Genomic DNA, 113185 nt, shown 5'->3' with positions numbered 1-113185 from the left:
AAATAGATGCCCTGGCGGCGGATCGCGATCCAGCCGAACAGGAGGCCGAAAGCCCCGCCGACGAGGCCGCCGAACAGGATCGCCAGTTCGGGCGTGAAGCCCCATTCCTTGGCCGCGAAGCCGGTCGCATAGGCCGCGGCGCCGAAGAAGGCGGCATGGCCGAACGAGAGCAGGCCGACGAAGCCGAGCATCAGGTTGAAGGCGCAGGCGAAGAGCGCGAAGCACAGCGCCTTCATCAGGAACGCCGGATAGAAGACATAGGGTGCGACGAGCAGGCCGGCGATCAGGATCGTGCCGATGATCAGGCTGGCCTTGCCGGCCAGGCGTCCGGTGACGGTGCCGCTGGGCGTGGTCGAATATTTCACGGACATGATCAGCGCTCCCGCCCGAACAGACCGGCAGGGCGCGCGAGCAGCACCACCACCATGATGACGAAGACGACGATGTTCGACGCTTCGGGGAAGAAGACCTTGGTCAGCCCCTCGAGGATGCCGAGCATGTAGCCCGAGACCACCGCGCCGAAGATCGAGCCCATGCCGCCGATCACCACCACCGCGAAGACGACGATGATGAGGTTGGAGCCCATCAGGGGATTGACCGAATAGATCGGCGCCGCCATCACCCCGGCCAGCCCGGCAAGGGCCACGCCGACGCCGTAGGTCATGGTGATCATGACCGGCACGTTGATGCCGAAGGATTGCACCAGGCGGGGATTTTCCGTCGCCGCGCGGAGATAGGAGCCGAGCCGCGTCTTCTCGATCGCATACCAGGTGGCGAGGCAGACGACGATCGACAGCAGCACGACCCAGCCGCGGTAATAGGGCAGGAACATGAAGCCGAGGTTGGTGCCGCCGGCAAAGGTCGACGGCACCGGATAGGACTGGCCCGAGACCCCGAACTCATGCTTGAAGCCACCTTCGAGGATCAGGGCGATGCCGAAGGTCAGCAGCAGGCCATAGAGGTGGTCCAGCTTGTAGAGCCGGGACAGCATCGTCTTTTCGATGACGATGCCGACGCCCCCGACGATGACGGGACTGAGGATCAGCGCCCAGAAGTAGCCGAGCCCCAGGTATTGGAGCAGGAACCACGCCACGAACGCGCCCAGCATGTAGAGCGCGCCATGGGCGAAGTTGATCACGTTCAACATGCCGAAGATCACGGCAAGCCCGAGACTCAGCAGGGCATAGAACGAGCCGTTGATGAGCCCCAGCAACAATTGCCCGAACAGGGCCTGTGGGGGAATGCCGATGAGTTCAAACATGCGAAGGTCCCGTCGTCGTCAGGTCACCCGGTCGTGCGGTTTACTGGGCCAGGGCGCAGCCGGACTGCTTCGGATCCTGGAACGCCTGGGCGCCCGGGACCGTCTTCACCGGCTTGTAGACGTCCCATTCGCCCGTCGATTCGGCCGGCGTCTTCACCTGGAACAGATACATGTCGTGAAGGACGCGGCCGTTGGCGCCGATGGTGGCGTTGCGCAGCACCGGATCCTTGATCGGCAGCTCTTTCATCTTGGCGGCGACGACCTTGCCCTCGTCGGTGCCCGCGGCCTCGACGGCCTTCAGGTAGTGCAGGGTCGAGGAATAGACGCCGGCCTGGACCATGGTCGGCGGCTTGCCGAACTTCTCCTGGAAGCGCTTGGAGAAGGCGCGGGTCTCTTCGTCAAGATCCCAGTAGAAGCCTTCGGTGACCAGCAGGCCCTGGCCGAGTTCGAGCCCGATCGAATGGATGTCGGACAGGAAGGCGAGCAGCGCGACCAGCTTCTGGCCGCCGGCGACGATGCCGAATTCCGAGCCCTGCTTCACCGAGTTGATGGTGTCCTGGCCGGCATTGGCCAGCGCCACGACCTTCGCGCCCGAAGCCTGGGCCTGGAGCAGGAAGGACGACAGGTCGGCCGAGGGGAACGGGTGGCGGACGGTGCCGACCAGCTTGGCCCCCAGGTCCTTGAGCACGGCGGAGGCATCCGCCTCGAGGCTGTGGCCGAAGGCATAGTCGGCGGTCAGGATGAACCAGCTGTCGCCGCCTTCGGCGACCACGGTCGGGGTGGTCACATGGGCGAGCGAATAGGTGTCGTACATCCAGTGGAACGAGGTCGCGGTGCATTCCTTCTGGCTGAGACGGACGGTGGCGGCACCGGAATTGATGGTGACCACGCCCTTCTCGCCGCCGATGCCCTGCACGGCCAGGCCGACGCTGGAGGTGACGAGGTCGACGAGGACGTCCGCGCCCTTCGAATCGATCCATTCGCGGGCGATGTTGGCGCCGATGTCCGCCTTGTTCTGGTGGTCGGCGGTCAGGATCTCGATCGGCTTGCCGAGGACCTTGCCGCCGTAGTCGGCGACGGCCATTTCAGCGGCGGCGATCGAACCCTTGCCCGCGACGTCGGCATAGATGCTCGACAGGTCGGTGAGCACGCCGACGACGACCTTGTCGCCCGACAGGCCGGCCGCCATGGCCGAGGTCGCGAGGGCCGAAAGGGCCACGCCCGCAAGAAGCGCCTTCTTGAACATCAGTCATTCCTCCCCAGAATGATCAGTCACTGACCAGTGTTAGCGGTATTGGTATTGGTATTGGTATTGGAGCCCTTGTCACACGCCGAGATAGGTGACGAGACGGTCCTTGTCGGCGGCGAGTTCCGCCGCCGTCAGGCTGTCCACCACATGGCCGTCTTCCATGACGTAGAAGCGGTCGGCGATCGTCGACACGAAGTGGATGGACTGTTCGACCAGGATCATGGTCAGCCCCCCCGCCTTCAGCCGGCGCACGGCTTCGCCGATCTGCTGCACGATGACGGGGGCCAGGCCTTCCGTCGGCTCGTCCAGCAGAATGAAGTCCGAACCGGTGCGCAGGATGCGGGCGATCGCCAGCATCTGCTGCTCGCCGCCCGACAGCTTGGTGCCGGGGCTGTAGAGCCGCTCCTTCAGGTTCGGGAACAGGGTGAAAATATCCTGCACCGACATGCCGCCCGGCTTGATCACCGGCGGCAGCAGCAGGTTTTCCTGCACGTTCAGGCTGGCGAAGATGCCCCGTTCCTCGGGCACATAGCCGACGCCGAGGCGGGCGATCCGGTGCGGCGCCTGGTTGACGATCTCCGCCCCGTCGAAAACGATCGAGCCGGTGCGGCGCCCGACCAGCCCCATGATCGAGCGGAGCGTGGAGGTCTTGCCGGCACCGTTGCGGCCGAGCAGGGCGACGACCTCGCCCCGCTTCACCTCGATGTCGACGCCGTGCAGGACGTGGCTTTCGCCGTAATAGGCGTTGAGGCCCGAGATCTTCAGGCGCGGCGCCCCGGCGGCGGCGGGTTGAATGGTGCGGGCGGCATCAGCCATGACCGGTCCCCATGTAGGCTTCGATGACGGCGGGATTCTTCGAGACGGTCTCATAGGGACCTTCGGCCAGGATCTGGCCGCGCTGAAGCACGGTGATCGTGTCCGAGAGGCCGGAGACGACCGACATGTTGTGCTCCACCATCAGGATGGTGCGGCCGGTGCGGATGCGGCGAATCAATTCGATGATACGCCCCACGTCCTCATGGCCCATGCCCTGGGTCGGTTCGTCCAGCAGCATCAGTTCGGGATCGAGGGCGAGCGTGGTCGCGATCTCCAGGGCGCGCTTGCGGCCGTAGGAAAGCTCCACCGCCGGCGTGTGCAGGAAGGGGCCGAGGCCCACGTCCTCCACCAGTTCCTTCGCCCTGCCGTCCAGATGGTCGAGTTCGCGGACCGAGCGCCAGAAGTGGAAGACCTTCGGGCTCCGCGCCTGCAACGCCACGCGGACGTTTTCGAGCACCGTCAGATGCGGGAAGACGGCGGAAATCTGGAACGAGCGGACGACGCCCATGCGGGCGATATCGGCCGGCTTGGCGCGCGTGATGTCGCGCTCGTTGAACTTCACCGTGCCGCCGCTCGGCTGCAGGAATTTGGTCAGCAGGTTGAAGACGGTGGTCTTGCCCGCGCCGTTCGGACCGATCAGCGCATGAATGCTGCCGCGCCGAACCTTCAGGTTGACGTCCTTGACGGCGATGAAGCCGCGGAATTCCTTGGTCAAGCCTGCGGTCTCGAGAACAAGATCGCTCAATGCGCCCCCCCGTCCTTGGGACACGGAGGCGGCGCCAGTGCCCGGCGCACTCCCCCCCATGTCGGTTTTCCTCGTGAAACATGGCATCTTCCGTGCCGTTCAAATCGTTTAGCCGCATGGCCCTTGAAGGCCAGCCCCTACTTAAGTCTAATTCATGTGTTTTGGGCTTCGAATCCGCACCCCGCCTCGGCGACAGATAGACGATCCAGCGACCGCCCCCGCCGGTCTCACTGGGAGGAAACGAAAGATTAGCACCATGGAAGGCCCCGACAGCGGCTGGACGGTCGTCATCGCCGACGATCATCCCCTGGTCCGCGACGCCATGCGCCACGCGCTGAACCAGAGCCTGAGCGACGTTCAGGTGGTCGATGCGTCAAGTCTCGACGAGGCACGCCAGGCGGTCGACCGCCTCGGCACCGTCGACCTTGTCATTCTCGATCTCAACATGCCGGGCATGGACGGTTTCACCGGCCTTGCCTCGATGCGCGCGGCCTATCCCCTCGTACCGGTCGCGATGGTATCAGCGACCAATGACGAAACCGTGATGCGCCGGGCGATCGAATTCGGCGCCGCCGGCTTCATCCCCAAATCCGCCCCCCTCGACACGATCGCGGAAGCGATCGGGCAGATCCTCGAAGGCCAGGTCTGGCTGCCCGCCGGCACCGGGGACAGTGCCGGCGGCGCCAGCCGGCAGGATATCGCCCGCCGCCTGGGCGAACTGACGCCGCAGCAGCTCAAGGTCCTGTCCATGATGTCCCAGGGCCTTCTCAACAAGCAGATCGCCTATGAGCTCGGCGTCGGCGAGGCGACGGTGAAGGCCCATGTCACCGCCATCCTGAAGAAGCTCGGCGTGCACAGCCGCACCCAGGCGGTGATCGCCGCCCGCCTGCTGGATTTCAAGACGGCGGGGTGACCCCCGCCCCCTCACCCGGCCGCGGCGAGCCCCAGGCTCTTGCGCAGGTGATCGAGATAGGCGCGTAATGCTGCCGGTTTCACCGGCTTCGGCAGCATCTCCACCTGGTGGCGCTTCGCCTCCTGGCGCAGGCGCGGCTCGCGGTCCGCAGTGATCAGGGCGGCGGCCAGCAGGCGCCCGGCCTGCTGGCGCAGCGCCGTGATCACGGACAGGCCGTTCATCCCGCCGCCCAGGTGATAATCGACCAGGATCACGTCGGGCAGGCGCCCGGCGCCGCGCATCACCTCTCGCGCCGCCTCCAGCGAGCCGGCGGTCAGCACGTCGCAGGCCCAGCCCTTGAGCAGGGCGGAGATCGCTTCGCGGATCGCCGCCTCGTCGTCGATGGCGAGAACCAGCAGCCGCGTCTCGCCCGCCTCGACCGGCGGCAGGCTGGTGCGTTCGATGCGGCGCGGCGCCGGCGCCTCGGTCAGGGGCGCCGCGACCGTGAAGACCGAGCCGCGCCCGGGCTGGGAGCGCAGCCCGATCGGGTGATCCAGGATGCGGCAGATCCGCTCGACGATGGCAAGGCCGAGACCGAGGCCCTTGGCCCCCTGCTCCTCCACCTTGGGCCCCAGGCGGACGAATTCGCCGAAGATCGTCGCCTGATCCTCCGGCTCGATGCCCGGGCCGCTGTCCCAGACTTCGATGACGGCGTGAGCGCCCTGCCGGCGGGCCCCGATCAGCACCCGGCAGCGCGGGCGCGCGGGATCGCTGTAACGGATGGCGTTCGAGAGATAGTTCTGGATCACCCGGCGCAGCAGCTGGGGATCGGAACGGACGGCCAGGCTCGACGGCATGACCATGATCTCGACCCCGCGCTTGGCCGCCAGGGGCGCCAGGGTGGAGGCGATGGCCTCCATCAGCGGGCCGAGGGCGACCGGCTTCCAGTCCGGCGTCATCACCCCCTGGTCCAGGCGCGAAATGTCGAGCAATGCATCGAGCAGCCCTTCGACCGCGCCCAGCCCCTGGTCGACCTTGGCGACCAGGGGTTCGTCCGGGTGGCGGTCGGCGAGCGCGGTCGCAAAGAGACGCGCGGCGTGCAGCGGCTGCAGCAGGTCGTGGCTGGCCGCGGCCAGGAAGCGGGTCTTGCCCAGGTTCGCCTCCTCCGCCGCGGTGCGGGCCTGGTGCAGTTCCGAGATCACGCGGGTGAGATCGGCGGTCCGTTCCGTCACCCGCCGTTCCAGGCTTTCGTTCGCCGTCTTCAGGGCGGCTTCGGCGATGTAACGCTCGGTGACATCGGTGACCATGATCGAGAAGCCGCCCCCGGGCATGGGGTCGAAGCGCAGTTCCATGCGCGCCCCGTCGGGCCGTTCGACCTGGCGCACCGTCGCCATGCCCCCGACCGGCATGGAGAGGGCGGAGCCGAGCGAGCGCAGGCGCCCGACCACGCCGAGTTCGCCGTTCGAGGTGCCGACCCGGGCCTGATCGCGCGGCAGCCACAGCATGTCGAAGAAACGGTCGTTCCAGGTGACCAGCCGGCGCTCGCGGTCGAACACGGCGATGCCCTGGCTGACATGGTCGAGGGTGGTGCGCAGCAGGGTGAAATTCTGGCGGATCGCCTCGGACGCCTCGCCCAGCACGGCGCGCATCGCCCGCCCCGACAGGCGCGAGCCCTGGCGCGCCGAGGCCAGCACCACGCGGGCCGAGGCGGCACCGATGACGCCCGACAGCAGGCGTTCGGTGAAGGCGGCGACATTGACCCCCGTGCGCTCGATCCCGGCATAGGCCTGTTCCGCCTGCTCGGTCCCGATGAAGCGGGCGGACAGGCCCTTCAGCTCGTCGATCGACATGGCGGCGCCGGCGCGCTGCACGGTTTCCGCATCGAGATCGACCTGGGGCGCGACATAGGCATCGGCCTGGTCGCGGTCGCGCTTCTGCGGCATCGAGGCGAGCGAGATGCCGACCAGCAGCAGCGTGTTGACCCCGAGGCTGACGAAGACGCCCTGGGTCAGGGGATCGAGCGCGGCCAGCCAGTCCGGCAGCAGAAAGGCGAAGGGCGTGGCGGTGGCCGCGCCGCCCCCCAGCATCGAGGGCAGGAACAGACCGTAGAGCCAGACCGCGCCGCCCCCGGCCAGGCCGGCGACCGCCCCGTTCCGATGGGCGCCGCGCCAGTAGAGGCCGAACAGCAGCGCCGGCGCGAACTGGGCGACGGCGGCAAAGGAGATCAGCCCGATCGAGACCAGGGGCAGCTGGCTGACCAGGGCCCGCTCGTAGAGATAGCCGAGCGTCAGGATGACGACCACCGCCACCCGCCGCGTTACCACCACCACCCGGCCGCTGTCGAGCCGGTCGAGCCGGCGCCAGCGCAGCAGGAAGGGCATGGCGATCTCGTTCGAGGCCATGATGGAGAGGGCGAGGCAGGCGACGATGACCATGCTGGTCGCCGCCGACAGGCCGCCGATGAAGACGAAGGTGGAAAGCAGGCTCTGGTCGTTCATCATCGGCACGACCAGGACCAGCATGTCCGGGCTGTTGCCCTGCAGGGCCGCATCCATGCCGGCGATGGCGATGGGCACGACGAAGAGATTGATCAGCACGAGATAGAGCGGAAACAGCCAGCGCGCCATGGGCAGGTGGTTGCCCGGGCCGTGCTCGATCACGGCGACGTGGAACTGGCGCGGCAGGCACAGGAAACCGAGGCTGGACAGCACGACCATGGTCAGCCAGTTGAACGTCACTTCCGGCGCCCGGAACCTCTCCAGCCCGGGATCGGCCGCGATGCGCTGGACGAGGCCGCCGACGCCGCCGAAGACCTCATAGGTGACATAGAGGCCGACGGCGATGAAGGCCGCCAGCTTGACCAGCGATTCGAAGGCGATCGCCAGCATCATGCCGCGGTGCTGTTCCGTCGCCTGGGCGCGGCGGATGCCGAACAGCATGGTGAAGGCCGCCATCATCACGGCGACGATCAGCGCGGTGTCGCGCCAGGCATCGAAGCCGCCGCCGGTCGCCGAGGGGCCGAGGCCGGTGACCGCGTCGAAACTGTCCGAGACCGCCTTCAGCTGCAAGGCGATATAGGGCAGCACGCCGACGATGGCGAGGCCGGCGACGATGGCGGAGACGGCCCGGCTCTTGCCGTAGCGCGAGCCGATGAAATCCGCGATCGAAGTGATGTTCTGGTTGCGCGCGATCAGGATCATGCGCGACAGCAGGCGTTGCCCGAAGATCATGACCAGGATGGGGCCGACGAAGATCAGGAAAAAGTCCCAGCCCGCCGCCACCGCCCGCCCGACGCTGCCGTAAAAGGTCCAGGAGGTGCAATAGATCGCCAGCGACAGGGCATAGATCAGGTTCTGCGACGACGCCGCGCGGCGCGGCCGCCAGTCGCCGAGATAGGCGATGGCGAACAGGCTGCCGATATAGATGAGGGACATCAGCAGGATGGCCCAGTCCTGCACCATGGTCGCATTTCCTCCCGAAGACTTTGTCATCTAGGCGCCAAACAGCGGAATTGTCCATCGCCTTGGCGTGGGACCGGCCAGATCTCGTCGCATTGCAGCGAATTCTTGCGCAACGCACCTAATACCAAAGTCAAAGGCCGAAGCCCCGGCCTTTCGACCAACGTCGGGCTTAAAAAAGCGAAGTCCAGAGCCTCCACTGTAGGCACCGAAAGGGCCACGGCAACGACCGGGCCGCAACGGGGGAATTCGGCGGACAACCGCCCAGGGAGGTCAACAATGGTCAGCGTTACCGGGGGCGGCGCTTCTGCGCGCGTCGAGGGGGCCGAACGGCGCAAGGTGGTTTTCGCCTCGTCGCTCGGCACCGTTTTCGAATGGTATGACTTTTATCTTTACGGCTCGCTCGCGGCCGTGATTTCCAAGCAGTTCTTCTCGGGCGTCAACCCGACGGCTGCCTTCATCTTCGCCCTGATGGCCTTCGCCGCCGGCTTCGCGGTGCGCCCCTTCGGCGCCCTCGTGTTCGGCCGCCTGGGCGACCTGGTCGGCCGGAAGTATACCTTCCTCATCACCATCCTGATGATGGGCGCCTCGACCTTCATCGTGGGCATCCTGCCGTCCTATGCCTCGATCGGCATCGCGGCCCCGATCATCCTGATCGTGCTGCGCCTGCTCCAGGGCCTTGCCCTCGGCGGCGAATACGGCGGCGCCGCGACCTATGTCGCCGAGCACGCGCCGAACGACAAGCGCGGCCTCTATACGTCGTGGATCCAGACCACGGCGACCATCGGCCTGTTCCTGTCGCTGCTCATCATCCTGGGCGTGCGCCTGTCGATGTCGGTCGAGGATTTCGAATCCTGGGGCTGGCGCATTCCCTTCCTGGTCTCGATCATCCTGCTCGGGATTTCCGTCTGGATCCGCATGCAGCTGAACGAGTCGCCGCTGTTCCAGAAGATGAAGGAAGAGGGCACCCGCTCGAAGGCCCCGCTGACCGAGAGCTTCGGCCAGTGGAAGAACCTGAAGATCGTGCTCATCGCCCTGTTCGGCCTCACCGCCGGCCAGGCCGTGGTCTGGTACACCGGCCAGTTCTACGCCCTGTTCTTCCTGACCCAGACCCTGAAGGTGGACGCCCAGACCGCCAACCTGCTGATCGCCGGTTCGCTGCTCATCGGCACGCCCTTCTTCGTCTTCTTCGGCTGGCTCTCCGACAAGATCGGCCGCAAGCCGATCATCCTGGCGGGCTGCCTGATCGCGGCGGTGACCTACTTCCCGATCTTCAAGGCCATCACCCACTACGCCAACCCGGCCCTCGAATCCGCCGTCGCCACGGCGCCGGTGGTCGTGGTCGCCGATCCGACCCAGTGCACCTTCCAGTTCAACCCGGTCGGCACCTCGAAGTTCACCTCGTCCTGCGACGTGGCCAAGACCGCCCTGGTGAAGCGCGGCACGCCCTACAGCAACGAGGCGGCCCCGGCCGGCACCATCGCCCAGATCAAGGTCGGCGAAGTCGTCATCGCCTCCTACGACGGCCTCGCGGCCGACGCCAAGGAACAGGGCGTGGCCTTCGACGCCGCCCTGACCAAGGCCCTGAACGACGCCGCCTACCCGGCGAAGGCGGACCCGGCGCGGATCAACCACGTCATGGTGCTGGTCATGCTGTTCGTCCTGGTGATCTTCGTCACCATGGTCTACGGCCCGATCGCGGCCATGCTGGTCGAACTCTTCCCGACCCGCATCCGCTATACCTCGATGTCGCTGCCCTATCACATCGGCAACGGCTGGTTCGGCGGCTTCCTGCCGACCACCGCCTTCGCCATCGTGGCGGCCACCGGCAACATCTACGACGGCCTGTGGTACCCGATCATCATCGCCACCGGCACCTTCGTCATCGGCCTGCTCTTCGTCCGCGAAACGAAGAACAACTCGATCATCGACTGATCATCGACGGCCCGGGGGGCGGCACCTGCCGCCCCCTTTCGCTTTCCGATATCCCTTTCGTTACAGCGCTCCGCAGCCCTCGCGAACCGACGTCCCGTGGCCCGGTGCAGGAGATCAGCATGAGCCAGGACATCTACCCGGTGCCGGCGGGTTTCGCGGCGGGGGCCAGGATTGACGCCTCGGGTTACGAAGCGGCCTATCGCCGCTCGCTCGAAGACCCCGCGGGCTTCTGGGCCGAGGCCGGCAGGCGCCTCGACTGGATCACGCCCTATTCGCCGGACGCCGTGAAGGACGTCTCCTTCGGCGGCCCCGGCGCGGCTTCGGGCGACGTGCACATCCGCTGGTTCCACGACGGCACCCTCAACGTCGCCGCCAACTGCCTCGACCGCCATCTCGGTCCCCGCGGCGACAAGGTCGCCATCCTCTGGGAAGGCGACAATCCCGCTGACAGCCGCGCCATCACCTATCGCCAGCTTCATGCCGAAGTCTCGCGCTTCGCCAATGCCCTGCTCGCCCTCGGCGTCCAGAAGGGCGACCGCGTCACCATCTACCTGCCCATGATCCCGGAAGCCGCCGTCGCCATGCTGGCCTGCGCCCGGATCGGCGCCATCCATTCCATCGTCTTCGGCGGCTTCTCCCCCGACAGCCTCGCCGGCCGCATCGTCGACTGCGGCTCGAAGATCGTCATCACCGCCGACGAGGGCCTGCGCGCCGGCAAGACCGTCCCCCTCAAGGCCAATACCGACAAGGCCCTGGACCAGGCCCCGGGGGTCGAGACCGTCGTCGTCGTCCGCCGCACCGGCGGCAAGATCGGCTTCCAAGAGGGCCGCGACCATTGGTATCACGATCTGATCGCCAAGGCCGATCCGGTCAACGAGCCCGCGCCCCAGAATGCCGAGGATCCCCTCTTCATCCTCTATACCTCGGGTTCCACCGGCAAGCCCAAGGGCGTGCTGCATACCACCGGCGGCTATCTCGTCTATGCCGCCATGACCCATGAATATGTCTTCGACGTCCGCGACGACGACATCTACTGGTGCACCGCCGACGTCGGCTGGGTCACCGGCCATTCCTATATCGTCTATGGCCCGCTCGCCAACGGCGCCACCACCCTCATGTTCGAGGGCGTGCCCACCTACCCGGACGCCTCGCGCTTCTGGCAGGTGATCGACAAATACGGCGTCACCATCTTCTACACCGCCCCCACCGCCATCCGCAGCCTGATGCGCGAGGGCGAGGCCCTGGTCAAGACCACCTCCCGCGCCTCGCTCCGCCTGCTCGGCTCCGTCGGCGAGCCGATCAACCCGGAAGCCTGGGCCTGGTATCACAAGGTCGTCGGCGACGAGCGCTGCCCGATCGTCGATACCTGGTGGCAGACCGAGACCGGCGGCATCCTGATCACGCCGCTGCCCGGCGCCATCGCCCTCAAGCCCGGTTCCGCCACCCTGCCCTTCTTCGGCATCGCGCCCCAGGTGGTCGATGCCGAGGGCAAGGTGCTGGAGGGGGCGACCGAGGGCAATCTCGTCATCGCCGACAGCTGGCCCGGCCAGATGCGCAGCGTCTACGGCGACCACGAGCGCTTCGTGCAGACTTATTTCTCCACCTACCCGGGCAAGTATTTCACCGGCGACGGCTGCCGCCGCGACGAGGACGGCTATTACTGGATCACCGGCCGGGTCGACGACGTGATCAATGTCTCCGGCCACCGCATGGGCACGGCCGAGGTCGAAAGCGCCCTCGTCGCCCACCCCAAGGTGGCCGAGGCCGCCGTCGTCGGCTATCCCCACGACCTCAAGGGCCAGGGCATCTATGCCTATGTCACCCTCAATGCCGGCGAAGACCCGACCGATGCCCTGAAGAAGGACCTCGTCGCCTGGGTCCGGCGCGAGATCGGCCCCATCGCCAGCCCCGACCTGATCCAGTTCGCCCCCGGCCTGCCCAAGACCCGCTCCGGCAAGATCATGCGCCGCATCCTGCGCAAGATCGCCGAGAACGAGTTCGGCGCCCTCGGCGATACCTCCACCCTCGCCGACCCCGGCGTCGTCACCGATCTCATCGAGAACAGGCAGAACAGGTAGGGGCCTTTCTCTCCCTGGCCCGGGCAGGTGTGGGCTTACCCGGTCCGGCAGTCCCCATCCGGCTTTTGTGCCCTGGCCGGATGGGGACTGCATGTGAGCATTACTCATATCGCATTGCGAAATATATCTTCGCGATGCAGTATGGGCGGGCAGTGCTTACGAGGTTGCCATGTTGCGTTCCCTGACCGCGGCGGCCGTTGCCGCCCTTTCCCTCTGCGCGGCCGGCCCGGCTTTCGCCGGCGAAAGCGCCGCCGACCTGTTCCGCGCCCAGAGCGCCCTGTTCGGGCTCGATAGCGTCAACGACAAGATCGTGCTGGGCGGGGCCCATCTGCTGTGCCGCGAGGCGGCCCTGGCCGCCACCACCCCCGAGATGCCCTGGAGCCCGAGCCGGCGGACCGCCCGCTTCGCCTATGGCGACCTCGGCGCGCGGCTGACCGACAGCGCGGCCCGCGCCGATTCCCTGCTGCTCGAGGGCTTGCGCGACGCCGGCGTCATCGACGCCACGCCGGCCACCATCGCCATGCTGGCCGACCGGGTGCACAAGACCCTGGTGTCGCGCCTGTTCCAGGTCAACCCGGCCACTGCCAACGACCTGGCGATCAGCTGCAAGACCCTGGCCGCCGGCGATTTCAACGCCCTGCCCAGCCTGGTCGCCGCCCGCTGACGGCCCTCAGCGGTCGAGGCTGCGTTCGATGGTCTCGACCAGGGTGCGCAGCACCTTGATGCGGGCGTGGTGCTTGTCCTCGGCCTCGACCAGGGTCCAGGGGGCCAGTTCGGTCGAGGTGCGCTGGATCATCTCGATCACCGCCGCGTCGTAGTCGCCGCGCTTTTCCCGGTTGTGCCAATCGTCGGGGGTGATCTTGTAGCGCTTGAAGGCGACCTTCTCGCGCGCCCGGAAGCGTTCCAGCTGTTCCGCCGCCGACACCACCATGAAGAATTTGGCGATGATCATCTCGTGTTCGACCAATTCCTGCTCGAACTCGTTGATCTCGGCATAGGCGCGGCGCCAGACCGGTTCCGGCGCGAAACCGTCCACCCGTTCGACCAGGACACGGCCGTACCACGAGCGGTCGAACATGACCATGCGCCCCTGGGCCGGCAGGTGGCGCCAGAACCGCCACAGATAGGGGTGGGCCCGCTCCTCGTCGCTCGGGGCGGCGATCGGGACGATGCCATAGAAGCGCGGATCCAGCGCCTCGGCGACACGGCGGATCGCCCCGCCCTTGCCCGCGGCGTCATAGCCTTCGAACAGGGCGACGATGCCGTGCCGGCTCAGCTTCTTTTCCCGCGACAGCCGGGCCAGGCGGCCCTGCCAATGGGGCAATTGTTCCCGGTAGTCGTCCTTCGGCAGATGCGCCGTCAGATCGAGCGCGCTCAGCACATCGGTTTCGCCCAGGGTGGCCAGGGGCGGCGGCGCCGCGCGCTTCGCCGCCGCGCGCCGGGGGGTGCGGCGGGGCCGTGCCTTCGCGGCGGCCGCATCCTCGTCCTGGGCGGCCAGCACGCGGGAAATCTCGTCCACCAGGGTGCGGGCGACGGCGATTTCCCGGTAGCAGCGGTCGAGCCCCTCGATCACGAACCAGGGCGCCGCCCCGGTCGAGGTTTCGCGCACCGCCCGTTCGGCGACATTGCGGATCCGGCGATAGGATTTCGCCTGCCGCCAATCCTCCTTGGTCACGCGCCAGGCGGTATCCTCGTCGGCGGCCAGGGCTTCCAGGCGCTTGCGCTGGTCCTTGCGGCCGAGATGGAACCAGAATTTGATGACCAGGGCGCCTTCGTCGACCGCCATCTGCTCGAAGCGCTTGATGCCTTCCAGCCGGGCATCGAAATGCGCCTGGTCGTTGCGCCGGTTGATGCGGTCGATCACCGGCAGGCCGTACCAGCCCGAGAAAAAGACCCCGATCCGGCCCTTGGGCGGCAGGCTGCGCCAGAAGCGCCACATCGGCGGCCGGCAGCGCTCCTCGTCGTTGGGCGGCAGGTCGGGCACCACCTGGACATGGCGGGGATCGAATAATTCGCCGATCAGATGGGCCGATTCACTGCGCCCCGCCCCGGCCAGGCCGGCCAGGACGATCAGGACCTCGGTGCTGCGGCGTTCGATCAGCTGCGATTGCAATTCGATCAGGCGGGCCCGCAAGCGCGGCATTTCCCGCTCGTAAGCCTCGCGCGACAGGGTATTGCCGATTTCCGCACTTTCGAACATGCCGCCTCCGGCCCTGGAGCATTTTCAGGCGCAGCGGAAGCCTGTTCGGCACGATGGCCGCTCCGAACAGGCTTCGGCCTTTCCGCAGCCGGCAGACTCGGCCAGCTTTCATGCCGATGCAACCGCCAATGCGGGATCAGCGCGTTTCCTTGTGCCAGCCCTGGCGGAACATGCAGGCCTCGAACACCGAACGGCGGGGGGCATCGTTCAGGTCCCGCGTCTCCCATTGCTCCGGCACCCAATAGCCGCCGCTGGTCGAGCAGACGTCGCGCTGGCGCTTGCGGTCGTAATGGCAGGTGGTCACCGGCGGCTCCCAATAGGCGGGCACGGCGAGATAGGACTCGAGAACCTGGGGATAGCGGTCATAGCCCTCGACCTCGCAAAAGGCGACGACACGGTCGCGATCAACGTCGGTCGCCCCCGGCTTCTCCCAGGTGGTGCACCCCGCCAGCGCGAAAAGAAGGAGAATGGGCGGCAAAAGGCGCCGGAACATGATGCTGGTCGTCCCTGCATGGACCGGCTCGATCACCGGCCCGCCATTGTCTACCGCTTGCCGGCGGCAGCCTGTAAGCCCCGTCACAGCCGCGCGAAACAATAACGGCGCGAAACAAAAAGGCGATGCAAACGAAAGGGGCCGCGGCATCGCCGCAGCCCCTTCCGATCCGCCCCGGTGCAGGCACCGGGGCCGGGGTTCAGCCCGTTCAGGCCGGCAGCAGGCCGGTGAGCGCGCCGAGCGGATTGTTGGCCGGATCGAGACCCGCGGTAAGCGTGCTGATCAGGCTGCCGAGGACCGGGATGCCCGACAGGGCCGAAGCATCCGGCAGGCCACCGCCCAGAAGGCCGGCGAGCGAGCCGAGGTTGCCGAGACCGGCCAGCGGGTTGCCGCCACCGGCGAGACCGGTGAGCGCGCTCACCAGATCGCCGACCACCGGAATACCGGCCAGCGGGTTGTCACCGGCACCGGGCAGGCCCGGCAGGCTGGGCAGGCCACCGCCGGCGAGACCGGTCAGCGCCGACACCAGATCGCCGACCACCGGAATGCCGGCCAGCGGGTTGTCGCCGGCACCGGGCAGGCCCGGCAGGCTGGGCAGGCCGCCGCTACCGAGGCTGGTCAGCGCCGACACCAAGTCGCCGATCACCGGAATGCCGGCCAGCGGGTTGTCACCAGCACCGGGCAGGCCCGGGAAGCTGGGGATCTGGCCGCTGAGCAGGTCGTTGACCGCATCCAGCACCGGATCCAGCGCGCCGTTGGTCGGGCCGACCAGGGCATCGACCAGCTGGGTCAGGGGAGCGCCGGGCGCCGCCGGGGCGGTCGCCGACTCGAGGGCGCCGGTCAGCGGGGCAAGCGCACCGGTCAGGGGATCGACCAGCGTGTTCACCAGGCCTTCCACCGGCTCCAGCGGGGTGCCGCCGAGCAGGTTGTGGACCACGCCCTGCACTTCGCCGATCAGGCCGGTGGTGATGGGCGCGCCGCCCCCGGGAAGACCCGGCAGGCCGCCGGCGAGCAGATCGCCGAGGACCGGGATACCGGCCAGCGGGTTGCTGCCGCCACCGGGCAGGCCGGGCAGGCCGCCCAGCAGGTCGCCGAGCACCGGGATGCCGGCCAGCGGATTGTCGCCGCCACCCGGCAGGCCGCCGGCGAGCAGGTCGCCAAGGACCGGAATGCCGGCCAGCGGGTTGTCACCGCCCGGGAGGCCCGGGAAGCTGGGGATCTGGCCGCTGAGCAGGTCGTTGACCGCATCCAGCACCGGATCCAGCGCGCCATTGGCCGGGCCGGCCAGGGCATCGACCAGCTGGGTCAGGGGAGCGCCGGGGCCCGTCGGGGCGGTGGCCGACTCGAGGGCGCCGGTCAGCGGGGCGAGCGCACCGGTCGAGGGATCGACCAGCGTGTTCACCAAGCCTTCCACCGGCTCCAGCGGGGTGCCGCCGAGCAGGTTGTGGACCACGCCCTGCACTTCGCCGATCAGGCCGGTGGTGACGGGCGCGCCGCCCCCGGGAAGGCCGGGCAGGCCGCCGCCGAGCAGATCGCCAAGCACCGGGATACCGGCCAGCGGGTTGTCGCCGCCACCCGGCAGGCCGGGCAGGCCGCCGCCGAGCAGGTCGCCGAGGACCGGAATGCCGGCCAGCGGGTTGTCACCGCCCGGGAGGCCCGGGAGGCCCGGGACCTGGCCGCTGAGCAGGTCGTTGACCGCATCCAGCACCGGATCCAGCGCGCCATTGGCCGGACCGGCCAGGGCATCGACCAGCTGGGTCAGGGGAGCGCCGGGGCCCGTCGGGGCGGTGGCATCCTCAAGGGCGCCGGTCAGCGGGGCAAGCGCACCGGTCGAGGGATCGACCAGCGTGTTCACCAGGCCTTCCACCGGCTCCAGCGGGGTGCCGCCGAGCAGGTTGTGGACCACGCCCTGCACTTCGCCGATCAGGCCGGTGGTAACGGGCGCGCCGCCGCCGGGAAGGCCGGGCAGGCCGCCGCCGAGGAGATCGCCAAGCACCGGGATACCGGCCAGCGGGTTGTCGCCACCACCCGGCAGGCCGGGCAGGCCGCCGCCGAGCAGGTCGCCGAGGACCGGAATGCCGGCCAGCGGGTTGTCACCGCCGCCCGGGAGGCCCGGGACCTGGCCGCTGAGCAGGTCGTTGACCGCATCCAGCACCGGATCCAGCGCGCCATTGGCCGGACCGGCCAGGGCATCGACCAGCTGGGTCAGGGGAGCGCCGGGACCGGTCGGGGCGGTGGCATCCTCAAGGGCGCCGGTCAGCGGGGCGAGCGCACCGGTCGAGGGATCGACCAGCGTGTTCACCAGGCCTTCCACCGGCTCCAGCGGGGTGCCGCCGAGCAGGTTGTGAACCACGCCCTGCACTTCGCCGATCAGGCCGGTGGTGACGGGCGCGCCGCCGCCGGGAAGGCCGGGCAGGCCGCCGCCGAGCAGATCGCCAAGCACCGGGATACCGGCCAGCGGGTTGTCGCCGCCACCCGGCAGGCCGGGCAGGCCGCCGCCGAGCAGGTCGCCGAGGATCGGGATACCGGCCAGCGGGTTGTCACCGCCGCCCGGCAGGCCGGGCAGGCCCGGCAGGCCGTCGACCGTCAGCAGATCGGCCACGGCATCGAGCACCGGATCAAGCTCGCCGTTCTGGGCGCCGGCGAGGCCGTCGACGATTTCGGTCAGCGCGGCCGCCGGGGCATTGCCGCCGACCAAGGTCGCGTCGTTCAGGGCACCCGTCAGCGGCGCCAGGGCACCGGTGGTGGGATCGACCAGCATGTTGACCACATCGGTCAGCGGATCGAGGACGGTGCCCGACAGGAGATTGTCGGTCACGCCCTGAACCGTATCGATCAGGCCGCCGTTGGTGTTGCCGCTGTCGGCGTTCTGCGACAGCAGGTCCTGCACGCCGTTGGTGGTCGAGCCGAGCGTGCTGCCGCCCGGATTGGCCAGGGCATCGACGATTTCCGTGACGCCGGCGAGCGGCGCATTGGCCGCCACATTGGTGGCATCGTTGAGAGCGCCGGTCAGCGGGGCGAGCACACCGGTCGAGGGATCGACCAGCATGTCGATGCCGTCGGCCAGCTGCGCGGCCGGGGTGCCGTCGAGCAGACCGCCGGCGACATCCTGCACGAGGTCGATCAGGCCGCCAGAATAGTCGCTGCTGTTGGCATTCTGGCTGACTACGTCCTGCAGACCGTCGACCACGCCGCCGAGGGTGGAGTTGGAGCCGCCGGCCAGGGCATCGACGATGTCATTGACCGGGGAGAGCGGCCCGCCGGCCACGCTGTCGGTCACATCGTTCAGCGGACCGGTCAGCGGCGCCAGGGCGCCGGTCTCCGGATCGACCAGCGTGTTCACGCCGTCGACCAGCGGCTGCAGCGGCGTGCCGCCGAGGACGTTGTTCACGACGTCCTGCACGGTGTCGATCAGGCCGTTGCTGGTCGGCGTCGGGGTGGGGGTCGGCGTCGGGGTGGGAGTCGGCGTGGGCGTCGGAGTCGGGGTCGGCGTAGGCGTCGGGGTGGGAGTCGGCGTCGGCGTGGGGGTCGGCGTCGGGGTCGGGGTGGGCGTCGCCGACGGCAGGTTGCCGCCCGCGGCCTGGCTGATCTGGCGCAGGCCGAAACCGGCCCCGGCGAGGTTGAAGAAGCTGGTGCGGAGCGCGCCCGAGCGCTGGGTCTCCATCAGCGACGGCCCACCGGCCTGCTTGGTCCGGTCGCTCGCCAGCAGCGAGGTCGCGGGGGTCAGGTAGAAGCGCAGGCCGCCGATGCCGGTCGCCCCATCCTCGTCGATGAGGGCGGTGGCGAACAGCGACAGGCCGGGCACATCGGTCACGGCCAGTTCGGCACCGACGTCGCCGCCCCAGCCGGTGGCATCGGACCAGGCGACGCCGGCGCCCAGGCGGAAGTTCGGGTCGACATAGATCGCAGCACCGACGCGGCCGAGGAACGAACCATCGGTCAGATCACCCCACTGGTAACCCGCCAGGGCCTCGAGGGTGATGTTGTCGATATAGTATTCGCCGATGGCGGAGGCAGCGTATTGCTTCTGGCCTTCCAGATAATAGCCGCCGCCGGCGATGCCGATCATGAACTGGTTGGGATTGCGGTAGAAGAACTGGGCGCCGCCGCCGGCGAAGCCGACCTCGTCCGCCGCGACGCCGGCGATGGCGTCGAACTGCAGGCCGAAGTCCTGACCGATGGGCAGGGCAACCGAGGCGGAACCACCATAGAGCGTGCCGTTGTCGTCACCGCCGCCGAACAGGTCGAACTTGCCGCTGACCCCGGCAACCGCCTGCGAATCATAGCCGAAGCCCGACACCGGCACGGCATCCTGCGCACCGCTGAGGGTCGCAACAGCCAGGGTGGAAACCAACGCGGTCGAGGAAAGGACGAGCCTCAGTCGCTTGCTGGATGTGGTCGTGGTGGGTACGCGCTGCCCGTGTTTCATTTCTTCCGCCTCGCCAGCACAAAAAACGTGCCTCTTGCTTGCAGTGCCCGAAGCCGTCCGGATCGTCAAAATCAGCTACCCCCATATTGGCAAAGCAACACACCAAATCAGGGGCAACATCATTCATTTCTGCTGCATCACGCAGATTTCACGCCGAGATGCAGAGTCGAGCCAAACGGCCTTACGGATTCGATCATGTGAGGCCAACGAACTCAGATCGACCACGAACGTCGCCGGAATAGAGAGAACCAGCCGTTGCTTCCACCAAACTGGTTGGATAAACCCGGTCTCTGCCGATGGTCCTGGCCCCGTCAATCTATTCTTTACCATGACCAGGATTTACGCCCCGGCCTTAACCATAATTGTTAACCATATCTGAAATGGCGACGGCCGGCGGCGCGTGCGCAACCGGTTACGCCCGCCGGCGCCGGTGCAAAAGATGAACCGGCGTTGCGTCTCGGCAACGCCCCCCACCCTCGCCCCCCCTCGCTCCCATGCCGGGGCCGCCTGTGACGGCCGTCACGCGGATTTGGGGCATTGTGTGAGCTTGCTCACTTACCGGGGCGGCGGCGGCCGCTAAAGTCCACATCAGGTCAGGGCGACGAAGCGAAGCCCTAAACCGGTAGCACCTTCAACAGACCCTTGATCGGGAGAGGCACCATGAGCAACGAACTGAGCATCAAGCGCGGTACCAAGGTCGACGCCGCCGACGCCGCCAGCATCGACAAGACCAAGCTCGGCATCCTGCTGGCCAAGCCGCCGCAGAACGAGACCGAAGGCCAGGCCGCCTACAGCGGCTACACCCAGTGCCCCTGGTGCGGCCACGTCGGCTGGACCGTCGGCCTCGACACCAACTACTATGTGAACATCGTCTGCGGCGCCTGCGGCGGTTACTTCCGCGCCTGATCGCCCTCCCCGGGGGCGACAGGCCCCCGCGGACACCGATAATCGACGGCCCGGCTGCCCCGCAGCCGGGCCGTTCGTCTTTTCCGCTCGACTTCGTCTTTTCCGCTCGACTTCGTCTTTTCCGCTCGACTTCGTCTTTTCCGCTCGACTTCGTTTTTTCCGATCAACTTCGTTTTTTCCGATCACAGGGGCCGGCCCGCAAGCACGGGCGATTGACAGGCCCCCGCGCGCATGCGATTGCGAATGCGTTGCATCTGCGGGCGAATTTCCGCGCCCTGGCGGTCCTGACGATCGCCGCCCCGCGACGCCCAGCCCGGAAGCCGAGTGACCATGCCTGACGATTTTCCCCCTACCCCCGTCCTTGCAGACGATCTGGCGCGCCGACTCGCCGATCTGAAGACCAGCGAGCCCAACCTGCGGGCCCGCGACCTGGCGGCCCGCCTCGGCATCAGCGAGGCGGAACTGGTCGCGCTGTCGTGCGGCGACGGCACGGTGCGGCTGACCGGCCCCTTCGGCGACATCCTGCAGCGCCTGCCCGACCTCGGCCCGATCATGGCGCTGACCCGGAACGAGCAATGCGTGCATGAAAAGGTCGGGCGCTTCGACAAGGTCTCGGTCGAGGGGCGGATGGGCCTGGTGCTCGATCCCGAGATCGACCTCCGCGTCTTCCTGTGGCATTGGCACAGCGGCTTCGCCCTGACCGAGGCGACCAAGGACGGCCCGCGCCGCAGCCTCCAGTTCTTCGATGCCGACGGCACCGCCATTCATAAGGTATACCTGCGTCCCGAAAGCGACCTCGCCGCCTTCGAGCGGCTGAGCGCCGATTTCCGGGCCGACGACCAGTCGCGGGCACAGGCGGTCACCCCGCGCCCGGCCGCCGCGGTGCCGAAGGCGGACGAGGCCATCGACCTGGACGGCTTCCGCGCCGGCTGGCGCGGCCTGACCGATACCCATGATTTCTTCAACCTGCTGCGCAGCTTCGAGGTTCAGCGCGAACAGGGCCTGCGCCTGATCGGCCGGGAATTCTCCCGCCCGCTCGACCCGGCGGCGCCCAAGCACATTCTGGAACAGGCGGCCGCCAGCGGCCTGCCGATCATGATCTTCGTCGGCAGCGCGGGCGTGATCCAGATCCACACCGGCACGGTCGCCCGCATCGTCGAGATGGGCCCCTGGCTGAACGTCATGGACCCCGGCTTCAACCTGCACCTGCGCGCCGATCTCGTCGCCAGCGCCTATGCGGTCGAAAAGCCGACCAGCGACGGCACCGTCACCTCGGTCGAGATCTTCGACGCCGAGGGCGGCCTGATCGCCATGTTCTTCGGCAAGCGCAAGCCCGGGGAACCGGAACTCCAGCCGTGGCGGGACCTGGTCGCCGGCCTGCCGGAACGCGCCTGACCATGGCCATACTGACCAGGCGCGGAACCGCCGGCCTGATGGCCGCGGCCCTGCTGGCGCCCCTGCTGGCCCGGCCCCGGCCGGCCGCGGCCGCGGCCGCGGCGCCGGCGCGAATCATTTCCCTCGACGGTTCGGCGACGGAAATCTTCTACCTGCTGGGCGAGGAAGGCCGGCTGGTCGCGACCGACCTGACCAGCACCTACCCGCCGGCCGCCGCCGCCCTGCCCAAGATCGGCTATGTCCGCGCGCTCACCGCCGAGGGCATCGTGGCCCAGCGCCCCGACCTGATCCTGGCCCCGATCGACGCCGGCCCGCCGTCCACCATCCAGCAACTGGAGGCAGCGGGGATTCCGATCCGCCACCTGCCGGACAATCCGCGCCCGGATGGTGTCGCGGAAAAGATCCGCGCCGTCGCCGACCTCGTCGGCAAGCCCGAAGCGGGCGAGGCGCTGGCCCGCGACGTCATCGACCGTTTCGCCGCCGCCGAAAAGGCGGTGGCCGCCACCACCAGCCGGCCGAAAGTGCTGTTCCTGCTCGACCTCGGCAAGGGCGCGCCGCTTGCCGGGGGCAATTCGACCTCGGCCGATGCCATGATCGGCCTCGCCGGCGGCATCAATGCAGTGGCGGAGGTGAAGGGGTTCCGTCCGGTCTCGACCGAGGCGATCGTCGCCGCCGCCCCCGATGTCGTGCTCGTCATGGGCCATGTGGCGGAACGGCTCGGCGGGCCCGAGGGAATCGCCAAACTGTCGCCCATCGACCAGACCCCGGCCGGCCGGAACGGCCGCATCGTCGCCATGGATGCGCTTTACCTGCTCGGTTTCGGGCCGCGTTCGCCGGATGCGGTGCTGGACCTTGCCCGTTCCCTGCACCCCGAGATGACAACCCCATGATGGGCGATGTCGCCGTCGGCCCCGCGCCCCTGGCCGCCGCCACCCGCCTGCGCCGCCACCGGCTGATCCTGGGCGGTCTCGCCCTGGTGGTCGCCGTGGTCGCGCTGGCCGGCCTCGGCCTCGGCCAGGTCCCCATACCGCCGGCCGAGATCATCGCCATGCTGCTGGGCGGAACCCCGGCCGATCCGACCCATGGCGCTGTCCTTTTCGCCATCCGCCTGCCCCGCGTGGTTCTCGGCCTGCTGGTCGGCGCCGGGCTGGCGGTCGCCGGGGCCGCCTTCCAGGGCCTGTTCCGCAACCCCCTGGCCGATCCCGGGATCCTGGGGGTTTCCTCCGGCGGGACCTTGGGCGCGGTCGGCTTCATCGTGCTCGGCCCGGCGCTCGGCGTCGATTTCGCCGGCATCCATGCCCTGCCGCTGGCCGCCTTCGTCGGCGCGCTCGGGGCGACCGTGCTGGTCGCACGGGTGGCGGCGCTTGCTGGGGGCTCCACCGCGGCGCTGCTGCTGGCCGGGGTCGCCATCGCCGCGCTGGCCAGCGCCGGCACCGGTTTCCTCGTCTTCCTCGGCGACGACCAGCAATTGCGCGCCCTGGTGTTCTGGACCATGGGCAGCCTTTCGGCCGCCCCGCTGGAGGCGATCGCCTTCGCCCTGCCCGCGCTGCTGGCGCCGGTCATCCTGCTGCCCTGGCTGGCACGGGCGCTGGACGCCATGCTGCTGGGCGAGCGGGAGGCGCAGCACCTGGGGCTCAATGTCACCGTTTTGAAACGAATCGTCGTGGTCGTGACCAGTGTCGGGGTCGGGGCCGCGGTGGCGCTTGCGGGCGTCATCGGTTTCATCGGCCTGATGGCGCCCCATCTCGCCCGCATGGCGCTCGGCCCCGGCCATCGCCTGCTGCTGCCCGCCGCCGGGCTGATCGGCGCCGCCCTCGTCCTGGCCGCCGATATCTTCGCCCGCCTCGCGGTGGCGCCGGCCGAACTGCCGGTCGGGATCGTCACCGGTTGCATGGGCGGGCCGTTCTTCCTCTGGCTTCTGGTGCGTCGCCATGCTCGTCGCGCGTGATGTCTCCGCCGTTCTCGGCGACCGCCGCCGCATCGTCGACCGGGTCGATATTGCCGTCGTCCCGGGGCGCGTGACCGCGGTCATCGGGCCGAACGGCGCCGGCAAGTCGACATTGCTGCGCCTGATCGCGGGCGAACTGGCACCCGCCGCGGGTACCGTCACCCTGAACGGCACGCCGCTTTCCGCCTGGCGCAGCCGCGAGCGGGCCCGGCAGCTCGCGGTGCTGCCGCAGAGCACGACCCTCGACTTCGCCTTCCGGGTCGAGGAAGTGGTCGGCCTCGGCCGCCTGCCCCATGGCGACGACGAAACCAGGGGCCGTGGCCACCGGGTGGTGACCGCCGCGCTGGACGCGGTCGGTCTCGGCGCCTTCGCCGAGCGTCTCTACCCCACCCTGTCGGGCGGGGAACAGCAGCGGGTACAATTGGCCCGCTGCCTCGCCCAGGTCGACCTGCTGCCCGACGAGACGCCGGCCGCCCCGCGTTACCTGCTGCTGGACGAGCCGACCACCAGCCTCGACCCCGCGCATCAACTGTCGGTGCTGGCTTTGGCGCGCCGCCTGGCCGCCCGCGGCCTGGGCGTGCTGGCCGTGCTGCACGACCTCGGCCTTGCCGCCAGCATCGCCGACGAACTTGTGGTCATGGCGGCGGGGCGGGTGGTCGCGGCCGGACCGCCGCGCGAGACATTGACCACGCAGCTGATCGCCGACGTCTATGGCATCGAGGCCATGGTGCTGCCCAATCCGGCGGGGCCGGGCGTGCTGGTGGCGCCGCGCTTTGCCGCTTGAACCCGGGCCCGGCCTCGGCCAGCCTGGGGCCACCATGGATCTCGCCCCGATCAACGACCGCCGCCGCTTCATCGTCGAGAATACCGACGTGCTGACGCCGCCCCACACGCCCGAAATCCGCCTGCATCTGGCCAGCGAGGCGCTGGACCTCTGGCAGCGCACCGAGGATGAACTGGGCCGATTGGGCCTGCCGCCGCCGTTCTGGGCCTTCGCCTGGGCCGGCGGCCAGGCGCTGGCCCGTTATATCCTGGACCATCCGGACCTCGTGCGCGGGCGCCGCGTGTTCGATTTCGCCGCCGGTTCGGGCATCGTCGCCATCGCCGCCCTGATGGCGGGGGCCGCCGGCGCCGAAGCCAATGAGATCGACGATTTCGCCCTGGCCGCCCTGCCCCTCAACGCGGCCTTGAACGATGTAACGCTGGCGGCCTGCCCGGGCGACGTCATCGGGCGCCTGGACCTCGAGGCCGATATCGTCTTCGCCGGCGACGTCTGCTACGAGCGGCCGATGGCGGAGCGGGTGACCGACTGGCTGGCGGCGCTGGCCGCCGCCGGCAAGGAGGTGCTGATCGGAGACCCGGGGCGTTCCTACCTGGCGCGCGAACGGCTGCGGAAAGTCGCCGAATACGAAGTCCCGGTTTCCCGCGCGCTGGAGGACGCCGAGGTCAAGCGGACCGCCGTCTGGCGCTTCGCCGGGGCCTGAAACCATGATTTCCGATCACCTGCCGGCGGGGATGCGCCCGGCTCTTGGCTTGCGCCGTCGCGGGCTTCGCTTCATGCTCGCGCCGGTTCGCTTCGACTTAGAGCCTGTCCGCTTCATACTGAAGCGGACAGGCTCCAGGCTTATGCGTGGCCGTTTGTCTTTTTCGATTTTGGCTGATTCCGCCAAAATCGGACAAACTCTAGCGAGGATCGCATGACTGTTCTCCCGATGGCTGCCGCTCTCCGCCTCCGCTTCCTGGTGCCTGCCGCGCTCTGCCTTGCCGCCGCCGGTGCCCAAGCCCAGGCGCCGGAAACCCCGGCCGCGCCGGTCCCCGCCCCCGCCCCTGCCGAGGCGGCGCCGGCTGCCCCTGCGCCCGCCCCGGCCGCCGATGCCATCCTGATCGAATTGAACAAGCTGGAGCCCCAGGCCGAGGCCTGCCGCGCCTATCTGGTGCTGAACAATCCCGCCGGGCCCGATATCACCGACCTCAAGCTGGACCTGATCCTGTTCAACCAGGACCAGGTGATCGAGCGGCGCATCGCCGTCGGCCTGTCGCCGCTGCCGGCCGGCAAGACCACCGTGAAGCTGTTCGACATCCAGGGCCAGGACTGCGCCCGCGTCGGCAGCGTGCTGATCAACGAAGTGATGGCGTGCAACAGCACCGAAGGCGCCGTGCCGGATTGCACCAAGCGCATTGCCCCCTCCTCCCGCGTCGGGGCCAAATTGTTCAAATAGGCGGAAAGCCCTGGTTTCCGGCCGGCTCCGGTGTCGGCCGGATTAGAACACGAAATTTTCGTGGAATACCAAATTATCCCACCGTCCCTTGACCTTCGCAGGTGCAAGGCGTATCACCCACGGTCTGAATGCAGGTCGTGGTCGTGGTGCGATGAAGGTTCTGACAGCGAACAGGCTGAGTGACGGTGTCGTCGTCTATATCGGCGCGGGCGAGGCCTGGGTCGAGGATCTGGCCCTGGCCGCCGTCGTGACCGACGAGGCGGGCGAGACCCGGTTGCAGGCCGCCGCCGCGGCGGCGATCAAGGCGCGCCAGGTGGTCGGCGCCTATCTGATGCCCGCGACCGTCGAGGACGGCAAGGTCCTGCCGGTGTCCGTGCGCGAGCGGATTCGCGCCGCCGGCCCCTCGAACCGCACCGACCTTGGCAAGCAGGCCGACCGGCCCGCTGCCGCCGCCCGCTGAGGGAGAGGCCCCGATGTACCGTTACGATGAATTCGACCAGACGGCGGTCGACGAGCGCGTCGCCCAGTTCCGGGGTCAGGTCGCACGCCGCCTGAAGGGCGAGATCACCGAGGACCAGTTCAAGCCGCTGCGCCTGATGAACGGCCTCTATCTCCAGCTGCACGCCTATATGCTGCGGGTCGCCATTCCCTATGGCACGCTGTCGTCGCGCCAGCTGCGCATGCTGGCCCATATCGCCCGCAAGTACGACAAGGGTTACGGCCATTTCACCACGCGCCAGAACATCCAGTACAACTGGCCGCGCCTGGTCGATACGCCGGACATCCTGGCCGATCTCGCCACCGTCGAGATGCACGGCATCCAGACCTCGGGCAATTGCATCCGCAACGTGACCTCGGACCCCTTCGCCGGCGCCGCGGCGGACGAGGTCGAGGACCCCCGCCCCTGGTGCGAGATCATCCGCCAGTGGTCGACCTTCCATCCGGAATTCTCCTACCTGCCGCGGAAGTTCAAGATCGCGGTGACCGGTGCCGAGCGCGACCGCGCCGCGATCAAGCTGCACGACATCGGCATCCGCGTGGTGCGCAACGCGGCGGGCGAGACCGGCTTCGAATTCTGGATCGGCGGCGGCATGGGCCGGACCCCGATCATCGCCAAGAAGATCCGGGATTTCGTCTCGAAGGCGGACCTGCTCGACTATGCGACCGCCTGCCTGCGCGTCTACAACGAATTGGGCCGGCGCGACAATATCTACAAGGCGCGAATCAAGATCCTGGTCCATGAGATGGGCCTCGACAAATATGCCGCCGCGGTCGACGAGGAATTCGCCCGCATCCGCGGCACGGTGAAACTGCCCGAGACCGAGATCGAGCGGATCAAGGCCTATTTCGCCCCGCCCGCCTATGAGACCCTGCCCGCGACCTCCGCCGGCCATGAGGCGAAGCGCTTCGAGGACCGGGGCTTCCGCGATTTCACCAGGACCAATGTCCACGCCCACAAGCAGCCGGGCTATGCCATCGTCTCGGTCTCGCTGAAGGCGAACGGCATCGCCCCGGGCGACGCCACGGCGGAGCAGATGGAGGCGGTCGCCGATATCGCCGAGCGCTATTCGCTGGACGAACTCCGCGTCACCCATGAGCAGAACCTGGTGCTGCCCCATGTGAAGCTGGACGATGTCCATACCGTCTGGCAGGCGCTGAAGGCGGCGGGCCTCGGCACCGCCAATATCGGCCTGATTTCCGATATCATCTGCTGCCCCGGCCTCGACTATTGCGATCTGGCCAATGCCCGTTCCATCCCGGTCGCCGAGGAGATCCAGCAGCGTTTCGCCGACCTGGAGCGCCAGCACGCCATCGGCAACCTGAAGATCAAGATGTCGGGCTGCATCAATGCCTGCGGCCACCACCATGTCGGCCATATCGGCATTCTCGGCGTCGACAAGCACGGCCAGGAACTCTACCAGCTTCAGCTCGGCGGCTCGGGGGCGGAGGATGCCTCGCTCGGCCAGATCACCGGCGCCGGCTTCCCGCCGGAAAAGATCGTCGGCGCGATCGAGACCGTGGTCGCAACCTACCTGCGCCTGCGCGCCGGCGACGAGGAGGAATTCCTCGCCTGCTATCGCCGCGTCGGCATGGCTCCTTTCAAGGCGGCACTCAATGAAGCTCGTTAAGGACGGCGCCCCCGTCGCCGACGAATGGACCACGGTCGCCGATGACGCCGACCTGCCGGAGGGCGGCGCCGTCATCGTCTCGCTTGCCCGTTTCAAGGCGGAACGGGACAAGCTGGTCGGGCGGAACGCCCCCATCGGCCTGCGCCTGAAATCGAACGAGCCGCCTTCGGCCGTGGCCGAGGACCTGGAGCGCTTCTCGGTCGTCGCCCTGGAATTCCCGATCTTCCGCGACGGCCGGGCCTATAGCCACGCCAGCCAGCTGCGCGGCCGCTTCGCCTTCCAGGGCGAGATCCGCGCCGTCGGCGACGTGCTGTGGGACCAGATCCCCAACATGCTCCGCTGCGGCTTCGACGCCTTCGAGGTGCCGGACGACTTCCCGCTCGAAGCCTTCGCCGAGGCGAAGACCGTCTTCACCAACATCTACCAGCCCGATACGTCGGGCCGGCCGACGGTGTTCGAACGGCGCCATGGCTGAACCCCCGGAAAAGGGCGGCCTGCCCGCGCCTCTGTGGGCGAGCGGGCTCGTCCTTCTCGGGCTCGGCGTATTGTGGCTGCTGCTTAGCTGACAAAAGGCGGGTATCTTTCCCGCCACCATGTCGAATCTTCTCGTCATTCTCGATGTCGACGGCACCCTGATCCGCTCGACCGCCGTCGACGACCGGCTGATCGCCGCCGCCTGGGCCGATCTGCACGGTCATGCCATCGACACCGATTGGGCCGCCTACCGGACCTCGACCGACCGCGGCATCGCCCGGGAAATCCTGGCCGACCGGCTGAACCGCCCGGCCGACGACGGCGCCATCGCCGCGATCGAACAGGCGATCGCCGACCGTTATCCCCCTGACCTCCGCTTCGAGCAGGTGCCGGGCGCCGCCCGCCTGCTGGCCACCCTGCGCGGCCTGCCCAGCGTCGGCGTCGCCATCGCCAGCGGCAGTTTCCCGAAGACCGCGCGCCTGAAGCTGGGGGCGGCCCGCCTCTTCATCGACAATATCCCCGCCGCCTTTTCCGATGCCGACGACGAGCGCGCCGGCATCATCGAGGCGGCCTCGGCCAAGGCGGCGGCGGAACATGCGGTGCCGGCCTTCGCCAAAAGGGTCTATGTCGGCGACGGCGTGTGGGACCTGACTGCTGCGCGGAAACTGGGCATCGGCTTCGTCGGCCTTGCCGAGGGCGACAAGGCGGCGCGCCTGCGCGATGCCGGCGCCGACCTGATCCTGCCGGATTTCGCCGATCTCGAACGTGCCCTCGAGGCGATCTTCACCGCCGGCCTGCGGGACGGGGCTTGATGGAGCCCTTCTCGCCCGCGCGGCTGCGCGCCGAATACCCGATCCTGGCGGAAGAGATCGCCCCGGGCGTGCCGTTGCACTATCTCGACAACGGCGCGACCGGGCAGATGCCGCGCGCCGTGCTCGATGCCGTCGTCCGCCACGAGATGCACGGCCGCGCCAATGTGAAGCGCAGCGTCCACACCTTGGCCGCCCGCGCCACCGACGCCTATGACGCGGCCCGGGACGAGGTCGCCCGCTATCTCCATGTCGCCGCCCGCGACGTGGTCTTCACCGCCGGCTGCACCATGGCCCTCAACCTGGTCGCCCAGAGTTACGGCAGCCTGCTGCAACCGGGCGATGCGATCGCGGTCAGCGAACTCGAACACCATGCCAATATGGTGCCCTGGCAGATGCTGGCGGCGCGCCGGGGCTTGCGCCTCGTCCGCCTGCCCATGACCGCCGGGGGGCGTCTCGACCTTGCCGCCCTGCCCCGGGCGCTGGACGGCGTGAAGCTCGCCGCCGTCACCCATGCCTCGAATGTGACGGGTGCCATCACGCCCATTGCCGAGGTCGCGGCCCTGGCCCGGGCGGCAGGCGCCGTGCTCGTGGTCGACGGGGCGCAGATGGCGCCCCACGGGCCGGTGGACGTGCCGGCGCTCGGCTGCGATTTCTATGTCCTGTCCGGCCACAAGCTGGGGGCGCCCAACGGGGTCGGCGTGCTGTGGGGCCGGCGCCCGCTGCTCGACGCCATGCCGCCCTTCCTGGGCGGGGGCGAGATGATCCGCACGGTCGGTTTCGAGACCTCGACCTATGCCCGGCCGCCCCAGCGCTTCGAGGCCGGGACCCCGCCCATCGCGCCCGCGGTCGGCCTTGCCGCCGCCTGCCGCTTCCATGCCGCGATCGACCATCAGGCGGCGCTGGCCCACCAGCTGGCCCTGACCGGGCGCCTGATCGAGGGCTTGCAGGCCCGCTGCGGCAACCGCCTGCGCCTGCTCGGCCCCGCCGGCCTCGACGACCGCCTGCCCCTCGTCTCCTTCACCATCGAGGGCACCCACCCGCACGACCTCTGCCAGATCCTGGACCGGCGCGGCGTGGCGCTGCGCGGCGGCCATCATTGCGCCCAGGTTCTGCACCATGCCTTCGGGGTCGCCGGTTCCACCCGCGCGTCCCTGGCCGCCTTCAACGATGCGGGCGATATCGATGCCTGTCTCGCCGGGATCGAGGATGCCCTGAAAGTGCTGCTGCCATGAGCGACGATCTCTACCCGAAGGACATGCTGCGCGCCGCCAGCATCGTCACCCACGCCGGCCGCCTGGAGACGCCGGACGGCAGCGCCGCCCTGGACAATCCCTTTTGCGGCGACCGGGTGGAATTCGACGTCGCCCTCGATGGCGAACGCCGGATCACCGCCCTGCGCCACCGGGTGAAGGCCTGCGTGCTGTGCCAGGCGGCGACCAACCTGCTGGCGGCGGAAGCGGCCGGGCTCGACGCCGGATCCGTCGCCGCCCTGGGCGATACGCTGCTTGCCGGCCTGAAGCGGGGCGAGGCGCCCCTGCTGCCCGGCCACCCGGCCTTCGACCTTTTTACCGGGATCACCCGCCACCGGACGCGCTTCTCCTGCGTGCTGCTGCCCTTCGAAACCCTGGAAGCCGCCGCCCGCGCGGCAGCGGAGACGACGCCGTGAGCCAGCCCCGCCTCGCCCCCGGCGTCCGCCTGAGTTTCGACCAGCGCCGCCAATCCTGGATCCTGCAAGCGCCGGAACGGGTCGTCCTGCTCGATGCGATCGGGGCCGACGTTCTGAAACACGTCGACGGCAAGACCGCGACGGCGGCGATCGTCGCCAGCCTCGCGGAAGAATATGACGCAAGCGCGGACGAGATCGCCGGCGACATCGCCGACCTGATCGCCGACCTGGCCGAGCGCGGCCTGCTGGTGGTGCGCTGATGGACCCGATGGCCCTGATCGGCGATCTCGCCATCGCGCTCGGCTGCGGCGCGGTCATCGGCTTCGAGCGCGGCTGGACGCTGCGGGCCCAGGCCGACGGCACCCGCCCGGCGGGCATCCGCACCTTCAGCCTGATCGGCCTCGTCGGCGGCATCGCCGGCCTGGCCGGGCCCGGCTGGCCCCTGGCCGCCGCCGTGCTGGCCGTCGCCGGCCTGCTCGGGCTCGGCTATTGGCGCGCCTCGGCGACCGATGCGGACGTCAGCCTGACCTCGGTCGTCGCCGGGGTCCTGGCCGTGCTGCTGGGCGGCGCGGCGACCCTCGGCCACGGCCTGCCGGCGGCGATGGCCGCCGTCGTCGCCACCGTCATCCTGTCGGCGAAGCCGCTCACCCACCGCCTGCTGGAAAAGGTGGAGCCGCGGGAAATGTCGGCGGTGCTGCGGCTGCTGCTGATTTCCGTCGTGGTGCTGCCGGTGCTGCCCGACCAGGGCTATGGCCCCTATCAGGCGCTGAACCCGTTCAAGCTGTGGCTGATGGTGGTGGCGATTTCGGGCCTGTCCTTCCTCGGCTATGTCGCCATTCGCCTGGGCGATGCGCGTCGCGGGGTCCTGTTCGCCGGGGTGTTCGGCGGGCTCGTCTCCTCGACCGCGACGACCTTGGCGCTCGCCCGCATGGCCCGGCAGCAGCCGGCGGTGGGCCCGGCGGCGGCGGCCGGCACCCTGGCCGCCTGGATCGTCATGTGCTGCCGGGTGATCCTGATCGTCTATGTCCTCGATCCCGTGCTCGGGCTGGCGCTGGCGCTGCCGATGGCGGCCATGGCGGGGGCGGGCCTTCTGCTGACCCTGTGGTTCCTGCGCCTCGGCGGCAGCGGCAGCGCGGATGCGCCCCAGGCCCCGGCCAATCCGTTCGAGCTGGCCAGCGCGCTGCGCTTCGCCCTGCTGCTGGCCGGGATCATGCTGGTCTCGCGCTGGGTCGAAAGCCGCTTCGGCACTTCCGGCCTCGACGTCCTGGCCGTGATCTCGGGCATCGCCGACGTCGACGCCATAACCCTGTCGATCGCCGGCGGCACCACCGGCCAGGGCATCGGCCCGGCGGCGGCGACCGAAGTCATCGTCCTTGCCGCGGTCACCAATACGATCGTGAAGGCCGGCCTCGGCGCCTATGCCGGCGGCCGGATCCTGGCGACCCGGCTGGTGCCCGCCGCGGTGCTGATGACCGCGGCGGCAGGGGGCGCCCTGTTCCTCTAAGCGCCCTCAGTGGGCGAAGAGGACGGGGACCGGCGCCCCGTCGATGATTTCCTGGGTCAGGCCGCCCAGGAGATATTCGCGCACCCGGCTGTGGGTATAGGCGCCCATGACGATGAGGTCGGCGTCGCGCTCGATCACCTTGTCGAACAGGACTTTCGACAGGAGATAGCCCTCGGTGGCGACATCGGCGGTCTTCGCCTCGACGCCGTGGCTGGCGAGATAGGCCCTGACGCGGGCAAGGCCCCCGGCATCGACCGCATGGTCGAAGGTGACGACATCGACCGCGGTCGCCTGCACCAGGAAAGGCAGGGCCGCGGCCAGCGCCCGCGCCGCCTCGGCGCTGCCGTTCCAGGCGACCACGATCCGCTCGGGCCGGCGGGCGGCGGCGACATAGCCGTCCTCGATCCCGGGGACGAGCAGCACCGGCCGCGTGCTGGACCACAGGGCGCCGGTCAGGCTGTCCGCCTCCCCGCGCGAAACCGCGAGCGGGGTGCGGGCGATCACGGTCAGATCGGCCAGCCGGCCGCGCCGGCCGACCAGGCGCTCGGTGGCGCCGATCGCGGATTCGAAGCTGAGGGAAAAGCCGGGCTGGCGGGCGCGCGGCAGGTCGGCGGCCCCGGCCTCGACCAGTACCGCCTCGATCATCGCCTTGATTTCGGCGCGGGTCTCGGCCGCGGCGGCCTGGGCTTGGGCGATCAGGTCGGGCGCGAAGGCGATCCCCGACAGGCCATCGAAGACCGGGGGAATGACCAGGGCGGGATCGACCTCCGGCTGGAACACCTCGATATGGGCATCGAGATCGCGGGCGAGCCCGATGGCGTGGCGCAGGGCGGGTCGGGCGGTCTTCGGCCGTTCGACCGGCACCAGGATGGTCTTGAAGGACATGTTCCTACCTCGGCTGTCGGGCGGGGGGCGATGCCCCGCCGGTTCAAAGGTTACGGTGTTTCGCCCCGACCGTCACCGGCCCGGCGCCACCGCCAGGCGGCCGGCGTCGTGCCAGTCCCCGCCGGAAAACAATGCCGCCGCCCAGGGTACCGAGCGCTCGGGCAGGGCCAGCACGACATCGGCGCAGTCGAGATCGCGGGCGATGGTCCGCGCCGCCTCGACCAGGGCCAGCCCCGCGTGTTCGGGGAACAGCAGTTCGAGCACGCCGAGGGCATGCACCACCATCTCCCGCCCGCCCGCCGGCGTGGGCAGCACGGCATAGGCGAGAAGGCCGGTGATATAGCCCTCGCGCTCGGCCGCGATCAGGCCCCGGTCGGCCCGGCCCGAAAAGCGCGACGCGGTGCCCCGCCAGCTGGCGAGATCGGTCGCGCCCAGGCAGGCATTGGCCAGGGGAAAGGCGGCATCGACCCGGGCCGCCTGAAGGGTTGAGACGTGATAGGGTGCAGACATCGCCGCCTTCTCGCTGATCCCGGCCTGACGCTAGCGGCTGGCGCGGCCGGGCGCCTTGAGGTGGATCAAGTGATGTGGTCGAAGCCGGACGGCCCGTCGCCGTCCTCGATTCCGGCGATGGCGGCCAGCGCCCCGGTATCGAGGATCGTCGCCGCGTGGTTGCCCTTCAGGCTGATCAGCCCCTCGCCCTTCAGCTGGGTCAGGCTGCGGCTGACGGTTTCCGTGGTCAGGCCCAGGTAATCGGCGATATCGCCCCTCGTCATCGGCAGGCCGACCGGATTGGCCGGCTGGCCGCGCCGCACCGCCCGCGCCGACAGGGCGAGCAGGAAGGAGGCGATCCGCTCCCGCGCCGTCTTCCGGCCGAGCAGCACCATCTGGTCCTGGGCCGCCATCAGTTCGTTCATGGCGAGGCCCAGCATCTGGCGCTCGATCTTGGGCAATTCGTCGACCAGGCCGCGCAGCTGCGTGCGCTGGAACCGGCAGAAGGTGACGGGCGTGATCGCGGTCGCGCTATAGGCATAGGTGCCGCCCCGGGACAGGCCGAGGAAATCGCCCGCCATCATGAAGCCGGTCACCTGGCAGCGGCCGTCGGCCAGGAGCTTGAACACCTTGACCGTGCCGCCGGTCAGGTTGAACAATTCGTCGGCCGGCGCGCCTTCCTCGATGAAGGTGGTGCCGGCCTCGATCCGCTGGCGCGCCATGATCGCCGCCAGCCGGGCCAGTTCCTCGGCGCTCAGGGCGTGGCACATGTTGAAGGCGCGGGCCTCGCATAATTCGCATGTCGCCGCATCCGGATGCAGGCGCCGCCCATTGGGCACCGCCGCCACCCGGCATTCCGCCGCCAGATCCCGCTGCTGCTGCATCTTGCGCCCGCGCCTCAAAGTTGGTCCGCTGCTAGAAGTGAAGAAGCGCGGGCCTTCCCTCCTTGACCTGGATCAATGCAGTGCCGCTTTCCGGGGACTAATGCCTTGGACTTGAACCAGATCGAGACCATCGCCTTTCTCGGGGCCGAGGCGACCCACGGCGCCCCGGTGACGCGGATCGATACGTCCTGCGCCTCGGTCTTCCTGGCCGGCGAGCTGGCGTATAAGATCAAGCGGGCGGTCGACCTCGGCTATCTGGATTTCACCACCCTGGCCGCGCGCGAGGCCGCCTGCGCCGCCGAACTGGCGCTGAACCGCGCCACCGCGCCGAACCTTTACCTGCGCCTCGCCCATGTCACCCGCGCTGCCGGCGGCGCGCTGGCCCTGGACGGGGCGGGCGCGCCGATCGAGCCGGTCGTCGTCATGCGCCGCTTCGCCGACGGGGCGCTGGCCAGCCGGGCCCTGGACGCGGGCGCGATCGAGGGGGCGATGATCGCCGACCTCGGCCGCCGCCTCGCCGCCTATCACGATGCCTGCCCCCGGCCCGCGGTCCCGCCCCGGCCGGTGAGCCTGCGCCTGCAGCAATGCCTGCCGCCCATCCTGGCGCTGCGCGAGATCATGCCCGCGCCCCGGATCGAGGCCCTGGTCGAGCGCATGGCCACTGCTGCCGCCCGCGCCGACCCCGTGGTCGAGGCGCGGGCGCGCGACGGCTGGTGGCGGCGCGGCCACGGCGACCTGCATCTCGGCAACCTGTGCCTGATGGCGGGGCAATTGCTGCCCTTCGACGCCCTGGAATTCGACGACGAACTGGCGACCGGGGACCGGCTCTACGACCTCGGCTTCCTGATCATGGACCTGGGCCGGCGGGGGCGGGCGGATTTCGCCCTGGCCCTGCTCGACGCCTATGGCCCGATCGGGCCGGGCGGCGGTTCCCTGCTGCCGGTCTTCATCGCCCTGCGCGCCCTGATCCGGGCCTTCGTCGCCCATAATACCTGGCGCACCGGGGGCTGCGCCGGGCCGCCCCCGGTGGAAGCCGTCGGGGCCTATCTTGCGGTGGCGGAACAAAGCCTCGCCGCCGCCGGGCCGCGCGTGATCGCGGTCGGCGGCCTGTCGGGCACGGGGAAATCGACCCTGGCCCTCGCCCTCGCCCCCTTCATCGCGCCGGCGCCGGGCGCCCTGGTGCTGCGCAGCGATGCGGTCCGGAAGGCGCTGGCCGGCGTCGCCGAAACCGAGCGCCTGCCGCCCGACGCCTATGGCCCCGGTTCGAGCGAAAAAGTCTATGCCCGGATGTTCGAGCTTGCCCGCGCCGCCCTGGCGGAAGGGCGAAGCGTGATCCTCGATGCCGTCTTCGCCCGGCCGGGGGAACGGGCCGCCGCCGCCGCCCTGGCCGCCGATTTCGCCGGCCTCTGGCTGGAAGCGCCGCTCGACCTGCGGCAGCACCGAGTGGACAGCCGGCGCAACGATGCCTCGGACGCCACCGCCACGGTCGCCGCGGCCCAGGAAGCCCTGGACCTCGGCACCATCGACTGGCACCGCCTGACCGCCGGCGGCGACCGCGGGCAGGTGCTGGCCGCGGCCCGCGCCCGCCTCGCTCAGGGCACCAGCACCGCAGCGCCCTGAAGCCGGCCGGAGCGCAGGTCGCCCAGCGCCTCGTTCGCCCGGTCGAGCGGATAGGCGAAGGTCGAGGACCGCAGCGGGATTTCCGCCGCCAGCGCCATGAAGGCCTCGCCGTCCGCCCGCGTCAGATTGGCGACGGAACGCAGCACGCGCTCGTGCCACAGCACCTCGTAGGGGAAGGCCGGGATATCACTCATATGGATGCCGCCGCAGACCACCGTGCCGCCCTTGTCGACCCGCGACAGGGCCAGCGGCACGAGATCGCCGACCGGGGCGAAGATCAGCGCGGCATCGAGGATCGCCGGCGGCGCCTGATCCGAGCCGCCGGCCCAGATCGCGCCCAGGCTGCGGGCGAAATCCTGGGCCGCCCGGTCGCCGGGCCGGGTGAAGGCATAGACCTTCTGCCCCTTGGCGACCGCGACCTGGGCGATCAGATGGGCGGCGGCGCCGAAGCCGAAGATCCCCAGATGGTCCGCCGGCCCCGCCATCGCCCAGGTCCGATAGCCGATCAGCCCGGCGCAGAGCAGCGGCGCCGCCGCCTGATCGTCGTAACGGTCGGGAATGCGCAGCAGCGCGTCGGCCCGGGCCACCGCTTCCTCGGCATAGCCGCCGTCGACCGTGTAGCCGGTGAAGGCGGCGCGGGCACACAGGTTTTCGCGGCCGCGCCGGCAATAGCGGCAAGTCCCGCAGGTCGAGGCCAGCCAGGGCACCCCCACCCGCTCGCCCAGGGCCCAGCCGGTGACGCCCGGGCCGAGTTCCGCAATCCGCCCGACGATCTCGTGCCCCGGCACCACGGGCCCGCGCCGCCCGGGCAATTCGCCGTCGACCAGATGAAGATCGGTCCGGCAGACACCGCAGGCACCGACCCGGAGCCGCACCTCGCCGGCCCCGAGCGGCGGCGGCGCCCGCTCGCAACGGACGAGAGGCCGCCCCGCCCGCTCCGACACCAATGCCTTGTAAGCCACGGCCGATCCCCCGTTTCCGCCCCCGGGACGTACCCCCTTAAAATGGCAATTCGCGCCGCCGATTACTACCCGGCCGGACGTGAAATTGAGGTATCCCGATACTCGCCTTTTCGCGGCGCATCACATCATTTTCTTGTCACAGAGCGGTCACCGTAACAGCCTAAAGTCCGGCATCGCGTCTGTAACACACGATGGCCCAACAGGTTGGGAGGAGTCCCCGAATGACCGACAAGACCTTGATCGCGGCTAAAAAATTCAACCGCCGGACGCTGTTGGCCTCGGCCGCGGCCCTGGGCACCGTCGCCGCCGCCGGCCCCTTCGCCAGCCGCCGCGCGCTCGCGTCCTCGGGCGAGGTGCGGGTGTTCGCGTGGTCGTCGCATTTCACGCCGGACCTGCTGAAGCGCTTCGAGGCCGACACCGGCATCAAGGTGGCGCTGACCGAATACGGCACCAACGACGAGTTGCTGAACCAGCTGAAGGCGACCAACGGCGAAGGCTTCGACGTGATCATGCCGACCGTCGACCGCGTCGCCAATTACGTCGAGCTGGAACTGGTCCAGCCCCTGGACGAAGCCAAGCTGAAGATGGACAACATGCTGTCGGGCCCGGCCGCGGGCACCGCCGGCAAGGCGGGCATCGGCACCGGCGCCCGCTACATGTCCCCGGCCGACTGGGGCACCGAGGCCATCCTCTTCGACAGGAAGAAGGCGCCGATCGACTACGGCTTCTCGCTGGGCGACCTCTGGAAGGAAGAATACGCCGGCAAGGTCACGATCCGCGGCCATTCCGGCCTTGCGGGCGTCGGCCGCTACCTGGAGGCCCAGGGCAAGCTGCCGCATCCCTTCCTCGACGGCTTCGCCGACGAGGCCAAGATGGCCGCCATCTGGGACGAGATCCTGAAGTTCGCCGTCGCCCACAAGAAGAACGTCGGCCAGTTCTGGTCCAACGCCAACGAGGCGACCGCCGCCTATGTGGTGAACGGCTGCACCATCGGCCAGAACTGGGACGAGACCGCCGCCGCCCTGATCAAGGACGGCAAGGATGTCGGCTATCTCGCCCCGGCGGAAGGCGCCTTCGCCTGGCTGGAAGGCTATTGCGTGACCTCCAAGGCGAAGAATGTCGAGCAGGCCTATGCCTGGATGAACTGGTTCCTGGAGGCCAAGAATTCGGCCGATTATGTCGCCCCGCTCGCCTTCAACCCGGTCGCCAAGGGCGCCGAGAAGCATCTGCCGGATTCCGCCAGCACGTTCTTCTCCGCCGCCTATCCGAAGGATGCGCTGGACAAGCTGTGGTGGTGGCCGGCCCAGGCCGCCTGGTATGTCGCCAAGCGGAACGAATATCAGGACCGTTTCCTGGCCGCCTGATCCTTCCGACACCTGCGAAGACCCCGGCCCCGGCCGGGGTCTTCCGGCTTTCAATCCCGGTACCGGAGAGCCCCATGACCGCCGCCGTCGAGATCGATCACGTCACCCAGCGTTTCGGCGATTTCACGGCGGTCCACGATGCGACGCTGACCATCGAGGCGGGCGAATTCTTTTCCTTTCTCGGCCCGTCCGGCTGCGGCAAGACCACCCTGCTCCGCCTGGTTTCCGGCTTCACCGAGCCGACCGCGGGGCGGATCTCGATCGGCGGCAAGGACATGCGCGGCATCGGCCCGAACAAGCGGCCGACGGCGATGATCTTCCAGAACCTCGCCCTGTTTCCCCTGATGTCGGTGGCCGAGAACATTGCCTTCGGCCTCGAGGTGCGCGGCCTCGGCAAGGCGGCGCGGCGCCGCCGGGCCGACGAACTCCTGGACCTGATCGCCCTGCCGGGCCAGGGCGACAAGAAGGTTTCCGAACTCTCCGGCGGCCAGCGCCAGCGCGTGGCGATCGCCCGCGCCCTGGCGGTCGAACCCGCCGTCCTCCTGCTCGACGAGCCGCTGTCCGCCCTCGACCTCAAGCTGCGCCAGCACATGCGCGCGGAACTCCGCGCGATCCAGAAGCGGACCGGCGTCACCTTCATCTACATCACCCACGACCAGGGCGAGGCGCTGGCCATGTCCGACCGGGTGGCGGTGATGCGGGCCGGCCATATCGAGCAGGTGGCGAGCCCGACCGAGCTTTACGACCGGCCGGCCACCGGCTTCGTCGCCGGCTTCGTCGGCGAGACCAACCGCATTCCGGGGCGCCTGCTCCAGGCCGGCAACGGCTATGGCGTGATCGAGACCGCCTTCGGCCCCCTGTCCGCCCGCTTCGACGGCGCGGACAGCGACAGCCATGCCCTGTTCGTCCGGCCGGAGCGGCTCGGCCTCGGCGATGCCGGCCGGGGCAACCGCCTGCAGGCGACAATCGAGAACAGCGCCTTCGAGGGCGCCCATCTCCTCGTCTTCGCCCGGCTTGCCGACGGCAGCCCCCTGACCGTGCAGGTGCCGAACGGCGGCCAGCCGCTGGCCGTCGCACCGGGCGAGGGGTTCACCGTTTCCTTCGCCGCCGACGACGCCACCATCCTGCCGGCGGAGGCTTGAGCCATGGCCCTGCTGTTCCGCCGCCACGGCTGGCCGCTGAGCCTTGCCATGCTGCTGATCGTCGCCTTCTGGATCGTCATCCAGGTGGTGCTGCCGCAGCTCCTGATGATCGATTTCTCGTTCCGGCCCAACCTGCTGCCGAGCGAGTTGGGCGGCCCGAAGGACGGCTATACCCTGGGCAACTACCGGACGCTTTGGGCCAACGACGTCCATTTCGCCATTTTCGTGAAGACCATCGTCGCCTCCGCCGTCGTCACCCTGCTGACCTTTGCCGTCTGCTACCCGATCGCCTTCCACCTCGCCTATGAGCTGAAGGGGCCGAAGGCGGCCCGGCTGATGCTGGTGCTGGTCATCCCCTTCTGGATCAACGAGATCCTGCGCACATTCGCCTGGTATATCGTCCTGGCCTATGCCGGGCCGCTGAACGCGCTGCTGGTCTGGCTCGGCATCCTGGACGAGCCGATGCGCTTTCTCGACGGCAACGGCGGGGTCATGATCGGCATGGTCTATGCCTATCTGCTGTTCATGGTCTTCCCGCTCTACAACGCGATCGAAAGCCTGGACCCGGCGCAGGTGGAGGCGGCCCGCGACCTCGGCGCCTCCTGGGGCCGCATCCACCGCCGCGTCGTCATCCCCCATGCCAAGCCCGGCATCGCCACCGGCTGCATCATGGTCTTCATGCTGGCCGCCGGTTCCTATGCGGTGCCGGCCCTGCTCGGCTCGCCCAACAGCCGCTGGTTCACCGAGATCATCTACAACTGGTTCTTCGAGGGCGGGAACTGGAACCAGGGCGCGGCCTATGCCTTCATCCTGCTGCTGCTCTGCGTCGGCTTCATTTTCGCCATGATGCGGGTCTTCCGCGTCAGCCTCGGGGAGTTGACGCGATGACCGGCCGCACCTCGCCCCTGATGCGGGCCTATCTGGTCCTCTTCCTGCTCTATCTGTTCCTGCCGCTGGCGATCATGGGGCTGGCGACCTTCAACGACAGCCGCTTTCCGACCATCACGCCCTGGAATGCCTTCACCACCAAATGGTTCGATGCCCTCTTCGCCGACGGCAAGATGTGGGAAGCGCTGGGGTCCAGCGTCGTGATCGGCCTCGGCGTCGTCGTGCTTGCCGTGCCGACCGGGGTTTCGGCCGCCCTCCTGCTGCAATCGGTGCACCGCAAGGCGCGCACCGTGCTCTATGGCGTCATGGTTTCGCCCCTGCTGACCCCGGGGGTGATCATCGGCATCTCGACCCTGATCTTCTGGCGCGAGCGTTTCGGCATCGGCGGCGGCCCGCTGCTGACCGTGATCGCCCAGGCGAGCTTCATCTCCGGCTATGTCATGCTGATGGTCGCCGCCCGGCTGGAGCGTTTCGACCGCACGCTGGAGGAAGCGGCCCTCGATCTCGGCGCGACGCAAGGGACGGTGTTCCGCCGCATCACCCTGCCCTATCTGGCGCCCAGCCTGATCGCCGCCGCCTTCCTCGCCTTCCTGCAAAGTTTCGAGAATTACAACACCACCATGTTCGTGCGCGGGGTCGATACCACGCTGACGGTCTATATCGCCTCGAAGGTGCGGACGGGGGTGACGCCGGCGGTGAATGCCCTGGGGCTCATCCTGATCGCCCTGACCATCCTGGGCGCCCTGGTCCACGAGTTGCGCCGCCGGAAGGCCAGCCCCGCCTGACGCCCCCTTGCGAAAGCCGGGGCATCCGCCGCATCATCCGGCCTTCGCGCGTGAAACTCGGGTCAGGGCATGGACAAGACAGTCGCCGGCATCGCGGCCGCCAGCATCGAGGCCATGCTGGCCCGGGAAAAAGCCCGTTTCATCGCCGGCAACCCGATCTCGCAGCGCCTGGGCGACGAGGCGAAGCACCATTTCCCCGATGGCGTGCCCCTGCATTGGATGACCGACTGGGGCACCCCCTTCCCCCTGTTCGTGCGCGAGGCGCAGGGCGCAAGCCTGACCGACGCGGACGGCCACCGCTACCGCGACTTCTGCCTGGGCGATACCGGCGCCATGTTCGGCCATTCCCCCGGCCCGATCCTGACGGTGCTGGCGGAACAGGGCGGCCACGGCCTGACCTATATGCTGCCGACCGAGGATGCGCCGGCGGTCGGCCGCCTGCTGGCGGAACGCTTCGGCCTGCCCTTCTGGCAGGTGGCGGCGACCGCGACCGATGCCAACCGCTTCGCGCTGCGCTGGGCCCGGGCGATCACCGGGCGGCCGAAGATCCTGGTCTTCAACGGCTGCTATCACGGCACGGTGGACGAGACTTTCGTCCGCCTCCGCGACGGCGAGCCCATTCACCGCCCCGGCCTGCTCGGCCAGTTCGCGGACCTGACGCAAGGGGCGAGCGTGGTCGAATTCAACGACCTGCCGGCCCTTGAGGCCGCGCTCGCCGCCCGCGACGTCGCCTGCGTGATCACCGAACCGGCGCTGACCAATATCGGCATGGTGCTGCCCGATCCCGGCTTCATCGAAGGGGTGCAGGCGGCCTGCCGGGCGACCGGCACCCTGCTGCTGATCGACGAGACCCACACGATCTCGACCGGGCCGGGCGGCTGGACGCGGGCGCACGGCCTGTCGCCCGATTTCTTCGTCGTCGGCAAGGCGATCGCGGGGGGCGTCCCCTGCGCCGTCTGGGGTTTCACCGCCGCGATCGAGGCGGCGATGAAGGCCGCCCGGGCCCGCACCGGCCCCGGCCATTCCGGCATGGGCACCACCCTGTCCGCCAATGCCCTGGCGCTGAGGGCGCTGCGCGCCAACCTGGAACAGGTGATGACGCCGGCCGCCTATGATCACATGCTGGCCATGTCGGGCCGGCTGGCGGCGGGCATCCGCCGGGTGATCGCCGAGCGCGGGCTGCCCTGGCATGTCTCCGCCGTGGGTGCGCGGGCGGAATTCGTCTGCGGCCCGGTGCCGCCGCGGAACGGAACGGAGGCCGCCGCCGCCATGCACGGCGACCTGGAAGCGGCGATCCACCTGTTCCTGATGAACCGGGGCGTGCTGATCGCGCCTTTCCACAACATGACCCTGACCTGCCCCGCGACCACCACTGAAGATGTGGACCATCTGGTCGCCTGCGTCGCCGCCGCCTGCGACGCCCTGATTGCCGGAGCCTGACCTTGCCTTTCCGCCACCCCGCCGCCACCGACGGCGCCGAAGCCGCCGCCTTTCTCGCCGCCAACCCGGATATCGAGGCGGTGCAACTGGTCCTGACCGATACCAGCGGCGTTGCCCGGGGCAAGACCGTGCGCGCCCACGAATTGGCCGCCGTCTATACCCAGGGCCGGCCCCTGCCCTGTTCGATCCTCGGCCTCGACGTCACCGGCGCCGATGTCGACGAGACCGGCCTCGTCTGGGAGGAAGGCGACGCCGACCGCCTGGCCTTCCCGGTGCCGGGCACGCTGCGCCGCGCCCCTTGGCTGCCGGCGCCGACCGCCCAGGTGATCCTGTCGGTCTGGCACCTGGACGGCCGGCCGGAAGAGGCCGACCCCCGCCATGCGCTCGCCCGCGTCGTCGGGCGTTACAATGACCTGGGCCTGACCCCGGTGGTGGCGCCCGAGCTTGAGTTCTACCTGGTCGATCCGGCCATCGGGGCGGACGGCATGGTGCAACTGCCGAAGTCGCCCCTGACCGGCCAGCGCCTCGTCACCACCCAGGTCTATGAATTGAACGCGCTGGAGGAATTCGGCGCCTTCCTGACCGATCTCCAGGCCGCCTTCACCGTCCAGAAGCTGCCGGCGGAAACCGCGATCAGCGAATTCGCCCCCGGCCAGTTCGAGATCACCCTGCGCCACCAGCCCGATGCCCTGAACGCCATCGACGAAGCGATCTTCTTCAAGCGCACGGTGCGCGGCATCGCCCAGAAGCACGATCTGATCGCCACCTTCATGGCCAAGCCCTTCACCGGGCGGACCGGCTCGGGCCTGCATCTGCACCTGTCCATGAACGATGCCGCGGGCCGCAACGCCTTCGCCAGCGAGGACCCGACCGGGCCCGAGATCATGCGTCACGCCATCGCCGGCCTGATCGCCACCATGCCCGAGGCGACCGCGATCTTCGCGCCCGGCGCCAATTCCTATCGCCGTTTCCGGCTGGGCTCCTATGCCCCGATCGCGCCCTGCTGGGGGGTGAACAATCGTTCCGTCTCGGTGCGGGTGCCGATCGGGCCGGCGAGCAGCCGCCATGTCGAGCACCGGGTCTGCGGCGCCGATGCCAATCCCTATCTGGCGCTGGCCGCCGTGCTGGCCGGGGTCCATCACGGCATGACCGAGCAGTTGACCCCGCCCGCCATCGTCGAGAAGGACGGCTATGCCGAAACCGCCGAGCGCCTGCCCACCCAATGGGCCGATGCGATCGCGATCTTCGAGCGTTCCACCCTGATGCGCGATTACCTGGGCGCCCGCTATGCCGAGGTTTTCACCGCGATCAAGAAGGCGGAACTCGACCGCTTCTACGCCCAGGTCTCCGCCCTCGACTATGTCTGGTACCTGCGGAATGCCTGAATACCCGAAGCGTGCACCCGATCACAATTTAAGGCCGGCCCCAAGGTTGGCTTGACCGTAAGGCTGGGGCATTATCCGGCCATGGTGAATGCCCCCGCCCCCCGATCGCCGGCCAGCCTGTCGGACGCCCTTGCCGCCCTTTGCCTGGAGGCGGAAACCGCCGACCGCGATCTGGCGCAGGCGATGGCGCCCCTGCTGACAGCGCCAGCCGCCCGCCGGGGCTGGCTGCGCCGGCTGTGGGGACGCCTGCCCGGCGACGGGGAGGACAGCAGCCCGGCACCGGATGCGGCGACGCGGCTGCGCACGGCCATCGCCGGCGCCGATGCCCGCCGCCTCGCCCTCGCCTTCATCGAGGCGGAGGCGGACAGGCTGGCGGATGCACCGGCCCGCCTGTCCCTGATCGCCGCCGCGCGGGAAGCGAGTGCCGCCGAGGAACGCCGGGCCGGCAGCGGCCGCCGCCTGCTACATGAATTGCTGCCGCTCCGCGCCGCGACCGGATCGTGAGGCGCCACCATGCTGGAAACCCTGCTCGCCCCCGCCAACCAGCCCTTCGCCGTGGCGATCGGCCTGCTGCTCGGGCTGTTGCTGATCGAGGTCCTGGGCACGGTGACCGGCCATCGCCTGGGCGATCACGGCCACGACCATGAGATCGACGCCGACGGCGAGATCGACGGCGGCGGCGCGCTGGATTGGATCGGCCTCGGCAAGGTGCCGCTGGTCGTCCTCCTGGCCGAATTCTGCGCCGCCTTCGCCAGTTTCGGCCTGATCCTGCAAGCGGCGGCGGGCGCCGTCGCCGGGCCCCTGCCGGCCTGGGCGGCCGCCCTGGCGGTGCTGGTGCCGACCGTCTTCGCCACCCGCTGGCTGTCGATCGGGATCGCCCGCATCCTGCCCCGGGAAGAGACGGCGGCCGTCAGCATCGACAGCCTGGTGGGCCGGATCGCGACCATCGGCAGCGGCACCGCCCGCAGCGGCAATCCGGCCGAGGCCAAGGTCAAGGACCAGCACGGCCATATCCATTACGTGCGCGTCCACCCGGCGACGGAGGGGGACGTCCTGCCGGCGAATACGCGCATCGTCCTTCTGGCGCGGGCGGGGGGATTGTTCACCGCCGCGCGCCTGCCCGACGTCGATGACCTGGGGGGAAAACCATGATCGACCAATTGCTCGTCATCCTGACGCCGGTGTTGCTGGGCCTTGCCCTGCTGTTCGTCATCGGCCTGGTCTTCGCCCGGCTGTACCGGCGGGCGTCCAAGGAAATGGCCTTCGTGCGCACCGGCCTCGGCGGCTCCAAGGTCATTCTCGACGGCGGCGCCCTGGTATTGCCGGTGTTCCATGAAATCACCGGCGTCAACCTGAAGACCCTGAAGCTGGTGGTGCGCCGGGCCGAGAACGAGGCCCTGATCACCAACGACAAGCTGCGCGCCGATGTGACCGTCGAATTCTTCGTCCGCGTGAAGCGCGACTCCGACGCGATCCACATGGCGGCCCAGACCCTGGGCACCCGCACGAACGATACGGACGCCCTGCGCGAACTGGTCGAGGGCAAGTTCGTCGATGCGCTGCGCGCCGTCGCCGCCCAGATGACCCTGGAAGACCTGCACCTGAAGCGTGCCGATTTCGTGCAGTCGGTGCAGAACGTGGTGGCCGAGGATCTGTCGAAGAACGGTCTCGAACTCGAATCCGCCTCGCTCACCGGCCTCGACCAGACCGACCAGCGCTTCTTCAACCCGGAAAACGCCTTCGACGCCGAGGGCCTGACCAAGCTGAAGGAAAAGACCGAGTTGAAGCGCCGCGAGCGTTTCGTGGTCGAGCAGGACACGGAAGTGGCGATCAAGCGCAAGAACCTGGAAGCCACCCGCGAGAAACTGGACCTCGAGCGCCAGGGCGAGGATGCGGCCCTGGCCCAGCAGCGCGAGATCGCCTTCATGCGCGCCGCCGCCTCGACCGAGATCGCCAAGAAGGAAGCCGCCGCCGAGCAGGAAGCGGAAAACGCCCGCATCGATGCCCAGCGCAAGGTCGAGACGGTGAAGATCGCCAAGGACCGCGACCTGGAGATCGAGCGCCAGAAATCCCAGGTCGATGTCGCCAAACAGTCGGAAGCCCGCATTGCCGCCGAAGCCTCGGCCGAGCGGGCCCGGATCGAGGCCGACCAGCAGGTCCAGACGGTGAGGATCGAGACCGACAAGACCGTCGCCATCACCCGCCAGCAATCCGAGATCGCCCTGGCCGAACAGTCGAAGGCGCGCTCCGCCGCCGAAGCCGCGGCCGCCCTGGCCAAGGCCGAGGAAGTGCGGGCGGCGGAACAGGTGGAAACCGCCCGCGCCCTCGAAAAGGCGGAACGCCAGCGCCAGGTCGAACTGACCGAGGCCCGGCGGGAAGCGGAGAAGCAGGCGGTCTCCGTCACCGTGGGCGCCGAAGCCGACCGCAAGGCCGCCGACGAAAGGGCCGAGGCGCTGCGCATCGAAGCCCAGGCCGCGGCGGATGCGGAACGGATCAAGGCGGAGGCCCGCGCCAAATCCTACGAGGTCGATGCCGCCGGCCAGCAGGCCCTGAACGCCGCCCGCAACACCCTGACCGACAAGATCGTCGAGTTGGAAATCCGCCAGCGCCTGATCGAGAAACTGCCCGAGATCATCGCGGAAATGGTGAAGCCGGTCGAAAAGATCGATTCGATCCGCATCGTCGACCTCGGCGGCGTCCAGCGCCTGAGCGACGGGGCGGAAGGCACCGCGCCCGCGGCCGAGGACGGCAACCTGGCCGACCGGGCGGTTTCCGCCGCCCTTCGCTATCGGACCCAGGCCCCCTTGCTGGACAGCCTGCTGGCGGAAGTCGGCCTTGGCGGCGGCAAGGGGCTGGACGGCCTGATTCCGAAGACCGGCCCGTAATCTCAGACCGAGCCCGGCCGCTCCACCACCAGGATGCGCGCCGGGCCGAGGGGATGGGCGACATGTTCCGCGCCGATGCCGGCATGGACGATGTCGCCCGCCCGCATGCGGGTGACCTGGGCAGTGCCCGCCCCGTCCTTCCAATGCATGTCGATGATGCCGTCCAGCACGACGAAGACTTCCTCGCCGTCGTTCACATGCCAGACATAGGGCTGGTCGGTCCAATGCAGGCGCACGGTGGCGGCATCGAAGCGGGCGATGTCGAGGGCACCCCAGGCGCGATCGGCGGTGAAGCCGCGCGGATCGATGAAGCGCATCAGAGCAGCTCGTGCACCAGTTCAATGGGCCGGGTGGCCCGGCCGCCCTTGTCCGAGGTGACGATCGGCCGGTTCAGCAGGATCGGATGCTCGGCGATGGCATCGAGGATCGCCGCATCGGATGCCCCGGCGAGGTTCAGTTCCTTCGCCAGCGGTTCCTTGGCACGCAGCAGGTCCCGGGCGCTGAGGCCCTTGGTGGCGGCAAGCGCGGCCAGTTCGGCCCGGGTCGGCGGCGTCTTCAGGTATTCGATCACACGCGGCTCGGTCCCGGCCTCGCGGATCAGGGCCAGGGTATTGCGCGAGGTGCTGCACTTCGGGTTGTGATAGAGGGTCACCGGCATCGGATGCTCCCGGCAGAATGGGCGGGTGGCGAGAATAGCACCGCCCGCGCCGGGGTCATCCCCCCACCCTGCTAGAGACTGCGCGCGATCACCATGCGCTGGACGTCCGAGGTGCCTTCATAGATCTGGCAGACGCGGACATCGCGATAGATGCGCTCGACCGGGTAATCGGCCAGATAGCCGTAGCCGCCCAGGGTCTGGATCGCGACCGAGCACACCCGTTCCGCCATTTCGGAAGCGAAGAGCTTGGCCTGGCTCGCCTCGATCAGGCAGGGCAGGCCCGCCTCGCGCAGGCGGGCGGCGCGATGGACCATGAGGCGCGCGGCCTCGACCTGGGTCGCCATGTCGGCCAGGCGGAAACCGACCGCCTGGTGGTTCATGATCGGCTGGCCGAAGGTGACGCGCTCCTTCGCATAGGCGATGGCATAGTCGAGGGCGGCGCGGGCCATGCCCACCGACTGGGAGGCAATGCCGATGCGCCCGCCTTCCAGGTTGGACAGGGCGATCTTATAGCCCTCCCCTTCCTTGCCCAGCAGGTTTTCGGCCGGCAGGCGCAGGTCCTCGAAGACGATCTGGCAGGTGTCGGAGGCATGCTGGCCGAGCTTGTCCTCGACCCGGGCGACCTGGTAACCCGGCGCATCCGTCGGCACGATGAAGGCGGAAATGCCCCTCTTGCCGGCGGCGGGGTCGGTGACGGCGAAGACGATCGCCACCTTGGCATTCTTGCCCGAGGTGATGAACTGCTTGGTGCCGTTCAGGACGTAATGGCTGTTGCCGTCCTTCACCGCCCGGGTCTTCAGGTCGGCGGCATCGGAGCCGGCCTGGGGCTCGGTCAGCATGAAGGCGCCGATGGCCTTGCCCGCCGCCATGTCGGGCAGGTAGCGCCGCTTCTGCTCCTCGGTGCCGAATTTCAGGATCGGCAGGCAGCCCACGGAATTATGCACGCTCATGATGGTGGACAGCGCGCCGCAGCCGGCGGCGATTTCTTCCAGCGCCATGGCATAGGCGAGATTGCCGGTATCCGAGCCGCCCCATTCCTCCGGCACCACCATGCCGAAGAAGCCGAGCTCGCCCATCTCGGCGATCGCTTCCGCCGGGAATTCGTGGCGGCGGTCCCAGTCGCCGGCGAAGGGCGCGAGGCGTTCCGCGGCGAAGGCACGCGCCGCGTCGCGGATCTGGACCTGTTCTTCGGTGAAGCCGAAATCGCTCATGGTCAGTGCACCAGTTCGACCGCCATGGCGGTCGCTTCGCCGCCGCCGATGCAGAGCGAGGCGACACCGCGCTTCAGGCCGTATTTCTGCAAGGCCGCCAGCAGGGTGACCAGGATCCGCGCCCCCGAGGCGCCGATCGGATGGCCGAGCGCGCAGGCGCCGCCATGGATGTTCACCGTCGCGGGGTCGAGGCCAAGCTCGCGGATCGCCGCCATGGCCACGACGGCGAAGGCTTCGTTGATCTCGAAGAGATCGACGTCGTTCCGGGCCCAGCCGGTCTTGGCGAAAAGTTTCTCGATCGAGCCGATGGGCGCGGTCGGGAACAGGCTCGGCTTGTCGGCATGGGTGGTGTGGCCGCGGATCACGGCGATCGGGGCCAGGCCGCGCTGTTCCGCTTCCGAGCGCTTCATCAGGACCAGCGCCGCGGCGCCGTCCGAGATCGAGGAGGAATTGGCCGCGGTCACCGTGCCGCCGTCGCGGAAGGCCGGCTTCAGGGTCGGGATCTTGTCCAGCCTCGCCTTCGGCGGCTGTTCGTCGCTGGCGACCTCGCCGCCCTTCTTCAGGGCGACGGGGACGATCTCCCCGGCGAAGGAGCCGTCGGCGATCGCCTTCTGCGCCTTGGTCAGGGATTGAATCGCATAGGCATCCTGTTCTTCCCGGCTGAATTGGAAGGACTGGGCGCAATCCTCGGCAAAGGTGCCCATCAGGCGGCCCTTGTCGTAGGCGTCTTCGAGGCCGTCGAGGAACATATGGTCCATGATCCGGCCATGGCCCATGCGATAGCCGGCCCGCGCCTTCTCCAGCAGGTAGGGCGCATTGGTCATGCTTTCCATGCCGCCGGCGACCGCCACCTTGGCCGAGCCGGCCAGGATCAGGTCATGGGCGAACATGGCCGCCTTCATGCCCGAGCCGCACATCTTGTTGACCGTGGTCGCCCCCGCGCCCAGCGGCAGGCCGGCGCCCAGCGCCGCCTGGCGGGCGGGCGCCTGGCCCTGGCCGGCCGGCAGCACGCAGCCGAACACGGTCTCCTCGACCGCCTCGGGGGCGAGGCCGGCGCGCGACAGGGCGGCGCGGATCGCGGTCGCGCCCAGCTGCGCGGCGGTGAAATCCTTCAGGTCGCCCTGAAACCCGCCCATGGGGGTACGCGCGGCACCGACGATGACGATGGGATCTTCCATGATGCGTCTCCTTGCCTGTTCGTTATTTCGCAGCCATGCGCAGGGCACCGTCGAGGCGGATGACCTCGCCGTTCAGCATGCGGTTCTCGGCGATATGCTTGACCAGGGCGGCGAATTCCGCCGGGTAACCGAGGCGCGAAGGGAAGGGCACGAGCCGGCCCAGGCTGTCCTTCACCTCCTGCGGCATGCCCGCCATCATCGGCGTCTCGAAGGTGCCGGGCGCGATCGAGACCACGCGGATGCCGGTGCGCGCCAGTTCGCGGGCGATCGGCAATGTCATGCCGACCACGCCGCCTTTCGAGGCCGCATAGGCCGCCTGGCCGATCTGGCCGTCATAGGCGGCGATCGAGGCGGTGTTCACGATCACGCCGCGCTCGCCGTCCTCGCCCGGCTCGTTCTTCGCCATGGCGAAGGCGGCGACGCGCAGCATGTTGAAGGCGCCGATCAGGTTGACGCCGATCACCTTGGCGAATGTATCCAGCCGGTGGGGGGCGTCGCGCCCCACCACTTTTTCGCCGATCACGATGCCGGCGCAATTGGCAAGGCCGTGGAGCGCGCCGAACCTGGCCAGGGCGGCATCGACCGCGGCCTGCGCGTCGTCGGCATTGGTGACGTCGGTCTTCACGAACAGGGCCTTGGCCCCCAGTTCGCCGGCGACCGCCTCGCCGTTCGGATTGACGTCGACGAGAACGGCATTGCCGCCTTCCGCCACCACCATCTTCGCCGTCGCGAGGCCGAGGCCCGAAGCGCCGCCGGTTACGATGAAGGTCTTGCCCGTGATCTGCACGATTGGCTCCTGAATGCTTATGTTCGGGTCGCGGTCAGGCGGCCGAGGCTTCCTTGGCCTTGGCCACTTCCTGGTTGCGCAGGATGAAGCGCTGGACCTTGCCGGACGGGGTCTTCGGCAGGTCGGTCACGAATTCGATCTCGCGCGGGAAGGAATGGGTCGACAGGCGCTTGCGGACATAGAGCTGCAATTCCTCGACCAGGGCATCCGACGGCTCGAAGCCCTTGGACAGGACGACGAAGGCCTTGACGATTTCGGTCCGCTCGGGATCGGGCTTGCCCACCACCGCCGCCTCGACCACCGCCGCATGCTCGATCAGCGCGCTTTCGACGTCGAAGGGGCCGATGCGATAGCCGGCCGAGGTGATGATGTCGTCCGAGCGGCCGACGAAGCTGATCGAACCGTCGTCGTTCAGTTCCACCGTGTCGCCGGTCAGGTAATAGGGGCCGACGAAGCTGGGCGTATCGCGGTTCAGATAGCCGGGGAACCAGAACAGCGGCGACTGGCTGCGGTCGAGCGCCAGAATGCCGGGCTTGCCGACCGGCAATTCCTCGGTCCCTTCCTCGTTCACCACGGTGGCGCGATAGCCGGGCATGGACAGGCCGGCGGAGCCGAGACGGATCGGATGGTCCAGGCCGTGGTGGTTGTTCACCACCATGCCCAGCTCGGTCTGGCCGTAATGGTCGTTGATCGGGGCGGCCAGGTGTTCGGCGAACCAGCGGATCACTTCCGGGTTCAGCGGCTCGCCGGCCGAGGAGACGGCGCGCAGCTGGCCCTTCACCGGCGCGGCGGCCTCGGCGCCGGCCGCGATCAGCAGGCGATAGGCGGTGGGCGACCCGGCCAGATTGGTGATGCCCAGGTCCTTGATCAGCTTGTAGGTCGATTCGACCGTGAACGAGCCTTCGTAGAAAGTGGTGGTATGCCCCAGCAGCAGGGGGCCGGTCACGGCGTAGTAGAGGCCATAGGCCCAGCCCGGATCGGCGATGTTCCAGAACTTGTCCTCGGGGCGGAGGTCGACCGCATCACGCATGTAGACGCCGAAGGACAGCAGCGCCTTCAAGGGCACGGGCACGCCCTTGGGCAGCCCCGTAGTGCCCGAGGTGAACATCAGGAGGAAGGCATCGTCGGCGCCGCGCAGCACCGGCTCGAAGCCGGCGTCGCGGGCGGCAAGCTCGGCCTTGAAGTTCAGGTCGCCGGCGGGAACCGTGTCACCCACGGTCAGGACCGGTGGGCAATCGACCACATCGTCCAGCTTCGGCCGGTTGACGAGATCGGTGACGACCAGCTTGCTTTCAGCCGATTTCACCCGGTGCTCGATCGCCTTCGGGCCGAAGGCGGTGAAGAGCGGGTTATAGACCGCGCCGATGCGCCAGGCGCCGAGGATGGTGATCAGCAGTTCCGGGGTGCGGGGCAGCAGGCCGGAAATCCGGTCGCCGGCCTTGACGCCCAGGGCGGTCAGGACATTGGCGAAACGCGCGGTCTGGTCGCGCAGTTCCTCGAACGTCAAGGTCGAGAGCGTGCCGTCCTTGGCGACATAGTTCAGCGCCACCTTGCCCGGCGCGACATGGGCGTCGCAGCATTCGAGGCAGGCGTTCAGGCCGCCGGCAAGGCTGCCCTTCAGGATTTCCCGCTCCAGCGCCTCGACGGTGAAAGCGGCGATAACGGACGAATAGCTACGCTTCATCTGCGCGTCTCCCTTGTGCCTTGGTCTTGGCCATGGCCCTTTGATGCATGGGGTTAAGCCCATTGCATGGCTGCTACAATGGCAGCAGGCTCCAAATTGACCGACTGATTTTGCAATATGGCGGGGCAACAACCGGGACGGGGCATGCAGCGCGGAACGATTTCGGTCCATCTGGTCGAGGAAGCCCTGGTCGAGGCCCGGCGCCGGGAAACCGACGTCGACGCGATCCTGGCTGAGGCCGGGATCGACCCCGCCCTGCTGGGCGAGGCCGACGCCCGGGTGCCGGCCACCCAATATGCCGCCCTGTGGCTGGCGCTGGCCCGCGCCCTCGACTGCGAATTCTTCGCCATGGACCGGCACCCGATGCGGCCGGGCAGCTTCACCCTGATGTGCCGCGCCGCCCATTCGGCGGCAACCGTGGGCCAGGGCCTGCGCCGGGCCCTGCGCTTCATCGGCCTCATCCTGGACGATTTCCAGGGCACCCTGGTGCACGAGGGCGAGCGGGCGGCGATCGTCCTGGCCGAGCGGGCGGAGCCGCGCCGCGCCTTCACCTATTGCACCTTCTGGCTGATCGTCCATGGCGTCACCTGCTGGCTGGCCGGGCGGCGCATCGCGGTGACGGCAGCCGATTTCCGCTGCGCCGAGCCGCCCTATACGGACGACTACCGCACCCTGTTCACCCACGACCTGCATTTCGGGCGCAGCCGCACGCGGCTGGAATTCGATGCCGCCGTCCTCGACCTGCCGGTGAAGCGCAGCGAGGCGGAACTGAAATCCTTCCTGCGCCGGGCCCCGGCCAACATCCTGGTCAAATACCGCTCGAACGACAGCCTGACGGTGCGGGTGCGGCGGGAATTGCGCCGCCAGCCGCCGACCGAATGGCCAGATTTCGACCGCCTGGCCGCGGGCCTGCACATGTCCGCCTCGACGCTGCGCCGCCGCCTGGACGGCGAGGGCCAGAGCTATCAGTCGATCAAGGATTCGCTGCGCCGCGACCTCGCCATCCGCTGCCTGACCCGGGGCCGCGCCAGCATCGCCGAAATCGCCGACGAACTGGGCTTCGCCGACCCCAGTTCGTTCCACCGCGCCTTCAAGAAATGGACCGGCCGCCAGCCGAACCAGTACCGCCAGCAGACGGCCGCGGCCAAGGAAACATGACGGAAGGGCAAAGCATGCGGAGGATTTAACCCGTTTTTAAGGCAGCGGACGCAACCATGGCGCTCGTCCCGCCGACGGCTGACGCCCGGCAAGATTTCGTGCCCATGATCGTTCCTGCCATGACCAGACCTGACGCATTCACCGCCTGCGCGTGCCGCGGCCCCCGGCCGCAGAGCGCATTTTGACGCCGGCCCCGACAACCGAGGCGCGCCCCGCCGCCGCCCTGGACCGTCTGGCCTGGCGCCCGCTCCTGTTCGCATCCGGGATCTATGGCCTGCTGGCGGTCGCCGGCATCCTGTTGTCGCACCAGCCGGGCAGCACCGCCGTGTTCTGGCCCGCCAATGCGGCCGTCGTCGGCCTTGCCCTGCGGCAGGCGGCACCGCGGCCGTCCCTCGCCCTCCTGCTTGCGGTCGGCGCGACCGCCTTTGCCGCCAATGCCGCGATGGGGACGGGGATCGCCCTCGCCCTCGGCTTTGCCGGCTGCAATGCGTTCGAAATCGCCCTGGCCCTGGCCCTGATCGCGCGCCTGCCGCCGTCGGGCGATCCCAACCTGGGCGAGATACCGGCCCTGGCGATCACCGCCGTGGTCGCCCCCATGGTCTCCGGCATCGCAGCCGCCGGCCTGATGTCGGTCCTGGCCGCCCCCGGCTTCTGGCATCATTGGTGGGTGTGGTGGACCGCCTCGGCCCTCGGCGCGGTGATCGTCCTGCCGATCGCCTTCACCTGGGGCACCGCCCTGCTGCCCGAGCAGCGGCGATGGCCGCGGCTTGCGGAACTGGCCCTGATCGGCGGCGGCACGCTTGCCTTCTCGTGGCAGATCGCGACCAGCAGCGCGGCGCCCTTCCTGCTCCTGTCGCTGGCCCTGCTGCTGGCGGCGACGCGGCTGACCCGGCTGGCCGGCGCCCTGCTGTCGGCCGCCTGCACCCTGGTGGTGCTGCTCGTCAAGGGCAGCGGGCACCTGTCCGCCGCCGGCGCCGGGGGAGAGTGGATGCTCGTGCAGCTTCAACTGCCGGCCATCGTCTCCCTGGCCCTGCCCTTCATCGTCGCCCTGCTGCTCGACGGCGACCGGCGCCGCCTGCGCCAATTGGCCGAAAGCGAGCGGCGCTTTCACGGCGCGATGGCGGATGCCGCGATCGGCATGGCCCTGGTCGCGCCCGACGGCATCCTGCAAAAGGTCAATCACGCCCTGTGCGAGATGCTGGGCCGCGATGCCGCGAACCTGGTCGGCCGGCATTTCCGCGACATCACCCATCCCGACGACATTGCCGACGATCTCGAGAACGTGCGCCGGGTGATCAGCGGCGAAATCGATTCCTACCGCATCGAGAAACGCTATATCACCGGTGACGGGCGGGCGGTCTGGGGCCACCTCTCGGTCACGGCCATGCGCGACGAGGATACGGGCGCGCCGGTCCAGCTCATCGCCCAGATCGAGAATATCGACCAGCGCAAGAAGGTGGAGCAAGCCCTGGCCGCGGTCGAAAGCCGCTGGAGCTTCGCGCTCGAAAGCGCCCGCCAGGGCGTCTGGGACCGCGACGTCGCCGCCGGACGGACCTATTACTCGCCGGTCTGGAAAGCCATGCTCGGCTATGCCGATACCGAGATCAGCGGCGAATCCGCCGAATGGCTGCGCCTGATCCACCCGGACGACCTGCCCCGCGCCATCGCCCTGGACGACGCCTGCATCAACGGCGCTTCCGACACGTTCGAGAGCGAATTCCGCATGCGCCACCGCGACGGCCATTGGGTATGGGTTCTCGATCGCGGGCGGGTGGTCAACCGCAGTCCCGACGGCAAGGCGCTGCGCATGATCGGCACCCATGCCGACATCAGCCTGCGCAAGACCGCCGAACAGGAATTGCGCGCCCTGACCACCGCCCTGTTCGAGGAAAAGGAGCGGCTGCGCATCACCCTCGATTCGATCGGCGATGCGGTCATCTGCACCGATACGGCGGGCCGCGTCACCTTCATGAACCCGGTCGCGGAACAATTGACCGGCTGGGCCCGGCACGAAGCCGCCGGGCTTGCCATCCGCGACGTCTTCCGCGTGGTCGACGGCACCTCGGGCCGGGCCCTGGCCTGCCCGGTCGAAGCCTGCCTGCGCAGCCTGAAGCCCCACTACATGAACGAGGATACCTGCGTGCTCAGCCGCCGCGGCGAGCAGCTCAGCGTTCATGATTCGGCGGCCCCGATCCGCGACCAGGACGGCAATGTGCTGGGCGCCGTGCTGGTGTTCCAGGACCTGACCGGGGCCCGGGCGTTGCAGGCGGAACTCGCGCAGTCGGCCCTGGTCGACGCGCTGACCGGCCTGCCCAACCGCAAGGCGCTGGAAGCCCGCCTGGCCGAGGCGGTCGACAGCGCCCGCGCCGGCAACGGGCGTTTCTCCCTCTGCTTCCTCGATCTCGACCGCTTCAAGATCCTGAACGACAGCGCCGGCCATGTCGCCGGCGACGCCCTGCTCGTCACCGTCGCCGAAACCATCGTCAAGGCGGCGCGGCCCGGCGATTTCATCGCCCGCCTCGGCGGCGACGAATTCGCCCTGCTTCTGGCCGGCATCGGCCCGGACGAAGCGGAACAGATCGCCCGCGCCGTCATCAAGGCCATCGCCGACCTGCAATTCACCTGGCAGGGCCGGGCCCATGCCCTGACCATGAGCGGCGGCCTTGCCGATCTTCCCGCCGGCGGCCTGCCCCCGGGCGAATGGATGAGCCGGGCCGACGTCGCCAGCTATGCGGCGAAATCGACCGGGCGCAACCGTGTCTGCGTCTATCGCCAGGATGCGGGCGACGCCGGGCGCTATCACCGCGAGATCCAGGTCGCCTCGGGCCTGCGCACCGCCATCGTCGAGGATCGCTTCCGCCTGTTCGCGCAGCGGATCGAGATCCTGCACAATGTCGATGCGGGCAAGCGCTATTACGAAATCCTGCTGCGCCTCGAGGACGAGGAAGGCCGCCTGATGCTGCCCGGCAGCTTCATCCCCGCCGCCGAACGCTACGACCTGATGGGCGAGATCGACCGCTGGGTGATCCGCACCACCTTGCGGCGCTATGGCGCGCCCTTGCGGTCGCTCGGCGATTTCGCCCTGGCGATCAACCTCTCGGCCAATTCGCTGAACGATCCGGCGCTGTGGTCCTTCGTCGAGGGGGAATTGGCGGCGTCCGAGATCGAGCCCTGGCGCCTGCATTTCGAGATCACGGAAACCGCCCTGATCGACAATATGGCCGCCGCCAGCGGCTTCGTCGCGGCCGCCCGGCAGGCGGGCTGCGGCATCACCCTCGACGATTTCGGCGCCGGCCTGTCGTCCTTCTCCTATCTCCGGCAATTCCCGGTCGACATCTTGAAGATCGACGGCAATTTCATCCGCCAGATCCTGAACAGCCCGGTCGACCGCGCCATCGTCGAATCGATCAACGACCTGGGCCATAAGTTCGGCGCCCGCACCATCGCCGAATTCGTCGAGGATGCGGCCGCCCTGGACCTGCTGCGGGCGATGGGGGTCGATATGGCGCAGGGCTATGCCATCGCCCGGCCGGTGCCGATCGAGGCGATCTTCCCGGCTCAGCCGAGCGCCTGAAGCCGCAGCAGGGCGATCCGCTTCACCTGGGCCAGCGCCGTCTCGAATTCGACCTCCGGGGAATGGCCGATCCGCTGCTCGAAGGCGGCCAGGATGGCATGCTTGTCCAGCCCCTTCACCGCGATGATGAAGGGATGGCCGAAGCGGGCCTTATAGGCATCGTTCAAGGCGGTGAAGCGGGCCAACTCGTCCGGCGTCAGGCGGTCGAGCCCGGCGCCCGCCTGTTCGGCGGTCGAATCCGCTGTCAATTGCCGGGCCAGCGCCAGCTTGCCGGCAAGATCCGGGTGGGCGTTCAGGAGGGCGAGCTTGGCCGCCCGCTCCGCCCGGTCGAGCACGGCGCAAAGGGCGGCGTGCAGCCCTGCCGCCGTGGCCGCCGCCGGGCCGAGGCCGGCATCGAAGGCCCCGGCGGCGATCCAGGGCGAATGCTCGAAAATGCCGCCGAAGCGGGCGATGAAATCCGCGCGGTCCAGTCCTTCGATCAGACTCATCGCACCCCTCCCGCCGGGTGGTTTTCATGCCAGTGGCGGGCGATCTCGTCGCGCCGGGCGAACCAGACCCCCTCGTGCCCCTGGGCGTAGTCGATGAAGCGCTGCACGGCCAGGAAGCGACCGGGCCGCCCGGCCAGCCGGCAATGCAGCCCGATCGAGAGCATGCGGGGGCATTCGTCGCCCTCGGCATAGAGGGTGTCGAAACTGTCCTTCAGGTAGGCATAGAACTGCTGGCCGTCGCCGAAGCCCTGGGCATTGATGAAGCGCATGTCGTTGGCGTCGAGCGTATAGGGCACGATCAGCAGGGGCTTGCCCGCCACATCCTGCCAATAGGGCAATTCGTCGTCATAGGCATCGGCATCGTAGAGAAAGCCGCCATAGTCGGAAACCAGCCGGCGGGTATTGGGCCCGGTGCGCCCGGTGTACCAGCCGAGAGGGCGCGTGCCGGCGACATGGCCGAGAATATCCATCGCCTCACGGATATGGGCGCGTTCCATGGCCTCGCCGACATATTGGTAGTTGATCCAGCGCAGGCCATGGGAGGCGATCTCGTGACCATCGTCGACCATGGCGCGGATCAGGTCCGGGTGGCGTTCGGCGGCGCGGGCGACGGCAAAGACCGTGACCGGCACCCTGCGCGCCCGGAACAGTTTCAGCAGGCGCCAGACCCCGACCCGGGCGCCATAGTCGAAGATCGACTCGACCGAGAGATGCCGCACCCCGGCCAGGGGCTGGGCGTTCACCACTTCGGAGAGGAAGGCTTCCGAGGCGGGATCGCCGTTCTCGATCGAATTCTCGCCCCCCTCCTCGTAGTTCAGCACGATCTGCACGACCACTTTCGCCCCGCCCGGCCATCGCACGCGGGGGGGATTGGGGCCATAGCCGATGAGATCGCGGGGGGGCTGCCAGGTCATGCCATGCCTATGGAAACATCGGGAACACGGTCCATCCATAGTACAGCGCCCCCCGCCGATCATTCGCGTTTTTTGGAAGATGTTTGGCCATTTCCCGACTTCCCAGGGGGCGGCGGAGGCGCCCACGATAGGGGGCTGTGATCGTGTTCGGGCGGGGGTAGCGAATGAGCGGTGGCTGGTTGACCACACATATCCTGGATGCGGCCCATGGCAGGCCGGCGAAAGGGGTGACGGTGGATCTCTACCGCCTGACCGGCGACGGCCCCCGCCTGCTGACCACCATCGTCACCAATGACGACGGCCGCGCCGACGCCCCGATCCTGGCCGGGGCCGACTTCGTGCCCGGCACCTACCAGCTCGATTTCCACATCGGCGATTATTTCCGCGGCCTCGGCCTGGCCCTGCCGGAACCGGCCTTTCTCGACCTCGTGCCGATCCGCTTCGGCATTGCCGATGCCGGCGCGCATTACCATGTTCCCCTGCTGGCCTCGCCCTTCAGCTTCTCGACCTATCGGGGGAGCTGACGATGGCCCGCGATTGTCTCCGCTTTCTTCTCGGCCATGAGGAACGGACCCTGGCGGCGGTCGACCCGACCGCGACCGTGCTCGACTATCTCCGCCTCGACGAGCGGCGCACCGGCACCAAGGAAGGCTGCGCCGAGGGCGACTGCGGCGCCTGTTCCGTGGTGATCGCACGGCCGGACGGGGCCGGCGGCCTGGACTATCGCGCGGTCAATGCCTGTATCCAGCCGCTCGGCACCCTCGACGGCGCGCAAGTGATCACGGTCGAGGATCTGGCGGACCACGGCCGGCTGCACCCGGTGCAGCAGGCCATGGTCGAGACCCATGGCTCGCAATGCGGCTTCTGCACGCCCGGTTTCGTCATGTCGCTGTTCGCCCTGTGGAAACGCGGGCTCGACGGTCTCGACGATCAGGCGCTCGACGAGGGGCTGGCCGGCAACCTCTGCCGTTGCACCGGCTATGCCCCGATCGTGCGCGCGGCCCGCCAGGCGGCCGCCGTCACCGCGCCCGACCAGTTCGACGCGGCGGCGACCCTGGCCCGGCTCGCCGCCCTGGACGACGGCGCCGACGTCACCCTCACCCTGGACGGCACGCGCCATTTCCATGCCCCCGCCAGCGCGGATGCCCTGGCGGCCCTGCTGGAACGCCAGCCGCAGGCGACGGTGGTGGCCGGTGCCACCGATGTCGGCCTGTGGCTGACCAAGCACCTGAAGCGGCCGGATCCGCTGGTCTGGCTGGGCCGGGCCCGCGACCTCGCCACCGTCAGCGAAACGGATGGCGCTCTCGCCATCGGCGCCGGCGTCACCTATAGCGAGGCGCTGGAGCGGCTGGCCGCCCATTGGCCCGATTTCGGCGCGGCGGTGCGGCGCATCGGCTCCACCCAGATCAGGAATGCGGGCACCATCGGCGGCAATGTCGCCAACGGCTCGCCCATCGGCGATACGCCGCCCATGCTGATCGCCCTCGGCGCCCGCCTGACCCTGCGGAAGGGCGCCGAGCGCCGCAGCCTGCCGATCGAGGATTTCTTCATCGACTACGGCAAGCAGGACCGCCGGCCCGGCGAATTCGTCGAAACCGTCACCATCCCCCTGCCCGGCCCGGGACAGGTGTTCAAGGCCTATAAGGTCTCGAAACGCTTCGACCAGGATATTTCCGCCGTCATGGCCGGCTTCGCCCTGACCGTCGCCGACGGCATCGTGACCGATGCCCGCATCGCCTATGGCGGCATGGCCGGCACCCCGAAGCGCGCCCGGGCGGCGGAAGCGGCGCTGACCGGCCGCCCCCTGTCGGCCGCGACCGTCGCCGCGGCCAAGGCGGCCGTCGCCGAGGATTTCGCGCCCCTGACCGACATGCGCGCCTCCGCCCACTACCGGCTGACCGTGGCGCGCAACATGCTGGCCCGGCTGTTCATCGAACTGGGCGACCCCGGTATCGCCACCCGCCTCTGGGACAAGCGGAGGATCGATCATGTCGGCGCATGACCCCGCGGTCCACCGCAGCACCCCGCACGAGAGCGCGGCCCGCCATGTAACCGGCAGCGCCCCCTATATCGACGACCTGCCGGAACCGAAGGGCCTGCTGCACCTCGCCTTCGGGCTGGCCGACCGGGCCCATGCCCGGATCGTCTCGCTCGATCTCGATGCGGTGCGGGCGGCGCCCGGCGTCGTCCTGGTGCTGACGGCGGCGGACATGCCGCCGGATGCCGACCTCAGCCCGGTCCATGCCCATGACGAGCCGATCCTGGCCGGCGAGACCGTCGAATTCCACGGCCATCCGATCTTCATCGTCGCGGCCGAGACGCGGGACGCGGCCCGGCGCGCGGCCCGCCTCGGCAAGGTCGCCTACGAGGACCTGCCCGCCGCCATCGACATCGAGGCGGCACGCCAGACCGGCAGGATGGTGACCGCGCCCATGGTGCTGGCCCGGGGCGAAGCCGCCCCGGCGATCGCCGCCGCGCCCCATGTGATCGAGGGCCGGGTAGTGGTCGGCGGCCAGGAGCATTTCTACCTGGAAAGCCAGATCGCCATGGCCATCCCGGGCGAGGCCGACGAGGTCCGGGTCTATTCCTCGACCCAGCACCCGAGCGAGATCCAGCACATGGTGGCCCATGTCCTGCACCTGCCGCTGCATGCGGTGACGGTGGAGATGCGGCGCATGGGCGGCGGCTTCGGCGGCAAGGAGACCAGCGGCAATATCTTCGCCGTGGTCGCCGCCCTGGTGGCGACCCGGACCGGGCGCCCGGCCAAGTTCCGCCCCGACCGCGACGACGACATGGTGGTGACCGGCAAGCGCCATGATTTCGCCGTCGACTACAAGGTCGGCTTCGACGACGCGGGCGTCGTGCTCGGCATCGAGGGGACGTTCGCCGCGCGCTGCGGCTATTCCGCCGACCTGTCGGGCCCGATCACGGACCGCGCCCTGTTCCATGCCGACAATACCTATTACTACCCGGCGGTGCGCTTCAATTCCCTGCCGCTGAAGACCAACACGGTCTCCAACGTCGCCTTCCGCGGCTTCGGCGGGCCGCAGGGGGTGGTGATGGCGGAACGGGTGATGGACGAGATCGCCTATCACCTCGGCCTCGATCCGCTGGAGGTGCGGAAGCGCAACCTCTACGGTCACGACACGCGCAACGTCACGCCCTATCACCAGGTGGTCGAGGACAATGTGGCGCCGGCCCTGATCGCCGCGCTGGAGGAACGGTCGGACTATGGCGCGCGGCGGGCGGCGATCCGCGCGGCCAATGCGAAAAACCCGGTGATCCGGCGCGGCATCGCCATCACCCCGGTGAAATTCGGCATTTCCTTCACCGCCACCCATTACAATCAGGCCGGCGCCCTGGTGCATGTCTATACCGACGGCAGCGTCATGCTGAACCACGGCGGCACCGAGATGGGCCAGGGCCTGCATGTCAAGGTGGCCCAGGTGGTGGCGGCCGAATTCGGCCTCGACGTTTCGGCCGTGCGCATCACCGCCACCGATACCTCCAAGGTGCCGAACACGTCGGCGACCGCGGCCTCGTCGGGTTCCGACCTGAACGGCATGGCGGCCCAAGCGGCGGCGCGCCAGATCCGCGAGCGCCTGACCGCCTTCGCCGCCGAGCGCTGGCAGGTGTCCGCCGATCAGGTGCGCTTTGCCGCCGGCATGGTGCAGATCGGGGCGGAAAGCCTGAGTTTCGCCGAATTCGCCCGCCGCGCCTATGGCGCCCGCATCCAGCTGTCGGCCAGCGGCTTCTACAAGACGCCCAAGATCCATTGGGACCGGGCCTCGGGCAAGGGAAAGCCGTTCTATTACTATGCCTATGGCGCCGCCTGTTCCGAGGTCGCCGTCGACACGCTGACCGGCGAATACCGGGTGCTGCGGGTCGATATCCTGCACGACGTCGGCAAGTCGCTGAACCCCGCCATCGACATCGGCCAGATCGAGGGCGGCTTCATCCAGGGCATGGGCTGGCTGACGACCGAGGAATTGTGGTGGGACGGGCGCGGCCGCCTGCGCACCCATGCCCCCTCCACCTATAAGATCCCGGCCTGCGGCGACCGCCCCCTGCATTTCGAGGTCGCCCTGTTCGACAATGAGAATGCGGAACCGACCGTGTTCCGCTCCAAGGCCGTGGGCGAGCCGCCCTTCATGCTCGGCTTCTCGGTGCTGCATGCCCTGTCGGATGCGGTCGCCTCGGTCGCGGACTACCGGCTCTGCCCCCGCCTCGACGCGCCGGCCACGCCCGAGCGGGTGCTGGCCGCGCTGGAGGCGCTGCAAGCCAGGGCGATACCGTGACCATCCGCCTGGCCCCCGTCGCCGCCGGCCTGGTGGCCGGGGGCGTGCCGGCGGTGGTGGTCACCGTCCGGGATGCCCGCGGCTCCACCCCGCGCGAGGCCGGCACGCGCATGGTGGTGGCCGGCGGCCAGCTTTACGGCACCATCGGCGGCGGGCGCCTGGAATGGGCGGCGGCGGACCGCGCCCGCGCCATGATCGCCGCAGGCGAGGCTGGCGCCGTGCTCAGCCTGCCGCTGGGGCCCGCGGTCGGGCAATGTTGCGGCGGCCATGTGGTATTGTCCCTGGCGAGGCTGGACGGGACCATGGCGGAAGCGATCGACAGGGATGAACGGGCGCTGGCCGCCGGCTGGCCCACGGTGCTGCTGTTCGGCGCCGGCCATGTCGGCATCGCGCTGGCGCGGGCGCTGGCGCCCCTGCCGCTGCGCCTCGAATGGTACGACGAGCGGGAGAATGCCCCCGCCACCGCCATGCGCGAGGATCCCCTGGCCGCCCTAGCCGCCGCCCCCGCCGGCGCCGCCGTGGTGGTCATGACCCACGAGCACCATCTCGACTATGCGATCACCGAAGCAGCGCTTCAGCGCCCGGATTTCGCCTATGTCGGCATGATCGGCTCGGCGACCAAGAAGGCGCGCTTCTCGCGCGGGTTCCTGGCCAATGGCAATGCCCCCGGCCTGCTGGCGCGGCTGACCTGCCCGATCGGCGGGCACAAGCTGCCGGACAAGAGCCCGCCGGTGATCGCCGCCCTGGTCGCCGCCGAACTGCTGGTGGTGCTGTCACCGCCCGGCGAATGAACGATCAGGCGGCGGGAACCGCCACGCCCTCGACCGCCTGGCCGATCGCGGCGCCGCCCCGGTTCAGGATGAAATCGGCAAAGGCCCGGGTCTTGGCCGCCACCAGCCGGCGGTGGGGATAGACGACCGAAACCGAGATCGGCTGCGGCGGAAAATCCGGCAGCACCGGCACCAGGCGGCCGTCGCGCAGGTATTCCGCCACTTCCCACAGGTGACGTGGAACGGCAATTGTTCCGTGAAGGCGTGTTCGATGCCGCGCTGCGTTTTGGCTCGCCCGAGGAGGAAGCGGCCTACCGCGAACGCGAGGCCGAACGCCGCGCCCTGCTTGAGGGGCTGGACCCGAACGACCCGCGCCATGACCGCGACCGCCTGTTGATCGCGCAGGACCAGTTGCGCGATGCGATAGGCCACGGGGCCGACAGCGACCCGCGCGCGCAGGCCATGTGGGCTGAAATCGAGAAAAATTTACGGGCGCAGCGGGCGGCGGAGATTGCCGCTGGCCGTGACCCGCGCGAGATCGACGCGGGTGACGCCGCGCTACGTAGCCGCTTGCCAACGCGCCCACGATTCGCTGGCGTTACCACCGACAAAGCGGTGGATGAAAGTGTAGCGGTGAAAGACGATCAGGAACGTGAGAATGCCGAAGCCGAACAGGCGGCGGTAGCTGCTCAAGGGCTTGATGACAGCCCCACGACCAACCCCGTGCAGCATGCGGCGGCGGGCCTGCGCGCCGCCGGGGTGGTCAATCCCCAATCGGTTGACACAGTGGGTATCGCCGCTCTCGGCAGGCTGGGCGGCTCCATCGCATTGGGCTAGTCCCTACGGCACCGGATTCTGCCCGTTGCGCGCCCGGAATCCATAGATGCGCCCCGCAATATAACAGTTGTTGAGGCTACCGCCCTTCTGGTCAAGGCAACCCTCGGCGATGGCTTGCAACCGTTCCTCGGTCACGGCAGGCGGGGTGCCGGGGAAGCCTTTGAGATAGCCGCTCACGAATCCGGCATCGAAGGTCAGGGCGGGCTTCATGGTCAATCCTTTACCTTCGCCAAGTGAGGCCACCGGCTTGTTGGCCATGGCGGCCACGCCGATCGCGGCGGGAATGCCCTCATAAGCCCGGTCATCGCCAGTCAATTCCACCATCAGGGGGCGATAGGGTTCCAGCAATTTCCCCTCACGCCCGATGCGCGTCAGCACGGCAACGCAGATTTCCGAGGCGGTTTGCCCGTATGTATAGGACTCGGGCTTGTCGCGCATGGCGGTGGGGATAATTCCGGCGGCGCAATGCCGCCGGAATTCATCAATTTGCGCCGCCGTCGCCCCGCGCGGGTTGAGCAGGAAGTCATAATATTCCCGCTTCCTCGCCGCATCGGCGGGGGAAAGCGCCTGCTGCGCCCCGGCCATGCCGGGGAGCAACAGGGCAAGGGCCAGCGTCCCGAGGAGGCGCCGGGCCGTCATCCCTCGCACTCCTTGGCCCTGTCATAGGCTTGGAGGTACGGCGTCCAGACTGCCATCACCTCATCCACCGATGCGCTGTCGGTCAGCGCATAGAGGCGGGCGATGGTGGTGGCGATACACCCCGCGCGGTTGACGTCCCCATAGGTATGGTCGAGGCACTCTTCCAGACGGCGGACCGTGGCGGGATATTCCCTCTCAAGCGCGATAAACTGCCCGTAGGTGTAGTCACGCTTGCGGATGAGCCGGGCGCAGTCGGCGGCGGTAGCCTCGCTACAGGCGAGCACCAGGCTCGCCGACGCGAGGGCGCGGGTAAGGGTACGCATGCACGGTCTCCGCGTTACCCGTGGGCCCTGCCCTTGAAAACGACCCGCTTGACCATCTCCGCCGTCACGTTGGCGACGATGCTTTTTGAGCAGGAAGGCATACCATTCCCACTTCTTGGCCACGTTGGCCGGGGAAAGCACCTGTTGCGCCCCGGCCATGCCGGGCAGCACCACGGCAAGGGCCAGCGTCCCAATGGTACGGACGTTCAGCACTGCCGGACCTCCCGTAGTAGCCCCAGAAGATTGCCCCAGTTGCTGCCGATGGCGACCGTATCCCAGAAACTCTCTATCGCTACGAGGCCGCCCATGACGGCAAGGCCACATTTGGCTGCCGCGTCTACATCGTAACTTTTATCGATCCTCTCCCCGCCAAACCTGAGGCAACCGATGAAAGCCACGCGGGCTTTAGGATAGTCCTCAGTCACGCTGAAGAGGCGCTGGAGGGCTTTTTCCATTTCTGGGTCGGGATAGGCGCAATTGATTGCGTTTGCGCTCCCTGTCGGCATTAGGCTTGCCCCGATGGTTATGGCAAGTAACGTCGTCCTTCCGCGCATCGGAATCTCCTCTTTCACGCGGCGTAGGGCGAGCGGTCGCGGAAATACGCGATCAGCGTTTCGCCCATGGTCTTGGTGATGGCGGCGGCTACGCCGGATTTGATAAGCCAGCCCGCCACGGGGACGAGCGACAGCAATTCCCCAGCGATGACCTTGCCCGCCACGGATGCGCCCAGTGCCGCCGTCACTTCGTCGATGTGGAAGGCCTGCACGCCGAAAACGGCGGCCACGTCCTTGACGATTTTCACATCGGCGGCCGCCAGCGCGAACATGCTGCCCGGTACCCAACCGATTGCTGCCGCCCCCACCGACCATTTATTGACAATGCTGCGCGCCTCGTCTTCGGCTGCGCTGAGGCTTTTAACGGAGCCAGTCATGCCGCACCCCCGATAGCTCTATAACTTCGGGAATGCTGGCATAGCGCAACATTATGGGCAATTTTGCTGCGTTATATACTTACAACTACTTGAGAGTTATTGGTTGGCCAACAGGGTAAATACTTTGTGGCGATTTGATGGCCGGGGCTTTCCCACTATTTTGCAACGTGACGCTGCAACCCTATTGCCCATTCTGTTGCAGTACGGGAGGTCTCGATGGCATTCAAGGTGCTGAACCAGCGCTGGCAGGTCTATGATGAAGCGGGCCGCCGCAAGTACATCAACGCCGCCGAGCGCGCCCGCTTTCTCGAACAGGCGGACCGGCTTGCTCCATCCCTGCGGGCGTTACTTTACGTGCTGACCTTCACCGGGTGCCGTGTATCCGAAGCTCTCGCCCTGGGGCGAGACCATCTCGATGCCGAGCGCTGCACCCTCACGCTTCCCACCTTGAAGCGCCGGCGCAACGTGTTTCGCACCGTGCCCGTGCCGGAAGCCGTGGCGCGCATGCTGCTGGCCTTGCCGGTACGGGAGAATAGGCGTTTCTGGAACATGCACCGTATCACCGCATGGCGCTGGGTACGCCGCGCCATGCGGCGAGCCGGTATCCTCGGCCCGATGGCGACCGTGAAGGGCTTGCGGCATGGGTTCGGCATCCGGGCGGCCGCGCGCAGCGTACCGCCCAATTTGATTACCCGCTGGATGGGCCATGCCTCGGCGGCGACCACCGCCATCTATCTCGACGCCGTGGGCGCGGAGGAGCGCCAGTTCGCGGCCCGCATGTGGTGAGGCATGCGTCGCCATGGCGAGGCCGAATTGCTGGTGGTGCTGTCGCCGTCCGGGGAATAGGGCTCAGGCGGCGGGAACCGCCACGCCCTCGACCGCCTGGCCGATCGCGGCGCCGCCCCGGTTCAGGATGAAATCGGCAAAGGCGCGGGTCTTGGCCGCCACCAGCCGGCGGTGGGGATAGACGACCGAAACCGAGATCGGCGGCGGCGGAAAATCCGGCAGTACCGGCACCAGGCGGCCGTCGCGCAGGTATTCCGCCACTTCCCACAGGGGTTTCAGGACGATGCCGTGACCGCGCAGGGCGAATTCGGTCAGGATCTCGCCGAAATCCGCATCGACCGGGCCCGAGACCGCCAGGGTCACCGGCCCCTCCGGCGAACCCAGGACCCAGCGCACCGGCCGCGCCCCGGGCAGGCGCAGGATCAGGCAGGCGTGTTTCAGAAGATCCGCCGGCTCCTTGGGCGCGCCGTGGCGGAGCAGATAGTCGGGGGCGGCGCAGACCACCTGGGGGCAATCGGCGATGCGCCGGGCGATCAGGCTCGAATCCGCCAGGGTGCCCAGGCGGATGGCGACATCCATCCCCTCGGCGACAAGGTCGAGGACATGGTCCGACAGGCGCAATTGGACCGAGACTTCCGGATGCTCGTCGCGGAAATCCGGCAGGATCGGCGCCAGGATCTGGCGCCCGAAGCCGAGCGGCGCGGTGATCCGCAGGATGCCGCGCGGCAGGCGGCCGGCATCCGCCACCGTCGCCTCCGCCCGTTCGAGGGAGGCGAGCACATCCTGGCACGCCTCGTAGAAGGCGGAGCCATGCTCGGTCGGGCGGACCCGGCGGGTGGTGCGGTTCAGCAGGCGGACGCCGAGATGGGCCTCCAATTGCTGCAGGCGGTGGCTGACCACCGCCGGGGAAAGCCGCATGTGGCGCCCGGCCGCCGACAGGCTGCCCAGTTCCAGAACCCGGACGAACACCCGGATATTCTCGATCAGCGCCAAGCCCCTGCCCCCATTCTTCGCGAAAATTTGAAGGTCCTATTGCCAGTGAAAATCTTTTCTTTGCGCAACGCAACTGTAGCAATAGTGCAGCGCAAAAATCGGCGCGACGGGGATGGCTGGGGTTGGAGGTCGCGTATGGACCCGATTGTCTGGGAATGGATCGGCGCGGCCATCCGCTGGCTGCATGTGATTGCCGGCGTCGCCTGGATCGGCTCGTCCTTTTATTTCGTCCATCTCGACAGCAGCCTGAAGCCGCGCGACGGCCTGCCCAAGGGCGCCTATGGCGAGGCCTGGCAGGTCCATGGCGGCGGCTTCTACCACATGGTCAAATATCTGGTCGCGCCGGCCGACATGCCGGACGAACTGACCTGGTTCAAATGGGAAGCCTATGCCACCTGGCTGTCGGGCTTTGCCCTGCTCGTCTTCGTCTATTACTTCGGGGCCGAGCTTTACCTGATCGACAAGGCGGTGCTCGACCTTTCGACCTTCGGGGCGATCGCGGTCAGCGCCGGGTCGCTGGTGCTGGGCTGGGCGGTCTATGACCTTCTGTGCCGCTCGCCGCTGGGGCGGAACGACAATCTCCTGGCCCTGTTCGGCTTCGGCTTCGTCGTCGCCATGGCCTATGGCTTCACCGAAGTGTTCAGCGCCCGGGGCGCCTTCATGCAGGCGGGCGCGCTGATGGGCACGATCATGGCCTGCAACGTGTTCATGATCATCATCCCGAACCAGCGGAAAGTGGTCGCCGCCCTGATCAGGGGCGAGACGCCGGACCCGCGCTATGGCCGCATCGGCAAGCAGCGCTCGATGCACAACAATTACATCACGCTGCCCACCGTCTTCGTGATGATCGCCAACCATTATCCGCTGGTTTACGGCGCCTGGCTGTCGTGGCTGATCCTGGCCGTGCTCATCGTCGTCGGCGTTGCCATCCGCCATTTCTTCAACACGATGCACAAGGGCCAGCGTGCACCCTGGGGTGCCTGGTTCATCGTCTTCATCTGCGCGCTGCTGATCCTGACCATCAACCGCCTGACCCCGGCCGAGCCGGCGGCGGAGCATAGCGGCCTGCTGCCCGCCCCGGCCATGGCGCCGGCCCCGGTCACCCTGGCCAATGCCGCCGACATCGTGATCACCCGCTGCAGCATGTGCCATGCCGCCGAGCCGGTCTGGGAAGGGCTGCACAGCACGCCGAAGGGCGTGCTCCTGGACACGCCGGAACGGGTGGCGGCCCATGCCGACCAGGTCTTCATCGCCTCGGTCTGGACCCATGCCATGCCGCCCTCGAACGTCACCGAAATGACCCTGGAAGAACGCCGGAGCCTCGCCCGCTGGTACGAGGACCGCAGAGCCGGAGCCATGAACTAACCCCTTCCCGACCACCCGCGACCGCGAGGCCCCCCGTAATGAGCGTACCCCCGCATCCCGTGGACGAGCGACTGCCCGCCCCAAGACTGTTCACCCTCGGTCTTCAGCATGTCCTCGTCATGTATGCGGGGGCGGTGGCCGTCCCGCTGATCATCGGCCGGGCGCTGAAACTGCCGCCGGAACAGGTCTCCGCCCTGATCAATGCCGATCTCTTCGCCTGCGGCATCGCGACCCTGATCCAGTGTATCGGCTTTCCCGGCGTCGGCATCCGCCTGCCGGTGATGATGGGGGTGACCTTCGCCGCGGTCGGGCCCATGCTGGCCATGGCCAATAATCCGGAACTCGGGCTGCTCGGGATCTATGGCGCGGTCATCGTCGCCGGTATCTTCGGCATCGTGGTCGCGCCCTTCGTCTCGCGGCTGCTGCGCTTCTTCCCGCCGGTGGTGACCGGCACCATCATCCTCGTCATCGGCATCAGCCTGATGCGCGTCGGCATCAATTGGGCCGGCGGCGGCCTGCCCACCCTGAAAGCCATGGCCGAACGGGTGGTCAACGAGGTGCCGGTGAAGGAACTGGGCGATTTCGCCAATCCGAACTACGGCCAGCTGGGCGGTCTCGGCCTCGCCCTGTTCGTCCTTGTCGTCATCCTCGGCCTGACCCGCTGGGGCAAGGGTTTCGTGCGCAATGTCGCGGTGCTGATCGGCATCGTCGCCGGCGGTGCCGTCGCCGCCGGCTTCGGCCTGATGCATTTCGACAAGGTGGGCGATGCCCCCTGGTTCGGCCTCGTGGTGCCTTTCGCCTTCGGTGTGCCGACCTTCGATCTCGTCGCCGGGCTGACCATGTGCCTGGTCATGATCGTGGTCATGATCGAATCGACAGGCATGTTCCTGGCGCTCGGCGAGATCACGGGCAAGGCGGTGGACCGGGCGGCCCTGACCAAGGGCCTGCGCGCCGACGGCGTGGGCACCCTGATCGGCGGCATCTTCAATACGTTTCCCTATACGTCCTTCTCGCAGAATGTCGGCCTTGTCGGCGTCACCGGGGTGCGCTCGCGCTATGTCACCGCCGCGGGCGGCGTCATCATGCTGGTGCTGGGCCTGACGCCCAAGCTCGCCGCCCTGGTCGAGGCGGTGCCGGTGGTGGTGCTTGGCGGGGCGGGCATCGTCATGTTCGGCATGGTCGCGGCGACCGGGGTGCGCATCCTGTCCCAGGTCGATTTCAGGACCAGACCGCACAACCAGTTCATCGTCGCCGTCTCGGTCGGCTTCGGCATGATCCCCCTGGTCGCGCCCAATTTCTTCAAGCAATTGCCGCACGGCCTGCATCCCCTGCTCGAATCCGGGATCCTGCTGGCCGCCCTGATCGCCCTGGTCCTGAACCTGTTCTTCAACGGCCTCGGCGGCAAGGCGGAAGCGGAAAGCGCCGCCGCCGGCGCGGCCGCCGCCAGCGACCACGCCTGAGCCCGCGTCGGGCAGGGCCCGGCCCTGCCCGATGATGCCGGCCTGCGCCGCGAATCTGTGCATGCATGTGGAAAAATATGCATAATTTTTAGCCATATTACGCGACGACATGACTGGTCGAATTTGTATCAAATTTGACACAAGAGATTATTTTCCATTAATTTCAAAGACTTGAATGGAATATCCTATTGCCTTTGAAGATGGCATTTTTTTTGATAGTGCTGACCAAGCAGTCAAGATTCTTGGAGGCATGGGCCGCCTGAAAACCGGTGGCAGACCGCGCGAAGATGCGGGCGCAACAACGATCGGGAAACGCCATGGGAACGAAGAAATCGAGACAATGACAGTCCAGCAGGCAAGGAGTGGTTGAAATGGGGGCGAGTGAGAAATTGAAGGGCGGCTTCAGGCGCGGCATCGCCGGGTTGGCGGTGGCCGGGGCGGCCCTGCTGGGCGGCGCCGGCGCGGCCCAGGCCGACATCATCCAGTGGAGCGACACTTTCGTCGGCGTCCGCTACGGCGCCACCTATGCCGAGCCGACGAACAATACCGACGTCGAGAAGGTGATCGTCCAGGGCCAGCACGTCAGCGGCTGGACCTACGGCCAGAACTTCATCAACGTCGACATCCTGTTCGACCTGTCGAAAAGCGACGAACCGGCCAAGGACGGCGCCAGCCCGGCGAAGGAAATCTACGCCGTCTTCCGCGAGAAACTGTCGGCCAGCAAGATCTTCGGCCTCGGCTTCGGCGGCTGGGTCCGCGACATGGGCCTGACCATCGGCGGCGACCTGTCCTACAAGGACGATTCCTTCAACGCCCGGGTGCGCAAGTTCGTCATCGGCCCGACCATCGATTTCGATGTCCCGGGCTTCTGGTCGGTCAGCTTCCTGCTCGGCACCGAAAGCAACAACAATTCGATCCTCAGCCCCTCGGTCGGCGTCGACTTCGAGCCGGCCTTCCGGCTGGAGACCGCCTGGGGCCTGCCCATTCCGATCGACATCGGCGTGCCGGTCACCTTCAAGGGCTTCATGAACATCGTCGGCCCCAAGGGCCCGGACGGCTTCGGCCAGAACACGGTGACCGAAATCCTGCTGGATACGGCGATCATGTTCGACGTCGGCGCCCCCTTCGGCCAGGAGAAGACGTTCATGGTCGGCTTCGGCTATCAATGGTGGAAGAACAAGTTCGGCAACGATCCGGAATTCACCGGCGGCGGCAAGAAGCTGGGCACCGAAGCCTCGGTGCCGCAGTTCGTCGCCGAATTCCACTTCTGATCCGTTTCGAACCGCCGCGGCAGGCTCCGGCCTGCCGCGGCCCGCTTCCCCGGTGCAGACCGTTTTCCCCCTGCACCGGGGGAGTGAACTTGGCCATAGAAGCCCTTAAAGTCCGCCCCTACCCTTGCGACGGGTGACAAGCCAGGGCGGACAGGCATGACGATACGGCAGAAAATTCGCATCTTCGTTTCCTCGCCCGCCGACGTGCGGCCGGAACGGCTGATCACCGAACGCCTGGTCCAGCGCCTCGCCCGCGAATTCGCCTATCACTTCATCATCGAGCCCGTGCTGTGGGAACGCGAGCCGCTGACCGCCGGCGCCCATTTCCAGGACAATATCGTCCCCCCGCGCGAGACCGACCTCGTCGTCTGCATCCTGTGGTCGCGGCTGGGCGTGACCCTGCCGCGCGACCGCTTCCAGGGCGCGCTGACCGGCGGCCCGGTCACCGGCACCGAATGGGAATTCGAGGATGCCCTGGCCGGCTTCCAGGCCGTGAAGCGCCCGGACCTGCTGCTCTACCGCAAAACCGCGCCCCAGGCCGCCGACCTCGACGACGACGCCCGGCTGGAGGAGGCACGGCGCCAGCGCCGGCTGGTCGAGGATTTCATGACCCGCTGGACGCGGGATGCCGAGGGCGGCTTCACCGCCGCCTTCTGGGAATTCGCCGCGACCGGCGAGTTCGAGGATCTGGTCGAGAATCACCTGCGCGAATTGCTGCGCCGGCGCCTGCGCGGCCTGACCGCCGACGGCGAGCGGGTGGAAGGCGAGGTGCGCTGGCACCAGCCGCCCTATCGCGGCCTGCTGTCCTTCGAGCCGGAACATGCCGGCGTCTTCTTCGGCCGCACGAGGGCGCGCAACGAATTGCGCGAATTGCTGCACCGGCAGGCGACGCGGGGCAAGGCCTTCGTCCTGGTCATGGGCGCCTCCGGTTCCGGCAAGTCGTCCCTGGTCAAGGCCGGGCTGCTGCCGGACCTGAAGCTGCCGGGCATGATCGGCCGGGTCGGCCTCGTCCGCCACCTGATCGTGAAACCGTCCGAGGGCGGGGCGGAACCGCTGGGCGCCCTGCTCGCCGCCCTCGGCACCACCGAGGCCCTGCCGGAACTCGCCGCCCTCGGCCTTCAGGCGAAGGCAGACACGCTGGCCGAAACCATCCGCCTCGGGCTGGAGGCGGCCTCGGCCAAGGCCAGCCTCCTGGCCGGGGCGGAGGCGCGGCTGCTCGTCGTCGTCGACCAGCTGGAAGAACTCTTCACCCAGGAACGGATCGGCCTCGAGGCCAGGGACCGCTTCATCGCCGCCCTCGAAGCGCTGGCGACCTCGGGCATCGTCTGGGTGGTCGCGACCATGCGGGCGGATTTCTTCGATGCCCTGGCCGAGGCCCCGCGCCTTGCGACCCTCAGCGGCGGCGAGGCCCGTTTCCTGCTGCTGCCGCCGCGCGACGGCGAGATCGGCGAGATCATCCGCCTGCCCGCCTTCGAGGCCGGCCTGCGGTTCGAGGCCCGCACCGAAACCGGCGAGGCGCTGGACGAGGTGATCCGCGCCACCGCCGCCGCCGCCCCCGGCGCCCTGCCCCTGCTGTCCTTCCTCCTCGACCAGATGTGGCAGGACCGCAGCGCCGAGGGCCTGCTGACCTTCGCCGCCTACGAGCGGCTGGGCGGCCTCGAAGGGGCGCTGGCGCGGCGGGCGGAGGCGGTCTTCGCCGCCCTCGGCCCGGCCTTGCAGGACGCTTTCCCGCCCTTGCTGCGCCAGCTCGTCACCGCCGGCCAGGGCGGCCACGGCCAGGCGACCTCGCGCCCCATGGCCCGCGCCGACCTGTCCCGCACGCCCGAGGCCGCGGGCCTGATCGCCGCCCTGGCGGATGCCCGCCTCCTGGTCGTCGAGGGCGAGATGGTCCGCCTCGCCCATGAGGCGCTGATCACCCATTGGCCGCGGGCGGCGGAACAGATCGCCCTCGACCGCGACGACATCGAGCGCCGCGCCCGGGTCGAAAGCGCCGCCGGCACCTGGGAACGGCAGGCGCGGGACGGCACCCTGCTGCTCCAGAAGGGCCTGGCACTGTCGGAGGCGGAAGACCTGCTGGCCCGGCGCGGCGCGGAACTGCCCGCATCCCTTGCCGATTTCATCGCCCTCTCGTCCGAGACCGCCCGGGCGGCGGAACGGCGCCGCCTGCGCCGCCTGCGCCTGACCGCCAGCGTGCTGGCGATCCTGGCCGCCGGCGCCGGCATCGGCGCCTGGTTCGGCTTCACCGGCCAGGCGGAAGCGGAACGCCAGGCGGTGATCGCCGAGAACAATGCCGCCGAAGCCGACCGCCGCCGCATCGACGCCCAGTCGGCGACCGCCCGCGCCCTGACCGAAAAGGCCCGCATCGCGCTCGAAGCCGGCGCCACCGACCGCGCCCTCGCCCTGATCGCCGAAGCCCTGCCCGCCCCCGGCGAGACCCCGCCCCGCCCGCTGGTGCCCGAGGCGGCGGCGGCGGCCCGCGAGATCGCCGCCGCCGAGATCGTCACCGGTTACATCGATTTCGGCGAGGACGGCCCGGGCGCGATCGCCGTCAGCCCGGACGGCCGGACCGCCTTCGTCGGCAGCGCGGAAGGCCTGCTTCGCCTGGACCTGACCCGGGCCGCCGTCGCCGGGGTGGTGACCGCGGCCGCCGGCCTCGGGCCCCTTGCCTTCTCGCCCGAGGGGGACCGGCTGCTGACCCAGGGCAGCGACACGCCCCTGACCCTGCGCACCCTGGACGGCGCCGAAGTGGCAAGGTTCGAAGGCATGACCAAGGTCGCGACCGCCGCCTACAGCCCGGGCGGCGATGTCGTCGCCGGGGATTTCGAGGGGCGGATCGCGGTCTGGGCGCCGGGCGGCGGCGCCCCGCGCTTTACCTTGCAGGTCGAGGGGGATTACATTGCCCGCCTGGCCCTGCCCCGGCCCGACCGCGCCTTCGCCGCCACCGGCAAGGGCGTGATCGTCGCCTTCGATCCGCAGGCGGGGCGCGAATTGTGGCGGACCCCGGTGCTCGAAGGCGACGAGCCCCGTCTCGCCGCCTCGGCCGACGGCCGCCATGTCGCCCTTGCCGCCTATAGTGCCGGCCTCGCGGTGGTCGACGGCGAGACCGGCGCGGTCGTCGCCCGCCGGCCCGACGCGGTCGCCACCGGCGGCCTGCTGTTCCGGCGGGTCGGCGGCGGGCTGCTGGCCTTCGGGCGCGACGCCACCACCTGGGGGGCGGGCAATGGTTTCGAGCTTCAGGCGACCATGCCCATGGGCATGCTGGACATGACCGCCCTGGCGCTGGACGAGGCATCGGGCATCGCCGTCGCCCTCTCGCACGAGCGGGGGGTGGAGATCTGGAACCTGGACCTGGAACAGCGCCTGCTGCGCGCCGATCTCGGCGGCACCGACGGGGTCTGGGACCGGGTGGTCACCGGCGGGCGGCGGGCGGTGGCGATCAGCCGCGACGGCCGCCTTGCCGTCCTCGACCTGTCGGGCCTGCTGCCGGAGACGGTGATCGACCACTCGACCGCCGTCGCCTTCGGCGCAGGGGCCGAATATGTCGGCACCGCGGCCGCGACCGGCGACGGCAAGACCATCTACGCCCTGTTCCGGAACGGGCAGTTGCGCCCGGTCGATGTCGCCGGGGCAAGCCTCGGCCCGGCGCTGCCCGATGTCGCCAAGGATCTCTATTTCGTCACCACCGACGGCAGCGGCCGGCAGCTGGCCGCCCTCGACCTCGAAAAGCAGCGGATCGACCTGATCGCCGGGACGCCCGGCGCCGCGGCCGGCTCCTTCACCATTCCCGATCCCGACTATGGCCGGGCCCGCCGGCTGGAAAGCCTGGCCTTGAGCCCGGACGGGCGCTTCCTGGCCGTGATCTGGCCGGACGGCGGCGCCCTGATCGACATCGCCAAAGAGGCCGGCGTCGCCGATTTCAAGCTCCGCAACGTGCTCGGCAATGTCGCCGCCTTCAGTGCCGACGGCAGCCTGCTGGCCATCGCCCAGGGCGACGGCACCCTCGCCCTGTTCGACGGGCGGACCGGCGCCGCCAAAGGGCTGATCCACGGCACGCCCGAGAATGCCATGTCTGTCGCCGTGTCGCCGGACGGCCGGTCGGCCCTGCTCGGCACCAGCACCGGCGAGGTGGCGACGGTCGATCTCGCCCGGGGCATCGCCGGGCAGAAGCTGCGCATCGCCCCGCCGACCGACGCCAGCCCGCCGATCGATTTCGTCGCCCATGTCGCCTATGCCGACGGCGGCCGGCTGGCCCTGGCCGACAGCCGGCGCGGCGGCGTGGTCCTGTTCGATCCGGCCGGCGGCGCGATCCTGGCGCGCCGCCCGGCCGGCGGGGTCGGCGCCTTCGCCTTCGATCCCGTGCGGCGGCGCATCGCCGTCGTGCCCGGCAACCTGGGCGGCACCGCCGGGGCGCGCCTGCGCTGGTACGACATGCCGGCGCTGGCCCTGGCGCCGGGGGCGGACGGGCTTGCCCTCACCCGCTCGCTGGGCCGCCGCGGCCTGAGCGGGGCGGAACGGATCGACGCCTTCCTCGACGCGCCGCCGGCCCCGGCCGATCCGGCTGCCGATCCCGTCCGCCTGTGCGACCAGGGCGCCGCCGATCCCTTCGATCCCGGAAAACAGGCGCCGGGCGTCGCCCTGCCCGACCAGCCGCCCCTGTTCCCGGCCCCGGGGGTCGAGGATCCGGTGGCCCGCGCCTGTGCCGAAGCGGCCAGAATGCAGCCGGCCGAGGCCCGCTTCCCCTATCAGGAAGCCCGCGCCCTCTATCGCAGCGGGGCGCGGGACCGGGCGCTCGCCCGGCTCGATGTCGCGGCGAGTGCCGGCTATGCCCCCGCCCTCGTCCTCCGCGCCGCCTTCCACGCCGAGGCTCGCGCCCCGGAGAAGGCCCAGGCCCTGCTCGACCAGGCCTTTGGCCTCGGCAGCGCGGCGGCAGCGCTGGCCCTGGCCGAAGGCGCCGGCGATCCGGTCAAGGCCGCCCCCCTGTGGCAGGCCGCATCGGCGCGCGGCGACGGCCGGGGCGACTACGCCCTCGGCATCCAGGCCGAGGCGGCGAGCGGCGGCGCGCCCGAGGGGCTGGCCCAGGCGCTGCGCCATTATCTGGTCGCGGCCCAGCGCCTCGCCGCGCTTGGGCCCGGGGCCGCGGCCGAGCGGGACAAGGCCATGGCCGCGCGCGGCCGGCTGGTCGCCGCCCTGATCGCCCAGGGACCGGCGGGCCTGCAAAAGGCGCTGGAGGCGATCCGCGCCGCCGAGGGGCCGGGCCAGGGCTGAGCCGGCGCCCGCCGAAACGGCGGGTGCGCCCCCGCCCGCCCGCCGGTAACATCCCCTGGCCGCAACACGGAGGGGGAGAAGCCATGGACAAATCGGTGCCGGCCCGGCACATCGGCTGGCGCGCCGCCGCGACGGCGCTGGCGGCCGCGGTCGCCCGGGCGGAGACGCTGGGTGTGAAGGTCAATGTCGCCGTGGTCGATTCCGGCGGCAATCTGGCCGGCTTCCTGCGCATGCCCGGCGCCTTCCTGCCCTCGATCGACATCGCCATCGACAAAGCCTGGACCGCCGCCGGTTTCGGTTTCCCGACCATCGAGGCCCCGGCCGTCCTGGCCGGTCTGCCGGAAAACGTGCGCGCCGGCCTTGCCGGCCGGCCGCGCGTCACCTTTTTCGGCGGCGGCGTGCCGCTGTTCGACCAGGGCGTGCCGATCGGCGGTATCGGCGTTTCCGGCGGCTCGGACGAACAGGACCACGATTGCGCCCTGGCCGGCGTCGCGGCCCTGGACGCCGCCTGAGCGCCCGCGCCGCTCGTTTACTGGCGGAAGACCACGGTCTTCCGGCCGTTCAGCAGCACCCGGTCCTCGAGATGGGCGGCAATGGCGCGGGCGAGCACGCGGCGCTCGATGTCGCGGCCCTTGGCGACCAGATCCTCGGCGCTGTCCTGGTGGCTGATGCGCTCCACGTCCTGCTCGATGATCGGGCCTTCGTCGAGGTCGGAGGTGACGTAATGGGCGGTGGCGCCGATCAGCTTCACGCCCCGCTCATGGGCCTGGTGATAGGGCTTGGCGCCCTTGAAGCCGGGCAGGAAGGAATGGTGGATGTTGATGCAGCGCCCGACCAGCTTGGCCGCCAGCCCGTCGGACAGCACCTGCATATAACGCGCCAGCACCACCAGTTCGGCCCCCGACTCCTTGACCAGGGCCCAGACCGCCGCTTCCTGTTCCAGCTTGGTCGCCTTGGTCACCGGCAGGTGGTGGAAGGGGATGCCGTCGAAATCGAGATGCTGATAAGTCTCGCGCGGGTGGTTCGAGGCGATGGCGGCGATGTCCATCACGATGTCACCGCTGCGCCAGCGATAGAGGATGTCGGCCAGGCAATGGTCCGACTTCGAGACCAGCAGCATCACCTTGCGCTTCTCGCTCTTCGCCCGGATGGTCCAGTCCATGGCGAAATGCTCGGCGATCGCGGCGAAGCCGTCGCGGATCAGGCCGACGCTGGAGCCCTCCGCCACCGCCTCGAAGACGACGCGCATGAAGAAGCGGCCGGTCTCGGTGTCGTCGAACTGATGGGCTTCGAGGATATTCGCGCCGGCTTCGAACAGATAGGTCGAAACCCGGGCGACGATGCCCGGCCGGTCGGGGCAGGACAGGGTCAGAATCGCTGCGTTGGACATTTTATTCTCGGCACTCGCTGGACTGCGCGGCCAGAAAGCCTCTTGGCCGCGCCACGTCAAGCCGGATCAACAGTCTAGGGTGGTTTCCCGCTCCCATTGGGTGAGGTGGCGGGCATAGGCGTTCCAGTCGTCATGCTTCAGTTTCAGGTAGGACGACAGGAAGGCGCTGCCGAGCCCCTCTTTCAGGACGGCGGATTTTTCCAGGGTGCGGAGCGCGTCCAGGAGATTGAGCGGCAGCTTCCGCGCCCCCCTCACCTTGTGGCCCTCGGTATACATGTTGATGTCCAGGCGGGGGCCGGGGTCCTTGCCGTTGGCGATCCCGTCGAGGCCGGCGACGAGCACGGCCGCGGGCAGCAGATAGGGATTGGCGGCGCCATCGGCCAGGCGGAACTCGAAGCGACCGCTTTCCGGGATGCGGATCATATGGGTGCGGTTGTTGCCGGTATAGGTGACCGTATTGGGCGACCAGGTGGCGCCCGAAAGCGTCACCGGGGCATTGATCCGCTTGTAGGAATTGACCGCCGGGTTGGTCAGGGCACACATCGCCTGCGCCTCCGCCATCACGCCGGCGATGAATTGATAGCCGGTCGCGGACAGGCCAAGCGCGCCCGCCTCGTCCTCGAAGACATTGCGCCCGCCCTGCCACAGCGAGACATGCATGTGGCAGCCGTTGCCGGTCAGGTTGATGAAGGGTTTGGGCATGAAGGTGGCGCGCAAGCCATGCTTTTCCGCGATCGCCTTGACCATGTACTTGAAGAAGGCGTGGCGGTCGGCGGTGACCAGGGCATTGTCGTATTCCCAGTTCATCTCGAACTGGCCGTTCGCGTCCTCGTGGTCGTTCTGATAGGGCTTCCAGCCCAGCGCCAGCATGCAGTCGCAGATTTCGGTGATGACGTCATAGCGCCGCATCAGGATCTGCTGGTCGTAACAGGGCTTGGCCGCCGTATCCGCCGGGTCGGAAACCCCCTGGCCGTCGGCGGTGATGAGGAAATATTCGCATTCGACCCCGGTCTTCATCTCGAAGCCGGCGTCCGCCGCCCGGGCCAGGGCGCGTTTCAGCACGGTGCGCGGCGCCTGGTCGACGAGGGCGCCATCCATCCACAGGTCGGCGGCGAGCCAGCCCACTTCCGGCTTCCAGGGCAGTTGGATCAGGCTTTCGGGGTCGGGCACGGCGAAAAGGTCGCTGTTGGCCGGGCTCATGTCCAGCCAGGTGGCGAAACCGGCAAAGCCGGCGCCGGCCTTGGCCATGGCGTTGATCGCCTGGGCCGGCACCAGTTTCGCCCGCTGGACGCCGAACAGGTCGGTATAGGAAATCAGGAAGTATTTGATGCCCTTGTCCTTGGCCGCCTCGCCCAGATCGATCGCCATCACCCTGCCCCGTCTTGTCGGTTGATACTCAGTACGTGCCCCGGCCGGGGATCCAGTCGGTGCCGGCCAAGGGCACGCGGGCCATGGCCGCCGCCTCCACGGTCAGGGCCACCAGATCCTCGGGTTCCAGGTTGTGGACATGGCTCTTGCCGCAGGCCCGCGCGATGGTCTGGGCCTCCAGCGTCAGCACCGCCAGGTAATTGGCCAGCCGCCGCCCGGCCAGCACCGGGTCGAGGCGCGCCGCCAGCGCCGGGTCCTGGGTGGTGATGCCGGCCGGATCGCGGCCCTCGTGCCAATCGTCATAGGCGCCGGCGGTGGTGCCCAGCTTGTTGTATTCGGCCTCCAGCGCCGGGTCGTTGTCGCCCAGCGCCACCAGCGCCGCCGTCCCGATCGAGACTGCATCGGCGCCGAGCGCCAGGCATTTCGCCACATCCGCCCCGTTGCGGATCCCGCCCGAGACGACGAGCTGCACCTTCCTGTGCAGGCCCAGGTCCTGCAACGCCTGCACCGCCGGCCGGATCGCCGAGAGCAGCGGAATGCCGACATGCTCGATGAAGACTTCCTGGGTCGCGGCCGTGCCGCCCTGCATGCCGTCCAGCACCACGACATCGGCGCCCGATTTCACCGCCAGCGCCGTATCGTAATAGGGCCGGGCCGCGCCCACCTTCACATAGATCGGCTTTTCCCAATCCGTGATCTCGCGCAATTCCTCGATCTTGATTTCGAGATCGTCCGGCCCGGTCCAATCCGGGTGGCGGCAGGCGGAACGCTGGTCGATGCCTTCGGGCAGGCAGCGCATGCCGGCGACCCGCTTGGAGATCTTCTGGCCCAGCAGCATGCCGCCGCCGCCCGGCTTCGCCCCCTGGCCGACCACCACCTCGATGGCATCGGCCTTGCGCAGATCGTCCGGATTCATGCCATAGCGCGACGGCAGGTATTGATAGACCAGGATCGAGGAATGGCCCCGCTCCTCCGGCGTCATGCCACCGTCGCCGGTCGTCGTGGAGGTGCCCATGGCGGAGGCCCCGCGCCCGAGCGCTTCCTTGGCCTCGGCCGAGAGCGAGCCGAAGCTCATGCCCGCGATGGTGACCGGGATCTTCAACTCGACCGGCTTCTTCGCGAAGCGGGAGCCGAGCACCACCCCCGTCCCGCATTTCTCGCGGTAGCCTTCGAGGGGATAGCGGCTGATCGAAGCGCCGAGGAACAGCAGGTCGTCCAGATGCGGCAATTTCCGCTTCGAGCCACCGCCCCTGATGTCATAGAGGCCGGTCGCCGCCGCGCGGCGGATCTCCGACAGGGTGTAATCGTCGAAGGTGGCGGATTTGCGGGGGAAAGTCGTGAAGCTCATCGCCTGTCTCGCCGGTCAGTAGGCGCCGACATTGTCGACATGGAAGTGATAGAGCGTGCGGGCCGAGCCGTAACGCCGGAAGTCCGAGACGTCGACGGTGCCGTCGAGCCCCGCCGCCTTCAGCCGGGCGAAGAGCTGGGCCTTATGCGCCTCGCCCATCTCCTTCTCGATACAGTCGGCGCCGAGGCTGGCGACCGTGCCGCGCACGAAAAGCCGCGCCTCGTAGATCGAATCGCCCAGCGCCTCGCCGGCATCGCCAAGGACGACGAGGCTGCCGGCCTGGGCCATGAAGGCGGACATATGGCCGACATTGCCCTTCACGAGAATGTCCACACCCTTCATCGAAATGCCGCAGCGAGCGGAGGCATTGCCGTCGATCACCAGGGTGCCGCCCTGGGCCGTGGCCCCCGCCGCCTGGCTGGCGTCGCCCTTCACATGCACCCGGCCGGACATCATGTTCTCGGCCAGGCCAACGCCGGCATTGCCGTTCACCGTGATCGAGGCATGCTGGTTCATGCCGGCGCAGTAATAGCCGACATGACCATCGACCTCGACCGTGACCGGGGCATCGACCCCGGCCGCGATCGAATGCAACCCGGCAGGGTTCAGCACTTTCCAGTGCCGGTGGGCCTTGTCGGCGTGCAGCGCCGCGTTCAGATCGCGCACCCGAGCGGTGGCGAGATCGATCACCTTGGCGGTCATGCCGCGCGCTCCCAGAAATAGACGGTGGCGGGTTCCGGCTCGAAGACGCGGGCAGTCTCGATCCCCGGCAGGCCGGCAAGGGCCCGGAATTCGGAACCGAAGGCGACATAGGCTTCGGTCTCGGCCATCACCGCCGGCTTGCAGGCGATCGGGTCGCGCAGCACGCCGAAGCCGTTCTCGGTGCCGACGACGAAGGTGAAGAAACCGTCCAGGTCGCCCAGCGCCGCCTTCAGGGCATCGCCCAGTGCCTCGCCCTTCGCAAGGCGGGAGGTCAGGTAACCGGCCGCGACCTCGCTGTCGTTCTCGGTCTCGAACTGGACGCCGCCGCGCGCCAGCTCGCGGCGCAGGGCATTGTGGTTGGAGAGCGAGCCGTTGTGCACCAGGCACTGGTCCCGCCCGGTCGAGAACGGGTGGGCGCCGTTGGTGGTGACGGCGCTTTCGGTCGCCATGCGGGTGTGGCCGATGCCGTGGCTGCCGGTCATGGCGGCAAGGCCGAAACGGTCGGCCACCGCCGCCGGCAGGCCCACTTCCTTGTAGATTTCCATGCGCGCCCCGCTGCCCACCACCGTGATCTCCGGATGATCGGCGGCCAGGGCCGCGCGCACCGCCGCCTCGGCGGCCACCGGCACCTCGACGATCAGGTGGGTATCGCGCAGCGCAATGGCGACTTCCGCCCCGGCGATACCGCGCAAACCCGCCTCCAGCCGGTCGGGATCGACGCCCGCCGCCGCCCGCAGCGACAGTTTCACGAAGCCCGGCCGGCCGCCGCCATAGACGGCGAACCCCGCGCTGTCCGGGCCCCGGTCGCTCATCACCCCCAGCATGCGGGCGAGAAGTTCACCCAGCCGGGGTTCGAGCGCAGGGTCCTTGATGAACAATCCGACGATGCCGCACATGCGCCTGCCTCAACCATGAACCGATGCCTCGTTCATAGCGGGAAGCGCCCACCGCGTCAACGGTGAGGAATATAATTTTCCTGGAAAGAAATTTCCACTCAGTCGTCGCGGCGATAGATGATGATCGAGAGATAGGTGGCGGGCAGAGTCACCAGCCGGTCGGGGCCATGGGCGGCGCCGCTGTCGAACAGCAGGGCATCGCCCGGCTTCAGGTCGTAGAGCCGGTCGCCGTGGCGATACTGGATCTCGCCCGCCAGCATGTAGATGAATTCCGTGCCGCCGTGCTGGAAGGCGGTATAGGGCGCCGCCTCCTCGCGCAGGGTGATCAGATAGGGTTCGCAGACGATGTCGCCGCCCAGGGCATGGCCCAGCAGTTCGTACTGGTGGCCGACCTTGGTGCCCCGCCGCTCGATCACCACGCCCTGGCCGGCGCGGACATAGGAACAGTCGCGCTTTTCGTCGAAGGCGGCGAACAGCGCGGTGATCGGCACGTTGAGCGCCAAGGCCAGCGCCTGGATGGTGCTGAGCGAGGGGGAGATCTGCCCGTTCTCGATCTTCGACAGCATGCCGGTGGAAATCCCGGCCGCGGTCGCCAGATGGGCGACGGTCAGGTCGAGCTGGCGACGCAGGTTGCGGATCTGCACGCCGAGCGCCTGTTCCAGCGTCCGGTTGGCGACGGCGGGCGCGCCCGAGCCGGTGGTGTAATCGGTGCCGTCGGCATCGCGGTCGGTCAAGTCGAACCCCTGCTAACCCTTTTTACGCCGGCCGCCCCCTGCCGGGCGCCCGTTCACCCTGCCAAATTATCCGAGGCGGCACGAAAAAGCCGCCACTACTTGCGGTGGACGGCGAAGGGCGACCAGCTCTGGCTGACCGGCATCAGTTCGATCGCATTGATGTTCATATGGGCCGGCAGGGTGGCGACATGGAAGATGGTCTCGGCGATATCTTCCGGCTGCAGGGGGTCGGCGCCGCCATAGAGCTTGTCGTAAGCCTCCTGGTTGCCGCCGGTGCGCACCAGGGTGAATTCGCTTTCGCACATGCCCGGCTCGATCGAGGTGACGCGCACCCCCGTCCCCGCCAGGTCGCAGCGCAGGCCATAGGAGAACTGACGCACGAACGCCTTGGTGCCGCCATAGACATTGCCGCCCGGATAGGGCCAATGGGCGGCGACCGAGGCGAGGTTGATCACCCCGCCCTTCGTCTCGATCAGCTTCGGCAGCAGGAAGCGGGTGATGGTGACGAGGCCGGTGATATTGGTGTCGATCATCTGCCGCCATTGGGCGAGGTCGGCGGTCTGCGCCGGCCCGGTGCCAAGAGCAAGACCGGCATTGTTCACCAGCCAGTCGATGCGGGCGAAAGCCGCCGGCAGGGCATCGAGGGCAGCCGCGATCGCCGCCTCGTCGCGCATGTCGAAGGCGGCGCCGTGGAAATTCTCCGCGCCCAGTTCGGCCTTCAGGGTATCCAGCCGGTCGGCGCGGCGGCCCGTCCCGATCACCTTCCAGCCGGCGGCGACGAAGCGGCGGCTGGCGGCGGCGCCGAAGCCGGCGGTGGCACCGGTGATGAGGACGGTTTTCGACATGGGCGGACCTCCAAACTTTCCTGAATGCGACTGTATGGTGCCAGATGACAGTCTGGACCACCGAAATCCCACTTCGTGGATCTATCAACTGGCACCGATCCGGCAGACTGTGCACTGACTCCCCTGGCTTTTGGAATGCCGATCATGAATGCCCTCCTGCCGAAGATGGACCATCACTGGCTGCCCTTCACCAACAACCGCCTGTTCCGGCAGGAGCCGCAGATCTTCGCCCGGGCCGAGGGGGTGCGCTATTGGACGCCGGAGGGGCGGGAGATCCTGGACGGTTCCGCCGGCCTGTTCTGCTGCGCCGCCGGCCACGGCCGGCGCGAGATCGCCGATGCGGTCCACCGGCAGTTGATGACCCTCGACTACACGCCGCATTTCCAGCGCGCGGCCAATGTTTCCTTCGAATTCGCCGAACGGCTGGCCGGCCTCCTGCCCGAGGGCATCGACCGCCTGTTCTTCGGCAACTCGGGGTCGGAGGCGGTCGATTCCGCGGTCAAGATCGTCCTCGCCTATCACAAGGCCAGGGGGCAGAGCCAGCGCACCCGCTTCGTCTCGCGCAACTGGGCCTATCACGGCGTCAACATGGGCGGGACCTCGCTGGCCGGCATGGTCAACAACCGGCGCGACTTCGGCGCCGTCACCTTCGATGCCGTCCACATGCGCCACACCTGGACGGAAGAACAGCGCTTCACCCGCGGCCAGCCGGATACCGGCGCCGACCGGGCGGATGACCTCGAAGACCTCTGCCGTCTCTACGGCGGGGAGACCATCGCCGCCGTCTTCATCGAGCCGATCGCCGGCTCGATCGGCACCATCGTGCCCCCTAAGGGCTATCTCGAAAAGATCCGGGCGATCTGCGACCGATACGGCATCGTCCTTGTCTTCGACGAGGTGATCACCGGCTTCGGGCGCACAGGCGCCGCCTTCGCCGCCCAGGAATTCGCCGTGACGCCCGACGTCATCACCATGGCCAAGGCGCTGACCAATGGCGTCATCCCCATGTCCGCCGTCGCGGTGAAGCGCGAGATGCAGGCCGCCGTGATCGATGCCGCCGAGGGCGACCGGCCCGAACTCTTCCACGGCTATACCTATTCCGCCCATCCGGTCGCCTGCGCCGCCGGCCTCGCCGCCCTGGACATCTATCGCGACGAGGACCTGTTCGGCCGGGGCAAGGCCCTGTCGGGCCATTTCCTCGACACGGTGTTCGGCCTGCGCAACCTGCCCCAGGTCGTGGACCTGCGCGGTTACGGCATGCTGGCCGGCATCCAGCTGAAGCCGGGCGCCACCCCCGGCGCCAAGGGCAGCATCGCCCAGCGCCGCCTGTTCGATGCCGGCCTGCACGTCAAGGCGACGGGCGATGCGCTGATCTTCGCCCCCGCCCTGGTCGCCGGCACCGACGACATCGACCGCATGGGCGACATCCTGCGGCGCATTCTCGGCGACGCCGACCTGTAACCCTCAAGACCACGCCGGCGGCGCCGACCCCAGCGCCGCCGCCGGCAGGTCGGAGGCCAGGGTAATGCCGCCGATCGCGACCGGCGGCTTCAAGCGCAGCGCGGGGCCCCAGGGCGTTTTCTCGACCGTCTCCGCATAGTCCTCGTCCGCCGCCCCGGCGAAGGGCCGGCCCGGCACCTGCAAGACCGGCAGGGCCAGCGCCGTCCGCGCCAGGGACAGGCGGGCACTCAGCCCCTGCCCGGTCGTCCGCCGGGCCAGCAGGCCGCGCAGCGCCGCCGCCGCCATCAGATAGCCGGTGGCATGGTCGAGCGCCTGCACCGGCAGGGGCACCGGCTGCGCCAGTCCCTGCCAGCGCTGGCCCGCCGCCGCGATCCCGGCGGACATTTGCACCAGACTGTCGAAGCCCCGCCGCCCGGCCCAGGGCCCGGAATGGCCGTAGGCCGACAGCGAAACATCGACCAGCCCCGGATTGACCGCCCGGCGTTCCTCATCGCCGAAGCCGAGCGCCGCCAGCGCCCCCGGCCGATAGCCATGGACAAGGACATCGGCCGAGGCCAGCAGGGCGCGGAACTGCTCGCGTCCCGCCGGATCGCGGAGGTCGAGACGGGCGCAGCGCTTGCCCAGGATCACGTCCGGTACCACTGCCGGCTCGTCCCAGCCCGGGGGATCGAGGCGCAGCACCGCCGCCCCGAGGCCGGCCAGGAAGCGGGTGGCGACCGGCCCCGCCAGCACCCGGGTCAGGTCCAGCACCCGGATGCCCGCCAGGGGCCGGGGCCCGTCCGGCCGCCAGCGCGGCGGTGTCGCGGGCTCGTGCAGGGCCAGGGCGACCAGGGGTTCGGCCGCCACGGCCCGGCCCTGGGGGTGGGCGGCCCAGGCGGCGGTGCCGCGCATGGCCGCCGCGCAGCCGCCGGCCGCGACCACCGCCTGTTCGAGATCGTCCGCCCGCCATGCGGCGACCGCCGCCGCGACCCTCGCCCGCTCCGCCGGGCAGCCGAGCACGGCCAGCGCCGCATCGCGGTGGCGCGGGGCATTGGTGTGCAGGCGGATCCAGCCGTCCGCCGCCGGGTAATCGCCGGCGATGACATCCCAGACCGCCGGCAATGCCCAACCCAAGGGCTTGATCGACCAGCGGAACCAGGCATTGGCCAGATGGCGGTCGACCGCCACCGGCCCCGCCGTGCCCGTCAGTGCCGCCACCGCCAGCCCGGCGGTGCCGATGGCGGCCGTGGCCAGGGTGGTCACGGCATAGCAGGACGGCAGGACGTCGTCGCCCGTCACCACCAGCCGGCCGGCAAGGGCCGGCGGCAGGTCCAGGGCGACAAGGGCTTCGCGCAGCAGGGCGGCGAAAACAGCGGGTTCGTTGGGAGTGACTGGCATGGGCAGTCTCCTTCCTGGCGGGAAGGCTGGCAGCCCTGGACAGCTTCATCAATCTTGATAAAGATAATCAACATGGATGAATGGATCGACCGCGCCGAAGCGCTGGCCCTGCTGAACGTGAAGGCACAGACGCTTTACGCCTATGTCAGCCGGGGCCTGATCCAGGTCCGGCCCGACCCCGCCCATGTCCGCCGCAGCCTTTACCGGGCGGAGGATGTGGCGGCGCTGGGCCGGCGCCGGACGCGCAGCCGCAAGCCGGCCGCCATCGCCGCCGGGTCCATGGCCTGGGGCGAACCGTCGATCACCACCAGCCTTTCGACCGTGCAGCACGGCCGGCTGATCTATCGCGGCCAGGATGCCGCCCGCTTGGGCGACGGTGCCAGCCTGGAACAGGTGGCCGCCCTGCTGTGGGACATTGCCGCCGAACCGGTCTTCATCCCGGCCCCCGGTGCCGGACCGCCGGGCCCGCCCTTCGCCGCCCTGGCCGCCCTGGTGCCGGACAGCCGGTCCAGCGCCGGGCGCGGCGCCGACCGGCTGGCCCGGGATGCCCAGGCGGCGATCGGGGCGCTGGCTGCCGCCTGCGGCCTCGGCGACGGGCCGGTGCCCTTGCATCGCCGCCTTGCCGCGCATTGGCGCATCGGGGGCGACGGCGCCGACCTGCTGCGCCGCGCCCTCGTCCTGCTGGCGGATCATGAATTGAATGCCTCGACCTTTGCCGCCCGGGTGGCGGCCTCGACCGGGGCACCGCTTGCCGCCTGCCTGCTGGCCGGGCTGTGCGCCCTGTCGGGGCCGCGCCACGGCGGGGCCGCCGGCGCCCTTGCCCGCCTGCTGGCAGAAGCGGAGAGGACGGGGGCCGCGGCGGCGGTAGACGGCTGGCTGGACCGCCATGGCGGCACCCTGCCGGGCTTCGGCCATCCGCTCTATCCCGGCGGCGACATCAGGGCCCACAGCCTGCTGGCGCGGCTGGAACCGGATGCGCCACCGGCACGGCTGGCGGCGGCGGTCCTGGCCGCCACCGGGCAGCGGCCCAATATCGACTATGCCCTGATGGTCCTGGCGCGCACCCTGGCCCTGCCGGAGGACGCCCCCTTCGTCCTGTTCCTGCTCGGGCGCAGCGTCGGCTGGGCCGCCCACGCCATGGAACAGGCGAAGGATCACGCCATCATCCGCCCCCGCGCGGTCTATGCGGGGGCGCCGATCAAGGTGTGACGATGGCGAAATCGGCGGACGGGCTTTTCAGGACCGACAGCAGGGCCTGCAAGGCGCCGGCATCGCCCTCGACCGTCATCGCATTGGCGGCGACCATATCGGCCATCTTGGCCATGCCGGCCATGACCATGAGGAAGGCCGCGCGCTTGGTGGTCAGGGTCGCGGTCGCATCGGGCCTGTTGCCCGGCTCGTGGCCGAGAACGCTGTTGGCCAGGACCAGGGTGAATTTCTCGTCGCGGTCGGTGAAGACCAGATTGACGCTGACCACCTTGCCTTCCGCCTTGGCCGGATCGACCCGCACCGCCATCAGGTCGAACAGCAACTCGCTGGTCATCGAGCGCACGGTGTCCAGGCCCCCGGCCTGGGCCGTGCCATGGCGCTTGCCGGTGCGCAGCTCATAGGCGCCGGCCAGATAGATATTGCGCCAGGGCGCGCTTTCCGCCTGATAGGCCATCTGCTCGTAGGCGTCGGCCAGCAGGTCGCGCGCCGCCGCATTCTCCGGCTCGGCATAGACGAGGTGCTTCAGGATTTCGCCGACCCAGCGGTAATCGCCGGCGGCAAAGGCGATGCGGGCCTTGCCGAGCACGGCCTCGGCGCCGCCGAACGCCTCGACATAGCGTTTCGCGGCCTGTTCCGGCGGCAGGGGATCGAGCGACGAGGGATTGCCGTCGTACCACCCCATATACCGCTGGTAGACCGCCTTCGAATTATGGCGCATGGTGCCATAGTAACCGTGATTGTACCATTCGCGCGCCAGCACCGGCGGCAGCTCGATCCGCTCCGCGATCTCTTCGCCGGTGAAGCCCTCGTTCATCAGGCGCACCGTCTCGTTGTGCAGGAAGCGATAGGCATCGCGGTGCTTGACCAGATAGTCGCCGATCTCCGCCCCGCCCCAGCGCGGCCAGAAATGGCTGGTGAACATCACATCCGTGCGCGCCCCGAACAGGCGGGCGGATTCACCAAGATAGTCGGCCCAGGCCTTGGCGTCGCGCACCAGGGCGCCGCGCAGGGTCAGGACATTGTGCATGGTCGCATTGGCGTTCTCGGCCAGGCACAGCGCCTTCCAGTCGGGCAGGAAGATGTTCATTTCCGCCGGCGCCTCGGTCCCCGGGGTCAGCTGGAATTCCAGGGTAACGCCGTCGATCACCATGGTCTCGCCGGTCTTCCGCACTTCGTCGGTCGGCGGGATGATGGTCACGGTGCCGGCGGAAACCGCGGGGCCGATGCCGGTGGACACTTGCCCCTCGGGCCCCCGGGGCAGGAAGGTGCCGAACATATAGGTCGCGCGCCGGGACATGGCATTGCCGGCGATGACGTTTTCCGAGACCGCATGTTCGAGGAAACCCTCGGGCGCGATGATCTTCACCTTGCCGGCATCGACATCCGCCTGTTCGACGATGCCGCGCACGCCGCCGTAATGATCGACGTGGCTGTGGGTATAGATCACCGCATGGATCGGCTTCGCCCCCAGGTGTTCGGTGACGAGATCGAGGGCGGCCTTGGCCATTTCGGTCGAGACCAGGGGATCGATGACGATCCAGCCGCTCTTGCCCTCGATGAAGGTGATGTTGGAAATATCGAAGCCGCGCACCTGATAGATATGGTCGGCGACCTTGAACAGCCCGTGACGGGCGAGAATGCCGGCCTGGCGCCAGAGGCTGGGGTTGACCGTCGCCGGCGCCGGCCCCTTCAGGAAGTCGTAAGCCGCGAAATCCCACACCAGCTTGCCGTCCGCCGTCTTCACCTGGGGATCGCGCATGGTGGCGATGAAGCCGCGCGAGGCGAAATCGAGGTCGCGCGCATCGTCGAGCGGCAGGCCGGCGGCGACCGCGGCATTGGCTTCGGCCGTATGGCTGGTGGCGGGCTTGTTCACGGCGGCATTCCCCTCAGCGCCGGCATGGGCGGACCAGAGCGCGGCCGCGGCCAAGCCGCAGCCGATCGTCCGAAACATGGCCTTCATCGATCGTCTCCCTGCTCCCCTGTCCCGGGGCTTGGGGGGATGCTTTCACGGGGGCAGGCGCACGGCAATGCCCGATCCGGGCAGTGGCCCGGCATCAGCGGATGGTGTCGCCGAACAGGCTTTGCAGGGTCTTGACCAGGCGTTCGCGGGCGGCGGCGGCATCGGTGAAATAGGGCGCGCCGCAGTGATAGCGGCCGGCCTCGTCCTGGCGCAGGTAGCCGCGATTGAGCAAGGGCCCGATCTTCCGCCGCAGGGTTTCGCGCGGGATGCCGGTCTGGCGCGACAGGCGCAGCAGCGGCATGCCGCCGGTATCGCCGGCCAGCAATTGCCGGGTCAGCAGGCGCATGACCGCGCCCTGCTCGTCCCCGCCGTGCAGGCGGTGGCGTTCCTCGGCGATGACGTCCAGAAGGTCCAGCAGCCGGCGGATGCCCTCGACGCCGCCGGCTTCAAGCACGGCGAGCGCCGGATCCTCCGCGGCGGGGGCCGGCGTCATGGCGCGACCGTCACCCGGTCGCGCCCCTCCGCCTTGGAGCGGTAGAGGGCGGCATCGGCCCGGCCGACCGCCTGTTCCGCCGCTTCGCCCAAGGCCCGGACAGCGACGCCGATCGAGACGGTCACCGACAGTTCCCGGCCGTCGCCGATCTGGAACGGCTCGTTGGCGGTAACGCGGACCAGGCGCTCGGCGATCATGCGCGCCTCGTCGGCCGAGGTCTGGGGCAGGATGATGATGAATTCCTCGCCGCCGTAGCGGGCGGCAAGATCGATGCCGCGCACATTCATGCGGATGCGGTGGGCGAATTGGCGCAGCACCGCGTCGCCGGCGGCATGGCCGAAGCGGTCGTTGATCGACTTGAAATGGTCGATGTCCAGCATCATCACCGCCAGGGTCCCGGCGTCCCGCCCCTCGCCGGCGCGGTCGTGGGCCGTCATATGGCTGTCGAGGTAGCGGCGGTTGTAAAGGCCGGTCAGGGGATCGACCAGGGCCAGTTGCACCGTCATCTGCATGGTCTGGCGCAGCCGGTCCTGATAGCTCTTGCGCCGGATCTGAGATTTCACCCGGGCTTCGAGTTCGGCCTTTTCGATCGGCCGCGCGACATAGTCGTTCACCCCGAGATCGAAGGCGCGCAGCAGGGTCTTGTCGTCGCCGGCCCGGTTGAGCACCAGCACCGGCATCTGGCGCAGCCGTTCCGACGAGCGGAGATAGGCGCAGAGGCGCAGCCCCTCCTGTCCCGGCAGGGCGAGGCTGATGATGGCCAGATCCCAGTCCCGGTCCTGCACGGCCTGGCGGGCGGCGGCGTCATTGGTCGCCACCGTCAGGTGCAGCTGGCGGCCCAGGGTCTGGCGCACCACCTCGATCACCGCCGCATCCTCCTCGACCAGGAGGATGGCGGCGTGCTGCAGCGCCGCCGCGTCGCGCACCGGATCGGCGGTGGCACCGAGGCCAAGGCTGAGCCCCGCGACCTCGCGCAGGCGCAATTCGTCCGACATGGTCTTCAGTCGCACCAGGTTGCGCACCCGGGCGAAAAGGGCGACGTCATTGGTCGGCTTGCTCAGGAAATCGTCGGCGCCCGCCTCGAGGCCGGCCACCCGGTCGGACGGCTGGTCGAGACCGGTGATCATGACCACCGGTATGTGACTGGTCAGGGGATCGGCCTTCAGCCGGCGGCAGACCTCGAAGCCGTTGATGTCCGGCATCATGACGTCGAGAAGGACGATGTCCGGCTGTTCGGCATGGGCCTTCTCGATCGCTTCCTGGCCGCTGCCGGCGACGATGACCTCGAAGAATTCGGCGACCAGCTTCGCCTCCAGGATCTTGCGGATGACGGGCACGTCATCGACCACGAGCACTTTCGCCGTCATGCCACTTCCGCCATCCTCTTGCCGCCGGTTCGAGACGGCGCACCCCTTCAGACCGGCCTTGATACCATCGCCGCAATATCGAACAAGTGTAGCGGAGAACCTTCTCCGGCAGCAAAGCAAAGGCGCGCATGAAAGCGGAACAAGCGGAAACCATCGGCCTGATGGCCCTTGCCTATCTGGCCGGGCGGGAGGATCTCCTGCAACGCTTCCTGGGCGAGACCGGCATGAGCGCCGGCGACCTGCGGGCGGCGGCGGGCGATCCCGCCGCCCTCGGCGGCATTCTCGATTTTCTTCTCGGGGATGATTCGCGCGTGCTCGACTTCGCCGCCGGCGCCGGCCTGCGCCCGGAAGATCCCCTTCGCGCCCGGCACAGCCTGCCGGGCCACCACCCCGGCGACCGCGGAGCGCTCTGATGTCGGAAAAACAGCCGAAGATCCATGATGCGGTGGTGCCGCAGCTCGACGCCCTGGTGCTCGAAGCCGGGCGCCCCCTGGTGATCACCGATGCGGACGAGGTGCTGTTCCTGTTCCTCCAGGGCTTCGAAGCCTATCTCGAGGACAACGGCCATTACCTGGACCTGTCGTCCTTCGCCCTGGTCGGCAACATCAAGAATGCCGCGACCGAGGAGATGGCCCCGGTCGAGGTGGCCAAGGCCCTGCTCGACGGTTTCTTCCGCGAGCGCACCGAGACCATGACCCCGGTCCCCGGTGCTGCCGAGGCGCTGGCCGCCCTCTCGGCCCGGGCCCAGGTCGTCGTTCTGTCGAACCTGCCCGAATCGTCGCGCGGCGCGCGGGAGAAGGCGCTGGCCCTGGCCGGCATGCCCTATCCGATCGTCGCCAATATCGGCCTCAAGGGGCCGGTGGTGCGCCATATGGCCGAGCGGGTGCAGGCCCCCGTCTTCTTCCTCGACGATATTCCGCACAACCACACTTCGGTGGCCCAGGCGGCGCCCGAGGTGCAGCGCGTCCATTTCATCGCCGATCCGCGCCTCGCCCGCCTGATCGGCCAGGCCGAGCACAGCAACCACCGGGTCGACGACTGGGCCGAGGTCCGGCGCCTGATCGAGCGCGAACTCGAACTCCTGGGCTGGTGACATGACCGGCCTTCGCCACGGCATCGATCTCGGCGGCACCAAGACCGAGATCGTCACCCTGGATGCGGCCGGCGGCGAGATCTTCCGCCAGCGCACGCCGACGCCCCGGGGCGACTACGGCGCCCTCGTCGGGCATATCGCCGGCCTCGTCGGCGCGGCGGAGGCGGCCTGCGGCGGCATTGGCACCGTCGGCATCGGCATTCCGGGCGCCATCTCGCCGGCCACCGGCCTGATCAAGAACGCCAATACCACCGAATTGATCGGCCATGACCTGGCCGGCGATCTCGGCGCCCGGCTCGGCCGCCCCATACGCCTCGCCAATGACGCCGACTGCTTCACCCTGTCGGAAGCGGCGGACGGCGCCGGGGCGGGCGGCGGCACGGTCTTCGGGGTGATCATCGGCACCGGGGTCGGCGGCGGCGTCGCGGTCGGCGGGCGGCTGCTGTCGGGGCCGAACGCGATTGCCGGCGAATGGGGGCACAACCCCCTGCCCCGGCCGGCGGACGACGAGCGGCCGGGCCCCGCCTGCTATTGCGGCAGGCACGGCTGCATCGAAACCTTCCTGTCGGGGCCGGGCTTCGCCCTCGATCACCGGCAGCATTCGGGCAATGTCATGACCGGGCGGGAAATCGCCGCCGCCGCGGCCGAGGGCGATTTCGCCGCGCAGGAAAGCATCGAGCGCTATTGCCGCCGGCTGGCGCGGGCGCTCGCCACCGCGATCAACCTGCTCGACCCCCATGTGATCGTGCTGGGCGGCGGCATGTCCAACCTCGATGCGATCTATGGCCGGGTGCCGGCCCTGATCGGCCGCCACGTCTTTTCCGACACTTGCGTCACGCCGGTGCGCAAGGCAAGGCACGGCGATTCGTCGGGCGTGCGCGGGGCGGCCTGGCTGTGGCCGGCCGCCTGACCGGGCTCGTTCAGCAATCCGGCTTGGGCAGGGCCTCGATCTCGGACAGCACGGCATCGATCGAGAAATCGCCGTAAGCCATCTCAATATCGCCGGAAATACCGTTGGCATAGAGGCGGAAGCCGACCTCGTATTGCGGCAGTTCCTCGTTGCCCGCCAGCGAGAAGAAGGCAAGGCGGACCGGCCAGGACGGCTTGCCGGCCAGGACATCCTTGCCCTTGCCGGTCAGCCCGGCGGGATCGGCCACCGAGGAGCGGCCGATGGCGCCGACCACGGAATAGACCGTCTCGTCGCCCGTGCCGTCGAACAGGGGCTTGGTCAGCAGGGGTTTCTTCGCCTCGGCGGCGCGCAGCAATTCGACCGTGTGCATGGTCGGGAACACGGTGCCGGGGATCAGGGTTTCGGTGCGGTCTTCGGGCTTGGTATAGGTCGCGGTGCCGCTGCCGTCGGCATTGAGCTCGGCGCTGCCTTCATAAGCCTCGTCCTCCTGGTCGTTGACGAGGTGGCGGGTCGAGAAGCGGAAGCGGCGGCCGTCGTCCGATTCCCAGTTGGCCACCCGGAAATCGGTGGAGGTGGCCGAGCCCTCGCCGTCCGAAAGGCGCATGCGCAGGCGCTGGGTCAGGGTATAGCCGTCGCAAGTATCGGCAAATTCGATCACCATCTTGCCGTCGGCCATGGCGACGCCGGAGCCCGGCCGGTTCTGGCCGAGGCGCAGCTCGTAGATCGCGCGATGCCCGGCGAGTCGCCCCTGGTCCGTCGCCGGGGCGGCCGCGGGGGCAGCCGGGACGGGGGTCGAGACCGCAGCCTCGGTCGGCGGCACGGCAGGCGCCGCCTGATCGGGAACAGCCGGCGCGGCCGGGCCCGCGACCGCCACCGGAACGGTCTCGCCGCTCGCGGCTTCCGTCGTCTCGTCGCCGACGAAAACCCAGCGGACGAGGAAGAACAATGCGACCAAGGCGGTCGTCAGGACCAATGCCCGCCGTAACATCGACTCTTAATCCTCCCACCCGAATCGGGCGCCTTTTCAACTATGACATGGATCATCGCGCAACAAGATTGTGGCCATCGTTGGACTTGCGGTCGCCCGGGCACTGTTGCCAGACTGCCACCGTCATGACCGCCGCCGCCGCCATCCTGATCGCCCGCCCCCTGCCCGACGCCTGCGAGGCGCGGCTCGACCGCGCCTTCAACGCCCGCCGCCTGCCGGCCCCGGGCCCGCACCCCACCCCGGCCCTGATCGAGGCGGCAGCGGGCTGCGCCGCCCTGGTGGTCACGGTGACGGAACGGCTGGATGCCGCCGCCATCGCCGCCCTGCCCGACACGGTGCGGCTGATCGCCACGGTCTCGGTCGGCCACGACCATATCGACGTCGCGGCCGCCCGCCGGCGCGGCATCGCCGTGACCAATACGCCGGACGTGCTGACCGATGCGACCGCCGATCTCACCCTGCTCCTGCTGCTCGGCGCGGCGCGGCGGGCCAAGGAGGCGATGGCCCTGATCGCCGAGAACCGCTGGGGCGCCTGGTCGGCGACCGGGCTGCTCGGGGTCGATATCGGCAAGCGCCGGATGGGCATTCTCGGCATGGGGCGGATCGGCGCCGCCGTCGCCCGCCGCGCCCGCGCCTTCGGCATGGATCTCCACTACCACAACCGCCGCCGCGCCGCGCCCGAGGTCGAGGCGGAAACCGGCGCCCGCTGGCACCCGACGCTGGACGGCCTGCTCGCGGTCTCCGACGTCCTGGTGCTGAACGCCGCCTCGACGCCGGAGACGCGCGGCATCGTCAATGCCGCGACCCTGGCCCGCCTGCCCGAAGGCGCGATCCTGGTCAATTCCGCCCGGGGCGACCTCGTCGACGACGAGGCGGTGATCGCCGCGCTCGATTCGGGCCGGCTCTTCGCCGCCGGGCTGGACGTGTTCCGGGGCGAGCCGGCGCTCGATCCCCGCTACCGCGACCGGGCGGATGTCTTCGCCCTGCCCCATATCGGCAGCGCGACGATGGAGACCCGGGTGGCCATGGGCATGCTGGCGCTCGACAATGTCGCGGCGGTGCTGGCCGGGCAGCCGCCGCTCACACCCCTGGCCTGAGCGCGGCCGCCAGACGGATCACGGCAGGTTCCACCTGGTCCGCCGGCACGGCGGCGAAGCCGAATTGCAGGCCGGTGATCGCCCGGTTTTCCAGCGCCGCCCGCGACAGGGCGGGGGCGACGATGCCGGCACGGGCCGCGGCCGCGCTCGCCGCCCTGTCGTCGCGGCTGTGAAGGCGGAAGGCGAGCTGGATGCCCGCTTCCGCCGGCAGCAGGGCGCCGTAATCGCCGAGGTGGCGGGCGCAGGCTTCGACCAGCCGGGCCCGGCGCTCGCCATAGACATCGACGAGACGGCGGAGGTGGCCGGCGAAATGCCCCTCGGCCATGAAATCTGCCAGGGCCGCCTGCACCACCAGGGGCGGCGCCTGGCCGCCGTGACGCATGGCGACACTGGCCGGCCCGACCAGGGCCGGCGGCAGCACGGCATAGCCAAGGCGAAGCGCCGGCGCCAAAGCCTTGCCGAAGGTGCCGACATGGATCACCCGGCCCCGGGGCGCCAGATTGTGCAGGGGGGCGAGCGGCGGGCCGGCGAACTGGAATTCGCTGTCGTAATCGTCCTCGATCACCCAGGCGTCCGCCGCCTCCGCCGCCTGCAGCAGGGCGAGCCGGCGTTGCAGGCTGAGCACCACCCCGGTCGGATATTGATGCGAGGGGGTGACATAGATCAGCCGGGGCGCCGCCGCGCGGGACAGGCCGGCGGCGACGTCCAGCCCCTCGCCGTCGACCGGCACCGGCACCAGGGCCAGCCCGGCCCCGACCAGGGCGCCCCGGGCGCCGAGATAGCCCGGATCCTCGATCCAGGCGGGATCGCCCGGGTCGCACAGCAATTGCGCCAGGAAGGCGAGCGCGCCCTGGGCCCCGGTGGTCACCAGGATGCGCTCGGGCTCGACCACGATGCCCCGGCTGGCGGCGATCTGACGGGCGATCGCCTCCTTCAGCGGCGGCCAGCCCGCCGCATGCTCGAAACCGAGCAGGGCGGCGCTGCCCTGGCGCAGGCGCCGGCCGAGCAGCCGGGCCCAGGTCTCGGCCGGAAACAGGTCCAGCGCCGGCAGGCCGGGCACGAAGGCGCCGCTCGACGGGCTGCCGCGCTCGATCGCCGCCAGGCGCCGGCCGCGTTCCGACAGGCGCCCGCCCGGCACCGGCTGCACCCGCTGCAACAGGGCGGGGTCGAGCCGCGCGACCCGGGTACCGGCCGCCCCCCGCGCCTCGATGAAACCTTCCGCCGCCAGGCGCTCGAACACCGCCGTCACCGTGTTGCGCCCGACCGCGAGACGCCCGGCAAGGTCGCGGCTGGCCGGCAGGCGTTCCCCCGGCCCCAGGCGCCCGGTGAGGATCGCCCGGCGGAAGGCTTCGTAAAGCTGCCGGGTCAGGCCCTGGCCCCGGTCGAGGGCGGCGGCCATGTCGTCATACATCTTGGCTCCCTCATGAAATCAATCTTGGCTCTTTTTATGGAGCCAAGATCCGCGCATCCTGGCAACAGGAGACATGACCATGACGATCCCATCGCCCTTCCCCAAGACCGAACGGACCGAGGTCCGCCGCCTGCCGAAACGCGCGGCCTATGACCATGAGACGGTGCACGCCATCCTCGACGAAGCCCTGGTCTGCCACATCGGCTTTACCACGGCCGGCGGCCAGCCCGTGGTGCTGCCCACCGCCTTCGTCCGGCTGGGCGACAGGATCGTGGTCCACGGCTCGGTGATCAGCCGGATGATGAAGGTGCTGGCGGGCGGCGTGCCGTTGTGCCTGACCGTGTCCCTGGTCGACGGCCTGGTGCTGGCGAAATCCGCCTTCCACCATTCGATGAACTATCGCTCGGTCACCGTCTTCGGCACCGCGACCGTGGTGACCGACCCCGCAGCCAAGGCGGCGGCGCTGCACGGCCTGACCGAGAAATTGGCGCCCGGCCGGTGGGATGCCTTGCGTCCCGTCACGGCCAAGGAAGTGAAGGCGACCACCGTCCTCGAACTGCCGCTTACCGAGGCGGTGGCCAAGGTCCGCTCGGGCCCGCCGGTCGACGATGCCGAGGACCTGTCCTGGCCGGTCGCGGCGGGCGTCGTGCCCTTGCGCCTACAGGCGGGCGACTTAATTCCCGCCTGACGGCAGGCGGGCGCCGGCGGCGCCCGCGCAACCTCATTCGCCCTTCATGTAGATGCTGCGGCGGGGGCGCGAGATCACACGCTGGACCATGGGGCGGAAGGCTTCGAGCGGCATCGATTCGAAGTTCGGGTCGAAGCAGTTCTGGTCGAACTTCTCGCAGAATTCCGCCGTGTACTCGAAATTCGGGTGGCCGCGGAATTTCTCGCGCATGTCCCGGTCGAGGCCGAGGAAATGGAAGAAATAGTAACCCTGGAAGATGCCGTGCTTCTCGACCATCCAGTGGTTCCGTTCCGAGACGAAGGGCTTCAGCACCGCCGCCGCGATATCGGCGTGGTTATAGCTGCCCAGCATGTCGCCCATGTCGTGGAACAGGGCGCAGACGACGTATTCCTCGTCCTTGCCGGCCTGATGGGCACGGGTCGCGGCCTGGAGGCTGTGCTCCAGCCGGTCGATGGCGAAGCCGCCGGCCTCGTCCTTCAGCAGTTTCAGGTGGTCGAGCAGGCGGTCGGCCTGCTGGGCCTGGAAGGGCAGCTCGTGCTGGACGATGGCGCCCCAGTCGTCCTGGGTGCCTTCGTCCATGCGGTGGAAACGGGCCTTGGGGATGTCGATACCGCCGTCGTGGGGCATGGCGCGTTCTCCTGTCGGCTCAGTTACGGAAACCGGGGTCGATGCGGTCGAGCTTGCGCAGCAAAGGCGCCCAGGACAGGCCGGCCAGGGCGTGCAGGCCGCGGCCCTGTTCCTTGGTCGTCTGCTGCACGCTGTCCGGCGGGGTGACATAGCGGCCCGAGGCCAGCGCCGCCACCTGCTGGGCGCAGGCGCGCTCCAGGGTGAAGATGCGCAGCCAAGCCTCGGCCACCGAGGTGCCGACGGCCAGCGTGCCGTGATTGCGCAGGATCATCAGGTTCTTTGTGCCGATGTCGGCGACCAGCCGCTCCCGCTCGTCGAGGTTCAGGGCGATGCCTTCATAGGCGTGATAGGCGATGTCCTCGATCACCGTCAGGGCATTCTGGGTGATCGGCAGCAGCCCTTCCGCATGGCAGGAGACGCCGACGCCGGTATCGGTGTGCAGGTGCAAGACGCAGCCCGCATCCTCCCGCGCGCCATGGATCGCCGAATGGATCGTATAGCCCGCCGGATTGATGTAGCTGTCGGTCTCCATCAGGATATTGCCGGCGAGATCGACCTTGACCAGGCTGGACGCCGTGATCTCCTCGAACATATAGCCATAGGGGTTGATCAGGAAGTGGTGGTCCGAATTGGGCACCCGGGCCGAGATATGGGTGAAGATCAGGTCGTCCCAGCCATGCAGCGCGACCAGCCGGTAGGCGGCGGCGAGATCGACGCGGACCTGCCATTCCTCGGGGCTCACCAGGTCGCGGACGCTGGCACCGGACTTCTTCAGGGCGACGGTTGACATGCGCTCTCCTCCTCCCACCTCGTTTTTTCGGTGATCGTTTTCTCTTGTACGCCAAAGCGACCGGTTAGAATGTCAACAAGTTGACATTTGGGAGCGGTCTTACATGCGCCTCGACTTCGACCGCGCCGCCCGGCTGGTCACCGGCCGGGGCTGGCTGGCGGAACAGCCGGCGGACCTGCGCCGCCGCGTGCTGGCCGGGGCACGCCTCATGGAACGCCTGCCGGGCGAATATGTCTATGCCATGGGCGATGCGCCGGACGGGCTTTACGCCCTGGTCTCGGGCCGGCTGAAATTCGTAAACTATCACTCCGCCGGGCGCGAGGTCGGCACCTGGCTGACCGAGCCGGTCGACTGGTTCGGCGAGGTTTCGATGTTCGACCGCCTGCCCCGGCTGCAAAGCACGGTGGCGATCGACCGCGCCGCCGTCCTGCACCTGCCCGCCGCCGCCTTCGAGGCGATCGTCGGCGCCGAACCGCGCTATTGGCGGAATTTCGCCCTGATCCTGTCCAACCACCTGCGCACCGCCATGCGCTTCATGGAAGACATGAGCGCCGAGGCCAGCCACATCCGCATCGGCCGCCTGCTGGTCATGATGGCCATGGGCGAGGCGGACCGCGAGCCCGCGCCGGGCACGGTGGTCGCGGTCAGCCAGGAACAGCTGGCGGCGACCGTCGGCCTGTCGCGGCAGAGCGCCAACAAGGCCCTGCGCCTCCTGGAGACGCAGGGCCTGATCGAGCGGCGCTATGGCGCCGTGATCCTGGCCGACCCCGCCCGGCTGGCGGAAGCCGGGCGCTGAGCCTTATTGTGCGGGCAGGTCCAGGATCTGCCCGGGATAGATCAGGTCCGGATCGCGGATATGCTCGCGGTTGGCGCGATAGATATCGATATAGCGATAGCCGGTGCCGAGATGGCTGCGGGCGATGCGCCACAGGCTGTTGCCCGGCTGCACGGTGAAGCGCCCGGCGGCGGCCACCGCCCCGCCCTGCCCCGCGCCGGCCGCGATCTCGACCGCCGCCCGCTCGAAGGGCAGTTCGCGCCGGGCCAGGACCTTGCCGTCCGCCCCGACCGCATCGAGGCGCAAGGTATAGCGGCCCGGCGCCACCGGCACCGTGGGCGAGGTGCGCCACCCCCCGTCGGCCCCCGCCCGGGTCTCGCCCACGGGCGAACCGTTCAGGTAGAGGCGGACGGTGGCGCCGGCCGGGGCATGGCCCGCCAGCACCGGCGCGCCATCGGCGCCATATTCGACCAGATCGAGGGTGACGTCGTTGCCGGCCGCAGGGGTCGGGGTCTGCCCGTCCGGGCCCTGGAGCACGCGGGTATCGGCGCCGGGCGTGGCGGGATTGTCGCCCCGCTCGGTCAGCACGGCGACCGCCGGGCCTTCGGGCGGGCCGCCGGGCGCGCCGCGCCGCGGCACGTCGACCAGCACGACATCGACCGAGGGGATCTTCTGCCCGTCCGGCAGGATCGCCACCAGCGACAGTTCGACCGTGCCCTCGGGCAGGGGCTTGTCGACGACGAGCACCCAGGCCCCGTCCGCCCCCTGGCCCTTGGCATTGCCGATCGGCTGGCCGTTCGCCAGCACCTCGACCGTGCTTTCCGCCGGCGTGCGGCCGGCGAGCACGGCCGTGCCCTCGGGCGCGATGCGGGCGACGTCGAAGCTGGGCGGTTGCGGCGCCGGCTTTTCCGGGGTGGCGGGGGCCGGGTCGGCGGCGCGGGTCTGGCTGTCGGGCGTCGCCGGCGCGGGCGGCACGCTACCCTCCGCCGGAGACGACGGGGGGGCTGCGGCGGGTGGCGTCGCGGGGGCCGGATCGGCGGGCGGCGGATTGGCCGGCGGGGCGGCCGCCGCGTCACCGGCCGCCGCCGGAGCCGGTGAAGGCGGGGCCGGCGGCGTCGGCTGACTGGCGAACCACAGGCCGATCAGCAACAGGATGATGACCACCACGACGACGGCCGTAGTGACGATGCGCTTGCCCACGCCTTGTTCCATGACGCCCCAAACCCCGAAGCAACCCCTATGTCCCGCTTCGAACCCTATCAGTTGCCGCGCGGTTTGCCATGCCTAACCGGCGGCAGGCTGAGGAGATAGGCGCCGATCGCCGCGCGGTCGGCCGCCGTCAGGTGGGCCGTGCCCTCTTCCACCACCTCGCCCATCGAGCCCTGGACATTGTCGAAGTCGGGCTTGGTTCCCGAGGCCAGCAGTTCGGCGATATCGTCGACCGACCAGCCGCCGATGCCGGTTTCCCGGTCCGGGGTGATGTTGGGCACCGCCTCGCCGTCCGGCCCGTCGGAAGTGCCGGCCAGGGCAAGGCCGATCAGCAGGCCGCCGGCCGGGTTGCGCGGCGTATGGCATTCCCCGCAATGGCCCAGCGCCTGGACCAGATAGGCGCCCCGGTTGACCTCCGGCGCGGCGCCGGCCCGCGGGCGGAATTCGCCGGGGCGGAAGAACAGCGCCTTCCACCCCGCCTGCAACAGGCGGACCGAGAAGGGAAAGCCGATCTCATGGGGCTTGTTGGCGGCGACCACCGGCGCTTGCGCGAAGAGATAGGCCTTGATCGCCAGAAGATCGGCCGGCGCCGCCTTGGTATAGGAGGTGAAGGGAAAGACCGGATAGTAATGCTCGCCCGCCGGCGAGAGGCCGTGCTGCAGGGCTTGCAGGAAATCGGCATCCGACCAGCGCCCGATGCCGGTTTCCGGATCGGGCGTGATGTTGGGCGTGTGGAACGTGCCGAACGGCGTCGCCATGGCCCGGCCGCCGGCCAGGGGCTGGCCGCCCGGCGCGGTATGGCAGGCGATGCAGCCGGCCGCATGGACGAGATAGGCGCCGCGGGCGACCGCGTCGCCGCCCGCCCCGGTTTCCGTTACAAAATATTCCGTTGCGCCGGCGGGCGTGGCGAAAGCCAGCGCCGCCAGCAGCGTTGCGGTGCGAAACGAGAGCAAGGCCGGCCGCCTCAATCCTTCTCGGGCCCGCGGAAAGCCTTGTGGCAGGCGCCGCAGCTGTCGCCCGCCGCGCCGACGCCGGCGCGCAGCCCCGCGACGTCGCCGGCCTTGGCCGCCACCAGGATGGCGTCCGCGGCATCGGCGAAAACCTTGACCTTGGCGTCCCACCCCGCCTTGTCGGTCCAGATCTCGGGCAGCGCCCGGCTCTTGTCGGTGATCGAGCCTTCGGGGAAGAGGGTCGGCAGGGCCGTGGCGAAATCGGCCAGGCCTTGCGCCTTCTCGACGTCGGCGGGGGTCACCGCCCCGGCCTTGGCGGCGGCCCCGAGCGCCTTCAGCGCGCCGCCCGCCTGCTTCATCCCCGCTTCCCGCTGCTCGACCAGGGCTTCCGCGCCCGCCGCCAGGGCCGCCCCGGACAGCCCGAGCGTCAGGGCGAGGGCCACAGTCCAACGCGACCGGTGAAGCGCAAGCAAAGCCATGCTAAGTCTCCTTGATGGACGGCCCCCTGCCGCCGAAGAATAGGATAAAGCAATCGCCGCCCTCCGGCTACCCGCCGGCCCCCTATCCGCCGGCCCTAACCGCCGACTTGGCCCTACTTGAGAGAAACATGCCCGTCGTCAACAGTCTCTGCGTCTTCTGCGGTGCCTCCACCCCTCCCGACATCCGCTTTCTCGATGCCGCCGGCAGCCTTGGCCGGACTTTGGCGGCCGAGGGCATCGAACTCGTCTATGGCGGCGGCGCGCTCGGCCTGATGGGCACCATCGCCCGTGCCGCCCGCGATGCCGGCGGCAAGGTGACCGGGATCATCCCCACCTTCCTGACCAAGCTCGAGGAAAAGCTCCAGGGCATCAGCGAGACCGTCGAGGTCGAGACGATGCACCAGCGCAAGCGCCTGATGTTCGAGCGCTCGGACGCCTTCATCGTCCTGCCCGGCGGCATGGGCACCCTGGACGAGACGGTCGAGATGATCACCTGGGCGCAGTTGCAGCTGCACCGCAAGCCCATCCTGCTGGTCGATTATCTCGGCTACTGGCAGCCCTTCATCAGCCTGGTCGAGCATGTGATCGGCACCGGTTTCGCCCGGCCCAACACCCGCGACTTCATCACCATCGTGCCGGACGTCGAAGCCATCCTGCCGACGCTCGAAAAGCTGACCATCGCCGGCGGCCCGGCCACCATGCCGGTCGCCGAATAGTTTTTTCGCATTTGACGTTTAGGGGGCTGAACAGCCTCGTCCCCTTGTGTATGGTGCGGCGCATAATACCGCCAAACGGAAGGAATGGGTTGCATGGTAGCCAAGATCAAGGTCGCCAATCCGGTCGTGGAACTCGATGGCGACGAGATGACCCGGATCATCTGGGCCTTCATCAAGAACAAGCTGATCCTTCCCTACCTCGACCTCCCGATCCAGTATTTCGACCTGGGGATCGAACACCGCGACGCCACCAACGACCAGGTGACCGTCGACAGCGCCAATGCGATCAAGTCGGTCGGCGTCGGCATCAAATGCGCGACCATCACCCCCGACGAAGCCCGCGTCGAGGAATTCAAGCTGAAGAAGATGTGGAAGTCGCCGAACGGCACCATCCGCAACATCCTCGGCGGCGTGATCTTCCGCGAGCCCATCATCTGCACCAATGTGCCGCGCCTCGTGCCCGGCTGGACCAAGCCGATCGTGGTCGGCCGCCATGCCTTCGGCGACCAGTACCGCGCCACCGACTTCAAGGTGCCCGGCAAGGGCAAGCTGACCATCAAGTTCACCGGCGAAGACGGCACCGTGATCGAGCATGACGTGTTCGATTTCCCCGGCGCCGGCGTCACCATGGCGATGTACAATCTCGACGAGTCGATCAAGGACTTCGCCCGCGCCTCGCTGAACTACGGGTTGCTGCGCAAGTGGCCGGTCTATCTCTCGACCAAGAACACGATCCTCAAGGCCTATGACGGCCGCTTCAAGGACATCTTCCAGGAGATCTACGAAGCCGAGTTCAAGGCCGAGTTCGAGAAGATCGGCATCGTCTACGAGCACCGCCTGATCGACGACATGGTGGCCTCGGCCCTGAAGTGGGAAGGCGGCTATGTCTGGGCCTGCAAGAACTACGACGGCGACGTGCAGTCGGACACCGTGGCGCAGGGCTTCGGCTCGCTGGGCCTGATGACCTCGGTCCTGATGACGCCGGACGGCCAGATCGTCGAGGCGGAAGCGGCCCACGGCACGGTGACCCGCCACTACCGCGAGCACCAGAAGGGCAAGGCGACCTCGACCAACCCGATCGCCTCGATCTTCGCCTGGACCGGCGGCCTGAAGCACCGCGCCAAGCTGGACGGCAACGACGACCTCGCCCATTTCGCCAAAGCCCTCGAGGAAGTCTGCGTCGAGACCGTCGAGGCCGGCCAGATGACCAAGGATCTCGCCATCCTGATCAGCAAGGACACCCCCTGGCTGACCACCGAGGCCTTCCTCGACACGCTCGACAAGAACCTTCAGAAGAAGCTGGCCTGAGCGCCGGTTCCTCTGTTCGGGTGATGCGCCCGCCCCTTCCGGGGCGGGCGTTTCCATTTGTAGTGCAAAGAGAACTGCTCTAATCTGGAAGAATTACGTATCCGGGCGTCACCCTGTGCTTACCGACGCCGATACCGGATATGTTTCAATCATTCATTTACCGGTTGATCGTCATGGCTATGCTCGACATTTGTTTGATCAAACCGGCCCGATACGATGACGACGGCTATCCGGTTCAATGGATACGGTCGATCATGCCGTCGAACTCCATGGCTTGCGTCGCCGGCATCGTGCAGGATGCGATCGATCGTCAGCTTCTCGGGCCGGAGGTCACGATCCGCTACCATTGGCTGGACGAAACCCACAGCAAGGTCGATCCCGCCCGGATCATGCGGGCCGCGCGGAAGGCCGGGGCCCGCCTCCTGATCTTCATGGTCGGGGTTCAGTCCAACATGTTTCCCCGCGCCGTCGATCTTGCCCGGCCGTTCCTGGCCGCCGGGCACCCGGTCTGCGTCGGCGGCTTCCATGTCTCGGGCATCGTTTCCATGCTGAAGACCATGCCGCCGGACCTCGTGGAGGCGCAGGCGCTCGGCATCTCGTTCTTCGCCGGCGAGGCGGAGGACGGCCGCATCGACCAGGTCATCCGCGACGGCTATGCCGGCACCCTGGCGCCGCTCTATAATTTCATCCACGACCAGCCCAATCTGGCGGGCGCCGCCCTGCCGGTCAGCGACAAGCGCGAATTGCGCCGCATGATCTACGGCTATTCGACCGCCGACCTCGGCCGCGGCTGCCCCTTCGAGTGCAGCTTCTGCACCATCATCAATGTCCAGGGCCGGAAAAGCCGCTTCCGCACGCCGGACGACCTGGAAGCGATCGTCCGCCGCAACGTCGCCGAGGGGATTTCGGGCTTCTTCCTGACCGACGACAATTTTGCCCGCAACCGCGGCTGGGAAGGCCATCTCGACCGCCTGATCGCGCTCCGCGCCGAGGGGATCCGCGTCCGCCTGGTGATCCAAGTCGATACGCTGGCGCATCGGATTCCGAATTTCATCGACAAATGCGTCGCCGCCGGTGCCGACCAGATCTTCATCGGCCTCGAGAACATCAATGCCGACAGCCTGGAAAGCACGAAGAAGCGCCAGAACCGGGTCGAGGAATACCGCGACATGTTCCTGGCCTGGAAGAAGCACCCGGTGCTGATCACCTGCGGTTACATCATCGGCTTCCCCAACGACACCAAGGAATCGATCCTGCGCGACATCGAGGTGATCAAGACCCAGATGCCGATCGATTTCCTCTACATCAATTACCTGACGCCCCTGCCCGGGTGCGAGGATCACAAGAAATTGCTCGACGCCGGGGTCTGGATGGACCCGGACATGAGCAAATACGACCTCAACCACCGGGTCACCCACCACCCGCGCATGAGCGACGCGGAATGGGAGGAAGCCTTCATCGGCGCCCACCGCAGTTTCTACGAGTTCGCCCATCTGAAGCGCATCATGCAGCGCATGGTGGCCCTGCGCATCCACCGGCCCAAGATGCTGGTGCACCGCCTGCTCGGCTATCGGGAGTCCGTGCTGGCGGAGAATGTCGCCATGCTCGAATCCGGCATCGTCCGCATCCGCCGCCGGCGCCAGCGCCGCCACGGCCTGCCGCTCGAATCGCCCTTCGTCTTCTATCCGCGGATGGTGCTGCAAGCGCTGCGCGGCACCGGCCGCATGTGGTCCACCTTCGCGCGCCTGAAATGGCTGATGTTCCAGGTCCGCCGCGCGCCCGACCGCCTCGCCTATAGCGACGCCGCGATCGGCGGCAGCGATGCCGCCGCCAACGACGCCCTGCTGACCGCGACCCGCACCACCGCCCATGCCCGCCGCCGGGCCGCCGGTGCGGTCAAGGCCCCGTGATCGGCGGGACGGCGGCGATTTATTGCAAAGTGTAAATCCGCTTGTCCGGGCGGCCGTTCGGCCCCATCTCTTGGGGGCCGAAAAGCCAGGACCCGACACGGAGCGCCCCGTCCGATGAGCGAAAAGCCCGCCCGCCCGCCTTTCTACCGCTGGCGCTGGTTCCTGATCGGGGTACCTGTCCTCGTCGTGCTGATCGTCCTGATGTCCGCCCTCGGCGGCGGCGGGGCCGTCGCCTATAAGACCCAGGCGCTGACCCGCGGCACCCTGACCGTGACCGTCAGCGCCACCGGCAGCGTGCAGCCCCTCGACCAGGTCGATGTCGGCGCCGAGATCACCGGCCGGGTCACCGAACTCCATGCCGACTACAACGACCAGGTGAAGCAAGGCCAGGTCCTGGCCCGGCTGGACACCAGTTCGCTCGAAGCCAAGGTCGCCCAGTCGGAGGCCAATCTCCTGTCCGCCCAGGCATCGGTGGCGGAGGCGAAGGCCGCCCTCCGCCTGGCCGAAGTGACCGCGGAGCGGACCCAGGCCCTGGCCGACAACCGCTATGCCTCGCAGCAGGCGCGCGACCGCGACATCGCCGAACTGGCCCGCGCCCGCGCCGCCCTGCAATCGGCCGAGGCCGGGGTGAAGGTGGCGGAGGCGGTGCTGTCCTCCGACCGCTCCACCCTGGACAAGGCGACCATCCGCTCGCCGGTCGATGGCGTGGTGATTTCGCGCAGTATCGAACTGGGCCAGACCATCGTCGCCAGCCTGCAGACACCGGTGCTGTTCACCGTCGCCCGCGACCTGACCCGGATGGAATTGAACCTCGACGTCGACGAAGCCGACATCGGCCACATCAAGGTCGGCCAGAAGGCCAGCTTCTCGGTCGATGCCTATCCGACCCGGCGCTTCGATGCCGAAGTGACCTCGGTCCGCCTCGCCCCGAAAAGCGAACAGGGCGTCGTCACCTATCAGGTCCTGGCCCGGGTCGACAATCCGGACATGGCGCTCCGCCCCGGCATGACCGCCACCGCCGACGTCATCGGCGCGGTGCGCGCCGACGTGGTGCTGGTGCCGAACGGCGCGCTTCGCTTCACGCCCCCGGAAAAGCTGGGCGAGGCCCTGCCCGCCCTGGCCCCGGACCAGGGCCGGCTGTGGCTGGACGACGGCGGGTCGCCGCGGGCGGTGACCGTCACCCTCGGCCTCAGCGACGGCCGCCAGACCGAGATCGGCGGCCCCGGCCTCGACGCCGGCACGGCCGTGATCGTCGACATCCAGCGCCCCGCCCTGCCCCGCTGAGGCCGGCATCATGGCCCTGATCGAGCTGAACCGGATCCGCAAGCTCTATGGCCAGGGCGAGACCGAGGTGGCGGCGCTGGCCGGCATCGACCTGGTGATCGAGGCCGGGGATTTCGTCGCCGTCATGGGGCCCAGCGGCTCGGGCAAATCGACCACGATGAACATCATCGGCTGCCTGGACACGCCGACCGACGGTTCCTATCGCTTCGACGGCACCGATGTGACCAGCCTCGACCGCAACGGCCGCGCCCTGCTGCGGCGCAATCATCTCGGTTTCGTGTTCCAGGGCTTCAACCTGCTGAAGCGGACCTCGGCACTGGAGAATGTCGAACTGCCGCTGGTCTATCGCGGTGAACGCACCGCGGTCAGGCGGGAGAAGGCCCGCGCCGCGCTGGCCCGGGTCGGCCTGGCCGGGCGCGAGCATCACACCCAGGCGGAATTGTCCGGCGGCCAGCAGCAGCGCGTGGCGATCGCGCGGGCCATCGTCACCGAGCCCGAGCTTCTGCTGGCGGACGAGCCCACCGGCAACCTGGACAGCGAGCGCAGCCGCGAGATCATGGAATTGCTGGTCGACCTCAACCGGGGCCACAATATCACCGTGGTCATGGTCACCCACGAGCCGGACATGGCGGCCTTCGCCCGCCGCCAGATCCGCTTCAAGGATGGCCGCATCGTCGCCGACGAGGTGCGCCCGTGATGGCCTTTTCGACCACGCTGCGGATGGCGTTCCAGGAACTGCGGCGCAACCTGATGCGCTCGATCCTCACCACCCTCGGCATCGTCATCGGCATCGCGGCGGTGATCGCCCTGGTCACCCTCGGCCAGGGCGCTACCGCCAGCATCACCAACGAGATTTCGAGCCTGGGGCGCAACCTGATCGTGGTCGCCCCGGGCAATGCCGGCAAGGGCGGCCCGCCCCAGGCCGCCGCCCCCTTCAAGCTGGCCGATGCGCGGGCGATCGAGCGCGACGCCGCCGGGCTGATCGCGGTCGCGCCGGTCGCGACCACGGCCGCCCCCGTCGTGCTGGGCAACAACAGCTGGTCGACCACGGCGGTCGGCGCCGATGCGAATTATCTTGCCGTGCGGGAATGGCCGCTGGTCGCCGGCCGGCCCTTCGACGAGGGCGAGCTTCGCTCTGGCCGCTCGGTCTGCGTCATCGGCCAGACCATCGTGCGCGAGATTTTCGGCGCCCAGGACCCCTTGGGCGCGCCGCTTCGGGTTTCCGGCATTCCCTGCATGGTGATCGGGATCCTGTCGGGCAAGGGCCAGTCGATTCTCGGCCAGGACCAGGACGATCTCGTCGTCATGCCGCTGAAGACCTTCCAGCGCCGGCTGGCGGGCAACCAGGATGTCAGCCTGATCCTGATCTCCGTCGCCTCGGCCGAGCAATTGCCCAAGGCGAAGGAGGATATCGAAGGCATCCTGCGCGACCGGCGCCACATCACCGCCAACAAGGCGGATGATTTCCAGGTCAACGACGTTTCCGAAATCGCCAAGATCATCGGCGGCGTCACCGTGATCCTGACCGCCTTCCTCGGCGCCATCGCCGCGATCTCGCTGATCGTCGGCGGCATCGGCATCATGAACATCATGCTGGTGGCGGTGACCGAGCGGACCCGCGAGATCGGCATCCGCCTCGCCATCGGCGCCCTGGAGCGCGAGGTGCTGGCCCAGTTCCTGACCGAAGCGGTGCTGCTCTCCATCTTCGGCGGGCTGATCGGCGTCGTCCTCGGCCTCGGCCTGTCGGCACTGGGCACCGCCGCCCTCGGCCTGCCCCTGCTGATCGAACCGGGCGTGATCCTTCTCGCCACCCTGTTCTCCGGCCTCGTCGGCATCGGCTTCGGCTATTTCCCGGCCCGCCGCGCCGCCCGCATGGACCCGATCGACGCGCTGAGGCACGAGTAGACGAGCGGCCTTGCGGCGATACCCGAGCGAGTTATACTCATAATGACAAAATGAGTATAACTGATGGCCATCCGCAGATACCCGCTGTCATTGCAGACATCCTATGCCGACCTTGTCGACAAACTGGAGGATCAGGCGCTTCAGGGTGTCACCGCTGCAGGCGGCAGCTATGTTTCGAAAACGGTGAAAGCCAAACGCTATTGGTATTTCCAGACTATGCGCGGGGGAAAGCGGGTCCAGCTCTATTGCGGCCCAGAGAGTGCCGAACTTCTCGACAGGATCGCCCGGAGCAGGCGGAACCTGTCGTCGGAACGGGAACGACGCGATACGGTACGGGCGTTGGCGCGCGGCTATCGCATCTCCGTCCAGCCGAAAGTCGGCCGGGTTCTTGCCGCCTTGGCAGACGCCGGGGTTTTCCGGCTGCGCGCGGTCCTGGTCGGGACCGCCGCCTACCAGACCTATGGGCCCATGCTGGGCGTCGGCCTGCCCGCAGCAAGCCTGATGACCGAGGATATCGACCTCGCCCAATTCCACTCGATCTCGATCGCCATCGAAGACAAGGTGGAAACTGGCCTGATCGCTGCGCTTCAGGCCGTGGACCCCGGCTTCGCGCCAGTGACGCAGCCCTTCTACGAGCCTCACATCATCTCCTTTCAGGCGCCGGGGGGCCTGAAAGTGGAGTTTCTCAGCCCGATGAGAGGCCCGACCTCGGACACGTCGGTGCCCCTGCCCGCCCTGGATACGGCGGCACAGCCATTGCGTTTCCTTGATTTTCTCATTTATCGGGAAATCAAGGCCTGTGCGCTGTACGGCGCCGGCATCCTGCTGAACGTGCCGGACCCGACACGCTATGCCTTGCACAAGCTGATCATTTCGCAGCGCCCCGGACGACGCCCCGAGAAAGCCGCCAAGGACGTGATCCAAGCGCAATCGCTTCTCGACGTCCTGTGCGAGGACCGCCCGGGCGATGTCGGCGACTATTGGCACGAATTGGCCGCCAGGGGGCCGAAATGGGTCGAACTGGCAAGGCGGGGCGCCCGCCTGCTGCGCCCCGATCTGGCGCAGCACCTTTGGGCGCTGGCCGGCGGCGAAGGCGGCCCGAAAGCCGCCCCTTAAGATCAGATCCTGCCGCGCAGGAGGTTGATGATGCCCGAGAAATCGACCCCGCCCTTGCCGGCGGCGTCGAACAGGGTGTAGAGGCTGGCGGCCTGATTGCCGAGGGGGGTGGCGGCGCCGACCTTGGCGGCCGCTTCCTGGGCCAGTTTCAGGTCTTTCAGCATCATCGCCGTGGCGAAGCCGGGCTGATAGTCGCGGTTGGCGGGGCTGGCCGGCACCGGGCCCGGCACCGGGCAATAGGACGTCATCGACCAGCACTGGCCCGACGATTTCGACGAGATGTCGAACAGTTTCTGCGCGTCCAAGCCCAGCTTTTCGGCAAGGGCAAAGGCTTCGCAGGTGCCGATCATCGAAATGCCCAGCAGCATGTTGTTGCAGATCTTGGCCGCCTGGCCGTTGCCGGGGCCGCCGGCATGGACGATGGTCTTGCCCATGGCGTCCAGGATCGGCTTCGCACGCTCGAAGGCCGCATCCGAACCGCCGACCATGAAGGTCAGCGTGCCGGCCGCCGCACCGCCGACGCCGCCCGACACCGGGGCATCGACCATGTCGATCCCGGCCTTTTCGGCGACCGCACTCACCTCGCGGGCGCTGGCCACGTCGATGGTCGAACAGTCGATCAGCAGGCTGCCCTTGGCAATCGAATCGATCACGCCGCCCTCGGCGGCATAGACCGACTTCACATGGGCGCCGGCCGGCAGCATGGAGACGACGACCTCAGCGCCCCTGGCGGCTTCGGACGGGCTGGCGGCAGCGCTGGCGCCTTCGGCGACCAGGGCCTCGACCGCCGCCGTGCTGAGATCGAAGACCGCGAGACTGTGCCCGGCCTTGACCAGATTGCGGGCCATGGG

Annotated in this window: 104 protein-coding genes (2 of these 104 cut by a window edge); 58 read left to right on the top strand and 46 right to left on the bottom strand. The window is 68.8% G+C overall.

The window, feature by feature from the left end; all coding sequences use genetic code 11:
• The 5 genes from DKG75_RS02740 to DKG75_RS02720 form a co-directional block, all read right to left on the bottom strand.
• Positions 1–371, bottom strand: the start of a protein-coding gene (locus tag DKG75_RS02740) for a branched-chain amino acid ABC transporter permease (RefSeq protein WP_109919539.1). The gene continues 610 nt to the left of window position 1, outside the view; the window shows 371 of its 981 coding nt (coding positions 1–371); it begins with the start codon at positions 369–371; its stop codon lies beyond the left edge, outside the window.
• Between the two features lie 2 nt (positions 372–373).
• Complete coding sequence (locus DKG75_RS02735) at positions 374–1261, bottom strand: branched-chain amino acid ABC transporter permease (RefSeq protein ID WP_109919538.1); 888 nt, start codon at positions 1259–1261, stop codon at positions 374–376.
• Between the two features lie 40 nt (positions 1262–1301).
• Complete coding sequence (locus DKG75_RS02730; RefSeq protein ID WP_109919537.1) at positions 1302–2507, bottom strand: ABC transporter substrate-binding protein; 1206 nt, start codon at positions 2505–2507, stop codon at positions 1302–1304.
• Between the two features lie 78 nt (positions 2508–2585).
• Positions 2586–3326 (bottom strand): ABC transporter ATP-binding protein, encoded by a 741-nt coding sequence (locus tag DKG75_RS02725; protein ID WP_109919536.1) that lies wholly within the window; start codon positions 3324–3326, stop codon positions 2586–2588.
• Positions 3319–4071, bottom strand: coding sequence for an ABC transporter ATP-binding protein (locus DKG75_RS02720; protein WP_243746423.1), 753 nt, complete (start codon positions 4069–4071; stop codon positions 3319–3321). The genes DKG75_RS02725 and DKG75_RS02720 overlap by 8 nt, the downstream gene beginning before the upstream one ends.
• A gap of 256 nt (positions 4072–4327) precedes the next feature.
• Here DKG75_RS02720 and DKG75_RS02715 point away from each other — a divergent pair, with 256 nt between their 5' ends.
• On the top strand, positions 4328–4984 hold the full coding sequence (locus DKG75_RS02715; RefSeq protein ID WP_109919534.1) for a response regulator transcription factor: 657 nt from the start codon (positions 4328–4330) through the stop codon (positions 4982–4984).
• An 11-nt stretch (positions 4985–4995) separates the two neighbouring features.
• On the opposite strand, the gene DKG75_RS02710 is transcribed toward DKG75_RS02715, so the two are convergent.
• Complete coding sequence (locus DKG75_RS02710; RefSeq protein WP_166646314.1) at positions 4996–8424, bottom strand: hybrid sensor histidine kinase/response regulator; 3429 nt, start codon at positions 8422–8424, stop codon at positions 4996–4998.
• Positions 8425–8700: 276 nt separating this feature from the next.
• Between DKG75_RS02710 and DKG75_RS02705 the strand changes: the two genes are divergently transcribed.
• The 3 genes from DKG75_RS02705 (at position 8701) to DKG75_RS02695 (ending at position 13098) form a co-directional block, all read left to right on the top strand.
• Positions 8701–10356: an MFS transporter gene (locus tag DKG75_RS02705; protein WP_109919532.1), complete on the top strand. Its 1656-nt coding sequence runs from the start codon at positions 8701–8703 to the stop codon at positions 10354–10356.
• 119 nt (positions 10357–10475) lie between these two features.
• On the top strand, positions 10476–12434 hold the full coding sequence (acs, locus tag DKG75_RS02700; protein ID WP_109919531.1) for an acetate--CoA ligase: 1959 nt from the start codon (positions 10476–10478) through the stop codon (positions 12432–12434).
• A gap of 169 nt (positions 12435–12603) precedes the next feature.
• Positions 12604–13098 carry a hypothetical protein gene (locus tag DKG75_RS02695; protein ID WP_109919530.1) on the top strand — a complete coding sequence of 165 codons (495 nt, stop codon included), beginning with the start codon at positions 12604–12606 and terminating at the stop codon, positions 13096–13098.
• 6 nt (positions 13099–13104) lie between these two features.
• On the opposite strand, the gene pap is transcribed toward DKG75_RS02695, so the two are convergent.
• The 3 genes from pap to DKG75_RS22885 all read right to left on the bottom strand — a co-directional run bounded on the left by pap (position 13105) and on the right by DKG75_RS22885 (position 19433).
• On the bottom strand, positions 13105–14634 hold the full coding sequence (gene pap / locus DKG75_RS02690) for a polyphosphate:AMP phosphotransferase (protein ID WP_109919529.1): 1530 nt from the start codon (positions 14632–14634) through the stop codon (positions 13105–13107).
• A gap of 136 nt (positions 14635–14770) precedes the next feature.
• Positions 14771–15127: a hypothetical protein gene (locus tag DKG75_RS02685; RefSeq protein ID WP_133636854.1), complete on the bottom strand. Its 357-nt coding sequence runs from the start codon at positions 15125–15127 to the stop codon at positions 14771–14773.
• A 208-nt stretch (positions 15128–15335) separates the two neighbouring features.
• The gene (locus DKG75_RS22885) at positions 15336–19433 is read right to left on the bottom strand and encodes a hypothetical protein (RefSeq protein ID WP_133636856.1); all 4098 of its coding nucleotides are present in this window, start codon (positions 19431–19433) and stop codon (positions 15336–15338) included.
• 783 nt (positions 19434–20216) lie between these two features.
• On the opposite strand from DKG75_RS22885, the gene DKG75_RS02675 reads away from it, so the two are divergent.
• The 15 genes from DKG75_RS02675 to DKG75_RS02605 all read left to right on the top strand — a co-directional run bounded on the left by DKG75_RS02675 (position 20217) and on the right by DKG75_RS02605 (position 32609).
• On the top strand, positions 20217–20462 hold the full coding sequence (locus tag DKG75_RS02675; protein WP_109919526.1) for a hypothetical protein: 246 nt from the start codon (positions 20217–20219) through the stop codon (positions 20460–20462).
• A 330-nt stretch (positions 20463–20792) separates the two neighbouring features.
• The gene (locus DKG75_RS02670) at positions 20793–21857 is read left to right on the top strand and encodes a hemin-degrading factor (RefSeq protein ID WP_109919525.1); all 1065 of its coding nucleotides are present in this window, start codon (positions 20793–20795) and stop codon (positions 21855–21857) included.
• A gap of 2 nt (positions 21858–21859) precedes the next feature.
• Positions 21860–22747: a heme/hemin ABC transporter substrate-binding protein gene (locus DKG75_RS02665; RefSeq protein WP_109919524.1), complete on the top strand. Its 888-nt coding sequence runs from the start codon at positions 21860–21862 to the stop codon at positions 22745–22747.
• Positions 22744–23805 (top strand): FecCD family ABC transporter permease, encoded by a 1062-nt coding sequence (locus tag DKG75_RS02660; RefSeq protein WP_243746486.1) that lies wholly within the window; start codon positions 22744–22746, stop codon positions 23803–23805. The genes DKG75_RS02665 and DKG75_RS02660 overlap by 4 nt, the downstream gene beginning before the upstream one ends.
• On the top strand, positions 23789–24589 hold the full coding sequence (locus DKG75_RS02655; RefSeq protein ID WP_109919522.1) for a heme ABC transporter ATP-binding protein: 801 nt from the start codon (positions 23789–23791) through the stop codon (positions 24587–24589). Before DKG75_RS02660 ends, DKG75_RS02655 begins: the two co-directional genes overlap by 17 nt.
• A 34-nt stretch (positions 24590–24623) precedes the next feature.
• The gene (locus DKG75_RS02650; RefSeq protein ID WP_109919521.1) at positions 24624–25289 is read left to right on the top strand and encodes a class I SAM-dependent methyltransferase; all 666 of its coding nucleotides are present in this window, start codon (positions 24624–24626) and stop codon (positions 25287–25289) included.
• A 213-nt stretch (positions 25290–25502) separates the two neighbouring features.
• On the top strand, positions 25503–26024 hold the full coding sequence (locus tag DKG75_RS22880; RefSeq protein ID WP_166646417.1) for a Tat pathway signal sequence domain protein: 522 nt from the start codon (positions 25503–25505) through the stop codon (positions 26022–26024).
• A 151-nt stretch (positions 26025–26175) separates the two neighbouring features.
• Positions 26176–26484: a DUF2849 domain-containing protein gene (locus DKG75_RS02635; protein ID WP_109919518.1), complete on the top strand. Its 309-nt coding sequence runs from the start codon at positions 26176–26178 to the stop codon at positions 26482–26484.
• A gap of 13 nt (positions 26485–26497) precedes the next feature.
• Positions 26498–28153 carry a nitrite/sulfite reductase gene (locus DKG75_RS02630; RefSeq protein ID WP_109919517.1) on the top strand — a complete coding sequence of 552 codons (1656 nt, stop codon included), beginning with the start codon at positions 26498–26500 and terminating at the stop codon, positions 28151–28153.
• Positions 28140–28628, top strand: a complete 489-nt coding sequence (locus DKG75_RS02625; RefSeq protein WP_109919516.1) for a DUF934 domain-containing protein — start codon at positions 28140–28142, stop codon at positions 28626–28628. Before DKG75_RS02630 ends, DKG75_RS02625 begins: the two co-directional genes overlap by 14 nt.
• A 118-nt stretch (positions 28629–28746) precedes the next feature.
• The gene (locus DKG75_RS02620) at positions 28747–29439 is read left to right on the top strand and encodes an HAD family hydrolase (protein ID WP_109919515.1); all 693 of its coding nucleotides are present in this window, start codon (positions 28747–28749) and stop codon (positions 29437–29439) included.
• Positions 29439–30671, top strand: a complete 1233-nt coding sequence (locus DKG75_RS02615) for an aminotransferase class V-fold PLP-dependent enzyme (RefSeq protein ID WP_109919514.1) — start codon at positions 29439–29441, stop codon at positions 30669–30671. The genes DKG75_RS02620 and DKG75_RS02615 overlap by 1 nt, the downstream gene beginning before the upstream one ends.
• A complete protein-coding gene (locus DKG75_RS22875; protein WP_133636860.1) occupies positions 30668–31105 on the top strand; it encodes an iron-sulfur cluster assembly scaffold protein in 438 nt (145 codons plus the stop codon). The genes DKG75_RS02615 and DKG75_RS22875 overlap by 4 nt, the downstream gene beginning before the upstream one ends.
• The gene (gene pqqD, locus DKG75_RS02610) at positions 31102–31365 is read left to right on the top strand and encodes a pyrroloquinoline quinone biosynthesis peptide chaperone PqqD (RefSeq protein ID WP_208112007.1); all 264 of its coding nucleotides are present in this window, start codon (positions 31102–31104) and stop codon (positions 31363–31365) included. Before DKG75_RS22875 ends, pqqD begins: the two co-directional genes overlap by 4 nt.
• Positions 31365–32609, top strand: coding sequence for an MgtC/SapB family protein (locus DKG75_RS02605; protein ID WP_109919513.1), 1245 nt, complete (start codon positions 31365–31367; stop codon positions 32607–32609). Before pqqD ends, DKG75_RS02605 begins: the two co-directional genes overlap by 1 nt.
• Before the next feature lie 6 nt (positions 32610–32615).
• Here DKG75_RS02605 and DKG75_RS02600 read toward each other — a convergent pair whose 3' ends face one another.
• From DKG75_RS02600 to DKG75_RS02590, 3 genes are all read right to left on the bottom strand, one after another.
• A complete protein-coding gene (locus DKG75_RS02600; protein ID WP_109919512.1) occupies positions 32616–33494 on the bottom strand; it encodes a universal stress protein in 879 nt (292 codons plus the stop codon).
• A gap of 72 nt (positions 33495–33566) precedes the next feature.
• The gene (locus DKG75_RS02595; RefSeq protein WP_109919511.1) at positions 33567–34004 is read right to left on the bottom strand and encodes a hypothetical protein; all 438 of its coding nucleotides are present in this window, start codon (positions 34002–34004) and stop codon (positions 33567–33569) included.
• 65 nt (positions 34005–34069) lie between these two features.
• Positions 34070–34867: a Crp/Fnr family transcriptional regulator gene (locus DKG75_RS02590; protein WP_243746487.1), complete on the bottom strand. Its 798-nt coding sequence runs from the start codon at positions 34865–34867 to the stop codon at positions 34070–34072.
• A 105-nt stretch (positions 34868–34972) separates the two neighbouring features.
• Here DKG75_RS02590 and DKG75_RS02585 point away from each other — a divergent pair, with 105 nt between their 5' ends.
• Complete coding sequence (locus tag DKG75_RS02585) at positions 34973–36487, top strand: bifunctional aminoglycoside phosphotransferase/ATP-binding protein (protein WP_166646418.1); 1515 nt, start codon at positions 34973–34975, stop codon at positions 36485–36487.
• On the opposite strand, the gene DKG75_RS02580 is transcribed toward DKG75_RS02585, so the two are convergent.
• Positions 36460–37449: a zinc-dependent alcohol dehydrogenase family protein gene (locus DKG75_RS02580; protein ID WP_341809841.1), complete on the bottom strand. Its 990-nt coding sequence runs from the start codon at positions 37447–37449 to the stop codon at positions 36460–36462. The genes DKG75_RS02585 and DKG75_RS02580 overlap by 28 nt on opposite strands.
• Before the next feature lie 221 nt (positions 37450–37670).
• Between DKG75_RS02580 and DKG75_RS02575 the strand changes: the two genes are divergently transcribed.
• From DKG75_RS02575 to DKG75_RS02535, 9 genes are all read left to right on the top strand, one after another.
• Entirely contained in the window at positions 37671–38813 is a 1143-nt protein-coding gene (locus tag DKG75_RS02575; RefSeq protein ID WP_243746488.1) for an extracellular solute-binding protein, read from the top strand.
• 74 nt (positions 38814–38887) lie between these two features.
• A complete protein-coding gene (locus DKG75_RS02570) occupies positions 38888–39955 on the top strand; it encodes an ABC transporter ATP-binding protein (protein ID WP_109919507.1) in 1068 nt (355 codons plus the stop codon).
• A gap of 3 nt (positions 39956–39958) precedes the next feature.
• On the top strand, positions 39959–40843 hold the full coding sequence (locus DKG75_RS02565; RefSeq protein ID WP_109919506.1) for an ABC transporter permease: 885 nt from the start codon (positions 39959–39961) through the stop codon (positions 40841–40843).
• On the top strand, positions 40840–41628 hold the full coding sequence (locus DKG75_RS02560; protein WP_109919505.1) for an ABC transporter permease: 789 nt from the start codon (positions 40840–40842) through the stop codon (positions 41626–41628). The genes DKG75_RS02565 and DKG75_RS02560 overlap by 4 nt, the downstream gene beginning before the upstream one ends.
• Positions 41629–41697: 69 nt before the next feature.
• Positions 41698–43068 (top strand): aspartate aminotransferase family protein, encoded by a 1371-nt coding sequence (locus tag DKG75_RS02555; protein WP_109919504.1) that lies wholly within the window; start codon positions 41698–41700, stop codon positions 43066–43068.
• 2 nt (positions 43069–43070) lie between these two features.
• Complete coding sequence (locus tag DKG75_RS02550) at positions 43071–44453, top strand: glutamine synthetase family protein (protein WP_109919503.1); 1383 nt, start codon at positions 43071–43073, stop codon at positions 44451–44453.
• A gap of 51 nt (positions 44454–44504) precedes the next feature.
• Complete coding sequence (locus DKG75_RS02545; RefSeq protein ID WP_133636862.1) at positions 44505–44957, top strand: hypothetical protein; 453 nt, start codon at positions 44505–44507, stop codon at positions 44955–44957.
• Between the two features lie 9 nt (positions 44958–44966).
• On the top strand, positions 44967–45605 hold the full coding sequence (locus tag DKG75_RS02540) for an OB-fold-containig protein (RefSeq protein WP_109919501.1): 639 nt from the start codon (positions 44967–44969) through the stop codon (positions 45603–45605).
• The gene (locus DKG75_RS02535) at positions 45602–47338 is read left to right on the top strand and encodes a flotillin family protein (RefSeq protein ID WP_109919500.1); all 1737 of its coding nucleotides are present in this window, start codon (positions 45602–45604) and stop codon (positions 47336–47338) included. The genes DKG75_RS02540 and DKG75_RS02535 overlap by 4 nt, the downstream gene beginning before the upstream one ends.
• A 2-nt stretch (positions 47339–47340) precedes the next feature.
• Here the strand turns inward: DKG75_RS02535 and DKG75_RS02530 are convergent, their stop codons facing one another.
• The 6 genes from DKG75_RS02530 to DKG75_RS02505 form a co-directional block, all read right to left on the bottom strand.
• Positions 47341–47655: a cupin domain-containing protein gene (locus DKG75_RS02530; protein ID WP_109919499.1), complete on the bottom strand. Its 315-nt coding sequence runs from the start codon at positions 47653–47655 to the stop codon at positions 47341–47343.
• Positions 47655–47996 carry an arsenate reductase (glutaredoxin) gene (arsC, locus tag DKG75_RS02525; protein ID WP_109919498.1) on the bottom strand — a complete coding sequence of 114 codons (342 nt, stop codon included), beginning with the start codon at positions 47994–47996 and terminating at the stop codon, positions 47655–47657. Before arsC ends, DKG75_RS02530 begins: the two co-directional genes overlap by 1 nt.
• A gap of 71 nt (positions 47997–48067) precedes the next feature.
• Positions 48068–49207: an acyl-CoA dehydrogenase family protein gene (locus DKG75_RS02520; RefSeq protein WP_109919497.1), complete on the bottom strand. Its 1140-nt coding sequence runs from the start codon at positions 49205–49207 to the stop codon at positions 48068–48070.
• 2 nt (positions 49208–49209) lie between these two features.
• A complete protein-coding gene (locus DKG75_RS02515) occupies positions 49210–50385 on the bottom strand; it encodes an acetyl-CoA C-acyltransferase (RefSeq protein WP_109919496.1) in 1176 nt (391 codons plus the stop codon).
• A gap of 22 nt (positions 50386–50407) precedes the next feature.
• The gene (locus tag DKG75_RS02510) at positions 50408–51172 is read right to left on the bottom strand and encodes an SDR family NAD(P)-dependent oxidoreductase (RefSeq protein WP_109919495.1); all 765 of its coding nucleotides are present in this window, start codon (positions 51170–51172) and stop codon (positions 50408–50410) included.
• A gap of 34 nt (positions 51173–51206) precedes the next feature.
• On the bottom strand, positions 51207–52856 hold the full coding sequence (locus DKG75_RS02505) for an AMP-binding protein (protein ID WP_109919494.1): 1650 nt from the start codon (positions 52854–52856) through the stop codon (positions 51207–51209).
• A 144-nt stretch (positions 52857–53000) separates the two neighbouring features.
• On the opposite strand from DKG75_RS02505, the gene DKG75_RS02500 reads away from it, so the two are divergent.
• Together DKG75_RS02500 and DKG75_RS02495 are read left to right on the top strand one after the other, a co-directional pair.
• Positions 53001–54014 (top strand): AraC family transcriptional regulator, encoded by a 1014-nt coding sequence (locus tag DKG75_RS02500; protein WP_109919493.1) that lies wholly within the window; start codon positions 53001–53003, stop codon positions 54012–54014.
• Between the two features lie 181 nt (positions 54015–54195).
• On the top strand, positions 54196–57588 hold the full coding sequence (locus tag DKG75_RS02495; RefSeq protein WP_133636864.1) for an EAL domain-containing protein: 3393 nt from the start codon (positions 54196–54198) through the stop codon (positions 57586–57588).
• Here the strand turns inward: DKG75_RS02495 and uraD are convergent.
• The gene (uraD, locus tag DKG75_RS02490; RefSeq protein ID WP_109919491.1) at positions 57573–58076 is read right to left on the bottom strand and encodes a 2-oxo-4-hydroxy-4-carboxy-5-ureidoimidazoline decarboxylase; all 504 of its coding nucleotides are present in this window, start codon (positions 58074–58076) and stop codon (positions 57573–57575) included. The genes DKG75_RS02495 and uraD overlap by 16 nt on opposite strands.
• Positions 58073–58990, bottom strand: coding sequence for an allantoinase PuuE (gene puuE, locus DKG75_RS02485; protein WP_109919490.1), 918 nt, complete (start codon positions 58988–58990; stop codon positions 58073–58075). The genes uraD and puuE overlap by 4 nt, the downstream gene beginning before the upstream one ends.
• Before the next feature lie 179 nt (positions 58991–59169).
• Between puuE and uraH the strand changes: the two genes are divergently transcribed.
• Genes uraH through xdhC form a run of 4 tightly spaced genes read left to right on the top strand, consistent with a single transcriptional unit; the run spans position 59170 to position 64079 of the window.
• Positions 59170–59514 carry a hydroxyisourate hydrolase gene (gene uraH, locus DKG75_RS02480; protein ID WP_425319007.1) on the top strand — a complete coding sequence of 115 codons (345 nt, stop codon included), beginning with the start codon at positions 59170–59172 and terminating at the stop codon, positions 59512–59514.
• A 2-nt stretch (positions 59515–59516) separates the two neighbouring features.
• Positions 59517–60992 carry a xanthine dehydrogenase small subunit gene (xdhA, locus tag DKG75_RS02475; protein WP_109919488.1) on the top strand — a complete coding sequence of 492 codons (1476 nt, stop codon included), beginning with the start codon at positions 59517–59519 and terminating at the stop codon, positions 60990–60992.
• The gene (gene xdhB, locus DKG75_RS02470; RefSeq protein WP_109919487.1) at positions 60979–63288 is read left to right on the top strand and encodes a xanthine dehydrogenase molybdopterin binding subunit; all 2310 of its coding nucleotides are present in this window, start codon (positions 60979–60981) and stop codon (positions 63286–63288) included. Before xdhA ends, xdhB begins: the two co-directional genes overlap by 14 nt.
• Positions 63285–64079, top strand: coding sequence for a xanthine dehydrogenase accessory protein XdhC (gene xdhC, locus DKG75_RS02465; protein ID WP_243746489.1), 795 nt, complete (start codon positions 63285–63287; stop codon positions 64077–64079). The genes xdhB and xdhC overlap by 4 nt, the downstream gene beginning before the upstream one ends.
• Before the next feature lie 4 nt (positions 64080–64083).
• Here xdhC and DKG75_RS23180 read toward each other — a convergent pair whose 3' ends face one another.
• A complete protein-coding gene (locus tag DKG75_RS23180) occupies positions 64084–64281 on the bottom strand; it encodes a type 2 periplasmic-binding domain-containing protein (protein ID WP_208112008.1) in 198 nt (65 codons plus the stop codon).
• A 26-nt stretch (positions 64282–64307) separates the two neighbouring features.
• On the opposite strand from DKG75_RS23180, the gene DKG75_RS23175 reads away from it, so the two are divergent.
• On the top strand, positions 64308–64895 hold the full coding sequence (locus tag DKG75_RS23175; protein WP_208112009.1) for a hypothetical protein: 588 nt from the start codon (positions 64308–64310) through the stop codon (positions 64893–64895).
• 3 nt (positions 64896–64898) lie between these two features.
• On the opposite strand, the gene DKG75_RS02455 is transcribed toward DKG75_RS23175, so the two are convergent.
• Genes DKG75_RS02455 through DKG75_RS02440 form a run of 4 tightly spaced genes read right to left on the bottom strand, consistent with a single transcriptional unit; the run spans position 64899 to position 66788 of the window.
• Positions 64899–65534: a hypothetical protein gene (locus DKG75_RS02455; protein ID WP_109919485.1), complete on the bottom strand. Its 636-nt coding sequence runs from the start codon at positions 65532–65534 to the stop codon at positions 64899–64901.
• Positions 65531–66070, bottom strand: a complete 540-nt coding sequence (locus tag DKG75_RS22630) for a hypothetical protein (protein WP_133636866.1) — start codon at positions 66068–66070, stop codon at positions 65531–65533. Before DKG75_RS22630 ends, DKG75_RS02455 begins: the two co-directional genes overlap by 4 nt.
• Positions 66064–66411, bottom strand: a complete 348-nt coding sequence (locus DKG75_RS02445) for a hypothetical protein (RefSeq protein ID WP_133636868.1) — start codon at positions 66409–66411, stop codon at positions 66064–66066. The genes DKG75_RS22630 and DKG75_RS02445 overlap by 7 nt, the downstream gene beginning before the upstream one ends.
• Positions 66412–66425: 14 nt before the next feature.
• Positions 66426–66788, bottom strand: coding sequence for a hypothetical protein (locus tag DKG75_RS02440; protein WP_133636870.1), 363 nt, complete (start codon positions 66786–66788; stop codon positions 66426–66428).
• A gap of 216 nt (positions 66789–67004) precedes the next feature.
• Here DKG75_RS02440 and DKG75_RS02435 point away from each other — a divergent pair, with 216 nt between their 5' ends.
• Entirely contained in the window at positions 67005–67574 is a 570-nt protein-coding gene (locus DKG75_RS02435) for a tyrosine-type recombinase/integrase (protein ID WP_109919481.1), read from the top strand.
• 63 nt (positions 67575–67637) lie between these two features.
• Here DKG75_RS02435 and DKG75_RS02430 read toward each other — a convergent pair whose 3' ends face one another.
• Entirely contained in the window at positions 67638–68567 is a 930-nt protein-coding gene (locus tag DKG75_RS02430) for a LysR family transcriptional regulator (protein ID WP_109919480.1), read from the bottom strand.
• A gap of 135 nt (positions 68568–68702) precedes the next feature.
• On the opposite strand from DKG75_RS02430, the gene DKG75_RS02425 reads away from it, so the two are divergent.
• The 6 genes from DKG75_RS02425 (at position 68703) to DKG75_RS02405 (ending at position 78440) form a co-directional block, all read left to right on the top strand.
• Entirely contained in the window at positions 68703–69932 is a 1230-nt protein-coding gene (locus tag DKG75_RS02425) for a urate hydroxylase PuuD (protein ID WP_109919479.1), read from the top strand.
• A 38-nt stretch (positions 69933–69970) separates the two neighbouring features.
• A complete protein-coding gene (locus DKG75_RS02420) occupies positions 69971–71392 on the top strand; it encodes a nucleobase:cation symporter-2 family protein (protein WP_109919478.1) in 1422 nt (473 codons plus the stop codon).
• A gap of 175 nt (positions 71393–71567) precedes the next feature.
• Positions 71568–71762, top strand: a complete 195-nt coding sequence (locus DKG75_RS22625; protein ID WP_133636872.1) for a hypothetical protein — start codon at positions 71568–71570, stop codon at positions 71760–71762.
• A 1-nt stretch (position 71763) separates the two neighbouring features.
• Positions 71764–72663, top strand: coding sequence for a hypothetical protein (locus DKG75_RS02415; RefSeq protein ID WP_133636874.1), 900 nt, complete (start codon positions 71764–71766; stop codon positions 72661–72663).
• A 156-nt stretch (positions 72664–72819) separates the two neighbouring features.
• The gene (locus DKG75_RS23685) at positions 72820–77928 is read left to right on the top strand and encodes an nSTAND1 domain-containing NTPase (protein ID WP_109919476.1); all 5109 of its coding nucleotides are present in this window, start codon (positions 72820–72822) and stop codon (positions 77926–77928) included.
• 83 nt (positions 77929–78011) lie between these two features.
• The gene (locus tag DKG75_RS02405; RefSeq protein WP_109919475.1) at positions 78012–78440 is read left to right on the top strand and encodes a GlcG/HbpS family heme-binding protein; all 429 of its coding nucleotides are present in this window, start codon (positions 78012–78014) and stop codon (positions 78438–78440) included.
• A gap of 17 nt (positions 78441–78457) precedes the next feature.
• On the opposite strand, the gene purU is transcribed toward DKG75_RS02405, so the two are convergent.
• The 7 genes from purU to DKG75_RS02370 form a co-directional block, all read right to left on the bottom strand.
• Complete coding sequence (purU, locus tag DKG75_RS02400) at positions 78458–79318, bottom strand: formyltetrahydrofolate deformylase (RefSeq protein ID WP_109919474.1); 861 nt, start codon at positions 79316–79318, stop codon at positions 78458–78460.
• Positions 79319–79384: 66 nt separating this feature from the next.
• Positions 79385–80686 (bottom strand): type III glutamate--ammonia ligase, encoded by a 1302-nt coding sequence (gene glnT / locus DKG75_RS02395; RefSeq protein WP_109919473.1) that lies wholly within the window; start codon positions 80684–80686, stop codon positions 79385–79387.
• A gap of 28 nt (positions 80687–80714) precedes the next feature.
• Complete coding sequence (locus tag DKG75_RS02390) at positions 80715–82034, bottom strand: FMN-binding glutamate synthase family protein (RefSeq protein WP_109919472.1); 1320 nt, start codon at positions 82032–82034, stop codon at positions 80715–80717.
• Between the two features lie 15 nt (positions 82035–82049).
• Positions 82050–82736, bottom strand: a complete 687-nt coding sequence (locus tag DKG75_RS02385) for a GltB/FmdC/FwdC-like GXGXG domain-containing protein (protein ID WP_109919471.1) — start codon at positions 82734–82736, stop codon at positions 82050–82052.
• On the bottom strand, positions 82733–83632 hold the full coding sequence (locus DKG75_RS02380) for a class II glutamine amidotransferase (RefSeq protein ID WP_109919470.1): 900 nt from the start codon (positions 83630–83632) through the stop codon (positions 82733–82735). The genes DKG75_RS02385 and DKG75_RS02380 overlap by 4 nt, the downstream gene beginning before the upstream one ends.
• A gap of 98 nt (positions 83633–83730) precedes the next feature.
• A complete protein-coding gene (locus DKG75_RS02375; RefSeq protein ID WP_109919469.1) occupies positions 83731–84366 on the bottom strand; it encodes a helix-turn-helix domain-containing protein in 636 nt (211 codons plus the stop codon).
• A gap of 95 nt (positions 84367–84461) precedes the next feature.
• Entirely contained in the window at positions 84462–85211 is a 750-nt protein-coding gene (locus tag DKG75_RS02370) for an SDR family NAD(P)-dependent oxidoreductase (protein WP_109919468.1), read from the bottom strand.
• Between the two features lie 144 nt (positions 85212–85355).
• Between DKG75_RS02370 and aptA the strand changes: the two genes are divergently transcribed.
• On the top strand, positions 85356–86672 hold the full coding sequence (aptA, locus tag DKG75_RS02365) for an omega-aminotransferase AptA (RefSeq protein ID WP_109920112.1): 1317 nt from the start codon (positions 85356–85358) through the stop codon (positions 86670–86672).
• Between the two features lie 3 nt (positions 86673–86675).
• Here the strand turns inward: aptA and DKG75_RS23680 are convergent, their stop codons facing one another.
• The gene (locus DKG75_RS23680; protein ID WP_109919467.1) at positions 86676–88049 is read right to left on the bottom strand and encodes a CoA transferase; all 1374 of its coding nucleotides are present in this window, start codon (positions 88047–88049) and stop codon (positions 86676–86678) included.
• Positions 88050–88121: 72 nt separating this feature from the next.
• Between DKG75_RS23680 and DKG75_RS02355 the strand changes: the two genes are divergently transcribed.
• The gene (locus tag DKG75_RS02355) at positions 88122–89258 is read left to right on the top strand and encodes a citrate synthase (RefSeq protein WP_109919466.1); all 1137 of its coding nucleotides are present in this window, start codon (positions 88122–88124) and stop codon (positions 89256–89258) included.
• Here the strand turns inward: DKG75_RS02355 and DKG75_RS02350 are convergent.
• The 3 genes from DKG75_RS02350 to DKG75_RS02340 form a co-directional block, all read right to left on the bottom strand.
• Entirely contained in the window at positions 89248–91218 is a 1971-nt protein-coding gene (locus DKG75_RS02350; RefSeq protein ID WP_208112010.1) for an alkyl/aryl-sulfatase, read from the bottom strand. The genes DKG75_RS02355 and DKG75_RS02350 overlap by 11 nt on opposite strands.
• Positions 91219–91312: 94 nt before the next feature.
• Positions 91313–91711 (bottom strand): helix-turn-helix domain-containing protein, encoded by a 399-nt coding sequence (locus tag DKG75_RS02345; RefSeq protein WP_109919465.1) that lies wholly within the window; start codon positions 91709–91711, stop codon positions 91313–91315.
• The gene (locus DKG75_RS02340; protein ID WP_109919464.1) at positions 91708–93078 is read right to left on the bottom strand and encodes a PleD family two-component system response regulator; all 1371 of its coding nucleotides are present in this window, start codon (positions 93076–93078) and stop codon (positions 91708–91710) included. The genes DKG75_RS02345 and DKG75_RS02340 overlap by 4 nt, the downstream gene beginning before the upstream one ends.
• 128 nt (positions 93079–93206) lie before the next feature.
• Here DKG75_RS02340 and DKG75_RS02335 point away from each other — a divergent pair, with 128 nt between their 5' ends.
• From DKG75_RS02335 to DKG75_RS02325, 3 genes are read left to right on the top strand one after another with little or no spacing between them, the layout of a single operon-like run.
• Positions 93207–93491, top strand: a complete 285-nt coding sequence (locus tag DKG75_RS02335) for a DUF3572 domain-containing protein (RefSeq protein ID WP_109919463.1) — start codon at positions 93207–93209, stop codon at positions 93489–93491.
• Positions 93491–94171 (top strand): hypothetical protein, encoded by a 681-nt coding sequence (locus DKG75_RS02330; RefSeq protein WP_109919462.1) that lies wholly within the window; start codon positions 93491–93493, stop codon positions 94169–94171. The genes DKG75_RS02335 and DKG75_RS02330 overlap by 1 nt, the downstream gene beginning before the upstream one ends.
• A 1-nt stretch (position 94172) precedes the next feature.
• A complete protein-coding gene (locus tag DKG75_RS02325) occupies positions 94173–95081 on the top strand; it encodes an ROK family protein (protein WP_109919461.1) in 909 nt (302 codons plus the stop codon).
• Between the two features lie 10 nt (positions 95082–95091).
• On the opposite strand, the gene DKG75_RS02320 is transcribed toward DKG75_RS02325, so the two are convergent.
• Positions 95092–96069 (bottom strand): cell envelope integrity EipB family protein, encoded by a 978-nt coding sequence (locus tag DKG75_RS02320; protein ID WP_109919460.1) that lies wholly within the window; start codon positions 96067–96069, stop codon positions 95092–95094.
• 125 nt (positions 96070–96194) lie between these two features.
• Here DKG75_RS02320 and DKG75_RS02315 point away from each other — a divergent pair, with 125 nt between their 5' ends.
• The gene (locus DKG75_RS02315) at positions 96195–97166 is read left to right on the top strand and encodes an NAD(P)-dependent oxidoreductase (protein ID WP_109919459.1); all 972 of its coding nucleotides are present in this window, start codon (positions 96195–96197) and stop codon (positions 97164–97166) included.
• On the opposite strand, the gene pdxR is transcribed toward DKG75_RS02315, so the two are convergent.
• Positions 97150–98577, bottom strand: a complete 1428-nt coding sequence (gene pdxR, locus DKG75_RS02310) for a MocR-like pyridoxine biosynthesis transcription factor PdxR (RefSeq protein WP_109919458.1) — start codon at positions 98575–98577, stop codon at positions 97150–97152. The genes DKG75_RS02315 and pdxR overlap by 17 nt on opposite strands.
• A 79-nt stretch (positions 98578–98656) precedes the next feature.
• On the opposite strand from pdxR, the gene DKG75_RS02305 reads away from it, so the two are divergent.
• Positions 98657–99265 carry a pyridoxamine 5'-phosphate oxidase family protein gene (locus DKG75_RS02305; protein WP_208112011.1) on the top strand — a complete coding sequence of 203 codons (609 nt, stop codon included), beginning with the start codon at positions 98657–98659 and terminating at the stop codon, positions 99263–99265.
• A 33-nt stretch (positions 99266–99298) separates the two neighbouring features.
• Here DKG75_RS02305 and DKG75_RS02300 read toward each other — a convergent pair whose 3' ends face one another.
• Complete coding sequence (locus DKG75_RS02300; protein ID WP_109919456.1) at positions 99299–99892, bottom strand: HD domain-containing protein; 594 nt, start codon at positions 99890–99892, stop codon at positions 99299–99301.
• A 19-nt stretch (positions 99893–99911) separates the two neighbouring features.
• Complete coding sequence (locus DKG75_RS02295; protein WP_109919455.1) at positions 99912–100682, bottom strand: class II aldolase/adducin family protein; 771 nt, start codon at positions 100680–100682, stop codon at positions 99912–99914.
• A gap of 103 nt (positions 100683–100785) precedes the next feature.
• On the opposite strand from DKG75_RS02295, the gene DKG75_RS02290 reads away from it, so the two are divergent.
• Positions 100786–101478, top strand: coding sequence for a Crp/Fnr family transcriptional regulator (locus tag DKG75_RS02290; RefSeq protein WP_109919454.1), 693 nt, complete (start codon positions 100786–100788; stop codon positions 101476–101478).
• A gap of 3 nt (positions 101479–101481) precedes the next feature.
• On the opposite strand, the gene DKG75_RS23675 is transcribed toward DKG75_RS02290, so the two are convergent.
• The 3 genes from DKG75_RS23675 to DKG75_RS02275 are packed head-to-tail and all read right to left on the bottom strand — an operon-like array spanning position 101482 to position 104095.
• A complete protein-coding gene (locus DKG75_RS23675) occupies positions 101482–102669 on the bottom strand; it encodes a LysM peptidoglycan-binding domain-containing protein (protein WP_109919453.1) in 1188 nt (395 codons plus the stop codon).
• Positions 102670–102716: 47 nt separating this feature from the next.
• The gene (locus DKG75_RS02280) at positions 102717–103619 is read right to left on the bottom strand and encodes a c-type cytochrome (RefSeq protein ID WP_208112012.1); all 903 of its coding nucleotides are present in this window, start codon (positions 103617–103619) and stop codon (positions 102717–102719) included.
• Between the two features lie 11 nt (positions 103620–103630).
• Positions 103631–104095, bottom strand: coding sequence for a c-type cytochrome (locus DKG75_RS02275; RefSeq protein WP_109919451.1), 465 nt, complete (start codon positions 104093–104095; stop codon positions 103631–103633).
• A gap of 128 nt (positions 104096–104223) precedes the next feature.
• Here DKG75_RS02275 and DKG75_RS02270 point away from each other — a divergent pair, with 128 nt between their 5' ends.
• The 7 genes from DKG75_RS02270 to DKG75_RS02240 all read left to right on the top strand — a co-directional run bounded on the left by DKG75_RS02270 (position 104224) and on the right by DKG75_RS02240 (position 112334).
• Entirely contained in the window at positions 104224–104811 is a 588-nt protein-coding gene (locus tag DKG75_RS02270; protein ID WP_109919450.1) for an LOG family protein, read from the top strand.
• A 93-nt stretch (positions 104812–104904) separates the two neighbouring features.
• Positions 104905–106119 (top strand): NADP-dependent isocitrate dehydrogenase, encoded by a 1215-nt coding sequence (locus tag DKG75_RS02265; protein ID WP_109919449.1) that lies wholly within the window; start codon positions 104905–104907, stop codon positions 106117–106119.
• A gap of 254 nt (positions 106120–106373) precedes the next feature.
• Entirely contained in the window at positions 106374–108029 is a 1656-nt protein-coding gene (locus DKG75_RS02260; protein WP_166646420.1) for a B12-binding domain-containing radical SAM protein, read from the top strand.
• Positions 108030–108143: 114 nt separating this feature from the next.
• On the top strand, positions 108144–109313 hold the full coding sequence (locus DKG75_RS02255) for an efflux RND transporter periplasmic adaptor subunit (protein WP_109919447.1): 1170 nt from the start codon (positions 108144–108146) through the stop codon (positions 109311–109313).
• Between the two features lie 10 nt (positions 109314–109323).
• Entirely contained in the window at positions 109324–110010 is a 687-nt protein-coding gene (locus tag DKG75_RS02250; protein WP_109919446.1) for an ABC transporter ATP-binding protein, read from the top strand.
• Entirely contained in the window at positions 110010–111218 is a 1209-nt protein-coding gene (locus DKG75_RS02245) for an ABC transporter permease (protein ID WP_109919445.1), read from the top strand. The genes DKG75_RS02250 and DKG75_RS02245 overlap by 1 nt, the downstream gene beginning before the upstream one ends.
• Positions 111219–111281: 63 nt before the next feature.
• Positions 111282–112334 carry a nucleotidyltransferase family protein gene (locus DKG75_RS02240; protein WP_109919444.1) on the top strand — a complete coding sequence of 351 codons (1053 nt, stop codon included), beginning with the start codon at positions 111282–111284 and terminating at the stop codon, positions 112332–112334.
• Positions 112335–112336: 2 nt separating this feature from the next.
• On the opposite strand, the gene mmsB is transcribed toward DKG75_RS02240, so the two are convergent.
• Positions 112337–113185: the 3' portion of a 3-hydroxyisobutyrate dehydrogenase gene (gene mmsB / locus DKG75_RS02235; RefSeq protein WP_109919443.1), read on the bottom strand. Its footprint extends 42 nt past the window's final position; the window shows 849 of its 891 coding nt (coding positions 43–891); its start codon lies off the right edge, out of view; it ends in the stop codon at positions 112337–112339.

Source organism: Zavarzinia compransoris (genome assembly GCF_003173055.1).
GTDB lineage: Bacteria > Pseudomonadota > Alphaproteobacteria > Zavarziniales > Zavarziniaceae > Zavarzinia > Zavarzinia compransoris.
The sequence above is the reverse complement of the archived record's forward strand: the minus strand, read 5'-3'. Positions and strand labels throughout refer to the sequence as shown.

Bases quoted from the DNA above. Each gene is read 5' to 3' on its own strand.
- DKG75_RS02320 (WP_109919460.1), bottom strand. From the start codon at position 96,069: ATGTTACGGCGGGCATTGGTCCTGACGACCGCCTTGGTCGCATTGTTC.
- DKG75_RS02355 (WP_109919466.1), top strand. From the start codon at position 88,122: ATGGATGAATGGATCGACCGCGCCGAAGCGCTGGCCCTGCTGAACGTG.
- DKG75_RS02260 (WP_166646420.1), top strand. From the start codon at position 106,374: ATGCCGTCGAACTCCATGGCTTGCGTCGCCGGCATCGTGCAGGATGCG.
- DKG75_RS02405 (WP_109919475.1), top strand. From the start codon at position 78,012: ATGGACAAATCGGTGCCGGCCCGGCACATCGGCTGGCGCGCCGCCGCG.
- DKG75_RS02500 (WP_109919493.1), top strand. From the start codon at position 53,001: ATGCAGCGCGGAACGATTTCGGTCCATCTGGTCGAGGAAGCCCTGGTC.
- DKG75_RS02595 (WP_109919511.1), bottom strand. From the start codon at position 34,004: ATGTCTGCACCCTATCACGTCTCAACCCTTCAGGCGGCCCGGGTCGAT.
- DKG75_RS02655 (WP_109919522.1), top strand. From the start codon at position 23,789: ATGCTCGTCGCGCGTGATGTCTCCGCCGTTCTCGGCGACCGCCGCCGC.
- DKG75_RS02625 (WP_109919516.1), top strand. From the start codon at position 28,140: ATGAAGCTCGTTAAGGACGGCGCCCCCGTCGCCGACGAATGGACCACG.
- DKG75_RS02605 (WP_109919513.1), top strand. From the start codon at position 31,365: ATGGACCCGATGGCCCTGATCGGCGATCTCGCCATCGCGCTCGGCTGC.
- DKG75_RS02325 (WP_109919461.1), top strand. From the start codon at position 94,173: ATGACCGGCCTTCGCCACGGCATCGATCTCGGCGGCACCAAGACCGAG.
- DKG75_RS02315 (WP_109919459.1), top strand. From the start codon at position 96,195: ATGACCGCCGCCGCCGCCATCCTGATCGCCCGCCCCCTGCCCGACGCC.
- DKG75_RS02730 (WP_109919537.1), bottom strand. From the start codon at position 2,507: ATGTTCAAGAAGGCGCTTCTTGCGGGCGTGGCCCTTTCGGCCCTCGCG.
- pdxR (WP_109919458.1), bottom strand. From the start codon at position 98,577: ATGTATGACGACATGGCCGCCGCCCTCGACCGGGGCCAGGGCCTGACC.
- arsC (WP_109919498.1), bottom strand. From the start codon at position 47,996: ATGCCGGTGACCCTCTATCACAACCCGAAGTGCAGCACCTCGCGCAAT.
- DKG75_RS02440 (WP_133636870.1), bottom strand. From the start codon at position 66,788: ATGACTGGCTCCGTTAAAAGCCTCAGCGCAGCCGAAGACGAGGCGCGC.
- DKG75_RS22880 (WP_166646417.1), top strand. From the start codon at position 25,503: ATGACTGTTCTCCCGATGGCTGCCGCTCTCCGCCTCCGCTTCCTGGTG.
- xdhA (WP_109919488.1), top strand. From the start codon at position 59,517: ATGGCCCGCGATTGTCTCCGCTTTCTTCTCGGCCATGAGGAACGGACC.
- DKG75_RS02390 (WP_109919472.1), bottom strand. From the start codon at position 82,034: ATGAGCTTCACGACTTTCCCCCGCAAATCCGCCACCTTCGACGATTAC.
- DKG75_RS02540 (WP_109919501.1), top strand. From the start codon at position 44,967: ATGCTGGAAACCCTGCTCGCCCCCGCCAACCAGCCCTTCGCCGTGGCG.
- DKG75_RS02565 (WP_109919506.1), top strand. From the start codon at position 39,959: ATGGCCCTGCTGTTCCGCCGCCACGGCTGGCCGCTGAGCCTTGCCATG.
- DKG75_RS02380 (WP_109919470.1), bottom strand. From the start codon at position 83,632: ATGTGCGGCATCGTCGGATTGTTCATCAAGGACCCTGCGCTCGAACCC.
- DKG75_RS23680 (WP_109919467.1), bottom strand. From the start codon at position 88,049: ATGCCAGTCACTCCCAACGAACCCGCTGTTTTCGCCGCCCTGCTGCGC.
- puuE (WP_109919490.1), bottom strand. From the start codon at position 58,990: ATGACCTGGCAGCCCCCCCGCGATCTCATCGGCTATGGCCCCAATCCC.
- DKG75_RS02590 (WP_243746487.1), bottom strand. From the start codon at position 34,867: ATGCAGCAGCAGCGGGATCTGGCGGCGGAATGCCGGGTGGCGGCGGTG.
- DKG75_RS02255 (WP_109919447.1), top strand. From the start codon at position 108,144: ATGAGCGAAAAGCCCGCCCGCCCGCCTTTCTACCGCTGGCGCTGGTTC.
- DKG75_RS02370 (WP_109919468.1), bottom strand. From the start codon at position 85,211: ATGTCGAAAACCGTCCTCATCACCGGTGCCACCGCCGGCTTCGGCGCC.
- uraD (WP_109919491.1), bottom strand. From the start codon at position 58,076: ATGAGTCTGATCGAAGGACTGGACCGCGCGGATTTCATCGCCCGCTTC.
- DKG75_RS02660 (WP_243746486.1), top strand. From the start codon at position 22,744: ATGATGGGCGATGTCGCCGTCGGCCCCGCGCCCCTGGCCGCCGCCACC.
- DKG75_RS22875 (WP_133636860.1), top strand. From the start codon at position 30,668: ATGAGCGACGATCTCTACCCGAAGGACATGCTGCGCGCCGCCAGCATC.
- DKG75_RS02345 (WP_109919465.1), bottom strand. From the start codon at position 91,711: ATGACGCCGGCCCCCGCCGCGGAGGATCCGGCGCTCGCCGTGCTTGAA.
- DKG75_RS02515 (WP_109919496.1), bottom strand. From the start codon at position 50,385: ATGGAAGATCCCATCGTCATCGTCGGTGCCGCGCGTACCCCCATGGGC.
- DKG75_RS02650 (WP_109919521.1), top strand. From the start codon at position 24,624: ATGGATCTCGCCCCGATCAACGACCGCCGCCGCTTCATCGTCGAGAAT.
- DKG75_RS02665 (WP_109919524.1), top strand. From the start codon at position 21,860: ATGGCCATACTGACCAGGCGCGGAACCGCCGGCCTGATGGCCGCGGCC.
- DKG75_RS02560 (WP_109919505.1), top strand. From the start codon at position 40,840: ATGACCGGCCGCACCTCGCCCCTGATGCGGGCCTATCTGGTCCTCTTC.
- DKG75_RS02250 (WP_109919446.1), top strand. From the start codon at position 109,324: ATGGCCCTGATCGAGCTGAACCGGATCCGCAAGCTCTATGGCCAGGGC.
- DKG75_RS02435 (WP_109919481.1), top strand. From the start codon at position 67,005: ATGGCATTCAAGGTGCTGAACCAGCGCTGGCAGGTCTATGATGAAGCG.
- DKG75_RS02240 (WP_109919444.1), top strand. From the start codon at position 111,282: ATGGCCATCCGCAGATACCCGCTGTCATTGCAGACATCCTATGCCGAC.
- DKG75_RS02265 (WP_109919449.1), top strand. From the start codon at position 104,905: ATGGTAGCCAAGATCAAGGTCGCCAATCCGGTCGTGGAACTCGATGGC.
- DKG75_RS02555 (WP_109919504.1), top strand. From the start codon at position 41,698: ATGGACAAGACAGTCGCCGGCATCGCGGCCGCCAGCATCGAGGCCATG.
- DKG75_RS02335 (WP_109919463.1), top strand. From the start codon at position 93,207: ATGAAAGCGGAACAAGCGGAAACCATCGGCCTGATGGCCCTTGCCTAT.
- DKG75_RS02245 (WP_109919445.1), top strand. From the start codon at position 110,010: ATGGCCTTTTCGACCACGCTGCGGATGGCGTTCCAGGAACTGCGGCGC.
- DKG75_RS02695 (WP_109919530.1), top strand. From the start codon at position 12,604: ATGTTGCGTTCCCTGACCGCGGCGGCCGTTGCCGCCCTTTCCCTCTGC.
- DKG75_RS02300 (WP_109919456.1), bottom strand. From the start codon at position 99,892: ATGCCCCACGACGGCGGTATCGACATCCCCAAGGCCCGTTTCCACCGC.
- DKG75_RS02635 (WP_109919518.1), top strand. From the start codon at position 26,176: ATGAAGGTTCTGACAGCGAACAGGCTGAGTGACGGTGTCGTCGTCTAT.
- DKG75_RS02620 (WP_109919515.1), top strand. From the start codon at position 28,747: ATGTCGAATCTTCTCGTCATTCTCGATGTCGACGGCACCCTGATCCGC.
- DKG75_RS02630 (WP_109919517.1), top strand. From the start codon at position 26,498: ATGTACCGTTACGATGAATTCGACCAGACGGCGGTCGACGAGCGCGTC.
- DKG75_RS02600 (WP_109919512.1), bottom strand. From the start codon at position 33,494: ATGTCCTTCAAGACCATCCTGGTGCCGGTCGAACGGCCGAAGACCGCC.
- DKG75_RS02725 (WP_109919536.1), bottom strand. From the start codon at position 3,326: ATGGCTGATGCCGCCCGCACCATTCAACCCGCCGCCGCCGGGGCGCCG.
- DKG75_RS02685 (WP_133636854.1), bottom strand. From the start codon at position 15,127: ATGTTCCGGCGCCTTTTGCCGCCCATTCTCCTTCTTTTCGCGCTGGCG.
- DKG75_RS02415 (WP_133636874.1), top strand. From the start codon at position 71,764: ATGGGGGCGAGTGAGAAATTGAAGGGCGGCTTCAGGCGCGGCATCGCC.
- DKG75_RS02715 (WP_109919534.1), top strand. From the start codon at position 4,328: ATGGAAGGCCCCGACAGCGGCTGGACGGTCGTCATCGCCGACGATCAT.
- glnT (WP_109919473.1), bottom strand. From the start codon at position 80,686: ATGGCGATCGATCTGGGCGAGGCGGCCAAGGACAAGGGCATCAAATAC.
- DKG75_RS02275 (WP_109919451.1), bottom strand. From the start codon at position 104,095: ATGGCTTTGCTTGCGCTTCACCGGTCGCGTTGGACTGTGGCCCTCGCC.
- DKG75_RS23675 (WP_109919453.1), bottom strand. From the start codon at position 102,669: ATGGAACAAGGCGTGGGCAAGCGCATCGTCACTACGGCCGTCGTCGTG.
- DKG75_RS02535 (WP_109919500.1), top strand. From the start codon at position 45,602: ATGATCGACCAATTGCTCGTCATCCTGACGCCGGTGTTGCTGGGCCTT.
- DKG75_RS02420 (WP_109919478.1), top strand. From the start codon at position 69,971: ATGAGCGTACCCCCGCATCCCGTGGACGAGCGACTGCCCGCCCCAAGA.
- DKG75_RS02270 (WP_109919450.1), top strand. From the start codon at position 104,224: ATGCCCGTCGTCAACAGTCTCTGCGTCTTCTGCGGTGCCTCCACCCCT.
- pap (WP_109919529.1), bottom strand. From the start codon at position 14,634: ATGTTCGAAAGTGCGGAAATCGGCAATACCCTGTCGCGCGAGGCTTAC.
- DKG75_RS02520 (WP_109919497.1), bottom strand. From the start codon at position 49,207: ATGAGCGATTTCGGCTTCACCGAAGAACAGGTCCAGATCCGCGACGCG.
- purU (WP_109919474.1), bottom strand. From the start codon at position 79,318: ATGTCCAACGCAGCGATTCTGACCCTGTCCTGCCCCGACCGGCCGGGC.
- DKG75_RS02425 (WP_109919479.1), top strand. From the start codon at position 68,703: ATGGACCCGATTGTCTGGGAATGGATCGGCGCGGCCATCCGCTGGCTG.
- DKG75_RS02445 (WP_133636868.1), bottom strand. From the start codon at position 66,411: ATGCGCGGAAGGACGACGTTACTTGCCATAACCATCGGGGCAAGCCTA.
- DKG75_RS02675 (WP_109919526.1), top strand. From the start codon at position 20,217: ATGAGCAACGAACTGAGCATCAAGCGCGGTACCAAGGTCGACGCCGCC.
- DKG75_RS02710 (WP_166646314.1), bottom strand. From the start codon at position 8,424: ATGGTGCAGGACTGGGCCATCCTGCTGATGTCCCTCATCTATATCGGC.
- DKG75_RS02330 (WP_109919462.1), top strand. From the start codon at position 93,491: ATGTCGGAAAAACAGCCGAAGATCCATGATGCGGTGGTGCCGCAGCTC.
- DKG75_RS02575 (WP_243746488.1), top strand. From the start codon at position 37,671: ATGACCGACAAGACCTTGATCGCGGCTAAAAAATTCAACCGCCGGACG.
- DKG75_RS02615 (WP_109919514.1), top strand. From the start codon at position 29,439: ATGGAGCCCTTCTCGCCCGCGCGGCTGCGCGCCGAATACCCGATCCTG.
- aptA (WP_109920112.1), top strand. From the start codon at position 85,356: ATGAATGCCCTCCTGCCGAAGATGGACCATCACTGGCTGCCCTTCACC.
- DKG75_RS02735 (WP_109919538.1), bottom strand. From the start codon at position 1,261: ATGTTTGAACTCATCGGCATTCCCCCACAGGCCCTGTTCGGGCAATTG.
- DKG75_RS02305 (WP_208112011.1), top strand. From the start codon at position 98,657: ATGACGATCCCATCGCCCTTCCCCAAGACCGAACGGACCGAGGTCCGC.
- DKG75_RS22625 (WP_133636872.1), top strand. From the start codon at position 71,568: ATGGAATATCCTATTGCCTTTGAAGATGGCATTTTTTTTGATAGTGCT.
- xdhB (WP_109919487.1), top strand. From the start codon at position 60,979: ATGTCGGCGCATGACCCCGCGGTCCACCGCAGCACCCCGCACGAGAGC.
- DKG75_RS02530 (WP_109919499.1), bottom strand. From the start codon at position 47,655: ATGCGCTTCATCGATCCGCGCGGCTTCACCGCCGATCGCGCCTGGGGT.
- acs (WP_109919531.1), top strand. From the start codon at position 10,476: ATGAGCCAGGACATCTACCCGGTGCCGGCGGGTTTCGCGGCGGGGGCC.
- DKG75_RS02290 (WP_109919454.1), top strand. From the start codon at position 100,786: ATGCGCCTCGACTTCGACCGCGCCGCCCGGCTGGTCACCGGCCGGGGC.
- DKG75_RS02505 (WP_109919494.1), bottom strand. From the start codon at position 52,856: ATGAAGCGTAGCTATTCGTCCGTTATCGCCGCTTTCACCGTCGAGGCG.
- DKG75_RS02705 (WP_109919532.1), top strand. From the start codon at position 8,701: ATGGTCAGCGTTACCGGGGGCGGCGCTTCTGCGCGCGTCGAGGGGGCC.
- DKG75_RS02385 (WP_109919471.1), bottom strand. From the start codon at position 82,736: ATGACCGCCAAGGTGATCGATCTCGCCACCGCTCGGGTGCGCGATCTG.
- DKG75_RS02570 (WP_109919507.1), top strand. From the start codon at position 38,888: ATGACCGCCGCCGTCGAGATCGATCACGTCACCCAGCGTTTCGGCGAT.
- DKG75_RS23685 (WP_109919476.1), top strand. From the start codon at position 72,820: ATGACGATACGGCAGAAAATTCGCATCTTCGTTTCCTCGCCCGCCGAC.
- DKG75_RS02670 (WP_109919525.1), top strand. From the start codon at position 20,793: ATGCCTGACGATTTTCCCCCTACCCCCGTCCTTGCAGACGATCTGGCG.
- DKG75_RS02340 (WP_109919464.1), bottom strand. From the start codon at position 93,078: ATGACGGCGAAAGTGCTCGTGGTCGATGACGTGCCCGTCATCCGCAAG.
- DKG75_RS02350 (WP_208112010.1), bottom strand. From the start codon at position 91,218: ATGAAGGCCATGTTTCGGACGATCGGCTGCGGCTTGGCCGCGGCCGCG.
- DKG75_RS02455 (WP_109919485.1), bottom strand. From the start codon at position 65,534: ATGACGGCCCGGCGCCTCCTCGGGACGCTGGCCCTTGCCCTGTTGCTC.
- DKG75_RS02295 (WP_109919455.1), bottom strand. From the start codon at position 100,682: ATGTCAACCGTCGCCCTGAAGAAGTCCGGTGCCAGCGTCCGCGACCTG.